General features: G+C 71.8%; 104 protein-coding genes and 1 tRNA gene (1 of these 105 only partly in view). 61 read left to right on the top strand and 44 right to left on the bottom strand.

The window, feature by feature from the left end:
* The 5 genes from ACBI99_RS38140 to ACBI99_RS38120 form a co-directional block, all read right to left on the bottom strand.
* Positions 1–786, bottom strand: the 5' portion of a protein-coding gene (locus ACBI99_RS38140) for a DUF1702 family protein (RefSeq protein WP_375074706.1). 204 nt of this gene lie to the left of the window's left edge; the window shows 786 of its 990 coding nt (coding positions 1–786); it begins with the start codon at positions 784–786; the stop codon falls past the left edge of the window.
* A 145-nt stretch (positions 787–931) separates the two neighbouring features.
* Positions 932–1,129, bottom strand: coding sequence for an acyl-CoA carboxylase epsilon subunit (locus ACBI99_RS38135; protein ID WP_219507978.1), 198 nt, complete (start codon positions 1,127–1,129; stop codon positions 932–934).
* Between the two features lie 53 nt (positions 1,130–1,182).
* Positions 1,183–3,957, bottom strand: coding sequence for an AAA family ATPase (locus tag ACBI99_RS38130; protein WP_375074705.1), 2,775 nt, complete (start codon positions 3,955–3,957; stop codon positions 1,183–1,185).
* A gap of 190 nt (positions 3,958–4,147) precedes the next feature.
* Entirely contained in the window at positions 4,148–5,893 is a 1,746-nt protein-coding gene (locus tag ACBI99_RS38125) for a 2-isopropylmalate synthase (RefSeq protein WP_219507981.1), read from the bottom strand.
* 12 nt (positions 5,894–5,905) lie between these two features.
* On the bottom strand, positions 5,906–6,244 hold the full coding sequence (locus tag ACBI99_RS38120) for a hydroxyisourate hydrolase (protein WP_219507983.1): 339 nt from the start codon (positions 6,242–6,244) through the stop codon (positions 5,906–5,908).
* 431 nt (positions 6,245–6,675) lie between these two features.
* On the opposite strand from ACBI99_RS38120, the gene ACBI99_RS38115 reads away from it, so the two are divergent.
* The 9 genes from ACBI99_RS38115 (at position 6,676) to ACBI99_RS38075 (ending at position 16,605) form a co-directional block, all read left to right on the top strand.
* Positions 6,676–6,861 (top strand): hypothetical protein, encoded by a 186-nt coding sequence (locus tag ACBI99_RS38115; protein WP_219507985.1) that lies wholly within the window; start codon positions 6,676–6,678, stop codon positions 6,859–6,861.
* Positions 6,862–7,161: 300 nt separating this feature from the next.
* Entirely contained in the window at positions 7,162–10,254 is a 3,093-nt protein-coding gene (locus ACBI99_RS38110; RefSeq protein ID WP_219507988.1) for a BTAD domain-containing putative transcriptional regulator, read from the top strand.
* 90 nt (positions 10,255–10,344) lie between these two features.
* Positions 10,345–10,863, top strand: coding sequence for a carboxymuconolactone decarboxylase family protein (locus ACBI99_RS38105; RefSeq protein WP_219507990.1), 519 nt, complete (start codon positions 10,345–10,347; stop codon positions 10,861–10,863).
* A gap of 48 nt (positions 10,864–10,911) precedes the next feature.
* Entirely contained in the window at positions 10,912–12,357 is a 1,446-nt protein-coding gene (gene argG / locus ACBI99_RS38100) for an argininosuccinate synthase (RefSeq protein ID WP_219507992.1), read from the top strand.
* Positions 12,358–12,523: 166 nt separating this feature from the next.
* Positions 12,524–13,984, top strand: a complete 1,461-nt coding sequence (locus tag ACBI99_RS38095) for a serine/threonine-protein kinase (protein ID WP_308125881.1) — start codon at positions 12,524–12,526, stop codon at positions 13,982–13,984.
* A 78-nt stretch (positions 13,985–14,062) separates the two neighbouring features.
* The gene (locus ACBI99_RS38090) at positions 14,063–14,203 is read left to right on the top strand and encodes a hypothetical protein (protein ID WP_375074704.1); all 141 of its coding nucleotides are present in this window, start codon (positions 14,063–14,065) and stop codon (positions 14,201–14,203) included.
* A gap of 66 nt (positions 14,204–14,269) precedes the next feature.
* Complete coding sequence (locus ACBI99_RS38085; protein WP_375074703.1) at positions 14,270–14,728, top strand: hypothetical protein; 459 nt, start codon at positions 14,270–14,272, stop codon at positions 14,726–14,728.
* A 9-nt stretch (positions 14,729–14,737) separates the two neighbouring features.
* The gene (locus tag ACBI99_RS38080; RefSeq protein WP_375074702.1) at positions 14,738–15,784 is read left to right on the top strand and encodes a hypothetical protein; all 1,047 of its coding nucleotides are present in this window, start codon (positions 14,738–14,740) and stop codon (positions 15,782–15,784) included.
* Positions 15,785–15,801: 17 nt separating this feature from the next.
* Positions 15,802–16,605 carry a pentapeptide repeat-containing protein gene (locus ACBI99_RS38075; protein WP_375074701.1) on the top strand — a complete coding sequence of 268 codons (804 nt, stop codon included), beginning with the start codon at positions 15,802–15,804 and terminating at the stop codon, positions 16,603–16,605.
* Positions 16,606–16,614: 9 nt separating this feature from the next.
* Here ACBI99_RS38075 and ACBI99_RS38070 read toward each other — a convergent pair whose 3' ends face one another.
* Complete coding sequence (locus tag ACBI99_RS38070; RefSeq protein WP_375074700.1) at positions 16,615–17,091, bottom strand: hypothetical protein; 477 nt, start codon at positions 17,089–17,091, stop codon at positions 16,615–16,617.
* Between the two features lie 216 nt (positions 17,092–17,307).
* Here ACBI99_RS38070 and ACBI99_RS38065 point away from each other — a divergent pair, with 216 nt between their 5' ends.
* Positions 17,308–18,210, top strand: coding sequence for an LLM class F420-dependent oxidoreductase (locus tag ACBI99_RS38065; protein ID WP_375074699.1), 903 nt, complete (start codon positions 17,308–17,310; stop codon positions 18,208–18,210).
* Here ACBI99_RS38065 and ACBI99_RS38060 read toward each other — a convergent pair.
* Positions 18,207–18,431, bottom strand: coding sequence for an antitoxin (locus ACBI99_RS38060; RefSeq protein WP_219507999.1), 225 nt, complete (start codon positions 18,429–18,431; stop codon positions 18,207–18,209). The genes ACBI99_RS38065 and ACBI99_RS38060 overlap by 4 nt on opposite strands.
* Before the next feature lie 196 nt (positions 18,432–18,627).
* On the opposite strand from ACBI99_RS38060, the gene ACBI99_RS38055 reads away from it, so the two are divergent.
* The 3 genes from ACBI99_RS38055 to ACBI99_RS38045 all read left to right on the top strand — a co-directional run bounded on the left by ACBI99_RS38055 (position 18,628) and on the right by ACBI99_RS38045 (position 21,958).
* Positions 18,628–19,524 (top strand): helix-turn-helix domain-containing protein, encoded by an 897-nt coding sequence (locus ACBI99_RS38055; RefSeq protein ID WP_375074698.1) that lies wholly within the window; start codon positions 18,628–18,630, stop codon positions 19,522–19,524.
* 597 nt (positions 19,525–20,121) lie between these two features.
* Positions 20,122–21,246, top strand: coding sequence for a cellulose binding domain-containing protein (locus ACBI99_RS38050; protein WP_375074697.1), 1,125 nt, complete (start codon positions 20,122–20,124; stop codon positions 21,244–21,246).
* Positions 21,247–21,454: 208 nt separating this feature from the next.
* Positions 21,455–21,958: a hypothetical protein gene (locus ACBI99_RS38045; protein ID WP_375074696.1), complete on the top strand. Its 504-nt coding sequence runs from the start codon at positions 21,455–21,457 to the stop codon at positions 21,956–21,958.
* Positions 21,959–22,019: 61 nt separating this feature from the next.
* Here ACBI99_RS38045 and ACBI99_RS38040 read toward each other — a convergent pair whose 3' ends face one another.
* Positions 22,020–23,489 (bottom strand): RICIN domain-containing protein, encoded by a 1,470-nt coding sequence (locus ACBI99_RS38040; protein WP_375074695.1) that lies wholly within the window; start codon positions 23,487–23,489, stop codon positions 22,020–22,022.
* 382 nt (positions 23,490–23,871) lie between these two features.
* On the opposite strand from ACBI99_RS38040, the gene ACBI99_RS38035 reads away from it, so the two are divergent.
* A complete protein-coding gene (locus ACBI99_RS38035; RefSeq protein WP_375074694.1) occupies positions 23,872–25,527 on the top strand; it encodes a hypothetical protein in 1,656 nt (551 codons plus the stop codon).
* 9 nt (positions 25,528–25,536) lie between these two features.
* Positions 25,537–25,869, top strand: coding sequence for a hypothetical protein (locus ACBI99_RS38030; RefSeq protein ID WP_219508007.1), 333 nt, complete (start codon positions 25,537–25,539; stop codon positions 25,867–25,869).
* A gap of 4 nt (positions 25,870–25,873) precedes the next feature.
* Here ACBI99_RS38030 and ACBI99_RS38025 read toward each other — a convergent pair whose 3' ends face one another.
* Genes ACBI99_RS38025 through ACBI99_RS38015 form a run of 3 tightly spaced genes read right to left on the bottom strand, consistent with a single transcriptional unit; the run spans position 25,874 to position 27,836 of the window.
* Positions 25,874–26,251 carry a YchJ family protein gene (locus tag ACBI99_RS38025; protein ID WP_219508009.1) on the bottom strand — a complete coding sequence of 126 codons (378 nt, stop codon included), beginning with the start codon at positions 26,249–26,251 and terminating at the stop codon, positions 25,874–25,876.
* Between the two features lie 4 nt (positions 26,252–26,255).
* Positions 26,256–27,086: an NAD-dependent protein deacetylase gene (locus ACBI99_RS38020; RefSeq protein ID WP_219508011.1), complete on the bottom strand. Its 831-nt coding sequence runs from the start codon at positions 27,084–27,086 to the stop codon at positions 26,256–26,258.
* 36 nt (positions 27,087–27,122) lie between these two features.
* Positions 27,123–27,836, bottom strand: a complete 714-nt coding sequence (locus ACBI99_RS38015; protein ID WP_357591983.1) for a polysaccharide deacetylase family protein — start codon at positions 27,834–27,836, stop codon at positions 27,123–27,125.
* A 124-nt stretch (positions 27,837–27,960) separates the two neighbouring features.
* Here ACBI99_RS38015 and ACBI99_RS38010 point away from each other — a divergent pair, with 124 nt between their 5' ends.
* The 5 genes from ACBI99_RS38010 (at position 27,961) to ACBI99_RS37990 (ending at position 34,539) form a co-directional block, all read left to right on the top strand.
* Complete coding sequence (locus tag ACBI99_RS38010) at positions 27,961–28,977, top strand: hydroxyacid dehydrogenase (RefSeq protein WP_375074693.1); 1,017 nt, start codon at positions 27,961–27,963, stop codon at positions 28,975–28,977.
* Between the two features lie 132 nt (positions 28,978–29,109).
* On the top strand, positions 29,110–30,249 hold the full coding sequence (locus ACBI99_RS38005) for a phosphatidylserine/phosphatidylglycerophosphate/cardiolipin synthase family protein (RefSeq protein WP_219508015.1): 1,140 nt from the start codon (positions 29,110–29,112) through the stop codon (positions 30,247–30,249).
* 88 nt (positions 30,250–30,337) lie between these two features.
* Positions 30,338–31,141, top strand: a complete 804-nt coding sequence (locus ACBI99_RS38000; RefSeq protein WP_375074692.1) for a glycerophosphodiester phosphodiesterase — start codon at positions 30,338–30,340, stop codon at positions 31,139–31,141.
* A gap of 17 nt (positions 31,142–31,158) precedes the next feature.
* Positions 31,159–31,587, top strand: a complete 429-nt coding sequence (locus ACBI99_RS37995) for a hypothetical protein (RefSeq protein ID WP_219508019.1) — start codon at positions 31,159–31,161, stop codon at positions 31,585–31,587.
* A 120-nt stretch (positions 31,588–31,707) separates the two neighbouring features.
* Positions 31,708–34,539, top strand: coding sequence for an AAA family ATPase (locus tag ACBI99_RS37990; protein ID WP_375074691.1), 2,832 nt, complete (start codon positions 31,708–31,710; stop codon positions 34,537–34,539).
* Between the two features lie 61 nt (positions 34,540–34,600).
* On the opposite strand, the gene ACBI99_RS37985 is transcribed toward ACBI99_RS37990, so the two are convergent.
* The 5 genes from ACBI99_RS37985 to ACBI99_RS37965 all read right to left on the bottom strand — a co-directional run bounded on the left by ACBI99_RS37985 (position 34,601) and on the right by ACBI99_RS37965 (position 41,601).
* Positions 34,601–38,002, bottom strand: coding sequence for a M28 family peptidase (locus tag ACBI99_RS37985; RefSeq protein ID WP_357591976.1), 3,402 nt, complete (start codon positions 38,000–38,002; stop codon positions 34,601–34,603).
* A gap of 187 nt (positions 38,003–38,189) precedes the next feature.
* Positions 38,190–39,158, bottom strand: coding sequence for a glycine betaine ABC transporter substrate-binding protein (locus tag ACBI99_RS37980; RefSeq protein WP_357591974.1), 969 nt, complete (start codon positions 39,156–39,158; stop codon positions 38,190–38,192).
* A gap of 47 nt (positions 39,159–39,205) precedes the next feature.
* Positions 39,206–39,973, bottom strand: a complete 768-nt coding sequence (locus ACBI99_RS37975; RefSeq protein ID WP_219508026.1) for an ABC transporter permease — start codon at positions 39,971–39,973, stop codon at positions 39,206–39,208.
* The gene (locus tag ACBI99_RS37970) at positions 39,963–40,961 is read right to left on the bottom strand and encodes an ATP-binding cassette domain-containing protein (protein WP_308125883.1); all 999 of its coding nucleotides are present in this window, start codon (positions 40,959–40,961) and stop codon (positions 39,963–39,965) included. The genes ACBI99_RS37975 and ACBI99_RS37970 overlap by 11 nt, the downstream gene beginning before the upstream one ends.
* The gene (locus ACBI99_RS37965; RefSeq protein WP_219508028.1) at positions 40,948–41,601 is read right to left on the bottom strand and encodes an ABC transporter permease; all 654 of its coding nucleotides are present in this window, start codon (positions 41,599–41,601) and stop codon (positions 40,948–40,950) included. Before ACBI99_RS37965 ends, ACBI99_RS37970 begins: the two co-directional genes overlap by 14 nt.
* A gap of 129 nt (positions 41,602–41,730) precedes the next feature.
* On the opposite strand from ACBI99_RS37965, the gene ACBI99_RS37960 reads away from it, so the two are divergent.
* Positions 41,731–42,492, top strand: a complete 762-nt coding sequence (locus tag ACBI99_RS37960) for an IclR family transcriptional regulator (protein ID WP_219508030.1) — start codon at positions 41,731–41,733, stop codon at positions 42,490–42,492.
* 92 nt (positions 42,493–42,584) lie between these two features.
* Here ACBI99_RS37960 and ACBI99_RS37955 read toward each other — a convergent pair whose 3' ends face one another.
* A complete protein-coding gene (locus ACBI99_RS37955; RefSeq protein WP_375074690.1) occupies positions 42,585–44,318 on the bottom strand; it encodes a potassium/proton antiporter in 1,734 nt (577 codons plus the stop codon).
* Positions 44,318–45,604 carry an SLC13 family permease gene (locus ACBI99_RS37950; RefSeq protein ID WP_219508034.1) on the bottom strand — a complete coding sequence of 429 codons (1,287 nt, stop codon included), beginning with the start codon at positions 45,602–45,604 and terminating at the stop codon, positions 44,318–44,320. Before ACBI99_RS37950 ends, ACBI99_RS37955 begins: the two co-directional genes overlap by 1 nt.
* Positions 45,605–45,842: 238 nt before the next feature.
* Between ACBI99_RS37950 and ACBI99_RS37945 the strand changes: the two genes are divergently transcribed.
* The 6 genes from ACBI99_RS37945 to ACBI99_RS37920 all read left to right on the top strand — a co-directional run bounded on the left by ACBI99_RS37945 (position 45,843) and on the right by ACBI99_RS37920 (position 52,212).
* On the top strand, positions 45,843–46,808 hold the full coding sequence (locus ACBI99_RS37945) for a histidine kinase (RefSeq protein ID WP_219508035.1): 966 nt from the start codon (positions 45,843–45,845) through the stop codon (positions 46,806–46,808).
* Positions 46,809–46,814: 6 nt separating this feature from the next.
* Positions 46,815–47,462: a response regulator gene (locus tag ACBI99_RS37940; RefSeq protein WP_372455378.1), complete on the top strand. Its 648-nt coding sequence runs from the start codon at positions 46,815–46,817 to the stop codon at positions 47,460–47,462.
* 88 nt (positions 47,463–47,550) lie between these two features.
* The gene (locus tag ACBI99_RS37935) at positions 47,551–48,585 is read left to right on the top strand and encodes a LacI family DNA-binding transcriptional regulator (RefSeq protein ID WP_375074689.1); all 1,035 of its coding nucleotides are present in this window, start codon (positions 47,551–47,553) and stop codon (positions 48,583–48,585) included.
* The gene (locus tag ACBI99_RS37930; RefSeq protein ID WP_375074688.1) at positions 48,582–50,564 is read left to right on the top strand and encodes a beta-galactosidase; all 1,983 of its coding nucleotides are present in this window, start codon (positions 48,582–48,584) and stop codon (positions 50,562–50,564) included. Before ACBI99_RS37935 ends, ACBI99_RS37930 begins: the two co-directional genes overlap by 4 nt.
* A 94-nt stretch (positions 50,565–50,658) precedes the next feature.
* Positions 50,659–50,820, top strand: coding sequence for a hypothetical protein (locus ACBI99_RS37925; RefSeq protein ID WP_375074687.1), 162 nt, complete (start codon positions 50,659–50,661; stop codon positions 50,818–50,820).
* A 6-nt stretch (positions 50,821–50,826) separates the two neighbouring features.
* Positions 50,827–52,212, top strand: a complete 1,386-nt coding sequence (locus tag ACBI99_RS37920) for a GH1 family beta-glucosidase (protein ID WP_375074686.1) — start codon at positions 50,827–50,829, stop codon at positions 52,210–52,212.
* 35 nt (positions 52,213–52,247) lie between these two features.
* Here ACBI99_RS37920 and ACBI99_RS37915 read toward each other — a convergent pair whose 3' ends face one another.
* The 4 genes from ACBI99_RS37915 to ACBI99_RS37900 are packed head-to-tail and all read right to left on the bottom strand — an operon-like array spanning position 52,248 to position 61,157.
* Positions 52,248–52,676: an SRPBCC domain-containing protein gene (locus tag ACBI99_RS37915; RefSeq protein WP_219508041.1), complete on the bottom strand. Its 429-nt coding sequence runs from the start codon at positions 52,674–52,676 to the stop codon at positions 52,248–52,250.
* Between the two features lie 40 nt (positions 52,677–52,716).
* A complete protein-coding gene (locus ACBI99_RS37910; protein ID WP_375074685.1) occupies positions 52,717–55,212 on the bottom strand; it encodes a PEP/pyruvate-binding domain-containing protein in 2,496 nt (831 codons plus the stop codon).
* A gap of 1 nt (position 55,213) precedes the next feature.
* On the bottom strand, positions 55,214–55,924 hold the full coding sequence (locus ACBI99_RS37905) for a TetR/AcrR family transcriptional regulator (RefSeq protein WP_219508043.1): 711 nt from the start codon (positions 55,922–55,924) through the stop codon (positions 55,214–55,216).
* Positions 55,925–55,970: 46 nt separating this feature from the next.
* Complete coding sequence (locus ACBI99_RS37900) at positions 55,971–61,157, bottom strand: tetratricopeptide repeat protein (RefSeq protein WP_375074684.1); 5,187 nt, start codon at positions 61,155–61,157, stop codon at positions 55,971–55,973.
* 99 nt (positions 61,158–61,256) lie between these two features.
* Between ACBI99_RS37900 and ACBI99_RS37895 the strand changes: the two genes are divergently transcribed.
* Entirely contained in the window at positions 61,257–61,802 is a 546-nt protein-coding gene (locus tag ACBI99_RS37895; RefSeq protein ID WP_246647159.1) for a hypothetical protein, read from the top strand.
* Here ACBI99_RS37895 and ACBI99_RS37890 read toward each other — a convergent pair.
* Positions 61,762–63,126, bottom strand: coding sequence for an MFS transporter (locus ACBI99_RS37890; RefSeq protein WP_375074683.1), 1,365 nt, complete (start codon positions 63,124–63,126; stop codon positions 61,762–61,764). The two genes, ACBI99_RS37895 and ACBI99_RS37890, sit on opposite strands and share 41 nt — an antisense overlap.
* Entirely contained in the window at positions 63,123–63,611 is a 489-nt protein-coding gene (locus ACBI99_RS37885) for a cupin domain-containing protein (protein WP_219518279.1), read from the bottom strand. Before ACBI99_RS37885 ends, ACBI99_RS37890 begins: the two co-directional genes overlap by 4 nt.
* Positions 63,612–63,720: 109 nt before the next feature.
* Here ACBI99_RS37885 and ACBI99_RS37880 point away from each other — a divergent pair, with 109 nt between their 5' ends.
* Positions 63,721–64,593 carry a LysR family transcriptional regulator gene (locus ACBI99_RS37880; protein ID WP_375074682.1) on the top strand — a complete coding sequence of 291 codons (873 nt, stop codon included), beginning with the start codon at positions 63,721–63,723 and terminating at the stop codon, positions 64,591–64,593.
* 10 nt (positions 64,594–64,603) lie between these two features.
* Here the strand turns inward: ACBI99_RS37880 and ACBI99_RS37875 are convergent, their stop codons facing one another.
* Complete coding sequence (locus ACBI99_RS37875; RefSeq protein WP_219518283.1) at positions 64,604–65,107, bottom strand: DinB family protein; 504 nt, start codon at positions 65,105–65,107, stop codon at positions 64,604–64,606.
* Positions 65,108–65,148: 41 nt separating this feature from the next.
* On the opposite strand from ACBI99_RS37875, the gene ACBI99_RS37870 reads away from it, so the two are divergent.
* Together ACBI99_RS37870 and ACBI99_RS37865 are read left to right on the top strand one after the other, a co-directional pair.
* The gene (locus tag ACBI99_RS37870) at positions 65,149–65,526 is read left to right on the top strand and encodes a hypothetical protein (protein WP_219518285.1); all 378 of its coding nucleotides are present in this window, start codon (positions 65,149–65,151) and stop codon (positions 65,524–65,526) included.
* Positions 65,527–65,605: 79 nt separating this feature from the next.
* Positions 65,606–66,277, top strand: coding sequence for a DUF6766 family protein (locus ACBI99_RS37865; protein WP_357591956.1), 672 nt, complete (start codon positions 65,606–65,608; stop codon positions 66,275–66,277).
* Here ACBI99_RS37865 and ACBI99_RS37860 read toward each other — a convergent pair.
* Complete coding sequence (locus ACBI99_RS37860) at positions 66,202–67,056, bottom strand: 1-aminocyclopropane-1-carboxylate deaminase/D-cysteine desulfhydrase (RefSeq protein WP_375074681.1); 855 nt, start codon at positions 67,054–67,056, stop codon at positions 66,202–66,204. The genes ACBI99_RS37865 and ACBI99_RS37860 overlap by 76 nt on opposite strands.
* Positions 67,057–67,126: 70 nt before the next feature.
* On the opposite strand from ACBI99_RS37860, the gene galK reads away from it, so the two are divergent.
* Positions 67,127–68,242 carry a galactokinase gene (galK, locus tag ACBI99_RS37855; RefSeq protein ID WP_219518291.1) on the top strand — a complete coding sequence of 372 codons (1,116 nt, stop codon included), beginning with the start codon at positions 67,127–67,129 and terminating at the stop codon, positions 68,240–68,242.
* A gap of 17 nt (positions 68,243–68,259) precedes the next feature.
* Here galK and ACBI99_RS37850 read toward each other — a convergent pair whose 3' ends face one another.
* Both ACBI99_RS37850 and ACBI99_RS37845 read right to left on the bottom strand, forming a co-directional pair.
* Positions 68,260–69,033 (bottom strand): enoyl-CoA hydratase-related protein, encoded by a 774-nt coding sequence (locus ACBI99_RS37850; protein WP_219518292.1) that lies wholly within the window; start codon positions 69,031–69,033, stop codon positions 68,260–68,262.
* 41 nt (positions 69,034–69,074) lie between these two features.
* Complete coding sequence (locus tag ACBI99_RS37845; protein ID WP_375074680.1) at positions 69,075–70,184, bottom strand: nitric oxide synthase oxygenase; 1,110 nt, start codon at positions 70,182–70,184, stop codon at positions 69,075–69,077.
* An 829-nt stretch (positions 70,185–71,013) separates the two neighbouring features.
* Here ACBI99_RS37845 and ACBI99_RS37840 point away from each other — a divergent pair.
* Genes ACBI99_RS37840 through ACBI99_RS37830 form a run of 3 tightly spaced genes read left to right on the top strand, consistent with a single transcriptional unit; the run spans position 71,014 to position 73,690 of the window.
* Complete coding sequence (locus tag ACBI99_RS37840) at positions 71,014–71,502, top strand: hypothetical protein (RefSeq protein ID WP_375074679.1); 489 nt, start codon at positions 71,014–71,016, stop codon at positions 71,500–71,502.
* A complete protein-coding gene (locus tag ACBI99_RS37835; protein ID WP_375074678.1) occupies positions 71,499–71,870 on the top strand; it encodes a GIY-YIG nuclease family protein in 372 nt (123 codons plus the stop codon). The genes ACBI99_RS37840 and ACBI99_RS37835 overlap by 4 nt, the downstream gene beginning before the upstream one ends.
* A gap of 53 nt (positions 71,871–71,923) precedes the next feature.
* Positions 71,924–73,690 carry an ATP-binding protein gene (locus tag ACBI99_RS37830; protein ID WP_375074677.1) on the top strand — a complete coding sequence of 589 codons (1,767 nt, stop codon included), beginning with the start codon at positions 71,924–71,926 and terminating at the stop codon, positions 73,688–73,690.
* Between the two features lie 858 nt (positions 73,691–74,548).
* Here ACBI99_RS37830 and ACBI99_RS37825 read toward each other — a convergent pair.
* Positions 74,549–74,845 (bottom strand): DNA sulfur modification protein DndB, encoded by a 297-nt coding sequence (locus ACBI99_RS37825; protein WP_375074709.1) that lies wholly within the window; start codon positions 74,843–74,845, stop codon positions 74,549–74,551.
* Between the two features lie 548 nt (positions 74,846–75,393).
* On the opposite strand from ACBI99_RS37825, the gene ACBI99_RS37820 reads away from it, so the two are divergent.
* Positions 75,394–76,362 (top strand): hypothetical protein, encoded by a 969-nt coding sequence (locus tag ACBI99_RS37820; RefSeq protein WP_375074676.1) that lies wholly within the window; start codon positions 75,394–75,396, stop codon positions 76,360–76,362.
* A gap of 535 nt (positions 76,363–76,897) precedes the next feature.
* Here the strand turns inward: ACBI99_RS37820 and ACBI99_RS37815 are convergent.
* Genes ACBI99_RS37815 through ACBI99_RS37805 form a run of 3 tightly spaced genes read right to left on the bottom strand, consistent with a single transcriptional unit; the run spans position 76,898 to position 79,504 of the window.
* Positions 76,898–77,317, bottom strand: coding sequence for a deaminase (locus tag ACBI99_RS37815; RefSeq protein ID WP_375074708.1), 420 nt, complete (start codon positions 77,315–77,317; stop codon positions 76,898–76,900).
* Between the two features lie 35 nt (positions 77,318–77,352).
* Positions 77,353–78,048, bottom strand: coding sequence for a RibD family protein (locus ACBI99_RS37810; RefSeq protein ID WP_375074675.1), 696 nt, complete (start codon positions 78,046–78,048; stop codon positions 77,353–77,355).
* Positions 78,049–78,082: 34 nt separating this feature from the next.
* Positions 78,083–79,504, bottom strand: a complete 1,422-nt coding sequence (locus ACBI99_RS37805) for a helix-turn-helix domain-containing protein (protein ID WP_375074674.1) — start codon at positions 79,502–79,504, stop codon at positions 78,083–78,085.
* 135 nt (positions 79,505–79,639) lie between these two features.
* On the opposite strand from ACBI99_RS37805, the gene ACBI99_RS37800 reads away from it, so the two are divergent.
* From ACBI99_RS37800 to ACBI99_RS37740, 13 genes are all read left to right on the top strand, one after another.
* Entirely contained in the window at positions 79,640–79,957 is a 318-nt protein-coding gene (locus ACBI99_RS37800) for a hypothetical protein (protein ID WP_375074673.1), read from the top strand.
* 200 nt (positions 79,958–80,157) lie between these two features.
* Complete coding sequence (locus ACBI99_RS37795) at positions 80,158–80,331, top strand: hypothetical protein (protein ID WP_375074672.1); 174 nt, start codon at positions 80,158–80,160, stop codon at positions 80,329–80,331.
* A gap of 111 nt (positions 80,332–80,442) precedes the next feature.
* Complete coding sequence (locus ACBI99_RS37790; RefSeq protein WP_375074671.1) at positions 80,443–81,387, top strand: hypothetical protein; 945 nt, start codon at positions 80,443–80,445, stop codon at positions 81,385–81,387.
* Between the two features lie 86 nt (positions 81,388–81,473).
* Positions 81,474–82,334, top strand: a complete 861-nt coding sequence (locus tag ACBI99_RS37785) for an FtsK/SpoIIIE domain-containing protein (RefSeq protein WP_375074670.1) — start codon at positions 81,474–81,476, stop codon at positions 82,332–82,334.
* A gap of 213 nt (positions 82,335–82,547) precedes the next feature.
* The gene (locus ACBI99_RS37780) at positions 82,548–82,754 is read left to right on the top strand and encodes a hypothetical protein (protein WP_375074669.1); all 207 of its coding nucleotides are present in this window, start codon (positions 82,548–82,550) and stop codon (positions 82,752–82,754) included.
* Positions 82,751–83,119, top strand: a complete 369-nt coding sequence (locus ACBI99_RS37775; protein ID WP_375074668.1) for a hypothetical protein — start codon at positions 82,751–82,753, stop codon at positions 83,117–83,119. Before ACBI99_RS37780 ends, ACBI99_RS37775 begins: the two co-directional genes overlap by 4 nt.
* 94 nt (positions 83,120–83,213) lie before the next feature.
* Positions 83,214–83,564: an RRQRL motif-containing zinc-binding protein gene (locus tag ACBI99_RS37770; protein ID WP_375074667.1), complete on the top strand. Its 351-nt coding sequence runs from the start codon at positions 83,214–83,216 to the stop codon at positions 83,562–83,564.
* Positions 83,561–83,818: a hypothetical protein gene (locus ACBI99_RS37765; RefSeq protein ID WP_375074666.1), complete on the top strand. Its 258-nt coding sequence runs from the start codon at positions 83,561–83,563 to the stop codon at positions 83,816–83,818. Before ACBI99_RS37770 ends, ACBI99_RS37765 begins: the two co-directional genes overlap by 4 nt.
* Positions 83,815–84,300, top strand: coding sequence for a hypothetical protein (locus ACBI99_RS37760; RefSeq protein WP_375074665.1), 486 nt, complete (start codon positions 83,815–83,817; stop codon positions 84,298–84,300). Before ACBI99_RS37765 ends, ACBI99_RS37760 begins: the two co-directional genes overlap by 4 nt.
* Positions 84,284–84,868: a hypothetical protein gene (locus tag ACBI99_RS37755; RefSeq protein ID WP_375074664.1), complete on the top strand. Its 585-nt coding sequence runs from the start codon at positions 84,284–84,286 to the stop codon at positions 84,866–84,868. The genes ACBI99_RS37760 and ACBI99_RS37755 overlap by 17 nt, the downstream gene beginning before the upstream one ends.
* A 3-nt stretch (positions 84,869–84,871) precedes the next feature.
* Entirely contained in the window at positions 84,872–86,485 is a 1,614-nt protein-coding gene (locus ACBI99_RS37750; protein ID WP_375074663.1) for a replication initiator, read from the top strand.
* A gap of 30 nt (positions 86,486–86,515) precedes the next feature.
* The gene (locus ACBI99_RS37745; protein WP_375074662.1) at positions 86,516–86,731 is read left to right on the top strand and encodes a helix-turn-helix domain-containing protein; all 216 of its coding nucleotides are present in this window, start codon (positions 86,516–86,518) and stop codon (positions 86,729–86,731) included.
* Positions 86,728–87,909 (top strand): tyrosine-type recombinase/integrase, encoded by a 1,182-nt coding sequence (locus ACBI99_RS37740; RefSeq protein ID WP_375074661.1) that lies wholly within the window; start codon positions 86,728–86,730, stop codon positions 87,907–87,909. Before ACBI99_RS37745 ends, ACBI99_RS37740 begins: the two co-directional genes overlap by 4 nt.
* Before the next feature lie 93 nt (positions 87,910–88,002).
* Here the strand turns inward: ACBI99_RS37740 and ACBI99_RS37735 are convergent.
* A tRNA-Asn gene (locus ACBI99_RS37735) sits at positions 88,003–88,074 on the bottom strand.
* Between the two features lie 124 nt (positions 88,075–88,198).
* Between ACBI99_RS37735 and ACBI99_RS37730 the strand changes: the two genes are divergently transcribed.
* Complete coding sequence (locus ACBI99_RS37730) at positions 88,199–88,513, top strand: YtxH domain-containing protein (protein ID WP_219518294.1); 315 nt, start codon at positions 88,199–88,201, stop codon at positions 88,511–88,513.
* 37 nt (positions 88,514–88,550) lie between these two features.
* On the opposite strand, the gene ACBI99_RS37725 is transcribed toward ACBI99_RS37730, so the two are convergent.
* The 3 genes from ACBI99_RS37725 to ACBI99_RS37715 are packed head-to-tail and all read right to left on the bottom strand — an operon-like array spanning position 88,551 to position 90,498.
* Positions 88,551–89,024: a hypothetical protein gene (locus ACBI99_RS37725; RefSeq protein ID WP_219518295.1), complete on the bottom strand. Its 474-nt coding sequence runs from the start codon at positions 89,022–89,024 to the stop codon at positions 88,551–88,553.
* On the bottom strand, positions 89,021–90,307 hold the full coding sequence (locus tag ACBI99_RS37720) for a hypothetical protein (RefSeq protein ID WP_364175004.1): 1,287 nt from the start codon (positions 90,305–90,307) through the stop codon (positions 89,021–89,023). Before ACBI99_RS37720 ends, ACBI99_RS37725 begins: the two co-directional genes overlap by 4 nt.
* A 32-nt stretch (positions 90,308–90,339) precedes the next feature.
* Positions 90,340–90,498 carry a hypothetical protein gene (locus ACBI99_RS37715; protein ID WP_219518299.1) on the bottom strand — a complete coding sequence of 53 codons (159 nt, stop codon included), beginning with the start codon at positions 90,496–90,498 and terminating at the stop codon, positions 90,340–90,342.
* A gap of 184 nt (positions 90,499–90,682) precedes the next feature.
* Here ACBI99_RS37715 and ACBI99_RS37710 point away from each other — a divergent pair, with 184 nt between their 5' ends.
* From ACBI99_RS37710 to ACBI99_RS37675, 8 genes are all read left to right on the top strand, one after another.
* Positions 90,683–91,852 (top strand): FUSC family protein, encoded by a 1,170-nt coding sequence (locus ACBI99_RS37710; protein ID WP_219518300.1) that lies wholly within the window; start codon positions 90,683–90,685, stop codon positions 91,850–91,852.
* The gene (locus tag ACBI99_RS37705; protein ID WP_219518301.1) at positions 91,849–94,059 is read left to right on the top strand and encodes a serine/threonine-protein kinase; all 2,211 of its coding nucleotides are present in this window, start codon (positions 91,849–91,851) and stop codon (positions 94,057–94,059) included. The genes ACBI99_RS37710 and ACBI99_RS37705 overlap by 4 nt, the downstream gene beginning before the upstream one ends.
* On the top strand, positions 94,056–94,943 hold the full coding sequence (locus tag ACBI99_RS37700) for a PP2C family serine/threonine-protein phosphatase (protein WP_375074660.1): 888 nt from the start codon (positions 94,056–94,058) through the stop codon (positions 94,941–94,943). The genes ACBI99_RS37705 and ACBI99_RS37700 overlap by 4 nt, the downstream gene beginning before the upstream one ends.
* Positions 94,936–96,225 carry a VWA domain-containing protein gene (locus ACBI99_RS37695; protein ID WP_219518303.1) on the top strand — a complete coding sequence of 430 codons (1,290 nt, stop codon included), beginning with the start codon at positions 94,936–94,938 and terminating at the stop codon, positions 96,223–96,225. Before ACBI99_RS37700 ends, ACBI99_RS37695 begins: the two co-directional genes overlap by 8 nt.
* On the top strand, positions 96,225–96,929 hold the full coding sequence (locus ACBI99_RS37690) for an FHA domain-containing protein (RefSeq protein WP_357591943.1): 705 nt from the start codon (positions 96,225–96,227) through the stop codon (positions 96,927–96,929). The genes ACBI99_RS37695 and ACBI99_RS37690 overlap by 1 nt, the downstream gene beginning before the upstream one ends.
* Positions 96,926–98,338, top strand: coding sequence for a hypothetical protein (locus tag ACBI99_RS37685; protein ID WP_375074659.1), 1,413 nt, complete (start codon positions 96,926–96,928; stop codon positions 98,336–98,338). Before ACBI99_RS37690 ends, ACBI99_RS37685 begins: the two co-directional genes overlap by 4 nt.
* Entirely contained in the window at positions 98,335–99,150 is an 816-nt protein-coding gene (locus ACBI99_RS37680; RefSeq protein ID WP_375074658.1) for a transporter substrate-binding domain-containing protein, read from the top strand. The genes ACBI99_RS37685 and ACBI99_RS37680 overlap by 4 nt, the downstream gene beginning before the upstream one ends.
* A 95-nt stretch (positions 99,151–99,245) precedes the next feature.
* Complete coding sequence (locus ACBI99_RS37675; protein WP_219509550.1) at positions 99,246–99,560, top strand: hypothetical protein; 315 nt, start codon at positions 99,246–99,248, stop codon at positions 99,558–99,560.
* Between the two features lie 51 nt (positions 99,561–99,611).
* Here ACBI99_RS37675 and rpoD read toward each other — a convergent pair whose 3' ends face one another.
* Positions 99,612–100,715 (bottom strand): RNA polymerase sigma factor RpoD, encoded by a 1,104-nt coding sequence (rpoD, locus tag ACBI99_RS37670; RefSeq protein ID WP_308125969.1) that lies wholly within the window; start codon positions 100,713–100,715, stop codon positions 99,612–99,614.
* A gap of 297 nt (positions 100,716–101,012) precedes the next feature.
* Entirely contained in the window at positions 101,013–102,854 is a 1,842-nt protein-coding gene (dnaG, locus tag ACBI99_RS37665; RefSeq protein ID WP_219509548.1) for a DNA primase, read from the bottom strand.
* Between the two features lie 217 nt (positions 102,855–103,071).
* On the opposite strand from dnaG, the gene ACBI99_RS37660 reads away from it, so the two are divergent.
* Entirely contained in the window at positions 103,072–103,950 is an 879-nt protein-coding gene (locus tag ACBI99_RS37660; RefSeq protein WP_357585066.1) for a peptidoglycan DD-metalloendopeptidase family protein, read from the top strand.
* A 6-nt stretch (positions 103,951–103,956) separates the two neighbouring features.
* On the opposite strand, the gene ACBI99_RS37655 is transcribed toward ACBI99_RS37660, so the two are convergent.
* Positions 103,957–105,177 carry a deoxyguanosinetriphosphate triphosphohydrolase gene (locus ACBI99_RS37655; protein ID WP_219509546.1) on the bottom strand — a complete coding sequence of 407 codons (1,221 nt, stop codon included), beginning with the start codon at positions 105,175–105,177 and terminating at the stop codon, positions 103,957–103,959.
* Between the two features lie 82 nt (positions 105,178–105,259).
* Between ACBI99_RS37655 and ACBI99_RS37650 the strand changes: the two genes are divergently transcribed.
* A complete protein-coding gene (locus tag ACBI99_RS37650) occupies positions 105,260–106,765 on the top strand; it encodes a M48 family metallopeptidase (protein ID WP_357585068.1) in 1,506 nt (501 codons plus the stop codon).
* A gap of 7 nt (positions 106,766–106,772) precedes the next feature.
* On the opposite strand, the gene ppdK is transcribed toward ACBI99_RS37650, so the two are convergent.
* A complete protein-coding gene (gene ppdK / locus ACBI99_RS37645; protein ID WP_375074657.1) occupies positions 106,773–109,421 on the bottom strand; it encodes a pyruvate, phosphate dikinase in 2,649 nt (882 codons plus the stop codon).
* Positions 109,422–109,732: 311 nt separating this feature from the next.
* Here ppdK and ACBI99_RS37640 point away from each other — a divergent pair, with 311 nt between their 5' ends.
* Positions 109,733–110,149 (top strand): hypothetical protein, encoded by a 417-nt coding sequence (locus ACBI99_RS37640; RefSeq protein ID WP_357585070.1) that lies wholly within the window; start codon positions 109,733–109,735, stop codon positions 110,147–110,149.
* On the opposite strand, the gene ACBI99_RS37635 is transcribed toward ACBI99_RS37640, so the two are convergent.
* From ACBI99_RS37635 to ACBI99_RS37620, 4 genes are all read right to left on the bottom strand, one after another.
* Positions 110,142–111,419: a cell wall metabolism sensor histidine kinase WalK gene (locus tag ACBI99_RS37635; RefSeq protein WP_219509542.1), complete on the bottom strand. Its 1,278-nt coding sequence runs from the start codon at positions 111,417–111,419 to the stop codon at positions 110,142–110,144. The two genes, ACBI99_RS37640 and ACBI99_RS37635, sit on opposite strands and share 8 nt — an antisense overlap.
* Positions 111,416–112,078, bottom strand: a complete 663-nt coding sequence (locus tag ACBI99_RS37630; protein WP_219509541.1) for a response regulator transcription factor — start codon at positions 112,076–112,078, stop codon at positions 111,416–111,418. The genes ACBI99_RS37635 and ACBI99_RS37630 overlap by 4 nt, the downstream gene beginning before the upstream one ends.
* A 9-nt stretch (positions 112,079–112,087) precedes the next feature.
* A complete protein-coding gene (locus ACBI99_RS37625; RefSeq protein WP_219509540.1) occupies positions 112,088–112,933 on the bottom strand; it encodes a S1C family serine protease in 846 nt (281 codons plus the stop codon).
* On the bottom strand, positions 112,930–113,928 hold a 999-nt coding region (locus ACBI99_RS37620; protein WP_375074656.1), incomplete at its 5' end, for a VWA domain-containing protein. The genes ACBI99_RS37620 and ACBI99_RS37625, both read right to left, overlap by 4 nt.

Here is a 113,928-nt window from a genome sequence, read left to right as displayed (position 1 = left end):
CGCGAACACCGAGCCCTGGGCGAGCTCGTCGCGGTGCTCGCCGGCCTCCTCGCGCAGCGCGGCCAGCGCGCCGCCCGCACTGCCGCCCGCGAACGTGGCGGCCAGGCCGACGCCGCTCCACAGGTCGGCCTGCCGGGCGGTGGCGAAGCGCCGCACGGCGGCGGCGACGTCGGGCGCCCGCCCGCCGTGGATGAACCACAGGGCGCGGCCCACGCCCTGGTCGACCGCCCGGGGGAAGTAGCCGGGCTCGCCGCGCCACGGGTACGGGGCGGGCACCCGCTGCTCGTCGACGTATCGCCGGGTGTGGAAGTAGGCCAGGTCGAAGCCGTAGCCGTCGACCGCGAGCCAGCTCATCACCGGGTGGTAGGGCGAGCCGGAAAGGTCGGGCAGCACCTTCTTCCACAGCGGCCTGGGCAGCCGGGCCATGGCGAAGCCGATGCCGATGTAGGCGAGGAAGATGTGCGGCTGCCCCGGGCCGAGCAGCAGGTCCCGGGTGCGCTGCCGCCGCCTGCCGCCCATGGCGTCGAGCACGGTGAAGGCCATGGTCGCGCCCTCGTAGGCGAAGCCGCGGTGGTCGGCGGCGACCAGGTCGAGCCTGCGCTGCACCTCCCACTGGTCACGCGCGTCGATGCCCCATTCGAAGCCGCAGACGACGGCCTGCGGGATCGCCTCCAGCCGCTCGGTGTCGGCGGTGGGCGGGCCGGGGAAGCCGCGTCCGGCGAACGTCACCTCGGCCAGGGACGGGGCGAGCACGAGCCTGCGGAGCGAACCGAAAAATGTCGACATCGTGGAACCTCTCCTCGCCTACCGACTCGACCGGCCGTAGGGCCGGGCACCTCAACAGGATGCGTTCGGCGGCGGGAGGGGGCTTTTCGCAGATTGCGGTGGTAGCCCAAATCGCCACGAATAGCACGAATGCGGATGGGAGAGGTCAGCCGGCCCAGCCGCTGAGCCGCCAGCTCCCCGCGACCGGCCGGCGCACCAGCGCGGCCGGGTCCGACCAGGCCCGCTCCTCCTCGGACCTGGCCCTGGCCCGCGCCACCAGCCGGGTGACGGCCAGGACGACGGCCTCCAGCTCCTCCGGGGTCGCGTTCCCCCGGACGGTGATCAGTTCGGCGATCGGCTCCATCACGCACCTCCGCCTCCGACCGTGTGGCCGGGCGGCGGGAGCGCGCAACTCCGTCAGTGCTCCACCTGGCTGTCGAACTCGACGACCAGCGGAAGGTCCACCCTCCTCCTGATGTTCAGCTTGCGGTAGGTGCGGGTGAGGTGCTGCTCGACCGTGCTGAGCGTGATGTAGAGGCGCGCCGCGATCTCCCGGTTGGCGTAGCCGGCCGCGGCCAGCGCGGCCACCCGCCGCTCGGCGTCGCTCAGCACGCCGATCAGCTCGCTCGGCAGCGGCGCCGGCACCACGCTCGGGTCGTCGGCGCGGCTCAGCGCGTCGATCATCGGCTCGGCCCGGCACTCGCGCGCCGCCGCCTGCGCCCGGCCCGCGATCGTCCGGGCGCGCCGGTACTCGCCCAGCGAGTCGTACGCCTCCACCAGGTCGAACAGCGCCCGGGTCAGCTCGTAGCGGTCGCCGGCCATCTGCAGGTACTCGGTCGCCTGCCGCAGCAGGGCCGGACGGCGGGCCGGCTCGGAGACGGCCGCCTGCAACCGCAGCGCGATCCCCCGGCCCCGGCGCAGCTCGGCGCCGCACATGCTCAGCTGGGTCTCGATGAGCTCCCTGGCCTCCTCGACGTGCCCCATCCGCAGGCACGCCTCCCCCGCGTCGGCACGCCACGGGATCAGGCCCGGCGTGTCCAGGTTCCAGGTGACCATGAGCTCGCCGCAGCGCTGGAAGTCGCGCAGCGCCAGCGCGAAGTACTCGTTGGCCAGGCTGTAGCGCCCGCGCGCGTACAGGTAGTGCAGGCCGTAGCGGGTCTGGAACATCGTCTCGGGCACCGGCCGGTCCAGGTACTCGCGGACCGCGTCGTACCTGCCCATCGCCGTCAGCGCGATGATCAGGCTGCTCAGCGGCCCGCCGATGGCGACGCCCCAGCTGCTCATCGGGATGGTGTCGAGCGCGATGCGGGCGTGGTGCGCGGCGGCGGGCATGTCGCCCTGCCGGATCGCGATCTCGGCGCGGATCGCTGCGAGCCTGGCCTGGCGGCTGGGCGCCTGCCTGGACATCGCCTCGGCGCTGAACCGCTCGCACCACGGCACCGCGCGGTCGCAGCGGCCCGCGTAGGTGAGGGCGAGCAGCGCGTTCTCCACGGTGTCCATCGACATCTCGTCGAGGTGGGAGTCCTCCAGGATGCGCTCCACCGCGTTCATGCTCTCCTCGCGCGGGCCCCGCGTGAGCACCTCGGCGAGCGCCAGCGTGGCCTCCACCCGCCGGTTGACGGCCACCGACACCAGGCCCGCCAGCGCGCGGCGGCCCGCCGGGCGCGGCAGGCCGGTCAGCAGCGGCGGGTGGGTGACGCGCAGCCAGAGCTGGGCGACGACCATCTCGGCCATCGTCTCGTGGTCGGCGGCGTCGCCCTCCTCGCCGAGCTGCTCCAGCACGTCGCGGGCGTCGTCGAAGCGGCCGTGCCACAGCAGCGCGCGGGCCAGCACGACCACGTCGCCGCCGCGCAGGCTGCCCCGGTTGACCGCCTCGGCCAGCTCGGCCAGGTGACCGGCGGGCGCGGCCGGGTTGATCCGCCACTCGGCCCGCACCAGCATCGTCATGATCTTCAACCGGCGCTGCTCGTCGTCGCACTCGCGCCAGGCCAGCCGCAGGTAGGCGACGGCCGACTCGACCTGGCCGGCGCGCAGCGCGTTCCTGGCGGCCTCCTCCAGCGTGGGCAGCACCCAGGGCGCCTCCACCCGGGCCGCCTGCAGCAGGTGGTCGGCGACCACGCAGGGCGTCATGCCCGCGTCGTGCGCCACCTCGGCGGCCCGGCGGTGCAGGTCCATGCGCTCCTGCTGGTCGATGCCCGCCAGGACGGCGCGGCAGACCGACTGGTGGCGAAAGTCGCGGCCGGAGACCAGCCCGGCCGCGCCGAGCGAGAGCAGCTCCCTGCTGATGTCGATCGGCGCGATGCCGAGCAGCCGGTCGAGCCCGTCGGTCTCGCCCAGCACGGCGAGCCCGCGCGCCACCCGCATCGTCTGCGGGTGCCCGCGCTGCAGGCACGACAGCACCGCCTGGCCGAACTGATCGCCCACGACCGGCTCCGGAGGCGGCTCGCCCACCGAGCGCAGGTACTCGCGGTAGTCCTCGGCCAGCGCGCCGGCCAGCAGCGGGTTGCCGCCGCTGAGCGTGTACCACTCCTTGGCGAAGCGCTCGGTCGCCTCCGTGCCGAGCTCGGCCGCCATCAGCTCCTCGACGCCATCGCGCGACAGCGGCGAGAGCTGGAGCCTGCGGCAGTGCGGCTGGCGCAGCAGGTCGGTCTCGAAGTACGCGTCGGCGCAGCGCATCCGGTCCGAGTGCGCGAACACGGCCACGATCCTGGCGCTCCTGGCCCGCCTGGCGAGGTAGGCCAGGCAGAGCAGCGAGGTGCGGTCGGCGTGGTGCACGTCGTCGACGGCGATCACCAGCGGGCACCGCTCGGACAGGTCCAGCAGGACCGTGCAGAGCGCGTGCACCACCTGGGCGTCGACGAGCTGGTCGGCCTCGGGCCCGGCCACGGTCGCGGCCCGGCTGCCCTCCTCGATGAGGGCCATCGCGCGGGCGTGGTCGGCCTCGGGGAGGGGCGCGTCCTGGATGAGCTGGCGCAGCACGCCGAGCGGCAGGTCGCGCTCCATGAGCGAGCCGGTCGCCGAGACGGCCAGCGCGCCGAGCTCGATGGCCTGCTCGGCCAGGGAGCGCAGCAGCGTGCTCTTGCCCGTCGCGACGGGGCCGCTGACCAGGGCGATCCGGCCCCGGCTCAGCACCGCGTTGGCGAGGAGCGACTCCAGAGCAGCCAGCTCCTCGTGTCGTTCGATCAGTCCCATGGCCGTCTCCCCTCGAATCGCCGCGGTCAGATCGGCAGGACCCGTCCTGACGGTGTCCGCAGGTCGAGCCAGTAGCGGTGGCCGTCGTCACGGGTGCGCGGCCTGCGCTTCCGCACCTGGGTGCGCCTCATGATCCTCACCTCGGATTCGCTGCCTGGTCCGAACGCTATGCCGGGGGCCCATCGCATCCTTATCGTCCGGCTATCAACCGCCGTGCCCGGGCCGGAACGGGCCGCTGACGTCGGCATTCGGGGTCCGCCGGGGGGCGCGGGGCGGGCGGCGCGGGCACGGCCGGCGCGGGCACGGCGGGCCAGGACCGCGCCACGGCCGACCCGACGGCGGCGAGCACGGCCGCCTCGACGTCGCCGCGGATGCCGGCGCCCCACACCGCCCGGTCGCCGTCGCCGAACCGCGCGTAGACGGCCACCTCCTCGCGCTCGCCCGCCGGGCCGCCCATGTGGTGGACGGCGCGCACGTCGAAGCCCTTGTCGGCCAGGGCCGCGCGCAGCGTGCGGAGCGTCCCGGCCCAGGCCGCCCCGCCGTACGCGGGGCCGTCGAGGTAGAGCTCGACCGTGGCGCCCTCCACCGCCGGAGGCGCCTGCGCGACCGCGTACGTGGCCTCGAAGACCTCCCGGACGCGCTCGGGCGGGATCTCCCCGCCCTCGGCCTCCGCCAGCGCCTGCACGACCTGCGCGAAGTCGATCTGCAGCGGCCTGGGCAGCGTGAGCCCGTGCCTGGCGCTCATCACGTAGGCCAGCCCGCCCTTGCCCGACTGGCTGTTGATGCGCACGACGGCCTCGTACGTCCGGCCCACGTCCCTGGGGTCGACCGGCAGGTACGGCATGCTCCACGGCAGCTCCGACGGCGCGAGCCCGGTCCGCGCCGACTCCCGTTCCAGCGCGTCGAACCCCTTCTTGATCGCGTCCTGGTGGGCGCCGGAGAACGCCGTGTAGACCAGGTCACCGCCGTACGGGTGCCGCGCGGGCACCGGGATGCCGGTGCAGCTCTCCACGACCCGGCGGACCCGGTCCAGGTCGGAGAAGTCGATGCCGGGGTCGATGCCCTGGGTGTAGAGGTTCATGCCGAGCGTCACCAGGCACACGTTGCCGGCCCGCTCGCCGTTGCCGAACAGGCAGCCCTCGATCCGCTCGGCCCCCGCCATCAGGGCCAGCTCGGCCGCCGCCACGCCGGTGCCGCGGTCGTTGTGGGTGTGCACCGACAGGCAGATGTGCTCGCGCCTGGACAGGTTGCGGTGCATCCACTCGATCTGGTCGGCGAAGACGTTCGGGGTCGAGCGCTCGACGGTCGTGGGGAAGTTGAGGATGATCGGCCGGTCCGGGCCGGGCTCCCACACGTCCATGACCGCCTCGCAGACCTCCAGGGAGAAGTCCGGCTCGGTGTCGTTGAAGTGCTCGGGCGAGTACTGGAAGGCCAGGTCGCAGCCGGGGATGAGCTTGTCGGCGTAGGCCATGACCAGGCGGGTGCCGTGCACGGCCAGCTCGCGGCACTGCTCGCGGTCCATGCCGAACACCAGGTTCCGGATGGCCGGCGAGGTGGCGTTGTAGAGGTGCAGGGTCGCCCTGGCGGCCCCGCGCAGGCTCTCCACGGTCCGCTCCACCAGGTCCTCGCGGGCGGGCACGAACGCGGTGATGCGCACGTCGTCGGGGATGCGGTCCTCCTCGACGAGGAGGCGGACGAAGTCGTGGTCGTCCTGGCTTGCCGACGGGAAGCCGACCTCGATCTCCCGGTAGCCCATGCTCACCAGGAGCTCGAACATGGCCAGCTTGCGCTCGGGGCCCATCGGCCTGGCGAGCGCCTGGTTGCCGTCGCGCAGGTCTGTCGACAGCCAGCGCGGCGCGGCGGTGATCGCGGCCGTGGGCCACGTCCGGTCGTGGAGCGGGATCAGCGGAAATGCGTCATACCGATTGGTGTTCATCGCGCGCCCTACTCAGTTGAACGAGCCGAAATAGGCGGAATAAGAGTGCGGCGAGAGCAGAACGTTAATTTGATAGGTGCACGCCTCGTCCGTCATGCGGAACACGACGACGATCTCCGGATAAGCGGCGGTGAGCCCGAGGCTCACGAAGTAGCGATCACTTCCGAAGACGATTCTGTACAGGCCGCGGTCGAGCCGGTGCTCCCGCCACTCCTTGACGCGCCCTTCGTGATCGGTCACCGACTGGGCGTCGATCACCCAGTGACCGTTGTCGGCACGGTCCAGACGCACGTCCACGCTGGCGGCCGGCCGCCCGTAGACGCTGTCCAGCGCCTGCACGTCAATCCCCATCAAACGCCACCTGTTCAGGAGTTCCGTCTGCCGCGGTTCGTCCGCGCCCAGGTGGTCGCCCCCCGGGCCTGTTGGCCACCCGAGTGACCCGCCGCGTGCTCGCGCCACCCGGGCTCGCGACAAGGGTTGCGGCGGCCGCTATCGCCGCGCCTTCGTCGCGCTATCGCCGGATCCCCGCCGCGCTATCGGGCACTTATCGGGGCCCGCGGCGGGCCGGCGAACGCCTTATCGCCGATTGCGGGGTTTTCCGCGGAAGCGCTCCGGGGAATGGCCGTCGACCTGCTCGAATGGCGCGCCGGAAGCGCGCCGATATGGGGTCGATGGTCGCCGGTGCGAGCGTTTGGGCCGAGCGGCGGGGAGAGCGCCGCGACATCCAGACGGAGGTACGCACCATGGGCCGGACCATCGCCACAAGCGCCGCCAGGATCCGCATGTCGATCATCGTTCTCGCGGCGGCCGCAGCCGCTTTCCTGGCCCTGGGTTCGACCGTGCCGGCATACGCGGCGGCCGCGTCCGCCACCGAGCAGGGCCCCGGCGACCCGTGGGGCATCGTGTCCAACGGTCCCGGCGACCCCTGGGGCATCGCGGCCGACGGCCCCGGCGACCCCTGGGGCTGAGCATCCCGGAGCGAGCGGCCGACGACCTCAGGGTCTCGGCCGTTTCGCGGTTTAATGGGGATTACCCTGTGGCCACAAGTGGCCCAGCACTGTAGTGTAACGCACAAATCGGCCGAACTTCACAGACGCGACCATCGCGATAAATGCCTGCCGATCTTGTAATATAGCCAGCACCCCACCAGGCAACCTTGGGGCCATAATCTCAAATATGGTGTCAGCCAAATTCCGCCCTGCACCTTGTCCGGCCGGGGGGCCTGGACGGTTGCCGAAGAGGGCGGCGGCTTCATCAAGGAGATGTGCGTGGAGTTTCGACTACTGGGGGCACTCGAAGCCACCGCCGACGGGAGAAATCTCGAACTGGGCGGCACGCGCCAGCAAATCATCCTGGCCGCGCTGCTTCTGAACGCAGATCGGCCCGTCGCCATGACCCGGCTGATGGAAGCCATCTACGACGACGAGCCGCCCGCGACCTCCCGCGCCCAGGTGCAGATCTGCATCTCGGCCCTGCGCCGCGTGTTCGCCGCGCACGGCCGGCCCGACATGATCGTGACCAAGCCGCAGGGATACGCGCTCCTGGCCGAGCCCGGCGAGATCGACGCCCGCGTCTTCGAGACCCTGGTGGCCAGGGCGCGCAAGCTCCGCGACGATCGCAACCCCGAAGAGGCCATCCGCCACTACCGCGAGGCGCTCGGGCTGTGGCGCGGCCCCGCGCTCGACGGCATCGAGAGCCGGCTGCTGCAGGCCATCGCCGGTCAGCTCACCGAGCAGCGCATCACCGCCAACGAGGACTGCATCCAGCTGGAGCTGGAGCTCGGCCGCCACCACGAGCTGGTCGGCGAGCTCACCGGCCTGGTCAGCGTCCACCCGTTGCGCGAGCGCTTCATCGCCCAGCTCATGACCGCCCTCTATCGGTCGGGACGGCAGGCCGAGTCGCTCCAGGTCTACCGCGACGCCCGCCGCATGATGATCGAGGAGCTGGGGATCGAGCCCAACGAGCGATTACAACAGCTCGAATCGGCCATCCTCACAGCCGACGAGAGCCTCGAAGCGCCCGCGCCGCCCACGCTCGTCACCGTCGAGCCGCGTCCCGGCCCCTCCTCCGTGCCGGGCATGCTGCCCGCCGGCATCGCGGACTTCATCGGGCGCCAGAGCCAGCTCGACGAGATCAAGAAGAGGCTGACGGAGCCGCCCGACGGCGCGGCCCGCTTCGCCGTGCCCATCGTCGCCATCGCCGGCCGGGCCGGGATCGGCAAGACCACGGTCGCCGTGCACACCGCGCACAGCGTGGCCGAGCACTTCCCCGACGGCCAGCTCTACGCCGACCTGCACGGCGGCGTCTCCCGCCCGGCCAGCCCCATGCAGGTGCTCGAACGCTTCCTGCGCGCGCTCGGCGTGTCGGGCACCGCGCTGCCGGAGACGCTGGAGGAGCGGGCCGAGATGTACCGCATGCTCCTGGCCGACCGGCGCATGCTCATCGTGCTCGACGACGCCGCCTCCGAGAGCCAGGTGCTGCCGCTGCTGCCGGGCAACCCCGCCTCGGCCGTCATCGTCACCAGCCGCAGCCGGCTCGGCGCGCTGGCCGGGGCGACCCAGGTGGACGTCAGCCTGTTCGACGCCGCCCAGTCGGTCGACATGCTGTCCAGGATCGCCGGGGCCGACCGGGTGTGGGCCGAGCCCGAGGCCGCCGCCGCGCTGGCCGAGCTGTGCGGCTACCTGCCGCTCGCGCTGCGCATCGCCGGCGCCCGCATGGCCGCGCGCCCGTACTGGGGTGTCGAGCAGCTGGTGGAACGGCTGCGGGACGAGGCCCGCAGGCTGGACGAGCTCATGCACGGCGACATGGGCATCCGGGCCAGCCTGTCGCTGACCTACGAGGGCATCAGCGAGCAGGCGCGCCGCCTGTTCCGGCGGCTGGCGATCCTCGACGCGCACGTCTTCTCCGCCTGGACCGGGGCCGCGCTGCTCGACCAGCCGCTCGCCGACGTGCAGGACCTGCTCGACGACCTGGCCGACGCCCAGCTCGTCGAGGTGCTGGGCACCGGGCGGCACGTCGGCGTGCAGTACCGCTTCCACGACCTCATCCGCGTCTACGCGCGCGAGCGGCTGGCCGCCGAGGAGACGCCGGACATGCGCTCGGAGGCGCTGGCCCGGGTGCTCAGCGCGCTGCTCCACCTGACGCAGGCGGCCCGCCGCCGCGAGTACGGCCCCTCGCCCGGCCCGCACCCGGCGCACGAGATCCCCTCGCCGCTGCCGGAGGAGCTGATCGAACGGCTGGTCGCCAAGCCGATCGCCTGGTTCGAGCGCGAACGTCACGTGCTGCTCGCCGGCATCAGGCAGGCGGCCCAGGCCGGGCTGGTGGAGCTGTGCTGGCGGCTGGCGATGAACGCCGAGACCTTCTTCGAGCTGCGCGTCTACCTGGACGACTGGCGCGAGACGCACGAGATCGCCCTGGAGGCGGCCCGTGCGGGAGGCGACCGGCGCGGCCAGGCCGAGATGCTGTACGCCAGGGGCTCGCTGTCGCTGACCGAGCAGCGCTTCGACGACGCCGCGCGCGACTTCGAGGCGGCGCTGACGCTGTTCGAGGAGGTCGGGGCGGAGCTGCAGATCGCCAAGACGACCCGCAACATCGCCGTGCTGGAGCGGATGAACGGCCGCATGGAGGCGGCGATGGGCCACCTCCAGCACGCCCTGCGGATGTTCTCGGCCATCGGCGACCAGATCGGCGCCGCGCACACGCTGCACAACCTGGCGCAGATCAAGGCCGACTGCGACGACATCGACGGGGCCAAGATGCTGCTGGCCGAGGCCCTGGTGCGCAGCAAGGGCGGCGGCAACCGCCGGGTGACCGCCCAGGTGCTGCACCGGATGGGCCACGTGCACCTGCGGGCGCGCGAGGTGGCCATCGCGGCGGGGGCGTTCGAGGAGTCGCTGGCGGTCGTGCAGGAGATCGGCGACACCATCGGGGAGGCGTTCGCCCTGCACGGGCTGGGCGTGGCCCGGCTGCGGCAGGGCAAGCTGCAAGAGGCCGAGCCGCTGCTGCGCAAGGCGCTCACGGTGGCCAGCAGTTCCCGCCACCGCCTCGCGGAGGCGCACGCGCTGGGCGGCCTCGGCGAGCTGGCGCTGGCGGCGGGCGACCAGGCCGACGCGGCCGGCTGCCTGCAACGGGCGGCGGCACTGTTCCGCCAGATGCGCACGCCGCTGCTGGAGGCGCGCACGCTGCTCATGCTGAGCAAGGTCGTCGACGCGGATGCGGCGGCGACCGCGCAGGCGCGGGTGCGCGAGCTGATGGATCAGGTCGGCGACCGGGCGGGCGAGTCGCTGCGCGACCCGCTGGCGTCGGCGGCCTTCGAACCCCGCTCGCCCTACACCGACCCGATGAGCGAGCCGCTGCCCTGACCGGCCCATTCCCGCCGGGCCTGTCCGGCGGGAATTTTCCGACCCGTCATATACCTTAGGGGGGTACGGTATCGAGATCGAGGAGGACGCATGCGACGCCTGACCCCCCTGGAGCCCGCCGAGGCCCCCGGCAAGTCCCGGGAACTGCTCGAGGACATCGTCAGCAGGAGAGGCGGCGTGGGCGACATGGTCGCCACCATGGCCCACTCCCCCGCCGCGCTCCAGGGCTACCTGGACTTCTCGCGGGCCATGAAGCGCGTGAAGCTGCCCCGCGCGCTCAGCGAGAAGGTCTCACTGGCCGTCCAGGAGTGGATCGGCTGCGCGTACTGCCTCCAGGCGCACGCGGAGGCGGCGCGGGCGGCCGGACTGAGCGAGAGCGACATCGCGCTGGCCCGTCAGGGCGCCTCCACCGACGCCCGCGAGACGGCGCTGATCGAGCTCGCGGTCCGCCTGCTGGCCGAGCCCTCGTCGATCACCGACGCCGACGTGGCCGGGCTGCGGGCGCACGGCTGGAGCGACCGGATCATCGCCGAGCTGCCGGCCCTGGTCGCACTCAACCAGCTCACGGGCACGTTCAACCTGCTCACGGGGCTGGAGCCGGCCACATAGGGGAGGCGCATTGCATGGTCATGCAGAAGTATGTATATACTTCACCTCGTGTCCAAGGTACTCACCTCCCTGCCTGTCGGTGAACGTGTCGGGATCGCCTTCTCCGGCGGCCTCGACACGTCCGTAGCGGTCGCGTGGATGCGCGAGAAGGGCGCCGTCCCCTGCACGTACACCGCCGACATCGGCCAGTACGACGAGCCCGACATCGCCTCGGTGCCCGGCCGCGCGACGGCCTACGGCGCGGAGGTCACCCGGCTCGTCGACGGCCGCGCCGCCCTCGTGGAAGAGGGGCTCGCCGCGCTGACCTGCGGCGCGTTCCACATCCGCTCCGGCGGGCGCGCCTACTTCAACACCACCCCGCTCGGGCGGGCCGTCACCGGCACCCTGCTGGTGCGCGCCATGCTGGAGGACGGCGTGCAGATCTGGGGAGACGGCTCCACCTTCAAGGGCAACGACATCGAGCGGTTCTACCGCTACGGCCTGCTCGCCAACCCGGCCCTGCGCATCTACAAGCCGTGGCTCGACGCCGACTTCGTCAGCGAGCTCGGCGGCCGCAAGGAGATGTCGGAGTGGCTGCTCGCGCACGGCCTGCCCTACCGTGACAGCTCCGAGAAGGCCTACTCCACCGACGCCAACATCTGGGGCGCCACCCACGAGGCCAAGGCGCTGGAGCACCTCGACGCCGGCATCGAGCTGGTCGACCCGATCATGGGCGTGCGCTTCTGGGACCCGGACGTCGAGATCGCCACCGAGGACGTCACGATCGGCTTCGACCGCGGCCGCCCGGTGACGATCAACGGCAAGGAGTTCCCCACCGCCGTCGACCTGGTGCTGGAGGCCAACGCCATCGGCGGCCGCCACGGCATCGGCATGTCCGACCAGATCGAGAACCGGATCATCGAGGCCAAGAGCCGCGGCGTCTACGAGGCGCCGGGCATGGCGCTGCTGCACATCTGCTACGAGCGCCTGGTCAACGCCATCCACAACGAGGACACCCTCGCCAGCTACCACAACGAGGGCCGCCGCCTGGGCAGGCTCCTGTACGAGGGCCGCTGGCTCGACCCGCAGGCGCTGATGCTGCGCGAGTCGCTGCAGCGGTGGGTCGGCACGGCCGTCACCGGCGAGGTGACGCTGCGGCTGCGGCGCGGCGAGGACTACTCGATCCTCGACACGTCCGGCCCGGCGTTCAGCTACCATCCCGACAAGCTGTCGATGGAGCGCACCGAGGACTCCGCGTTCGGCCCGTCCGACCGCATCGGCCAGCTCACCATGCGCAACCTCGACATCGCCGACTCCCGCGCCAAGCTGGAGCAGTACGCCGGGCTCGGCATGGTCGGCAGCCCGCAGCAGGCGCTGATCGGCGCCGCGCAGCCGGCCCCGACCGAGCTGATCGGCGAGATGCCCGAGGGCGGCGCCGAAGTGATCGCCTCCCGGGGCGAGGTGCCCGACGACGAGCTGCTCGACAACGCCGCGATGGAGTTCGGCACCGACTGACAACCCCGTCTGACCGGGTGTCGGGTCCGATTGATCGAAAGCCCGCGCATCTGTCCCGCTCGCCCCTAATATCGTGCCTGTCTGCAGGAGCCAGAGATCGGCTGGAGGCACGGATGGCAGGGGCGAGCGCGAGCGCAGGAGTCCGGGGCCGGCCGCGTCGGCCGTGGTGACGCCGCTCGCCGGCCGCTATCGGCTGCTTGCCCCGATCGGGCAGGGCGGCATGGGCACCGTCTGGCGAGCCGAGGACGAGCTCCTCCAGCAGGAGGTCGCCGTCAAGGAGATCCGGCTGCCGCCTGGCCTCGGCGAGGGCGAGCGGGCCGAGCTGACCGAGCGCACGCTGCGCGAGGCGCGGGCCGCCGCCCGGCTGCGCTCCCACCCGTCGATCGTCACCGTCCACGACGTCGTCCTCGACGGCGGGCTGCCGTGGATCGTCATGGAGTTCGTCCGGGGACGCTCCCTGGAACAGGTGGTCCGCGAGCGCGGGCCGCTGCCGCCCGGCCGCGTCGCCGCGATCGGCCTGCGGATGCTCGACGCGCTCGGCGCCGCGCACGCCTCGGGCGTGCTGCACCGCGACGTCAAGCCCGCCAACGTGCTGCTCACCGACGACGGCCGGGTGCTGCTGACCGACTTCGGCATCGCCACCGTCGCCGGGAACGAGGCGATCACCCAGGGCGGCATGCTGTCCGGCTCGCCCGGCTACATCGCGCCCGAGCGGCTGCGCGGCGAGCCCGACGGCCCGCACTCCGACCTGTGGTCGCTGGGCGCGACGCTGTTCACCGCCGTGGAGGGCGTCGCCCCGTTCGCCCGCGCCAGCCCGGCGGCCGCGATCGCGGCGGCGCTGACGCAGGAGCCCGCCCCGGTCCGGCGGGCCGGCCCGATGGCGCCCGTGCTCGCCGCCCTCCTGGACAAGGACCCGGCCCGCCGCTGCTCCCCCGCCCAGGCGGCGGCCGCGATGGAAGGGGTCGCCCGCGAGGCCGGCGTCCTGGACGACGACCGCACCGCGCCCGGCCGGCTGCGCCGCCGCCGCGCGCCGATCGTGCTGGGCGCGCTGCTGGCCGTCGGGCTGACGGCCGCGGCGGTGGCCGTCGTGCTGCCGAAGGTGTTCCCGTACACCGCTCCCGTGATCCGGCCGTTCTCGCCCGTGACGGCGCTGCCGTCCGCCTCCGGCACGGCGAAGCTGTTCACGAACGCCTTCGAGGCGTGCGACCTGCTGACCGCCGCCCAGGCACGCAAGGTGTTCGGCGGACCGGCCAAGGAGCAGTTCTTCAGCGAGTATCACTGCCGCTGGACCGGCCCGGACAACGCCACCATGGTCGTGATGGCGTACCTGACGCCGAGCGTCTGGGGCGCGGAGAACTTCCACGACCTGCAGGTCAAGAACATGAAGCAGGAGCCGAGGCGCACCCCCGGCACCAAGGTCCGCGCCGGCCCGGACATCGGCGACGAGGCGTTCAGCTTCACCCAGCGCAGCCCGTTCTCCTTCATGCGCAAGCAGTACACCTCGGAGGTCTCCTTCCGCATGACGAACGTCGCCGTCGGCATCAAGCTCACCGGCGCCCGCCCCGGGTTCGCCGACCTCGACCGGGCCGCCGCCTACGTCGTGGCGGCCGTCGAGAAGCGGCGCTGACCCGCCGCCGACGTCCTGCCGCACGTCGAGCCGCGCCACGCCGACCGGCTGGCGGACCGGGTCAGCCGCATCCTGCCGGTGCTGGAGAACCACCTCACGCTCCCCCGCCACCTCGAACGGGCCGCGGCCACGCTCTCGGCCGCCCTGCGCGCCACGGGCCGGCCCCGCCCGGCCGCCGGCCTCGACGCCGCGGTCCGGACCAGGAGCCCGGCCCGCTGACAGGACGGCCGGGAAGATCCGGGCGCCGGTCTTGGCGGGAGCCGGTCCATCCCTCATCATCGGCCTATGCGGCTGCCGGTACGCCTGTGGGTGATGCTGTCGCTGACCCAATCGCATCCGCCCATCACGCCCCCGGGCCAGGGCGGATCGGCCGGCGGCGGCGTGCGCTGCCCGCACCGGCGCTGCGGCGCGCCGCAGCAGGCCCGGCCGCCGAGGCACACCTGCGTCTCGTGCGGCAGGCGCTTCCTGGTGGCGCGCTGCCGGCTCAGCTCCCGCAACACCCACTACATGGTCAACGGCGGGCGCGACGGCTGGCGCTGCGACGTGGACGGCCGGATCCTGGGGCACGCGTGCCCGCTCTGCTCCGGTGGCAGCAGGCTGGGGGACGACGGGCTGTGCCACTGCCCGAACCGGCACGACTTCCCCCTGCTAAGGTGCCCCTGGCCGGGATGCGGCTTGCTCAACGTGCCCACCGGCGATGTCATGACATGTGTGTACTGCGACCGGAATTTCAGAACCTCCTGAGGGTCGGTGATGGCGAACCTGATCACGGGCGCGTCCGGTGGCATCACGCGGATCGGCCGCTACTTCACGGTGGTCAGCGTGATCCCGTCCGCGCTGTTCGCCACCTACCTCTACCTGCTGATGCGAAGCGGCGCCTGGGACGGCCGCCTCGACTGGTCGAAGGTGTTCGACGGCCTCAAGCTGACGGACGCCGTCCTGCTGACGATCTTCACGGTGGCGGGCGCGCTGGCGGCCAACCCGCTGCAGTTCATGCTCGTCCAGTTCATGGAGGGCTACTGGAACGGCCCGCTCCTGCGACCGCTGGCCCTGTCCCGCACCCTGCACCATCGCCGCCGCTGCCTGACGATCCAGGACCGGATGGGCGCCAGCGCCTGGTACCTGGCCCGGCTGGACGACGAGCTCAAGCCGTCCGCGCCTGACACGACCGTCGAGGCCCTGCGCGCCGACGCGCTCAACGCGGAGATGCGCCGCCTGAGAGCCGGCTACCCGGACCGGCCGGAGGAGATCCTGCCGACCCGGCTCGGCAACATGCTGCGCCGCCACGAACGGCGGGCGGGCTCGATGTACGGCATCGACCCGCTGGTGGCCCTTCCCCGCATGGCCATGACCGCGCAGCCCGAGGAGCTCACCTACCTCAACAACCAGCGGACCCAGATGGAGCTGGCCGTGCGGACGGCCGTCCTCGGGCTGCTCGCCGCCGTCGTCACGGTCCCGTTCATGTGGCGGGAGGGCGCCTGGCTCCTGCTGGCGCTGGTCCCGTACGGCATCGCGTACGCGTCCTATCGTGGCGCGGTGGCGCTGGCCGCCGAGTACGGCACGGCCATCGCCACGCTCATCGACATGAACCGGTTCGCCTTCTACGACCGGCTGCGCCTGGCCCACCCCGAGGACATCGCGCAGGAGAGCGCCCGCAACGAGATCCTCATGCAGGTGCTCCAGGCGGCCCCGCCCGCCGACGGGCGGCCGCCGTTCCTGGCGTACGTGCCGCCCGCGCAGCAGCCGCAGGAGCAGCTCCCGCCACAGGAGGCGGCGCCCTCCCCCGCGGACGAAGAGTGAACGACCAAGGTGCCCCGATGAGCGACCCGACGACGCCCCATCCGCCCCAGGCGCCCGGCGACGGCCAGCTTCCCGTGGCCGCGCCGGTGACCGTCGCCGACTACGCGGCGCCGGCGGGCCCCATGCCGGTCGCCCCCGTGCCGGCCGGGCGGGAGTTACGCGCGCGCGACCGGTGGCTGTGGGTGTGGCCGCTCGTCACGCTGGTGATCATGGTCGCCGTCGGGATGCTGTGGGGGTCCCTCGGGACCTTCCTCAGCGGGGTGGTGGTCGTGGCGGTCCTCGTGCTGTACGTGGGCGACGAGGTGCTGCAACCCGGCCATCGCCTGGCGGTGACCGGGCTGGCGGTGGTCCTCATCGCGCTCGCCTGGCTCGGCTACCAGCGCGGCGTCCCGTTCTTCTCGCCTGTCTCGACGGGGCCCGGCGTGACCGCCGACTCCACGGCCGGGTCGTCCCCACCGGACCTGCGGGGCCGCACGCTGACCGCGGGCGATCTCGAAGGCGTCAACCTGCGCGGCGCCCAGCTCGCCGGCGCCGTCCTGGACGGCCTGGACCTGCACGGCGTGGACCTCAGCGGAGCGCGCGCCCCGGGGGCGTCCTTCCGTGGGGCGAACCTCGACCGGGCGCGCCTGAACGACGCCGACCTGCGTGGCGCCGACCTGCGCGAGGCCTGCCTGTACGGCGCCGAACTGCGCCGGGTGGACCTGCGCGGCGCGGACGCCACGAACGCGGACGTCACGGACGTCGTCGCCGACGAGTCCCAGCTGAAACGGGCCGCCTCCTGGCCCCGGGAGGGCACCGGGAGGCGGTGCGGCGCGGGCTAGCGGGATCCGCTACTGAGGAGTGAACTCGGCCTGCCACACGCCCTCGGCGTCGACGTCCAGGTAGTACTCCCCGGCGAAGCCGTAGATGTTCGTGTCGATCCGGCCCTTGCTCTTGATGACGTTGGCGATCGAGCCGTCCACCGGCTGCGCGCCGCCGACGGCCTCGACGGACATGATGAAGTTCGTCGGGCCGTACTGCGAGGAGTTGCCGGAGTAGGTGACCTTGACCTCGTAGTCGCCGTACAGCTCGAACTTCTTGGTGTTCTTGTTGCCCTTGCCCTTCACCGTGACGGGGCTGCCGACGCGGGCCGGGGTCGCCGTGGCGATGGGCTCCTCGTCGGGCATCTCGTCGATCACGACCGGCGTGGCGCTGACCGCGGGGGGAGTGTTCACGGGCGCGGCGGCCGGAGCCGGCCCGGCGGCGCCGCAGGCGCCGGCCCCGGAGATCAGCACGAGGCTGACCAGGGCAGGGACGATCTTGTGCAAGGCGTTCCTCAAGTGATGGGACGACCGCTATGCGGCATATGTCCATTGGTGCGACACATTGAACCATGTGCGATGTGTATCCCGCGACCGTGGATTCGGGCTCCGGCCAGGTGCGACGCGGGGCGTGAGAGAATAGGAGGACGACGCCCTCTCGGCCTCGGGTCCAGGACCCAGGTGGGAGGGTTTTTTCATGCCCGGAATCGGAGGAACCCCGCGATGAGACTCGGTCTGACCTGCCCTCGTTTCACCTGGCCCGGCGGTGACGCCGCGATCGCCGGCCGGTTCGCCGACGTGGCGCGCGGCGCGGACGAGGCGGGGCTGCACAGCCTGTGGGTGATGGACCATCTGTTCCAGATCCCCAACTTCGGCGGCGTCGGCGAGCCGATGCTGGAGGCGTACGGCGCGCTCTCCTACGCCGCCGCGCTGACCCGCCGCGTCACGCTGGGCGCGCTCGTCACCGGGGCGCCGTACCGGGCGCCGGGATTCCTGGTGAAGCAGGTCAGCACGCTGGACGCGCTGTCCGGCGGTCGGGCGGTGCTGGGCATCGGCGCGGGCTGGTTCGAGGAGGAGGCGCGCGGGCTCGGGCTGCCGTTCCCGCCGGTGGCCGAGCGGTTCGAGCGGCTGGAGGAGACGCTGCGGATCGCGCGCCGGATGTTCGCCGGTGACCAGGAGCCGTTCGAGGGACGCCACTACCGGCTGGAGCGGCCGGTCAACGCACCGGCGGCTCGGCCGCGCATCCTCATCGGGGGCAGCGGCGAGCGCAAGACGCTGCGGCTCGTCGCCGAGTACGCCGACGCCTGCAACTTCCTGTACGGCGCGGACGTGCCGCACAAGCTGGCCGTGCTACGCGCCCACTGCGAACGCGCGGGCAGGCCGTACGAGGAGATCGAGAAGACCCTCCACCTGCGCGTCTCCGGCGACGCGAGCGTGGACGAGACCGTGCAGCGGTGCGGCGAGCTGGCCGAGCAGGGCATCGAGCACGTCATAGCCGCCCTGCCGGACGCCGCCGACGAGGCCGGGCTGGCACTGCTGGGCGAGGTGGCGCGGCAGGTCGCCGGCATCGGGCCGGCGACCGTCACCACGCCGGGCCGCCCCGCGAACGCCCCCGGGCAGGTCTAGGGCCGGTCCTCCGGCCTGGCCGGCCGCTGCGGCTCGGCCGTCCCGCCCCCGCCGTAGCGGCGCTGGACCTCGTCCACGCCCCTGCCGATCTGCTCGTCGTACTTGTGCCCGGTGCGCTTCTTGGCCATCTCCTCGGCCTTGTCGACCGCCTTGTCGACGTGCTTGGAGTGCTTCCTGGCCAGGTTCTCGGCCTTCCTGACCCAGTCTCCGATGCCGCTCATGAAAGCCTCCCCCTTCGTCTCGCCCGCTCCCCTACCCGGCGTGGGCGGCGGCGAACGCGACCCCGCTCCCCTACCCGAGGGGCGGCGGCGACCGCGACCCCGCCCCTCCTACCCGGGGGACGGCAGCGAACGCGACGTCAAGATCGATTGGCTACCGTACGGAGTACAGCGGCAGGCGACCTGATCGGGGGGCGACGTGCTCGACGGAATGCTGACCAGGAGGCCCGACGGCGACCCCGGCTTCGAGGCCGTGGGCAGCGAGGTCGAGCTGGGCGCGCTGCGGGTGGAGAAGAAGGCGTTCACGCCCCTGCGGCTGACGCGGGTCGCCGACTCCTCCGCCCACGGCGCCTACCAGCTCCTGCTCCCGTTACGCGGCACGATGCACGCCGCCTGGGACGACCGGCGGCTCACCACCGGCGCCGGCGACCTGCTCGTGCACGACGTCACCCGCATCACCACGGCCCGCTTCGAGGCCGCTCCCGGGACCGGCACCTTCCAGACCGCCGCCGTCACCATCCCCAAAGCGCTCATCCCGCTGCCGGACGAGCACGTCGACCGCGTGCTCGGCCGCCGCATCCCCGCCCGCGACGGGCTCGGCGCCCTCCTGGCCGGCTTCGTCACGGACGTCGCCGACACCGCCGCCTCCTGCACGCCCGCCGACCGGCCGCGCATCGGGATGGCGCTGCTCGACCTCGTGTCGGCGCTGCTCGCCTCCACGCTCGAAGGCGACGGCGGGCCCGCCCCGCACGCACACCGCCAGGCGCTCACCCTGCGCATCCAGGCGTCCGTCCTGCGGCGCCTCGGCGAGCCCGACCTCTCCCCCGGCGCCCTGGCCGCCGCCCACCACATCTCCGTCAGCTACCTGCACCGCCTCTTCCAGGAGCAGGGCACCACGGTCGTCGCCTGGATCAGGTCCCAGCGCCTCGAACGCGCCCGCCGCGACCTGGCCGACCCGGCGCTGCGCCACGTCCCCATCCACGGCATCGCCGCCCGGTGGGGGTTCTCGCACGCCGCCGACTTCAGCCGCGCCTTCCGGCGCGCGTACGGCGCCTCCCCCCGCGACTTCCGCCACGGGGCGCCGCTCACGACCTGAGCCTCCACCCCGTCCTCGTACGGCTTCCGGTCCCGGCGAGGCGTTCAACACCCCCACCACCTGGCGGCACTGACCCCTCCAGAGGAACCCGCCACCCCGACAGGCCCGCCCCTCAACGGCCCGCCGCTCTCAGGGGGCTGATGCCTTCAGGGGCTGGCCCCTTCAGCGGCCGCCAACGACCTCCCACCACGGGACCACCCGCAACGGGAGGCCCCTCCCTGCGGCTGGCCCCAGGCGGGGCTGTCCCATTGGGGGCTGTCCCATTGGGGGGCTGACCCCGCAGGGCTGCCCCTCCGGAGGGAGCTGCCCCACCCGAGACGCCAGGGCCCCCTTCCGGAGGGGTCACCGACTTCCCCGGCGGACGGTCCCTCGCCCAGGGTGGCCCCTCCCGGAGCGGGCGGGCTTCGGGGGCGGGCTTCGGCGGGCTGGCTTCGCTTCGGGGGGCTGGCTTCGGCGGGCTGGCTTCGGCGGGCTGGTGAAAGTTACAGGGTGTTCGGGGGCGGCGGTGCAGGTCGGGGGTGGGACCGGGGTGGGGTGGGTTCCGGACGGACGGGGGGTTTCTTACGATCTGCGCAGGCGACGGACGGGAGCGGTCGGATGGCGGGGACCCGGGCTTGGCTGGCGAGCATGGCGGCGATGCTGGTGCTGACCGCGGGGGCGGTGTTCGCGATGGCCACGCCGGCGAGCGCGGCGCCCGTGCGGGTCATGCCGCTGGGCGACTCGATCACGGGGTCGCCGGGCTGCTGGCGGGCGCTGCTGTGGAACAGGTTGCAGGAGGCCGGGCACACGAACGTGGACTTCGTCGGCACGCTGCCCGCCCAGGGGTGCGGGGTCCCGTACGACGGTGACAACGAGGGGCACGGCGGCGCGCTGGTGACCACGGTGGCGAACCAGAACCAACTCGTGGGCTGGCTGGCCGCGAGCTCCCCGGACGTGGTGCTCATGCACTTCGGCACCAACGACGTGTGGAGCAACGTGCCCACGGCGACGATCCTGGCCGCCTACACCAAGCTGGTGGGGCAGATGCGGGCGAGCAATCCGGCCATGCGGATCCTCGTCGCGCAGATCATCCCGATGGCGCCGGCGACCTGCGCGGAGTGCGGCGCGCGGGCGGTGGCGCTCAACGACGCGATCCCGGCGTGGGCGGCGGCGACCAGTACGGCGCAGTCGCCGGTGGTGGTCGTGGACCAGTGGACGGGCTTCGGCACCGGCGGTGACACCTACGACGGGGTGCACCCGAACGCGGCGGGCGACCGGAAGATCTCCGACCGGTGGTATCCGGCGCTGGTGGAGGCGCTGTCGGGCACGCCGACAGCGAGCCCCACCGTGAGCCCGACCGCGACCCCCACCGTGAGCCCGACCGCGACCCCCACCGTGAGCCCGACCGCAACCCCGACGGTGACGTCCACGTTCCCGCCCGCGGGCTGCTCGGCCGTGTTCCGGAACGCGGGCCAGTGGCAGGGCGGCTTCCAGGGCGAGGTGACCGTCTCGAACACGGGCGTCACGGCGCTGAACGGGTGGACAGTGCGCTGGACGTTCGCCGACGGGCAGCGCATCAGCCAGCTCTGGAACGGCGAGCTGAGCGCCGACGGCGCGGCCGTGATGGTGCGGAACGCGTCCTGGAACGGCGCGATCCCGCGCGGCGGGTTGGCGACGTTCGGTTTCGTCGCCTCGTGGACGGGCGCGAACACGCCGCCGTCCGTGACGTGCGCGACCGGTTGACGCGGACGGCGAATTTCTGCCGCCAATAAATAACGAAATAGCGGAAATACCGGTCGTTCAATTTTCAACGTTGCCCAATCGTGACTAGACGGCCTCGGCGGACTCCGGCACACGTTCGTCAGAACGGAGAACAACGAGCTCTGACGAGCGGCCCGACCAAGAGAAGCCGAGGCACCGTCCCATGCCGGACAACGGGAGAAGCACCCGCGTGAGGAAGATCGTCACCACGCTCCTGGCCGCCGGCGCGCTCGTCTACCTGACCGCCACGATCACCCTGCGCGGCCTGGCCGCCGCCGCCGAGGCGGCCGGGATCATCGGCGGGTTCTCGCTCGTCCTCACCACGCTCGGCGTGCTGCGGCAGCGCGCCGAGCCGCCGGCGCCCCGGCCGTGCCCGGGTGACGCGGCGGGGCTCGGCTACTTCCCCGGCCTGGGCGGCCACACCCTGGAGGCCGCCCAGGGCGCGTCCTGCGCCGGGGCCAGGCCCGCGTGGCCTGTCCTCCCGCTGGGCTGGCTCGTCCTCGACGCCGACGGCGGCCGTCCGATGCTGGGCGGGGCGATTCGCGAGCTCCGGGAGCTGTGTGACGGGCTCGGCGAGCGGCTGCCGGAGGGGATGGTGCTCGTGCTGTTCGCGCTTCCCGGCGGGCACGCGCCGCCCGGCCGGCTCGTGCTGACGTTCGGCATCGGGCTGGCGCCCGTGGCGGGCGGCCCGTGAACAGCCGCAGCGCGGCGCCCGTGGCGGGCGCCGCGCTACGTGTCCGGTGCGGAAGATCCGGTCAGACGGAGATCCTGCCCGCCCCGGCGCCCGCGCTCACGATCGACTTGACGCTGGAGGCCGGGTCGAGCGTGTACGCGTACGGAATGGAACGGACGCTGCCGCCGGTCTGGCCCGTGCCGGAGTTGACGAAGTGGTTGTTCCTGGCGACGAGGCTGCCCGGGTCGGAGCTGCCCTCACCGAGGTGGAACGGGTCCTCGGTGTTCTCGAAGTAGTTGCCCTCGACCAGCACTCCGGCGCCCTCGGTTGAGGCCACGCCGTAGCCGCCGACGTTCGAGTACAGGTTGTTGTAGACGTGCACCGGGTTGCCGGAGCGCACGCGCGGGTGCCGCTGGTTGCTGCCGTCGAACCAGTTGTGGTGGTACGTCACCCGCAGGCGCCCGCTGTCCTCGGAGCCGTTGCCGTCGCTGTGGCCGAGCAGCATCGACTTGTCGTGGTCGAAGACGCGGTTCCAGGAGATCGTGACGTAGTCGCTGGCCCGTTTGACGTCCACGGCACCGTCGTAGCCGTCGCTGAAGGAGTTGTGGTCGATCCACACCCGGGTCGAGTACTGGACGTTGATCGCGTCGTCGCCCCAGCCTCGGAAGTTCAGGTTGCGGATGACGACGTTGGACGCCTCGGAGACGTTGAGGCCGCAGCCGCTGATCGTCGCGCCGGAGTTGCCCAGCAGCGACTTGTTGGAGCCGACGCGGATCATGCCGGAGCAGGAGATGGTGCCGGACACCCGGACCACCGCCGCGTTCGTCCCCGAGAGGGCACTGGCCAGCGCGGAGGCGCTGGAGACGGTGACGGGCGAGGCGCCGCCGCCGCCCGTGGTGCCGCCGCCCTGGGTGGCCCAGCCGACCAGCCCGTCCGCGTTGCCCGGCGGATCGGTGGGCGGGTCTGTGGGCGGGTCCGTCGGCGGGTCGGTGGGCGGGTCCGTCGGGGTGGAGCCTGCGGGGACGAGCCGCCATTGCTTGGTCGCCACCGAGTCGCACGAGTTGGTCTGCACGAGCGCGCCGGAGGCGGTCGAGTTGTCCCTGATGTTGAGGCACTTGCCGCCGTTGGCGTTGACGATCCGGTAGGCGGCGCCGGCCTCGGTGACGTTCCACCGCTGGGAGGCCGCGCCCGTGCAGCTCTCCTGCTGGACGGCCTTGCCCGCGGAGGTACTGGCGTCCTCGACGCCGGCGCACCTGCCGCTGTGGGCGGATTTGAGCTGGAAGCCGCCGCCGTCGGCGACGAGGTTCCAGGTCTGCGCCGCGCCGCCGCAGCCGGTCTGCGTGAGCTGGACGCCGTCGGACGAGCTGCCGCCCGGCACGGTCAGGCACAGGCCGCTGCCGTTGTTGACGACGGTGTACGCGCCGGGCGCGGGCGCCGCTGCCGCCGCCGAGGTGGCGGCGATGGCCACCACCGCCGTCCCGGCCACCGCCAGCGCCGCCGCCAGTGCCGCCGCCGTGGCGGCGCTCGTCCTGCCGTTGCTGATCTGTCGCATGCTGAGCTCCTTGCCGGCCTCGGGCGGGCCAGGTCCGGCCCGCCCTCCTGTCCCCCAGCGAGTACTCGTTCACATGTCTGAATGGCATACGTATGCGCGACAGCCTTAATGTAGGTAAGCGCTTTCCTAGCGTCAACCGGCCGTGAAAGTTTCACCCTGGAATAAGCGTGTGACGCAACTTAACCCCTTAAGGAGGATTTATCGCCATAAAGTGGGATTCGGGGTTTCGGTGCGCGGCTATTCGATAACAACCCATCCGGGAAAGGGCTGTCCGCCTATATGGTCCTCGCGCTCGTACATTCACAGGGAGAGCCCCGTGGACCTGAGCCACGCCCCGGCGGAACCCCAGCTCACACCCCCCACGGGGATGAGCGCCCCCCGGATGAGCAACACCACCCGCTACCTGTGCGGCGGCGCGTACCTGGACAGCGATTTCCGGGACAAAGTGCTGAACGAATTGCTTGACGACCCGTTCAGGGCGGTTCCGCCGTCCTATGGGGGATGCGATCTGCTGCCGATCATCCATCACGCGCGCCGCTCCCGCTCCCTGCTCGTCGTCCGCGACGGGCTGATCACCGCCATCCTGCTCCTCGGGCTCGCGCTGACGCCGATGAGCGTCATCAGCTGGCTGTCGTTCCTGTTGCCGCTCGTGCTGCTCACGCTGGAACGGGTGCGGCGCGGGCCGATGCTGGTGCGCGGGCTGCTGTGGTTCTGGGCCTTCGGCGGCTACGTGATCCTGTTCGTCGTCTACGCGCTGCTGCTGGCCGCCACGGGCTTCGGCTCCTTCGTGACGGCGGGCGCGGTGCTCGTGTACGCGTTCCTCCAGAACGCCGGCCTGCTCCTGGTGCCGCTGGCCACGCTCGGCGTCGCGATCCTCTACCGGATCATCGTCTACACGACGCTCGCCGGCACGCTCAAGCCCGGCGCTCCCCCGCCCGAGCCCGGCCCCGACCAGCCCGGGACCGCCGACCGCCTCGCCTACGTCGCCCGCGCCCAGACGGGCAACGTCACCATGTACGCCAACGAGGACGCGTTCATGGGCGCCGGCGGCATCGAACGGAGCTGGTCCATCGCCGTCGAGCTGGACCGGGCGCGCACCGTCACCGAGACCGGCCGGGGCACCGAGCGCCGCGAGCGGCCCGTCGACATCGACCCGGCCGAGCTGCACGCCTTCGTCCGCACCCGGCTCACCGAGATGCGCGACCAGGTGCTGCGCCCCAACGAGGGCATCCGGCGGCTCGACATCGGCGACCACGTGGTGGCCCGCGGCATCTACAGGGTCACCGACTGGCCGGGCGCCCACCCGCTGATCGGCCAGGACGGGCGGCCCCGCCACCACGCCACGCCCGAGGAGATCGCCGCCATCAGCCGCCACCCGCAGGGCGGCGTCCGCTACTACCAGCGCGTCACGATCGCGCACGAGGGCCAGGAGATTCGCGACACGGCGGGCCGCCTGGTCGCCCCGGCGGAGGACCAGGAGGCCGTCACCTCGGCGTTCATCTACCTGGCGGTTGAGGGGCGCATGCTCTACACCCAGTTCGTGGTGACCGCGCTGCCGCCGGCCAAGGAGGCGTACCACGTGGTCGACCGGCTGCCGGACATGCCGGGCTGGCGGATCGCGTGGGAGTCGGTGCGGGCGCTGAAGCTGCTCCTGCTGCGCGACGTCCTGGCCGCGCCCGTGCGGCTGACGCGCACCGCCGTACGGGCCGTCCGCCAGCAGTTCGTCACGCTCGATCCGTCCCGCCACGTCGTCTACCCGTACGGGGCCCGGCTCAGCGTGCGCGAGCTCGGCGCGAGCCACGGGATGCAGACCTACCTCCAGCTGCTCGACACCGCCAAGTACGTCAAGCTGATCGAGCACCGGCTGACCGAGGCCGTGCTCGACTACCTGGAGGACAAGGAGATCGAGACCGGCACGTACCGGATGCAGGCGGCCAACGTCATGATGAACATGTCGGTGCGCGACAGCGTCGTCAACGGCCCCATCGCGATGGGCATGCAGGCGTCGGCGTCGTCCCACCACCACACCCGGGGCTGAGAGGCGGTCATGGCAGACCAATACGGCATCCGCATCGACGGCGGCACGGTCAACGGCCCGATCGCGATGGGCCCGAACGCCCGCGCCACCGTCAACCACGGCGGCTCGGGCGAGGCGAGCCTGCTGCTGGACCGGCTCGACCGGCTGCTGGCCGAGCACGAGGCGGAGCTGGCCGAGCCCGCCAGGGCCCGCCGCGACGCCGCCGACGTCCGGCAGGAGCTGGCGGAGGCCGAGCCGGACCGGGGCCGCGTCCTCGACGCGCTGCGGCGGCTCTCGGTGCGGGCCGCCGAGGTGACGGCCATCGTCGAGGTCGTGGCGCAGATCCAGGCGCTGTTCGCCTGATCGGTCACCGGCTGTCGAGCGCGCCCTCGTACACCCACCGGCCGTCCACCCGGACGAACCTGCTGTGCTCCTCCATCGTGCCCGCCCGGCCCCGCTCCCGGTAGTGGGCCCGGAACCGCACGGTGCCCTCGGTGTGCACGACGCTCCCGCCGGTGGTCTCCAGGATCTCCAGCCCGGTCCACCGCACCCGCCGGTCGAGCCCCACGCCGGCCGGCCGGGTCGCCGGATGCCAGGTGCGCAGCAGGTAGCCCTCGTCGCCCACGGCGAACGCGCTGAACCGCGACCGCATCAGCGACTCCGCGGTGGGCGCCGCGCCCTCCCCCCGGTGGAGGCGTCCGCAGCAGTCGCGGTAGGGGGCGGCCAGCCCGCAGTGACATCCCATCCCCCTATTGTGCCGGGACGAGCCTGCCGGTCAGGTCGGTGAGCGTGGGGCCGAGCGGGGCGTCGAGGGTGAGCAGGGCGTCGGCGTCGCCGCCGGTCGGGCCCTGGTTGACGATGGCGATGGGGATGCCGAGCTCCGCGGCCTTGGTGACGAAGCGCAGGCCCGAGCGCACCTTCAGGGACGAGCCGAGCACGAGCAGGGCGCGGGCGGCGGCCACGAGGGCCGAGCACTCGTCCACGCGGACCCGGGGCACGTTCTCGCCGAAGAAGATCACGTCGGGCTTGAGGACGCCGCCGCAGGCCAGGCAGGGCACCAGGCGGAAGCTCTGCTCCTGCTCGGCGGTCAGCTCGGCGTCGCCGTCGGGGTTGATGCGGCCCTCGGCGTCCCAGCCGGGGTTGGCGGCGCGCAGGCGGGCGTCGAGGTCGAGGCGCGGGGTGCGTTCGCGGCACGAGAGGCAGACCACCCGGTCCAGGCCGCCGTGCAGCTCGATCACCCGGCGGGCGCCGGCGGCCTGGTGCAGGCCGTCGACGTTCTGGGTGACGACGCCCGCGACCAGGCCGCGCCGTTCGAGCTCGGCGACCGCCCGGTGGCCGTCGTTGGGGCGGGCGCCCTCGATCTGCCGCCAGCCGACGTGGCTGCGCGCCCAGTAGCGGCGGCGGGCCGCCTCGCTGCCGACGAACTGCTGGTAGGTCATCGGGTCGGCCTTGCGGGCGCGGCCCGTCGGGCCCCGGTAGTCGGGGATGCCGGACTCGGTGGACAGGCCCGCCCCGCTGAGCACCACCACCCCGCCGCCGCCGACCAGCTCCGCCAGCGACCTTCTCGCGCTCTCGCTCACCCTTCCATGGTGCCCGAAAGCGTCAAACCGGCCGCGTCACCGGGGATCGGCGAGCAGTTCGGCGACCGTGACGAACCGGTAGCCGTCGGCGCGCAGCCCTCTCACCACGCCGGCGATGGCCGCGCGGGTCTCGCGCCCGCTCCCGTACCAGGGGTGGAGCAGGATGATCGAGCCCGGCCTGACCTGCTCGCGGACCAGGGTGACGATCTCGGCGGCGGCAGGGGTGGCGCCGGAGTCGGGCTCCACGTCCCACATGACGGTGACGCGGTCGTGCCCGGCCAGGTAGAGCGGCAGCGTGAGCAGCTTCTTGCCGGTCGGCGGCCGGAACGGGATGTCGCCCCGCTCCCCCGCCTGCCGGATGAGCGCGTCGGTCGGCTCGATCTCCGCCTCGACCGTCGAGGGCGGCACGAACACCATCCGCCGGTGCGTGAACGTGTGGTTGCCGAGCTGGTGCCCGGCCGCGACGAGCGCCTTCCCGTGCTGCGGCCACGCGCGCAGCTGCGACCCGACGACGAAGAAGGTGGCGCGCGCCTTCTCGGCGGCGAGCACGTCGATGATCTCCTGGGTGTGCTCGTCGGGCCCGTCGTCGAACGTCAGCGCCACGACCTTCTCGCCCGTCTCGACCCGGTCCACGAGGCGTCCGGCCAGCTGGAACGTCCGCGCGTTCATGACCAGGTAGCCGCTCACGGCGACGAGCACCAGCAGCGCGACGGCGACCGCAAGCGCCCTGCGGGTCCGGGATGCGTTCATGAGTGCAGCAGTGTAATCAGGGGCTGACCGCTTTGATCGGTTATGTGGAAGAGTGGGCTTCCCGATGGACATGATCGGACACCACCCCGGTAAGCGCTTGCCCACGGACGCCGAAGGGACTCGAGTGACAGAAGGACGACGGCCACGGGCCCTGCTGGTCATGGACCCCGCGCACTTCCGCGTGCAGTTCCAGGAGCCGCAGCTACGCCGGTTGCGCGCCCTCGCCGAGGTCGCCGAGCCGCTCCCGGTCACCGGTTTCGGCGACGAGCGGGTGCGCGGCCTGCTGCGCCGGACCGAGGTGCTGATCACTTCGTGGGGCTGCCCGCCGCTGACCGCCGAGGTGCTGGCCGACGCCCCCGAGCTGCGCGCGGTCTTCCACTGCGCGGGCACGGTGCGCCCGTTCGTCACCGACGAGGTGTGGCGGCGCGGCATCCTCGTCACCAACGCCGCCGACGTGAACGCGATCGCGGTCGCCGAGTTCACGCTCGCGGCGGTCATCTTCGCGGGCAAGAAGGCCCCGTTCCTCGCCCAGGACGCGCGCAGGCACCGCGACGACTGGTCCTACCTGGAGCGGCGCGGCGAGCTGTCCAACCGCGAGCGCACGGTCGGCATCGTCGGCTTCTCGCGCACCGGCCGCCGGGTCGCCGAGCGGCTGCGCGGCCTGGAGGTCGACGTGCTGGTGGCCGACCCGTACGCGGACGCCGGCGAGGTGGCGGCCGCGGGCGGCCGGCTGGTCCCGCTGCCCGAGCTGCTGCGCGCCGGCGACGTGCTCACCCTGCACGTCCCCGCGCTGCCGGCCACCCGCCACCTGATCGGCGCGGCGGAGCTGGCTCTGCTCCGGGACGGCGCGACGGTCATCAACACCGCACGCGGCTCCGTCCTCGACACCGCCGCCCTGGAGCGCGAGTGCGGCTCCGGGCGGCTCCACGCGATCCTCGACGTCACGGAGCCGGAGCCGCTGCCGGCCGATTCGCCGCTGTACGACCTGCCCAACGTCATGATCACCCCGCACGTCGCCGGGTCCCTCGGGTCCGAGACCCGGCGGATGAGCGAGAGCGCGCTCGACGAGCTCGAACGCTACCTGTCCGGGCGGCCGCCGCGCGCGGCCGTCACCGCCGACGACATCGCGGTGAGCGCCTGACCCCCGGGACCGGCTCGCGCGGCGCCGTCGCCCCCTTGACGTTCGCCGGGCGTTGACCTCGCCTTCAGGCTGCCGTCGCCGCGACCGGCCAGGATCGCCGCGCAGCAGTTCGTCGAAGGAAGTAGTGGCACCATGCGTAGCGCGATCCTGTCCACCCTGGCGATCGGGGCCCTGCTGGGCTCCGGGGCCGTCGCCGCCCCCGCCGCAGCCGGCACGTCGTCGTCGTGCGCCGGCGCGCCGCGCACGCCGGTGACCTCCGGGGCGGTGTTCAGCGAGCCGGTGGGCGGCGACCCGGTCGCCATCGTGAGCAGGCTCTGCGACCTGGTCCGCCAGACCCCCGCCGGGGCCGGCATCAGGATCGCGCACTTCGTCATGTCGGGCACGGCCGGCAGCGAGTTCGCCGCCGAGCTGCTCAAGGCGCACGAGCGGGGCGTGCGGGTGCAGGTGGTGCTGGACGGCGACGCGCGCGGCAAGGCGGTGGCCGAGCGGCTCGCCGCCGTCCTGGGCACGGACACCTCGGCCGCCTCGTTCGCGCACGTGTGCTCCGGGCCGATGTCGGGCGGCACCGCCGCCTGCGTCGGGGACAAGGGGCAGCACAACAAGTTCTACCTGTTCTCCCGTACGGGAGGCGCGTCCGACGTGGTCGTGCAGTCGTCGGCCAACCTGACGAACCTGAACTCGACCACGTACTGGAACAACGCCGTCGTGCTGGCGGGCAACCGGCGGCTGCACGAGGCGTACGCCTCCTACTTCGCCGACCTGGCCGCCGAGCGGAAGAGCCTCGACTACGACCGGGTCGTGCGGACGGGGGCGGCGGGCGGCTCGGTGCGGGCGCACTTCTTCCCCAGCGCCGAGGGCGACCCGATCGTGGAGGCGCTGGACGGGGTCTCCTGCCGCGACGGCGCCCCGATCCGCGTCGGCATGTCGGAGTGGGACGGCTACCGGGTCGCGATCGCCGAACGGCTGGCCGAGCTGGCCCGCGAGGGGTGCACGGTGCAGGTCGTCGCGGGCGTGCTGGACGCGGAGGTGGAGGCGGCGCTGCGCGCCGAGCCGAGGATCGAGCTGCGCACGCTGAGCTCCGGCAGCGCGCTGCCCGGCCGCATCCACTCCAAGTACCTGCTGGTCGACGGCTGGGTCTATACGGGCAGCCACAACTACAACCAGACGTCGCTGCGCCGCAACGACGACACCCTGTTGCGGCTCAACAACAAGGCGATTCACGCCCAGTTCGTGGCGAACTTCGACAGGATGCGCGCCGCCGCCGCGTCCTAGCCACCTGGGAGTCACGTGGCTCTCAACAGTTGGTCATGACGGTCAGTCAGATTCGGCTCATCGGCCGCTCCCGAGTACGAGGAGATCCATGTTCCGACTCGCCGGCTTGATCGTCATGACCGTACTGGCCCTGTTCCTCACCCCCGCGACGGCGGCCTCGGCGGCCCCGGTGGCCAACGTCGCCCATCGCGGCGCGTCCGCCTACGCGCCGGAGAACACGCTGGCGGCCTTCCGGCTGGCCGCCGAGCTGGGCGCCGACGCGTTCGAGCTGGACGTGCGGCTGACCCGCGACGGCCAGCCCGTCCTCATGCACGACGCCACGCTGGCCCGCACCACCGACGCCGAGCGGGTCTTCCCCGGCCGGGCGCCGTGGCGGGTGGGCGACTTCACCCTGGACGAGATCCGCGAGCTGGACGCCGGGTCGTGGTCCGGGCGCCGCTTCGCCGGGGAGCCGGTGCCCACGCTGCGGGAGGCGCTGCGCGAGATGAGCGGCAGCGGGCTCGGCGTGCTGGTGGAGGTCAAGGAGCCCCGCCTGTACCGGGGGATCGAGGCGCGGGTGGCCGGGGAGCTGCGCCGCTCGTGGCGGGGCCCGCTGGTGGTGCAGTCGTTCGACCACGGCTCGATGCGCCGCTTCCACGACGTCATGCCGGAGGCCGCGATCGGGCTGCTCGGCACCCCGCCTGCCGCCGAGCTGGACGGGCTGTCGGAGTTCGCCGACCAGGTCAACCCGCCGTACGGCGGCCTGACCCGCGACTACGTGCGGCTCGTGCAGCGGCACGGGATGCGGGTGTTCGCCTGGACGGTGGACGACGCGGCCGCCATGCGCCGGCTGGTCGGCTACGGCGTGGACGGCATCATCACCAACCGGCCCGACGTTCTCGACGCCCTTTGACGGGTAGCCGGGACGGCATGGCGACAGAGCAGGATCCCGATCACCTCCGCCCGGAGGGCATGTCGGACGAGACGGTCGAGGCACTGGGCGCGCTGAGCGAGGCGCTGGAGACGACGCACCGGGCGCGGGGCCACCTGTACGCGTGGCACCAGCTCACCGGCAGCGCCGACGCCCGCCTCGACCGGGCCGTCGAGCTGCTACGCCGGACCGGGCACCAGGAGCTGGCCGACCGCGTCGAGCGGGAGCTCATCGGGCTGAACGTGATCGACGGCCGGTGGACGTTCCAGGTGGTCGAGGAGTACGACGCGCTGTACTACGCGGCCTTCCAGGAGATGGAGGCGCACGTGCGCGATCGGCTGGCCGGGGGCCGCCGCCACGTCCACGAGGCGGAGATGAAGCAGCGCAGGCGCACGCCGGGTCTGCCGGGTCACGAGGCGGCACCGTAAAGGCTTCCCGCAGGTAACCGATAACCCCCGAAACCCAACCAAGTGTTGACCACTCGGTAACAAGTGGTGGATAACAGGTGTCGGCAGAGGCAGTAAAACCGCACTGGCTCGGAGACGCCGATGACGAGCGAGGCATCTCCCGCGCTGGTGGGCCGCGACGCGCACCTGCGAGCGCTCATCGGCGCGATCACCCGTCCGCCCGCCGTGGCCCTCGTCCAGGGCGAGGCGGGCATCGGGAAGACCCGGCTGGTCCGGACGGCCGTCGACCGGCTGGATCCGGACCGCCACACCGTGCTGCTCGGGCACTGTCACCAGATCCGCGAGCCGTTCCCGTACGGGCCGGTCTTCGACGCGCTGCGGCAGATCGGCGGCGCGCTGCCTGGCCGGGACCGGCTCAACCCCGTGACGGGGGCCGTGGGCGGCTACCTTCCCGAGCTGGCCGGGCACCTGCCGCCGGCTCCGACGCCGCCGCCGCTGGACGACCCGCGCGCCGAGCGGCACCGGCTGTTCCGCGGGGTGCACGCGCTGCTGGCCGTGGCCGCGCCCGTGGTGCTGGTCGTGGAGGACCTGCACTGGGCCGACGACGGCACCCGTGACCTGCTGCGCTTTCTCATCGGCCGGCCGCCCGAGGGGCTGGCGCTGGTGGTGACGTTCCGGCGGGAGGATCTGCCGGTGCCGGGGCTGCCGTTCGGGCACGCCTACCGGCACCCGCCCGACGTGACGAGCGAGGTGATCTCGCTGACGTCGCTCGACGTGGCGGGCGTACGGGCGCTCGCCGGCGAGCTGCTGGGCGGCGCCCCCGTGACGGCCGGGTTCGCGGCGCGGCTGCACGAGCGGACGGCCGGGGTGCCGTTTGTGATCGAAGAGGTCGTGCGGTCGCTCCAGGAGCCCGGCGACGAGGAGGCGCTGGACCGGATCGCGGTGCCGGTGCTGCTGCGGGAGGCGATGGCCGAGCGGCTGGCCGGCCTGTCCCCCGCCGCCCTGCACGCGGTGCAGGCCGCCGCCGTGCTGCGGCTGCCCGCCGACGAGTCGCTGATCGCCGCCGTGTCGGGCTCCGGCGCCGCCGCCCACGGGCTGCGCGAGGCGCTGCGGGCCGGGGTGCTGCTGGAGCGGCCCGACGCGCTGTACGGGTTCCGCCACGCGCTGGCCCAGCAGGCGGTCTACGACGCGATCCCGGGCCCGGACCGGCGGCTGATCCACGGCCGGGCGATGGCCGAGCTGGCCGGGCTGGACCCGCCGCCGCTGGTGCAGCTCGCCTACCACGCGCGGCGGGCGGGCGAGCTGGCGGCCTGGCGGCGGCACGGCGGGGCCGCCTCGGAGCACGCGGCGGCGGTCGGCGACGTGCCGCTGGCCATCGAGGTGCTGGAGGGCATGCTGGCCGACCCGGCGCTGCCGCCCGACGCCCGGGGCCCGCTGGCGTTGCAGCTCAGCCGCGTGGCCGCGATCGGCCTGTCGTACCGCAGGTCGGTGCGGCTGCTGCGGCACCTGCTGTCGGACGACTTCCTGCCCCGGCACGTACGCGGCGAGGCCAGGCTGAACCTGGGCGTGCTGCTGTCGAACCAGGCGGGCGCGGTGGCGGAGGGCCGCAGGGAGGTGCTGGCGGCGCTCGCCGACCTGGAGGACCGGCCGGGCGTGGCGGCGCGCGGGCTGGCGCTGCTGGCGATGCCGTCGTGGGGCGGTGAGCCGCTGGCCTGCCACGAGAAGTGGATGGCGCAGGCCGAGAGCCTGCTGTGCTCGGCCGACGACCCGGAGCTGCGCACGGCGGTGCACGCCAACAAGGTGTCGATGGCGATGCTGGTCGGCGCGCCGGACGCGTTCGAGCTGGCGGAGACGCTGCCGGAGGGCGCCCGGTCGGCGGCGGCGCGGCGGCAGGTGGCGCGCGGCTACGCGAACCTGTGCGACGCCGCGGTGGCGCTCGGCCACTACGGCGAGGCGGCCAGGTTCGCCCGCGAGAGCAGGCGGGTCGCCGAGGAGAGCGGCGCCCTCTACCCGGTGTGGCTGGTGGACGTGTCGTCGATCCGGCTCGACTGGCTGACCGGCCGCTGGGAGGGGCTGCGCGAGCGGGCAGCGGCCGTGGTGGAGATGACGTCGGAGGTGCCGATGCTGGCGGCCGACGCCCGGCTGGCCCTCGGCATGCTGGCGATGGCGACCGGCGAGTGGGAGGAGGCCGCCTGCCACCTGGGCGCGGCCGGGCTGCAGGACGTGGACTCGGCGTTCCTGCCGGTGGCGGCGGCGGCCTCGGGCGGGCTGGTGGAGCTGCACCTGGCCCGTGACGCGCTGGAGGGGGCGGTGCGCGAGGCGGACCGGGCGGTGGCCCGGCTGCGCCGCAAGGGGGTGTGGGTGTGGGGCGACCAGCTCGTCCCGGCGGCGGTGGCCGCGCTGCTCAGGTCGGGCCGCCGGGCGGACGCCGAGGCGCTGGTGGCCGAGTTCGCCGACGGGGTGGCGGGCCGCGACGCGCCGTCGGCGCAGGCGGCGCTCGGCTCGGCGCGGGCCCGGCTGGCCGGTGAGCGCGGCCTGTTCGAGGAGGCGGCCAGGCTGCACGCCGGGGCGCGGGCCGCGTACGAGACGATGCCGCGCCCGTACGCGGCGGCGCGGGCGGCGGAGGCCGAGGCGGAGGCGCGGCTGGCGCTGGGGGCGCGGGAGGCGGCGGCGCAGATCATCGCCGACGCGGCCGAGCGCTACGCGGTGCTCGGCGCCTCCCACGACGCGGCGCGCTGCCGGCACGCGCTGCGGGAGATCGGCGCGAGCGCGCCGCGCCGGGGCCGCAGGGGGCGCGGCGGCGTGCTGTCGCCCCGGGAGGCGGAGGTGGCCAGGCTGGTCGCGTCGGGCCGCACCAACCGGGAGATCGCCGAAGTGCTGTTCCTGTCGCGCCGGACCGTCGACACGCACGTGGCCAGCGTGCTGCACAAACTCGGCGTGCGCACCCGCAACGAGGTGGACCCGCCCCCGTGAGGGCACAGGGGAAGGCCCCGGCCGGGGAGGGGGTGCCGGCCGGGGCCCGAAGGCGGAACCGCTAGACGGTGATGCTCCAGGAGTCGAGGAAGCCGGTGTCACCGGCGTAGACGTCCTCGACCCAGAGCACCCAGGTGCCCGCGGCCTGCTGACTCACCGGGACGGAGAACGTCCGGGTGCCGTACGGCGTGCAGGAGGTGCCGCCGTACCTGTCGACCGCGTACCAGGTGCCGTTGGGCCCGCGCAGGTAGATGTCCAGGTCCTCGGCACACGTGTGGTCGATCGTGATGGAGAGCCTGACCGGCGAGGCGGCGGTGCCGCTCGCCGTGGACGAGACGGGACTCTGCACGTAGCTGTAGTCGTAGATGCGGTAGTCGGTGCCGTTGGTGAAGGTCCGGCCGCCCGAGCCGCCCTCGACGGTCAGCGCGTAGCGGACCGTCCGGGTGGCCGTCTCGCCGGTGCCGGTGACGGTGATGCTGTAGTCGCCGGCCGGCGTGGTGGCCGAGGTGGTGATCGTCAGGGTGGAGGAGCCGCCGGAGGTCACCGAGGCCGGGTTGAAGCCGGCCGTGGCGCCCTGCGGCAGGCCGGAGGCGGACAGGTTCACGGTCTGCGGGGTGCCGGCCGTGGTCGTCGTGCCGATGGTGGTGGTGGCCGCCGAGCCCGCCTGGACGGTGCCGGAGGCGGGGCTGGCCGAGACCGAGAAGTCCCGGTCAGGGGTCTCGCCGCCGACCGCCTGCTTCCAGACGGCGTACATGGCGGCGTCGGAGGCCCGGTCGAGGATCGTGTCGTTGATGTTGGCGCTGGTGTCGCAGGCGGCGTGGTAGCAGGAGTCGTACGCGCGTCCCGACTGGCCGCCCCACTTCGAGGCCTGCGTCGCCGTCTTGGTGGCGCTGGCGCCCGCCGCGACCCCGGAGCTGGCGATGCCGGCGTTGCGGAAGGAGGCGTCGTCGGAGCGGTTGGCGCCCTCGACGTTCTCCTCCGGCCGCAGGTTCAGGCCGTCGTAGAACTCCTTGAGCGGCGCCGCGCCGGCGGTGGTGATGTTGTTGATGAAGTAGCCGCCGTTGGGCGAGCCGACCATGTCGTAGTTGTAGTAGACCTGGATCTTGGCCCGGTCGGCCGCGCTGAGCCGCGAGACGTAGAACTCCGAGCCGTTCAGGCCCTGCTCCTCGTCGGTCCACCAGCCGAACCTGACGTGCTTGGCCAGCTGCGGGTTCTCCCTGGCCAGCGTCAGCGCGACCTCCAGCAGGGCGCTGGAGCCCGAGGCGTTGTCGTTGATGCCGGGTCCCGCGCTCACGCCGTCGAGGTGCGCGCCGGACATGATGACCTGGTTGTCGTCACCGCCCGGCCAGTCGGCGATCAGGTTGGGGCCGGAGCCGCTGGTGCAGCCGGAGGTGCACGCCTGCCGGACCACGGTGTAGCCGGCCTCGCGCAGCTTGCCCTCGACGTAGGACACCGACGCCGTGTAGCCGGGCCCGGTCGACCTGCGGTTCCCGCCGTTGGAGGTCGCGATCGACTGGAACTGCGTGATGTGCGCCTTGACGTTGGCCAGGCTCACGTCCGGCACCTCGACGGGCCCGCCCGGGCCGACCGTCAGCGTGAACGTCGCCGTGTGCGTCGCCGACCCGCTCCCGGTCACGGTGATCGGGTACGTGCCCTCCGCCGTCGAGGAGCCGACCGACAGGGTCAGGGTGGAGGAGTTGCCCGAGGTCACCGACGCCGGGTTGAAGCTGGCCGTGGTGCCGCTGGGCAGGCCGGTGGCCGACAGGTTGACCGTCTGGGAGCTGCCCGAGGTGGTCTGCGTGCTGACCACGGTCGTGGCCTGCTGACCGGGCTCGGCGCTGCCACTGGCGGGGTTGAGCGCGATCGAGAAGTCGTTGCCCGGGGTGCCGCAGGCGGGCTCGCCGGACTGCGCCGGCACGCTCACCGCGTTCCACGCCGCCTTGGTGGTGTTGCAGGCGGCGCTGTTGGCGCCGAACAGCTCGACGGCCGCCGCGACCGACGCCGAGCGGACGTTCACGTACCGCCAGGAGGAGGTCTTGCGGCCCAGCGCGCTCATGAAGATCTTGCCGGCGTCCTGGATGCCGATGCCGGTCACCGACGAGGGGCCGCCGGAGCAGATCGGGCTGGACGGCTTGCCGCCGCCCGGGTTGCTGCCCTCGGCCAGCAGGTAGAACCAGTGGTTCAGCGGGCCGGCCGCCGCGTGCACCTCGGTGTTCGGGATCTGGTTGCTGTAGCAGTTCGGGTCGTTGAGCAGGCCCGGGTTGTACATGTTGCGGATCGGGCCCTGGCCGACCAGGTCGACCTCCTCGCCGACCAGGTAGTCCGGCGGGTCGTTCGGGTTGTTGGCGTAGTGCTCGGTGAGCGCGCCGAAGATGTCGCCCGTCGCCTCGTTCAGGCCGCCGTTCTCGTTGCCGGACCCGGCGCCGCCGGGCGTGGTCTGGAAGATGGCGTGGCCGAACTCGTGCGCCACCACGTCGATCGGCGTGGCCTGCCGGGTGTTGGCCTGGTTGTGGCCGAAGTTGGTGTAGCTGCCGTTCCAGTAGGCGTTGACGTCGTTGAGCCCGACGCGGGCGGGGAAGCCGCCGCCGTTGCCGTTGATCCCGTTGCGGCCGAGCCAGTCGCGCAGCATGTCCCACTGGCGCTGCACCCCGTACAGGGCGTCGACGCAGGCGGTCTCCAGGTTGGTGCCGGAGCCGTTGCCCCAGCTGTCGTCGGTGCCGGTGTAGGCGGAGCCGTTCTGGCCGCCGCACCGGATGCCGGGCCTGCTCGTGTCGGTCATCGAGTACGAGCTGCCGGAGCCGCTGGTGGCGATCGTGACCTGGCCGTAGTAGTAGCCGTTGCCCGTGCCGGCGCGGACCACGTCGTAGGAGTCGGCGACCTCGCCGGTGACGGCGTCGACGAACACGTGCTGGATGCTCGGCTTGCCGCCGGCGATGCCGGAGACGACGGCTTCCCAGGTCAGCCTGGGCTTGTCGCCCCAGGCGAGGACGACCAGGCGCGGGGCCCGGGTGTCGTCGACGCGGGAGAGCTTGGTCCTGGCGGTCTTGAGCGCCTCGGCCGCGCTGACGGTCGCCTTGGTCGGCACGTCGGCGCCGGTGGGACCGGACGCCGCGACCGTGTCGCGGACGCGGCCCGCCCCGTCGGTGACGACGACGGCGTCGCCGCCGACCATCGGCAGGCCCTTGTACGTGCGCTCGTAGGCGACGTAGAACATCTCGTTGGCGCCGGCGGTGACGCCCACCCGGCGGTAGGCCTCGTCGGGGCCCTTGACCAGGTTGTCCAGCCCGCTCTGCACGGCCTGGTCCGCGACGGCCGCGGCCCGGGACTCGGGGTCGGCCACGGCCGCCGCCGCCAGGCCCTTCTGGGCGCCGGGCGGCTTGGCCTCGGCCGGCAATGCCGACAAAGTCAGCGAGGCGGCCGTGGTGATGCCCACGGCCGCCGCCACTAAAGCTTTGCGTCTCACGATGGGAGGCTCCTTTCGGATTCTTCCCATGGCAGAGCCGCGCCTTGTGGGCACATGCGGTCGCCCTGCCGGGAAGTGGGGGGTGAAAGCGAGCGTGTCGCCTTGTCGTGTGACGCTAGGCGTTACCCGGAGGCGGGGAAATACGTATGTGCCTCCGTACGTATACCGATGTTTCGATCAGCGCTGGTCAGGAGGCCGCGCCGAGGAAGCCGTTCTGCTCCAGCCAGTCGGCCGAGACCTTCTTCGGCTGCTCGCCGTCGACGTCCACGCGGGCGTTGAGCTTCTGCATCGTGGCGTCGTCCAGCTTGGCGATCACCGGCTGCAGCACCTTCTCCAGCGCCGGGTGCTTCTTGTAGAGGTCGTCCTTGATCGTGACGGCGGCGTTGTAGACGGGGAAGAACTTCTTGTCGTCCTCCAGCACCGTCAGGCCGAGCGCGGCGATGCGCCCGTCGGTGGTGAAGACCTCGCCGAAGTTGCAGGTCTCGCCCTTGTCCGTCTCGGTGTAGACGACGCCGGTGTCGAGCAGCGCGATCCGGTCCTTGGGGATCTTCATGTCGTACGCCTTGGACAGGCCGGGCAGGCCGTCGTCGCGGGTGGAGAACTCGGTCTCGATGCAGATCGTGACCTCCTCCGGCTTGGTCCTGGCCAGCTCGGCCACGTCCGAGACGGTCTTGACGCCGAGCTCCTGGGCCTTCTCGGTGCGGATGGCCAGGGCGTAGGTGTTGTTCAGCGGGGTGGGGCCGATCCAGCGGACGCCGTTCTTCTCCAGGTCGGCGCCGGCGGTGGCCTTGAACTGCTCGGCCGGGTCCTGGATCGGGGTGGTGTTCTTCAGGTGCTCGATCCAGCCGGTGCCGGAGTACTCCCAGTACAGGTCGATCTCGCCGGCCATGAGGGCCTTGCGGTTGGTGACGGTGCCGCCCAGGTTGACCTTGTCGACGACCTCGGCGCCGTGCGCCTTCAGCAGTTGCACGGCGATGTTGCCGAGCATGATGTTCTCGGTGAAGTCCTTTGACCCGACGACGAACGTCGCGCCCTCCAGTTCGTCGCCCGCGCTGGACGCCTCGACGGCGTCAGTGGAGCCGCAGCCCGCGGCGGTCACGGTCAGGGCTGCGGCGGCGAGCAGGGCGAACGTCTGGCGAAGGGGACGGGAAAGCATGCAAAGACACCTCTTGCTTGGTGAATCAGGCGAAATCGGCGGACAGGTCAGATGCCGCGTGGCTTGAGCAGGTTCTCGGCGAGCCCGCCGAGCCAGTCGATGAAGAACGCGATGCACGCGGTGAGCACGGCGCCGACGATGGTCACGGGCATGCGGTTCAGCTTGAGCCCGTTGATGATCAGTTCGCCCAGGCCGCCGGCGGCCACGAACGCGCCCAGCGTGGCGACGCCGACGGTGAGCACCAGGGCGGTGCGCAGCCCGGCGAGGATGGCGGGGACGGCCAGCTTGAGCTCGACCCGGCGCAGGATCTGCCCCTTGGTCATGCCCATGCCGCGGGCCGCCTCGATGAGGGCCGGGTCGATCTGCTGCACCCCGACCATGGTGTTGCGCAGCACCGGCAGCACCGCGTAGACGACGAGCCCGACCAGCGCGGTCTGGAAGCCGACGCCCAGCACGAACGTGGCCAGCACCAGCAGCCCGATGCACGGCACCGCCTGGCCGAGGTTGCCCGCGGTGAGGATGAGCGGAGTGACGAACCGGTTCCTGGAGCGCGAGGCGACGATGCCGAGCGGGATCGCGATCACCACGACCAGGGCGGTGGCGGCGACCGTCATCTGCAGGTGCTCGACGGTCTTGTCGACGAGCACCGCCTGGTTGAGGCTGCGCCGCTCGATCGAGTCCAGCTCCAGTGTGCTCACCCACGCGTACAGGGTGACCAGGGCCGCCGCGATGGCGGCGGGCGCGATCAGGTGGCGCAGGCCGGAGGGGCGGGCGGGGGTGCGGGCCGTGCCGACGGCGAGGGTCTCAGCGGTCACCGGCGGTCACTTCCTCCGGGGCTTGTTCATGGGCCGTGCCCACCGCGCCGCACAGCGCGGCGTACGTGATCACGCCGGACGGCGTGGAGCACCGGTCCGCCGCGTGCGCGACCATCGTGTCCAGCGCCTCGCGCAGCGTCGCGCCGGCCGCCACCGCGGGCAGCGCCGGGTCCGGCAGCGGGCTCTCGTACGGCACGTCCTCGACCCTGAGCAGCGCCAGGCGCTTGAGCGTGGCGTCCTGGCCGATGAACCCCGCCACGTAGTCGTCGGCCGGGGCGGCCAGGATGTTGGCCGGCGTGTCGTACTGGGCGATGTGCGAGCGCTCGCGCAGCACCGCGATGCGGTCGCCCAGCCGGATCGCCTCCTCGAAGTCGTGCGTGACGAAGATGATCGTCTTGCGGAGCTGCTTCTGGAGCTTGGCGAACTCGTTCTGCAGGTGCTCGCGGGTGATCGGGTCGGTCGCGCCGAACGGCTCGTCCATGAGCATGACCGGCGGGTCCGCGGCCAGCGCGCGGGCGACGCCGACACGCTGCTGCTGGCCGCCGGAGAGCTGGCGCGGGTAGCGGTCGCGGAACGTGCCGGGGTCCAGGCTCACCAGCTCCAGCAGCTCCTCCACGCGGGCGGCCACCTTGGCGGCCGGCCAGCCGAGCAGCTTGGGCACCATCGCCACGTTCTGCCCGACGGTCAGGTGCGGGAACAGGCCGACCTGCTGGATCGCGTAGCCGATGTGCCGGCGCAGCTCGTCGGGGTGCAGGCCGAGGACGTCCTGGCCGCCGATGCGGATCTGGCCGGACGTGGGCTCGACCAGCCGGTTGATCATCTTCATGGTGGTGGTCTTGCCGCAGCCCGACGGGCCGACGAAGACGACGAGCTCGCCCGCCGGGATGTCGAGGCTGACGTTGTCGACCGCTGGGGCGGGCTGCCCCGGGTAGTGCTTGGTCAGCTCCCGCAGCTCGATGCGGACGCCTGCGGGATCACGGTCGAACACGAAGCCCCCTCGGGGTGGTCAGAAGGCGGACGGCGGAGAAGCCGGCGTCGAACAGCACCGCGATCACCACGATGCCGAGCGTGCCCGCGAGCGTCGCGTTGAGCGAGTTGACCGATCCCAGCCGCGCCAGCCCTTCGAAGATCTGGTTGCCCAGTCCGGGGCCGTCGACGTAGGCCGCGATGGCGGCGATGCCGATGAGCATCTGCGTGGAGATGCGCACCCCCGCCAGGATCAGCGGCCAGGCGAGCGGCAGCCGCACCCGCAGCAGCACGCGCGCGCTGCTCAGGCCCATCCCCCGCCCGGCCTCGACGGTGGCGGCGTCCACGCCGCGCAGGCCGGTCACGGTGTTCCTGATGATCGGCAGGAACGCGTACCCGGTCAGCGCGATCAGCGTGGAGCCCCAGCCGAGGCCGGTGAACGGGATGAGCAGGGTCAGCAGGGCCAGGGAGGGAATGGTCAGAATGCCGGCGGACAGCGCCAGGGAGGCGCCACGCGCTTTCGGGGTCTCGTACGTCAGGAGCCCGATGCCGACGCCCACGGCCGTGGCGATGCCGATCGCGACGGCCACGACCAGGGCGTGTTCGGCGGCAGCCAGCGAGAGGGTGTCCCATCGGGAGACCACGTACTCGCTGAAAGTCATGAAGTAACCGCCTTCGCTTACAGTTGCATGGGAATGTAAACGTATGGCTAGTTGCGCTCATCGCAAAATCTGTTGCGATGAGCGCAACCCAGTTGTTATGAACGGATGGGCATGAGCGAGAAGCTCCCCGTGTCTTCCGCAGGCCTTCGCCGAGACCTCGAAATCCTCGACGTTCTCGCAGGTCACGGTGATGAGCGCGACACCGACGGGTTCGGCGTGAGCTGGATCGCGCAGCGGCTCGGCCGCGAGAAGAGCCAGGTGTCACGGGCGCTGCGGGCGCTGGAGGGCGAGGGCATGGTCGAGCGCGACCCGGTGACCCGCCGCTACCGGCTCGGCTGGCGGCTGTTCGCGCTGGCGGCGCGCAGCCAGCAGGCGCGGCTCGTCCAGGTTTCGGCGCCGTTCCTGCGCCGGCTGGCCACCGCGTTCGACGAGGACGCCCACCTGTGCGTGCTGCGCGGCGACCAGGTGCTCACGCTGGTGTCCATGCCGTCCTCGCGCGCCTACCACCGCATCTGGGAGGGCGTGTCGGTGCCCGTGATCATGGCCGCGGCGGGCCGCTCGCTGCTGGCCGACTGGGAGCCCGAGCGGGTGCGCGAGCTGCTGCGCGCCAAGCTGCCCGCCGGGCTCGACTCGGCGGTCAGCGGCGAGGAGCAGTGGATGGCCGACCTCGACCACGCCCGCACGTTCGGCTACGTGGCCAGCGACGTCGAGCTCGACGACAGCGCCGCCGCGGTCTCCGCCCCGGTGCGCGACCACCGCGGCCTCATCGCCGCCGCGATCAGCGTCTCCCTCGCCCGGGTGCCGGCCGCGCCCCGGCTGGAGGAGATCGGCCGGGCGATCGCCGACTCCGCCCGCGACCTGTCCACCGCGCTCGGACACTCGTCCCACTGACCTGTCCGCCCTGCTCCCGGCCAGCTGCCCCGCTGACCGGCGGCCTGTCCGTCCCGCGTCCGGCCATCCGTCCCGCTGACGGGCCGCCCTCCTCACCCGGACGGGTCCCGTACGGGTGAGCGGCCCGTACGGGTGAGCGCCCCGGGAGCGCTCCGGCGCGGCCCGGGAGCCCGGTCACCGGCGCACGCCCGATCCCCCGCGCCGGATCCGTCACGCAGCCGGTCACCGGCGCACGCCCGATCCCCAGCACGCGGCCGGTCCCGCGGCCGCTCCCCGGCGCGAGGGTGGCCGGGCGGGTGGCCGGGGGGCGGGGCTAAGGCTTCGGCCGGGTCGGCGGGGTCGCCGTGTTCGCCGTGCCAGCGGGCCAGCCGGCCGCGGCGGCCGACGGCGCGCAGGCGGCGTTCGGCGGCCTCACGGCAGGCGGCGGTGGTGACGATGAGCAGCTCGTCACCCTCCCTCAGCCGCGTCTCCGGCGCGGGCACGAACGTGGCCCGGTCGCGGATGACGAGGCTGATGGCCGCGGGCGCGGGCAGCCGCAACTCGCCCACCTCCACCCCGTGCAGCCGCGACCCGGCGGGCACGGTCAGCGTGAGCAGCTCGGCGTCGAGCACGTCGAGCGGCGCGGACTCGATGTCCACCTCCCTGGCCTGGCCCGGCTGGGTCACGCCGAGCAGCCTGGCGAGCGCGGGCAGCGCGGGCCCCTGGATCAGGGTGAAGACGACGACCAGCACGAACACGATGTTGAGCAGGTGCCCGCTGCCGGGCACCCCGGCGACGATCGGGAACGTGGCCAGCACGATCGGCACCGCCCCGCGCAGCCCCGCCCACGAGATGAACACCTGGTGCCGCCACGGCACCCGGAAGGGCAGCAGCCCGGCGAGCACCGAGACGGGCCGGGCGAGCAGCAGGAGCACCAGCCCGACGACGAGGGCGGGCAGCAGCGCGGCGGGCAGCTCGCTCGGGTCGACGAGCAGTCCGAGCATGACGAACAGCCCGATCTGCGCCAGCCAGCCGGCGCCTTCGGCGAAGGAGCGGGTGGCGGCCCGGTGCGGCAGCACGGCGTTGCCGAGCACGATCCCGGACAGGTAGGCGGCCATGAACCCGGAGGCGTTCAGCGCGCCCGCGGCGGCGAAGGCGATGACGCCCAGCCCGAGCGTGGCCAGCGGGTACAGCCCGGTGGCGGGCAGTGCGACGTAGCGCAGCGCGGCGACGCCGCCCCAGCCGGCGAGCAGCCCGACGGCGGCCCCGGCGGCGATCTGGTAGACGACCTGCCCGCCTATCACGGCGAAGTCGGGCACCCCGGCGGCGCTGCTGAAGACCAGCACCAGGATGACGGTCGGCGCGTCGTTGAACCCGGACTCGGCCTCGACCATCCCGGCCAGCCGCCGGGGCAGCGGCAGCGTCCGCAGCACGGCGAACACGGCGGCGGCGTCGGTGGAGGAGACGATGGCGCCGAGCAGCAGCGCGAGCTGCCAGTCGAGGCCGAGCAGCAGGTGGGCGCCGGTGGCGGTGACCAGCACGCTGACGGCGACGCCGAGGGTGGCCAGCATCGCCGACGGGGCCAGCAGCGTGCGCAGGTCCGTCCAGCGGGTGCTGAGCCCGCCCTCGACGAGGATGAGCGCCAGCGCGCAGGTGCCGAGCGTCTGGGCGAGCTGGGCGTCGTCGAACCGGACGCCGAGCACGTCCTCGCCGATGACCATGCCCAGCCCGAGGAACAGCAGCAGGCTGGGCAGGCCGAGCCGGCTGGCGGTGCGTACCGCCGCGATGCCGGCCAAAAGCACGAGCCCGCCGGCGAGCAGCACGACGTAGAGCTCCGGCAGCGTCATCAGAGGAAGTACCGCAGCCAGACGTAGACCCATGCCAGCACCGAGGTGATCGCGGTGACGAGCAGCCCGTACCGGGTGAACTCCCAGAAGGAGATCCGGTGCCCGGAGCGCGCGGCGATGCCGAGCGCGACGACGTTGGCGCTGGCGGCGACCGCGGTGCCGTTGCCGCCGAAGTCGGCGCCGAGCGCGAACGCCCACCAGATCGCCTGCCCGGTGGCCGGGTCGGGCGCCTGGGCGACGAGCCCTTCGACGATCGGCGCGACGGTGGCGACGTACGGGATGTTGTCGAAGAACGCGCCGAGCACGGCCGAGCCGAACAGCAGCGACGTGGCCGCGCCGAAGTAGTTGTCGCCGACGGCGCTGATCACCCACTCGCCCGCGGTGGCGATGACGCCGGTGTTGACGAGCCCGGCGACCATGACGAACAGGCCCATGAAGAACACCAGCGTGGGCCATTCGACCTCGCGCAGCGTCTCGCCGGTGTCGGCGCGGGCGACGAGCATCATCACGCCGGCGCCGACGAGCGCCACGATGGACGGCTCGACGTGCACGACGGCGTGCAGCCCGAACCCGACGACGACGAGCCCGAGCACGACCAGGCAGCGGACGAGCAGGCGCGGGTCGGTGATCGCGCGCCGCTCCTGCAGCGCCATGACCTCGGCCACGCGGTCGGGGTTGTAGACGAACGACTTGCGGAACAGCACCCGCGTGAGCAGCAGGAACACCAGGAAGACGATGACCACGACCGGGGCCATGTGCGCGAGGAAGTCGTTGAACGTCAGGCCGGCCCGGCTGCCGATGATGATGTTGGGCGGGTCCCCGATGAGCGTGGCGGCTCCGCCGATGTTGGAGGCGAGGACCTCGGCGATGAGGTACGGCTGGGCCGGGATGTGCAGGCGGTCGCACACCATGACGGTGACGGGCGCGACCAGCATGATCGTGGTGACGTTGTCCAGGAACGGCGAGGCGATCGCGGTGATGGCCATCAGCATGACCATGAGCCGGTACGGCCTGCCTTGCGACTTCTTCGCGGCCCAGATGGCCAGGAAGTCGAAGACGCCCGTCTGCTTGATGATCCCGACGATGATCATCATGCCGAAGAGCAGGAAGATGACGTTCCAGTCGATCCCCTCGTGCTCGGAGAAGAACACCTGAGCTCCGGGGATCAGCCCGAGTACCGCCATGAGGCCGGCGGCGACGAGCACCACCTTGACCTTGTTCACCTTCTCGGTGGCGATGAAGAAGAACGCCACCACGAAGACGGTCAGGGCGAGTGCACCGGTCATCGCACACGCCCCGGCGGGCCGGTACGCTCCCGGGACGTGCGGGGTGATGATGGTGACAGGCGAGACATGACGGTCCTCCAGATCAAGGCGGGAACATCAAGTCTCGACAATGAGGGACGATCCGGACATCGGGTCTGACACCCATCTCTGCCGGTGGGCATCATGTAGGCGCGCGCGGGCAAGGATGAGTGCTGGACCGGATGGACGGCCGGGCCGTCCGACGGTGAGGCTGGGGGGCATGAGCGACCAACGGCGGAGCCCCGTGCAGGCGCTGTTCCGGCGGGTGATCGCGATCAACGGGCTGGTGTTCACCGCCGGGACGCTGGTGCTGGCCCTCTCCCCCGCCACCGTGTCCCCGCTGGTGCGGGTGACCGAGATCCCGGTGCTGATCGTCGGCCTGGCACTGATCATGGCGGCCAACGCGCTGCTGCTGCGCCGCAGCCTGGCGCCGCTCGGCGCGCTCACCGCGCTGATGCGCCGGGTCGACCTGCTGCGACCCACCGACCGGATGCCCGACGGGGGCAACGGCGACCTCACCGACGTGGTGCGCACGTTCAACGCGATGCTCGACCGGCTGGAGGCCGAGCGGACGGCGGCCAGCGCGCACGCCCTGGCCGCGCAGGAGGGCGAGCGGCAGCGCATCGCCCGCGAGCTGCACGACGAGATCGGCCAGAGCCTGACCGTGGTGCTCCTCGCGCTCAAGCGGACCGCCGACCGGGCGCCCGACGACCTGCGCGAGGAGCTGCGCACGATCCAGGAGACGGTACGCTCCAGCCTGGACGAGGTGCGGCAGGTGGCCAGGCGGCTGCGGCCCGGCGTGCTGGAGGACCTGGGCCTGATCAGCGCGCTCAACGCGCTGGCCGCCGACTTCCCCGGCGTGCCCGTGACCCGCCGCCTCGACGCGCGGCTGCCGCCGCTGGGCGGCGAGGCCGAGCTGGTCGTCTACCGCATCGCGCAGGAGGGGCTGACCAACGTCGCCCGCCACGCCGGCGCGTCGCGGGTGGAGCTGTCGCTGGTCAGGCGGCCCGGCGGGGTGCTGCTGTCGATCGTGGACGACGGGCGCGGCGGCCCGATCCACGAGGGCGCGGGCATCATCGGCATGCGCGAACGCGCGCTGCTGATCGGCGCCCGGCTGTCCATCGAGCATCCGCCCGAGGGCGGCACCGCCGTACGCCTGGCCGTACCGGTCGAGGAAGGGGACTGACCGATCGTGGCACCCACCCGCATCCTGCTCGCCGACGACCACGCCCTGGTGCGCCAGGGCCTGCGGCTCATCCTGGACGCCGAGCCCGACCTGACGGTGGTGGCCGAGGCGGGCAACGGCGCCGAGGCGGTCGAGCTGGCCACCGAGGGCGTCGACCTGGCGATCCTGGACATCGCGATGCCGCGCATGACCGGCATCCAGGCGGCCAGGGAGATCTCCCGGCGGGCGCCGGAGGTCCGGCTGCTCATGCTGTCGATGTACGACAACGAGCAGTACCTGTTCGAGTCGCTCCGGGCCGGGGCCAGCGGTTACGTGCTCAAGTCGGTGGCCGACCGCGACCTGCTGGAGGCGTGCCGGGCGGCGATGCGCGGCGAGCCGTTCCTCTACCCGGGCGCGGTCACCGCGCTGATCCGCGACTACCTGCGCCGTGACGACCAGCGCGAGAGCCTGCCCGCCAGCATCCTGACGCCGCGCGAGGAGGAGATCGTCAAGCTCATCGCCGAAGGGCACTCCTCCAAAGAGATCGCGGACCTGCTGGTGATCAGCGTCAAGACCGTCGACCGGCACCGCGCGAACGTGCTCGGCAAGCTCGGCATGCGCGACCGGCTGGAGCTCACCCGTTACGCGATCCGCGCGGGGCTCATCGAACCCTGAGCCTCTTCACCCGGCCGTTGACATCACCACAAACCGGCCAATACGTTCATGCGAAACGTTTCGACACGCTGATCCGGGCCGGGGTGTGATGAGTTCGCTACGTGAGGTGGCCGAGCGGGCGCGGGTGGCGGTCAGCACGGCCTCGGCCGCGCTGAACGGCACCCGCCCGGTGGCGGCGGAGACCAGGAGGCGGATCGAGCAGGCGGCGGCCGACCTCGGCTACCGGCCGAACGCGCTGGCCCGGGGCCTGGTGAGCAAGCGCACGCGCATCCTGGCGCTGCTGTTCCCGGCCCCGCACCACGGCTTCGGCCTGACCGAGATGCAGTTCGCCACCGCGGCGGCCGAGGCGGCCAAGGAGCGCGGCTACCACCTGCTGCTCTCCCCCGAGCGCGACGACCCGGTCGAGGAGCTGCGCCACCTGACCGGGCTCGGCCTGGTCGACGGCGTGCTCGTGATGGAGGTCAGGCTCGACGACGAGCGGGTGGAGTGGCTGGCCGGGGCCGGGGTGCCGGTCGCCATGATCGGCCGCACCCGCGAGCCGGACGGCGTCGACCACGCCGACATCGACTTCGCCCGGACGGCCGCCGACGCCGTCGCCCACGTGGCCGGGCTCGGGCACCGCTCGCTGGCGTTCTTCGGCCACGCCCCCGGCGCCTACGCGGAGCAGTACGGCCCGGCGATCCGCGCCGCCGGGGAGTTCGCCGCCGCCGCGGCGCAGGCGGGGCTCGGCTACGTGGGCGACCTGCGGGCCTCCACCGCCGACGAGGGCCGCGAGGCGTACGGGCGGCTCGTGGCCGCCCACCCGGAGGTGACCGCGCTGGCCGTGATGAGCGACCAGGCCGCCGTCGGGGTGATCTCCGCCGTGGCCGCGCGGGGCGGGCGCGTCCCCCACGACCTGACGCTGATGCTGGTGCTGTCGTCGTCGCGGGTGGCCGAGATGTTCCACCCCCGGCTGACCACGCTGGAGCCGCCGAGCGCCGAGCTGGGCCGGCTCGGCGCCGGCATGCTCATCGACCGGCTGGAGGACGGCGACCGGGAGCCCCGGCAGCGGCTGGTGCCCTGCCGGCTGGTCGTCGGCGACAGCTCTGCGGCGCCCGCCGCCCGCGGATCGGCCGCCCGGTGACCCGCCCCGGCCTGCACTCCCTGACGGACGGGCGCGGCCTGCTCTTCGGCGGCGACTACAACCCCGAGCAGTGGCCGGAGGAGGTCTGGCGGGAGGACGCCGAGCTGATGCGGGCGGCCGGGGTCAACCTGGTCACCGTCGGCGTGTTCAGCTGGGCGCGGATCGAGCCGGAGCCGGACGCGCGTGACTTCGGCTGGCTGGACCGGGTGCTCGACCTGCTGGCCGGGGCCGGGATCGCGGTGGACCTGGCCACGCCGACCGCCTCGCCGCCGCCGTGGATGGGGCGCCGGTGGCCGGAGACCCTGCCGGTGGACGAGTCGGGGCACCGGCTCTGGTGGGGGGCGCGCAACCAGTTCTGCGTGTCGTCGCCGGTCTACCGGGAGCGGGCGCTGGCCCTGGTGAGCGACCTGGCCGACCGCTACGCCGGGCATCCGGCGCTGGCGATGTGGCACGTGGGCAACGAGTACGGGCAGTTCTGCCACTGCGACGACGCGGCGGCCGCCTTCCGCGCCTGGCTGCGCGAGCGCTACGGCGACCTGGACGCGCTCAACGAGGCGTGGGGCACCGCGTTCTGGAGCCAGCGCTACAGCGACTGGGACGAGATCCTCACCCCGCGCCGCACGCCGTACCTGGTCAACCCGTCGCAGCGGCTCGACCACCGGCGGTTCGGCTCCGACGCGCTGCTCACGCACTTCCGGGCCGAGCGCGACGTGCTGCGCGCCCGCACCCCGCACATCCCCGTCACCACGAACTTCATGGGCTTCTTCAAGCCCGTCGACTACTGGACCTGGGCGCCCGAGGAGGACGTGGTCTCCGACGACCACTACCCCGACCCGGCCGACCCGCTGGCCGCCGTGCGCGCGGCGCTGACCCACGACCTGATGCGCGGCCTGGCGGGCGGGCGGCCGTGGATGCTGATGGAGCAGGCCACCTCGGCGGTCAACTGGCGCCCGCACAACCTCCCCAAACCGCCCGGCCGGCTGCGGCTGGAGTCGCTGCAGGCGGTGGCGCGCGGCGCCGACGGCTCGTGCTACTTCCAGTGGCGGGCCTCGCGGTCCGGCGCGGAGCGCTTCCACGCCGCGATGGTGCCGCACGCCGGGCCGGACACGCGGCTGCACGCCGAGGTCCGCGCGCACGGCGCCGAACTGCGCCGGCTGGCCGGCGTGGCGGGCGCCCGGGTGGAGTCGCGGGTGGCGCTCGTGCACGACTGGCCGAGCTGGTGGGCGCTGGAGGAGGGCGACCTGCCCAGCGACCGGCTCGACCCGGTCGAGCGGCTGCTGGCGCACTACCGGCCGCTGTGGGAGCGCGGGGTGAGCGCCGACGTGGTCCCGCCGTCCGCCGACCTGTCCCGATACGCGCTGGTCCTGGTGCCGAACCTCTTCCTGATCAGCGACCGCGACGCCGCCTCGCTCACCGCGTACGCGCGCGGCGGCGGCGTGCTCCTGGTCGGGCCGTTCTCCGGGATCGTCGATCCACGGGCGCACGTCCGCACCGGCCGCTTCCCGGCGCCGCTGCGCGAGGTGCTGGGCGCGTCCGGCGAGGAGTGGCGGCCCGTCGACGGGCCGGTCGGCTGCCGCTGGAGCGACGGCGGCGCGTTCACCGCGCACACCTGGACGGAGCTCGTGCGCGCGGAGGGCGCCGAGACGGTCGCGGCCTTCGACGACGGCGGCCCGGCCGTGCTGCGGCACGCGACCGGCGACGGCGCCGCCTGGTACCTGGCGACGCTGCCCGATCAGGACGCGCTGGGCGAGCTGACCGGCCGGCTGCTCGCCGACGCGGGCGTCACCGGCGTGCTGCCCGGCCTGCCGCCCGGCGTCGAGGCGGTACGGCGCGGTCCCGTGCTGTTCCTGCTCAACCACGGCGGCGGCGCCGTGCGCGTGCCCGTTCCCGAGCCGTCGGAGGACCTGCTGACCGGGTCCGCCGTGGCCGGCCACGTCACGCTCGCCCCGCAGGACGTCGTGGCGCTGCGGCCCTGCTGATCCCTCTCGGAGACGGACGACATGAAGTTCGAGGACGGCTACTGGCGCATGCGCCCCGGGGACGCGGGGCGCGTACGCCCACGCGGCCCACGACGTGACCGCCGACGGCGGGACGCTCCGGGTGCGCGCCCGCCGCACCGAGGGCGCGCCCGTCCGCTGGAACCTGGCCATCGCCGGCGTCACGCACCCGGGTGTGCGCGTCACCGCCGGCGGCGACACTGATCAGATCGAGATCGTCCTGACCACCGAGGAGTGACCCCCCATGCCCACCTTCCCCGACGACTTCCTGTGGGGCACGGCCACGGCCGCCTACCAGGTCGAGGGCGCCTGGAACGAGGACGGCCGCGGCCCCTCGATCTGGGACACCTTCTCCCACACGCCCGGCCTGGTGACCGGCGGCGACACCGGCGACCTCGCCTGCGACCACTACCACCGCCTCGACGAGGACCTCGACATCCTGGCCGGGCTCGGCGTGGGCGCCTACCGGTTCTCCATCTCCTGGCCGCGCGTGCTGCCCGGCGGCGGCGACCGGCTCAACCAGGCCGGGCTCGGCTTCTACTCCCGCCTGGTCGACGGCCTGCGCGAGCGCGGCATCGCCCCCGTGGCCACGCTCTACCACTGGGACCTGCCCCAGGAGCTGGAGGACGCCGGCGGCTGGCCGGCCCGCGACACCGCGCTCCGGTTCGGCGAGTACGCGCGCCGCATGGGCGAGACCCTGGGCGACCGGGTGCACACCTGGATCACGCTGAACGAGCCGTGGTGCTCGGCCTACCTCGGCTACGCCTCCGGCGTGCACGCCCCCGGCCGCACCGACCCGGCCGCCGCCCTGGCCGCGCTGCACCACCTCAACCTCGGCCACGGCCTGGCCGCCCGCGCGCTGCGCGAGGTGATCCCGGCCACGGCGCAGGTGTCGGTGACGCTCAACCTGCACCACACGCGCGGCGTGTCCGAGCGTGACGCCGACGCCGTCCGCCGCGTCGACGCGGTGGCCAACCGGGCCTTCCTCGGGCCGATGCTCGACGGCGCCTACCCGCGCGACCTCATCGACGACACCGCCTCGGTGACCGACTGGTCGTTCGTGCGCGACGGCGACGAGGCCACCGCCGCCGCGCCGCTCGACGTGCTGGGGATCAACTACTACAACCCGATCCTGGTACGCCAGTGGGACCGGGGCGGCGCGCGCGACACGGCCGACGGGCACGCGGACGGCACGGCGTCACCGTGGATCGGCTGCGAGGACGTCGAGTTCGTCCGCCAGCCCGGCCCGTACACCGAGATGGGGTGGAACATCGACGAGACCGGCCTGACGGAGCTGCTGCTGCGGCTGCGCCGCGACTACCCGGCGCTGCCCGTCATGATCACCGAGAACGGCGCCGCGTTCCCCGACCCGGTCGGCGCCGACGGCCGGGTGCACGACGCCGACCGCGTCGACTACCTGCGGCGGCACCTGACGGCCGTGCTGGAGGCGATCAAGGGCGGGGCCGACGTGCGCGGCTACTTCCTGTGGTCGCTGATGGACAACTTCGAGTGGGCGCACGGCTACGCCAAGCGGTTCGGCGTCGTCCGCGTCGACCGCGACACGATGGAGCGCACCTGGAAGGACAGCGCCCACTGGTATCGGGACGTGGTCGCGGCCAACGGCCTGTGACCCGCCGGGCCCCCGGACGCCGGGGGCCCGGCCCGTCAGGTCTCCTCGGCCCGCCGGCGCAGGGCCTCGTTCAGCCGGGCGAAGTCGCCCTCCGCCCGCGCGACGACCTTGCCGAAGAGGGGCACGAGGAGGCCGCTGAACCGCTCGCTCTGCACCATCCGCGTGCCGTCACCGGTCGCGCTCAGCTCGAAGGCGTGCTCGCCGTCGAACAGGCCGGGCACGATGAGGTTGCCCAGCCAGCGCAGCTCCCGCCCCGGCTCGGCGCGCAGGACCTTGGGGCGGAAGCTCATCGGCCTGCCTCCTTCGGGGAACATCCGCAGCGCGAGCGTGGTGCCCTCCCGGGCCTCGCCGGCCGCCTCCCGGATGAACGGGTTCCACTCCCGGTAGGCGGCGAAGTCGGCGATGACCTCCCACACCCGCTCGGGGGACGCCTTGATGTCGACAGGAACGCTGATGGTCCGCATGGCGCAGTTATACACGTATGCGGGCTTTCAGCCACTCCTGTCAGCCCCCCAACAGGTCCACCGTGCCCCGCTCGCCGTCCACCCGGATCCGGTCGCCGTCGCGCAGCCGCATGGTGGCGTTGCCGGTGCCGACCACGGCCGGGATGCCGAGCTCGCGGGCCACGATCGAGGCGTGCGACAGAGGCGCGCCCATGTCGGTCACCACGGCGGCGGCGCGCGGGAACATGGGCGTCCAGCCGACGTTCGTCAGCGTGGTCACCAGGATCTCACCCGGCTTCAGCCGGTCGCCGTCCTCCGGCCCCGACAGCACCCGGGCCACGCCCTCGACGACGCCGGGAGCCCCGGGGAAGCCGGTCACCGTGTCGCTGACCGGCGTGCCGCCGCCGCGCGCGTCGTACAGGTCGGCGCGCCGGTCCGGGTCGGCCGCCCAGCGCACCGGGTCGAACCGGCCGACGATCAGCGCCGGGTACGGCGGCAGCGCCGCGTAACGCTCGTAGGTGGCACGCCGTACGGGGACGTTCGCCAGGGCGGCGGCGTCACCGCCGAGCACGTCGAGGATCTCCTCCACCGCCAGGAAGAACAGCGCGTCGCCGTGCCCGGTCAGCTCACCGGCACGCACCACGAAGGCGCGCAGCACCCAGAACGCCCGGATGACCTCCGACCGCGTGGCCTCCCGGTCGCGCACCACCGCGTTCCACCGGCGCACCCTGGCCCGCATCCCGGCGAGCCTGCGCGGATGGCGCTCGGCGAAGCGCGCCCAGGCGGCCTCGCGGGCCTTCTCCTGGCGGGCGAGCAGCGCCCGGGTGTCCTCACGCAGGTCGCGCAGCCCGGCGAGCTGGGCGTCGATCCAGCCGGGGTCCTCGCCGGGGCGCGGCATCGACACCTCGAACTCGTGCGGCCCGCGGTGCCCGTAGGCGCGGGCGAACTCGTCCCTGGTGATCTCGCCCCTGGCCAGCCGGCCGAGCCCGGTGAGCAGGCCGAGGCTGGCCAGCTCGCCGTCGCTGTTGACGCCGGTCAGCATGGCCTCGGCGTCGGCCTCGCCCACCAGCCTGCGCAGGTTGTCGCGCGTGTAGACGAGCGTCGAGCCGCCCTGCCGCCCGGCGGCCTCCAGCATGCGGCAGGCGGTGACGAAGTACGGCTCGATCTCGCGTGACCAGAGCGCGTCCAGCTCGGCGGGCGTGGCGGTGGCGGCGACCCGTGCGCGCAGCTCCTCGCCGCGCCGGGCGGCCCCGGCCAGGAAGGCGGGCATGGCCCGCAGGTGCTCGCGCACCCGTTTGCGGATGGCCAGCGCCATCGGCACGACCGCCTTGACGATCCGCCACCGGGAGACGTCGAGCATGGGCGGCTCCAGCCCGGCCGGCAGCCTGCCGAACACCTGCTCCACGGCGCTCAGCCGGCCCGACATGCCGAGCGCGCGGGCGACGGAGAACGTCACGCTGAGGTTCATGTAGAAGCGTCCGCCGATGTTGCCGACCAGGTCGAAGCCGGGCAGCGTGGAGGCCGACATCGCCTCGTGGATGAACATCCGCACGAACGACCAGGTCGCGGGCGTCATCACGTCGGGGATGGCCTCGCCGAGGTTGCCGCCGGTCCACAGGTAGTCGCCCCTGAGGCTGTCGTTCCACTCCTCCGTGCGCGGCTTGACGCCGGTGACCGGGCGGGCCTGGACGATCGCGAACGCGCCGCCGCGCCGGACCCACTCCACGTCCATGGGCGTGCCGTACAGCTCCTGCACCCGCGCGCCGAGCGCGGCCAGCTCGACGGCCTGCGCCTCGTCGAGCACCGCCGCCCGCCGCAGCTCCTCGGGGACCGGCCGCTCCTCGGTGCCGCCCTCGGTCCGCACGGTCATCACGGCCTTGTCCCCGGTACGGGCCTCCGTCACGGCGCCCGAGGTCACCACGACCGTGTCGGGGGTCACCTGGCCGCCCACGACCGCCTCGCCGAGCCCCCAGGACGCGTTGATCACGGTCTCGCCGAGCGCCCCGGTGACGGGGTTGGCGGTGAACATGACGCCCGCGGCGTCGGCGTCCACCAGCTCCTGGACGACGACGGCCAGCGCCACGTCGTCGTGGGGGACGCCGTTCCGCTCGCGGTAGGCGATCGCGCGGGCGTTCCACAGCGAGGCCCAGCACCGCCTGACGGCGTCGAGCAGGCCGTCGCCCCGGATGTTGAGGTAGGTGTCCTGCTGGCCGGCGAACGACATGCCCGGCAGGTCCTCGGCCGTCGCCGACGACCGCACCGCCACCGGCACGCCGTCGCCCAGCCCGTCGCCCAGCGCCTCGTAGGCGGCCCGGATGCTCGCGGCCAGGTCGCCGGGGATCTCGTGCCGGGCGAACAGCTCCGCGACGGCGGCGGGGTCGCCCGGGTCGATCTCGTCGCGGAAGGCCGACACGAACGCGCGGTAGGCGCCGGTGGTGATGTGGAAGCCGCCCGGGACGGGCAGCCCGGCCCTGGTCAGCTTCGCCAGCGACGCGCCCTTGCCGCCCGCCGTGGCGAGGTCGGCGGCTTCGTCGCCGAGGGGGAGCACGGTCCGCACGTCACACCTCCTCAAGGCCGAGGGAGCCGGCCAGCTTGCCGCGGGCGATCGCCTCGACGGAGTCGAGGTAGTCCAGGGTGGCGCGGGCGATCTCGGCGGCGTCGCCGGGCGGCCCGTCGGTGCACAGCGCCCGGTCGGCGGTGTCGGCGATCAGCTCCGCGAGCCGGTCGGCGGCCGGCGGCTCGGGCATCATCGGCTGCGAGATCACGAACCCGTAGAGCACCGACCCGAGGACCGTGAGCCGTTCCTGGCCGGTCAGGCCGGGACGGAGGGCGCCCTGCCGGTCGAGCCTGCCGAGATAGTCCTCGAAGGCGTCGCTGAGCAGCGGGGTCGCCGGGCTGTCCTGTTTCAGCGCGCGGAGCTTGCCCAGCACCTCGCGGTCGCCGACGAGCAGCGCCCTCATCAGCGGGCGCCGCAGCAGCGCGGCGGCGAGCGCGCCGACCAGCTCCCGGAGCGTGGCCGGGGCCGCCTCGCGCACCTCTTGGACCATCAGCACCCGCTCGCGGCGCAGCAGCGCGGAGAAGAGCGCGTCGCGCGTGCGCCAGTGCAGGTAGATGGTGCCCTTGGCGACCCCGGCCTGCCCGGCCACGTCGTCGATCGTGGTCTTGTCGTAGCCCCAGCGCAGGATCAGCTCGGCTGCCGCGTCGAGGATCCGGTGCGCCCGTTCGAGCTGGCGCGCCGGGTCCAGGGGCGGTCGTCCTGCCTTGCCCATCAGCCTCACCCCATAAATGTTTGACTGGATGAGACTATGACGTCATTTAATTAACCGCAAGTTTACCGAGCAGCGCCTCCGCCTCCCCGGCGAACGTCTCGTCCCCCGTCTCCACCGCCCGGGCCAGCAGCACCCCCGCGGCGGCCAGGTCACCGTGCCGGTAGCGGATCTCGCCCGCCCGGCAGGCCGCCTCCGCGACCAGCTCCGGCCGGTCCGTCAGGCCCAGTGTTAGCTCGTAGTAGCGCAGCGCGCCGTCGAGATCACCCAGCCAGTAACACAGCTCGCCCAGGTGCGCCGCGGCCATGCCCGACTCCGGGTCGCCCGCGTCGATCACCCGCTGGTACCAGCCGAGCGCCTCGGGGAAGTCGCGCTCCCGCTTGGCCAGCGCGCCCAGGTACATCGCGCCCAGCGCGCTCGCGTGCCCAGCCCCCGACTCGACCGCCCGGACGTACCACTCCCTGGCCAGGCCCGGGTCGTCGTCGTGATAGGTGTGCCCGATCGCCACCATCGCCCGCACGGCCAGCTCCGCGTCCTCGCCGGCGACGACGCGCTCGTACACCCGCCTGGCCTCGGCCACCTGACCGTCGCCGGCCAGCGCCTGCGCGAGCGCCGTCAGCGCGGGCGGCGCGCCTGACTCCGCCGCCGCCCGCAACGTCCGCAGCGACGCCTCCGTGTCACCCTGGCGCTCCTGCAGCATGCCGAGCAGGCTGCCGAACATCGCCCGCGCCGGGCTCTCGGCGTCACCCGCCTGCCGCTCGGCCAGGCTGTAGAAGGCGTCCTCGTCGCCCTGCTCCTCCAGCAGCTCCAGCAGCCTGCCGCCCGCCACGAACCGCACGTCCGGGTCCTCGTCACCGCCCAGCCGCTCGTACACCGCCCGAGCCTCCGCCGTCCGCCCCAGCTCCGCCAGCCGCCCGGCGATCTCCAGCTCCGTCACCGGGCCGTGCCCGGCCAGCTCGAAGTAGCCCCGCACGGCCGCCGGATCGTCGCACGCCGCCCCGAGCTCGCGCGCCGTCTCGCCCGCGTGCCGTCCCATCCGCGACAGCACCTGCGCGGCGAGCTGGTGCTCGCCACGCCCGGCGGCCTGTCGCGCGAGCACGGCGAGGTTCCCGAGCGCGGTCCCCGCCGCCCCCTGCGGCTCGCCCGGCTGCTCACTCGCCTGGAGCGCGGCGGCGAAGGCGTCGGCCGCGCCCAGCGGGTCGCCGTCCTCGTGCAGCCAGCAGCCCAGGTTGACGCCCGCCCGCGCCGCGGTCTCCGGGTCGCCGGTCTCGATGGCCAGCCACGCCTGCTCGGCCGCCGCGCCGCCGTCACCCCGTGCCCGCAGCGCCTGCGCCAGGTCGCCGCGCACGCCCGGCACCACGTCCGGGTCCCCCGCCTCCATCGCCAGCCGGTACAGCTTCACCGCGCCCGCCAGGTCACCCGTGGACCGGCAGGCGTCACCCCACACCCAGTGGCCCATCGCCACGGTCTGCGGATCACCCGTCGCCACGGCCCGCTCCGCCTGCGCCGGGATCGCGTCGTACTCGCCCCGCTCCAGCAGGTGCACCAGCAGGTGACGCAGGCTCTCCAGGTCACCCGCCGCGGCGCCCTCGCCCAGCGCCGCCCGCGCGCCGTCCGCGTCCCCGAGCTCCTCCAGCAGCTCCGCGAGCTGTACGGCCGCGTCCGGCATCGCCTCACGCACGGCCTCCACCGCGCCCGTCAGATCCCCGCGCCGCCGCCGGGCGATCCCGACCGCGCGCCACGCCGCCCCCGCCGTGGCCGCCTCCCGCGTCGCGGGCAGCAGGCACAGCTCGGCCCGGCAGTGCCGGCCGTCGTCCGACAGCAGCCGGCCCAGCCCCACCCTGGCCTCCGCCGCCACGGCCGGCTCCGCCAGCTCGACGACCAGCCGGTACAGCTCCTCGGCCGCCTCCCCCCTCTCGGCCGCCGCCCGCAGCGTCCCGGCGAACGCCTCCTGCGACGGGCGCGCGGTCAGCAGCCGCCGCACGGTGGCGACGTCCTCGCGGTGCAGCGCCAGCGTCAGCTCCGCCGCCTCCCGGCTGCCGGCCGTCCCGGCCAGGGCGGCCAGCGCGCCCTCCTCGTCCCCCAGCGCCAGCAGCCCCCACGGCAGCTCCTCCGCGCTCGCCGTGCCCAGCCGGGCCCGCCCCGCGCGCGCCGCCCACGGGTCGGCGTCCCGCGCCGCCCCCTCGAACGCCATCCGCGCCCCCTCGGCATCGCCCGCCCGCTCCAGGCTGACCCCGGCGCACACCAGCGTCGCCCCCGCCCCCTCCGGGTCCGCCGCGACCGCCCGCTCGAACGCCTCCCGCGCCCCCGCCGTCTCCCCCGCCTCGGCCAGCATCTCCCCCAGCAGCCTCGCCCCCTCGGCCACCGGCGCCTCCCCCGGCTCCCGGACCGCCAGCTCGCCGGCTACGGCGACCGCCTCGTCCCGGTGCCCGTACGCCCGCAGGAAGGCGGCCAGATGCAGCGGCGCCCCGCTCCCGAACGCCTCCGCCAGCACCTCCCCGGCCCGCTCCGTCCGCCCCGCCGCCACCAGCGCCTCCCCCAGCCCCAGCACGGCCCGCTGATCCCCCGGCTCCACCTCCAACGCCCTCTCAAACGCCCCGACCGCCTCCTCCCACCCCTGTCTTTCACCGAAGGGACCCGCCTCTCTGGAGGGGACGGCCGCCTCCTCCGCGGGCGTCCCCACGGCGGGAAGACCGGAGACCAGCGGCCCTTGGGCCGTCCCCCCGGTGGCCACCGGCCCGCCGAGGGGGGCCGCCTCCCCGGAGGGGGTGGCCGCCTCCTCCTCGGGTGTCCCCCCAGTGGGGGTGGGGGTGGTGGGGGTGGGGTGGGTCAGCAGGGCGTGGCCGGCGGCGCGGAGGGCCGTGGCGGCGAGGGCGGGGTCGTCGCCGGTGGCGGCGAGCTCCCAGGCGGCGATCGCGCCGCGGGTGTCACCGGCGTCGTCGCGCAGGGCGGCGAGGTACAGGGCGGCCTCCTGGCGGCTCTCCTCCTGCCCGGCCGTCAGCACCAGAGAGAGGGCGGCCCCGGCAGCGGCGGGGTCGCCGGTCCGCTGCCAGGCGTGGGCGGCCTGCATGGCCAGCAGGGTGGCCATCCAGAGGCCGCCCTCGGAGGGCAGCGCGGTCATCGCGCGTTCGGCGGCGGCGAAGTCCCGCTCCAGCAGGTTCCTGCCGAACCGCCCCAGCTCGCCGGCGTCGGCGTCGGCAGAGGGGGCCGGGAGCTGGGCGAAGGCGGCGCGGGCGCCGTCGAGGTCGTCGAGACGGAGCCGGGTGAGCCCGAGGAGGGCGGCGTTGCGGGCGCCGGGGACGCGCTCGTAGAGGCGGCAGGCGGCCAGGAGGTCGCCCTGGCGTTCGAGCACCTGGGCCAGCCGGGTGGCGGCTTCGCGGCGCAGCCCGGCGTGGCGGGTCTCCAGGGCCTCGGTGAACGCGGCCCGCGCCTCGGCCAGGTCGTCCCCGGCGAGCCCGCCGAGCGCGTACGCGACCCAGGGGGCGAGCGCGGGGTGGCCGTCGGCGCGGGCGCGGCGCAGCAGGTCGGCGGCCTCGTCGTGCCGGTCGTGGGCGAGGAGGATCTCCTTGAAGACGGCCGCCGTGTAGGAGAGCGCGAACGGGTCGCCGCCGCCCGCGGCCTCGCGGAAGAGCCCGGCCGCTTCCGACAGGTCGTACCCGATGGAGGCGAGCACCTGGGCGAGGACGGCGGTGCCGATGGCGGCGACGGCGGGGTCGGGGTGGCGGGCGGCGGCGCGGTAGCGGAGCAGGCCCTCCTCGCGGCCGAGCCGCTGGTGGTCGACGATCGCCTCCAGGACGGGGTGCAGGCGGTCGCCGGAGGCGCGCAGCAGGTGCAGCAGGAAGGTGGCGCTGAAGCCCTGCATGACGTGTTCGCCTTCGGCCACGTACGACAGCAGTTCGTCGGCCTGCTCGCGGTCGCCTTCGCCGAGTTCCAGCTCGGCGAGCATGACCATGGCGCGTACCGGCTGTTCTGGCCCGCCGGCGTCGGCGGCGCGGCGGAGGAGCCGCCGGGCTTCGGGCAGGTCGCCGGCCTGCAGCCGGGCGAGGCCGGCGTCGGCGTCCTGGAGGGCCTGTTCCTCGGCGGGGTCGGGGAGGGGCTGACGGCGGGCGTCGAGGTCGAGCAGCAGCCCGGCCTTGTACGCGGTGTCGGGGTCGGGGTGCCCGGCGGCGGCGCGTACCAGCTCCATGAGGTCCTCGTACGCGCCGGGGTGGGCGTCCAGCAGCATCGACAGGAGGGTGACGCCGACGGACGACCAGCGGGACTCGCCGGCGTCGAGCACGGGGCGCAGGTGGGTCAGCGCCTCGGTGACCTCGCCGGCCTCGGTGTGCATCTGGGCCAGGCAGGCGTGGGCCTCGACGGCGTACTCGCGCTGGCCGCTGGCGATCACCCGGTGGAAGATCGCCTTGGTGGCGTCCTCGTCGCCGAGCTGGGCGATGACCTTGGCCTGTTCGAGGAGGGCGGGCAGGCGGATGCCGGGCCGGGGGTCCTCGGCGGCCCTGGCGTAGGCGGCGACGGACTCGGCGTACTCGCCGAGGTCCACGAGCACGGCGCCGAGCAGCTTGTACGCGGTGGCGAGGTGGGCGGCGGACCCGGCGGCGATGGCGTGCTCGCACACTTCGCGGGCGGCCTCGAAGTCCTCTTCGTCGGCGTAGTGCTGGTAGAGGCGGAACGCGGTCCGCGACACGGTCTCGGGGTCGCCGCAGGTGAGGAGGCGCCGGTAGTCGTCCTCGTCCTCGGCGGCCTCGTACAGTTCGGCGGGGGTGGCGGTGCCGGCCGGGGTGAAGTCGGGCAGTTCGAGGCGGCCGGCGAGTTCGACGACGGCGGGGCTGTCGCAGCGGCGGGCCCGTTCCAGGGCGGCTTCGGCGCCGGCGAGGTCGCCCAGTTCGGTGCAGACCAGGACGAGCGCCGTCTCGGCGAGCGCGGCGACCTCGAAGTCGGCGCCGTCGGCGGCGATGCCCAGCACCCGGTGCGCGGCCGGCCATTCGCGGGCGGCGACCAGCATGAGGCCCATGGCCATGGCCGAGCGCTGGCCGAACACCGGGTCGCCCGACTGGATCACCGACCGGTGCGCGGCTTCGGCGCCGTCGAGGTCACCGGCCTCCTCCAGCAGGGAGGCCAGCAGGTGTGACGCCTCGGGGTCGCCGGTCGCGGCGATCTCCCGGAACAGCACGGCCGCCTGGTCGAGGTCCCCCGCTTCCCAGCTCCTCATGGCGGGCACGAGCCGTTCTGACGTCATGTAGTCACTCCTTAGTCACCTATAAAGTGAAAAAACTACACACGTGTCACTCGCGTCACAGGGCATTCGGCACACTGAGCGGGTCGTACGGTGGAGGACATGGCCAAGGCGTTCTGGATCGACCAGGAGTTCGACAGGGAGCGCGACGGGCGCTACGCGGCGCACGTGCGCAAGAGCCTGGAGGCGTTCGACTGGGGCGACATCGCGCCGGTGCGGTTCGCATGCGCGGCCTGGCGGCTGGCCACTCCGCCGTCGCTGTCCCCGGGCTACGTGCGCTGGGACCGCCGCGTGCTCGACGCGACCTGTGTGCGCAACACCTGGGACGGCACGCTGAACGCGCGGATCAGGGTCGTGTCGCCGCTGCCGGCCGAGCTGACGCGGACGCGGGCGTGGTGGCGCGACCGGGGCTGGCTGGGCTGGCAGGAGACGTTCGGCCAGTACGTCGAGCCGACCCAGCGCGACCTGGCCCGGCACCCGTTCCTGCGGGCGAGCCTGCTGATCGAGGTGCCGGTGCCGCTCGACGGGCTGCCGCCCGAGCCGGAGGGCCCGCACGACAGGGTCGAGGAGAGCGCCGTGCGGGCCGTGTCGGTGCTGGCCCGCACGCTCAACGACGTGGTGGGGCCGGTGCTGGACCAGCTCGGTTAGGCGCGCGGGTCACGGCGACCACGGCGGCGGCGAGCGGGAAGAGGGCGACGACCATCAGCGTGCGGTGCAGCGGCATCGCGTCCGACAGCGCCCCGGCGACGGCGGAGCCCACGCCGCCGCCGACGAAGAATGTCAGGTTGAGCAGCCCCATCCCGGCCCCGCGCAGCGGGAGCGGCAGCCGCGCCGACATCTCGCCGGTGATCACGACCTGGGTGACAGCGAACGCGGCGAGGCTCATCGAGGCCGCCGCCACGGCGGGCCACGGTCCTCCCCAGCCCGTCGCGGTGACGGCCAGGGCGACCGCCGCCGCCAGCGCGGTGCCGCCCAGCAGCAGGCGGGCCCCGCGCGCCCCGAGGCGTCCGGCGCGGCGTGACAGCACCGCGCCGACCACGGCGCCGGGCAGCAGCGCCAGGCCGACCATGAGGACGCTCCACCCGTACGTGGCGGCCAGGAACTGCGGGATCACGTACATGGCGGCGAACAGGGCGCCGAAGACGCCCGCGCCGATCGCGGCGGCGATCCGGCAGGCCCCGTCGCCGATCACCTGGCGCGGCACGAAGCCGTCCGGCCGCCGGGCGGTCCACCAGGCCAGCGCGGCGGCGGCGAGCACGAGCACCATGGCGAGCGCCAGGATCACGGGGAGGCCGAGCTTGAGCGTCCTGGCCTGGATGAGCACGATCAGCGTGCTCACGGTCACGGTCAGCGCGGCGGCCCCGGTGACGTCGAGCGGGCGGCGCGAGCCGGGGCGCACGGCCAGGCGCAGGCAGAACGGCACGGCCAGGACCGACAGCACCGGCAGCACGAGGGTGGCGCGCCAGCTCAGCCCGGTCGTCACCAGCCCGCCGAGCAGCGTCGCGCCGGAGGCGAAGAGCGCCAGGACGACGCCGTACCCGGCGAGCACGCGCGGGCGCTCACCGGGGGCCACGCCCGCGAGCAGCGCGACGGCGACCGCCGACGCGCCGCCGGACCCGGCGGCCAGCAGCAGCCGGCCGGTGACCAGGACGCCGAGGGACGGCGCCAGGACGCACACGAGCGCGCCGGCGGCGAGCGTCAGCGAGGCGATCAGCAGCGTGAGGCGCGCTCCCCGGGAGTCGGCCAGCCGCCCGGACACGGCGGTGCCGACGCCGAGCGCGAGCGCGTGCGCGGTCAGCACCCAGGCGACCTGGGCGGGCCCGGCGCGCAGTTCGGCGGCGACCTCGGGCAGGGCCACGGCGGCGGCCGTGACGCCGAAGATCGCCGGGCCGAACAGGCCGCCGAGCCGCACGGCCGTCGAGACCGGCCCGATGGCCGCCGCCCCGGTCGCGGCGACGGGCGCGGCGGTCATCGGGAGCTCCGCGGCGACGTCCAGGCGGCGGCGTCCGCGAAGTGCACGTCGTAGCGCTCCTGCTCCGGCAGCAGAGTGTCGAAGGACGCCGAGCCGTGCTGGATCCTGGCGAGCTGACGGAAGTACCCGAACCGCTCGACGCCCGGCGTCAGGACGGACAGCAGCTCGGCGCCCGTCCCCGGGGCCGCGCCGAACGCGTGGACCAGCCCCGGCGGCACGACGACCAGCCCGCCTGCCGCGACGGTCACCGCCTCCTCGCCGAGCAGGAACTCCAGCGCCCCGTCCAGGACGTAGAACAACTCGGTGGAGAGCGCGTGGTGATGCGGCCTGGCGCCGTCGCGGCCCGGCCCCAGCGTGAGCCGGTTGGCGCCGAGCGCGCCCCCGGTGGCGCTCGCGTCGGTGAGCAACGTGAACGCCCCGCCCCCGGGGAGGCCGACGACCTCCGCCGCCCCGGCGTGCACGACATGAGCCTGCGATGTGGTCATATCCGTTTCCCTTCAGGTTCGGGGTTCATTCGATCCCGGGAACAAGCCGTGAACCAGAAGCGGTTATGACCTGCAGTCATCACCGATCGAGATGAATCGAGGGGCGCCGGTGGAGCTGCGGCAGCTCGCGTACTTCGCAGCGGTCGCCGAGGAGGGCGGGTTCGGCCGCGCGGCCGAGCGGCTGAGCATCGTGCAGTCGGCGGTGAGCCAGCAGATCCGCCGCCTCGAACGCGAGCTGGGCGTGCCGCTGTTCGACCGGTCGACCCGGCACGTGCGGCTGACCGGCGCGGGCGAGCGGCTGCTGCCCGAGGCGCGGGCCGTGCTGGCCGCCGCGGACCGCACCCGGCAGGTGGCCGCCGACATCCGCGCGGGCGCCGACGGCGTCCTGCGCCTGGGGATCGTGCAGGGGCCCGGCGACCGGATCTTCCGGACGCTGAACGAGCTGGCCGCCCGCGCCCCGCGTCTCCAGGTCCGCCCGCGCCGCCTGCCGCTGCCCGCCCGGCTGGCGGCCGTGCGGTCGGGCGAGCTCGACGCGGCCCTGGTCCGCGCGCTCGGCGACGCGCCGGGCTTGGAGCTGCTCCCGATCTGGACGGACCCGCTCTACGTGGCGCTGCCCGCCGGGCACCGGATGGCGGGCGCGGCGGAGCTCCGGCTGGAGGACCTCGCGGACCTCCCGCTCCGGCTCGCCCCCCGCGAGGACAACCCGCCCTTCCACGACCTGGTCACCGACGCCTGCCGGGAGGCGGGGGTCGCGCCGCCTCCCGGGCCGCCGTTCACGACGTTCCAGGAGACGCTCGCCGGCATCGGCGCGGGCGCCCCGTCGTGGACGGTCTTCTACGAGGTCACCACCCTGCCGGAGATCCCCCGGGTGGTCATCCGCCCGCTCGCCGGGCTCACGCTGACCACCTCGCTGGCCGTCGCCCCCGGCCCGCCGGCCCCCGCCGTCCGCCACCTGCTGGACGCGCTGGCCGCCGTCACCTGACGGCCCCGGGTCAGGCGCCCTTGGCGCCGTCGATCAGCTCGCGCAGGATGTCCAGGTGGCCGTTGTGGCGGGCGGTCTCCTCCGTCATGTGGCCGATGATCCAGCGCAGCGTGAGGTGGTCGCCCCGGCTGTCGGTACGCGCCGACGTGGCGTCCAGGCCGACGTCCGCGACGAGCTCGTCGACGAGCGCGCACTGCGCCTCGTACTCGGCCAGCACCCGCTCCAGCGGCAGCTCCAGCGCGGCGGTGAACTCGGCGTCGGGGTCCGCCTCGGTCCACGGGCCCCGGTCCTCGCGGCCCAGGAACATCACCTCGAACCACCAGTGCTCGTTCCAGCGCAGGTGGTTGACCACGCCGGCGACGGTCATGAGAGGCGAGGCCGGCAGGGGCGCCTTCCTGGCGTCGGCGTCGGAGAGCCCTTCGCACTTGTGGCGGGCGGTGTCGCGCGCGTAGCGGTGAAACGCGGTCAGCGTGGCTCGCTCGTCCCACGTCGCGGGAGTGTCGGTCCTCTGCATCGCCCAAGCATGCCCGATCATCGCCGGGGTAGCAGTGGCTCATGAGAATCGTTCCCGGGGTGCTGGCGCTGGCGCTGGTCACCGGCTGCGCCATCGACACCGCCGGGCCGGCCCGCGCGGCCGAGCGGTTCCGCGCCGCGCTCGCCGCCCAGCAGGCGGAGGCGGCCTGCGCGATGCTGGCCAGGAAGACGGCCGAGAACCTGCCCGATCGCGGCCAGAGCTGCCCGGAGGCGCTGCGCGAGCTGAACCTGGGCGATCCCGGCGGGGTGACCGAGGTGACCGTCTGGGGTGACACCGCGCTGGTCAGGCTCGCGGGCGACACGCTCTTCCTCCAGCGCTACACCGACGGGTGGCGGGTCAAGGCGGCCGGCTGCGAGCCGGTGCCCGATCTCCCCTACGACTGCGAGGTGGAGAACTGATGCGGGTGATGTTCACGCTGACCCTGATCATCATCGTGTCGGGGCTGATCTTCTTCTTCGGGATGGGGCTTTCGCACCTATGAGACGCATCAGGGACAACGCACTGTCGATCGCGTTCATGACGCTGTTCCTGCTGTGCCTGGCCGGGCAGGGGCTCGCGGGCATGCTCGGCCACAATGAGCAGCAGCTCGTCGAGGGCGGCCAGCCGGTGGGCTACCTGGACTACGTCACGTCCTCGGCCTTCGCGGTCAACGTGGCGGAGAACTGGCAGTCGGAGTATCTGCAGTTCCTGCTGTTCATCCTGTTCACCATCTGGATGGTGCAGCGCGGGTCGCCCGAGTCGAAGGAGCCCGGCAAGGAGGGCGCCGAGTCGGACGAGGAGCAGCAGATCGGCCCCTACGCGGACGCCGACTCGCCGGCCTGGGCGCGGGCCAGGGGGTTGCGGCTGTGGCTGTTCAGCAACTCGCTGGGGCTCACGATGGGGACGATCTTCGTGCTGTCGTGGCTGGCCCAGTCGGTGGCGGGGCTGGCCTCGTACAACGCCGAACGGCTCAGCGCCCTGCGCGATCCCGTCACCTGGGGCGGCTACGTGACCTCGCCCGACTTCTGGGACCGCAGCCTGCAGAACTGGCAGTCGGAGCTGCTGGCCGTGCTGTCGATGGTGGTGCTCTCCATCTACCTGCGCCAGCGCGGCTCGCCCGAGTCCAAGCCGGTCGGCGCGGCGCACACGGCGACAGGCGTGGAGGGCTGAGGCGGCCAAGGCTCGCCGGTGATGACGGCGACGATCCGGGTGCCCGCCGCGAAGTGGCCACGCCGTACGAGGTCGAGCACGCCGTAGAGCATCTTGGCGACGTACACCCTCTCGACCCGGTGCTCGGCGGCGAACCGGTCGAGCTCGGGGGTGGTGCGGGCGTAGCCGCCGAAGTGGTAGTCGAGGTTGACCGCCCAGTTGGGCCGGACGCGCCCGTACGCCTCGCGTTGCAGCCTGGCCACCTCGCCCGCCAGGAACCCGGCCCCCTTGAGCACCGCGAACCCGAGCGCCCGGCGGCCCTCCGGCAGCCCGGCCGCGATGCCCGCCAGCGTGCCGCCGGTGCCCACCGGGCAGCAGATCACGTCGTACGGGCCGGTGATCTCCGCGGGGAGCTCGGCGCAGCCGCGGACGGCGGCGGCGTTGCTGCCTCCCTCGGGCAGGATCGTCACCTCGCCCCACCGCTCCCGCAGCATCGCCTCGATCTCGGGCGTGTGCTTGCGCCGGTAGGCGGCGCGGTCGAGGTAGTCGAGCCGCATCCCGCAGGAGACGGCGTAGGCGAGCGACGGGTTGAGCGGCAGGTGCTCCTCGCCGCGGATCACGCCGATCGTCTCGAACCCGTGGCGCCGCCCGGCCGCCGCGACCGCCCGGATGTGGCCGGAGTAGGCGCCGCCGAAGGTGAGCACGCGGGCGTGGCCGAGGTTGTGGCGGAGCTTGCGCGCCTTGTTGTCGTCGCGCTTGAGGAAGACGCGCACGGGACCGGGTGCCGGAAGCTCCTGCATGCCTCTCCTTCGCCCCGTGGTGCCCGTGGCGCTAGTCTACGGTCGGGCCAATGTTGAGGAGTGTTGGATTATGCGGGTTGTTGAAGCTTTCCGTGCCGCGTACGGCTCGGACCCCGAGACGGTCTGGCACGCGCCCGGCCGCGTCAACCTGATCGGCGAGCACACCGACTACAACGACGGCTTCGTGCTGCCGTTCGCGGTGCCGTGGGGCGTCACCGCCGCCGTCACGCCGCGCGCGGACCGCACGATCCGCCTGCTCTCGCTGCAGTCCGGCTCCCCCGAGCCCGTCACGATCGCCGCCCATGAGGAGTCGCGCGGCTGGACCCGCTACGTCGTCGGCGTCCTGGCCATGCTGGGCGACCGGGTGCCCGGCGCCGACATCGCGGTCGACGGCGACGTGCCGCAGGGCGCCGGGCTGAGCTCCAGCGCCGCCCTGGAGGTGTCGGTCGCCTCCGCGCTCGACGACCTGCACGGCCTCGGCCTGACTCCCATGGAGATCGCGCTGCTCTCCCAGCGCGCCGAGAACGACTTCGTCGGCATGCCCTGCGGCATCATGGACCAGGCCGCCTCCGCGCTGTGCAAGGAGGGCCAGGCGCTGTTCCTCGACTGCCGCTCGCTCGGCTCCCGGGGCATCCCGCTCGACCTGGCGGCCGAGGGGCTGAGCACGCTGATCATCGACACCGGCGTGCACCACGAGCACGCGGGCGGCGAGTACGCCAAGCGGCGCGCCGAGTGCGAGTCGGCGGCCCGCAAGCTGGGCGTCGAGGCGCTGCGCGACGTGGACGACCTGGCCGGGGCGCTGGAGCTGCTGCAGGGCGACGAGCGCAAGCGCGTCATGCACGTGGTGACCGAGAACCACCGGGTGGAGGCGCTGGTCGGGATGCTGCGCGCGGGCAAGCCCGCCGAGATCGGCGCGCTGCTCAACGCCTCACACCTGTCGCTGCGCGACCAGTACGAGGTGTCCTCGCCGGAGCTGGACGTGGCCGTGGAGGCCGCGATCCGGGGCGGCGCCCGGGGCGCCCGCATGACCGGCGGCGGCTTCGGCGGCTCGGCGATCGCGCTGGTCGCCGAGGACCGCCTCGACAGCGTCAAGGCGTCGGTCTCGGCCGCCTACGCCGAGCGCTCCTGGGCCGCGCCCCGCTTCCTGCCGGCCACCCCGGCCCGGGGCGCCCACCGCGTCTCCTGACCGAGCGGCCCCCTGGCTCACAGCGGGGGGAAGTTCGGCGGGCGGCGCTCCAGGAAGCTCGCCACGCCCTCGGCGAAGTCGGGCCGCCCGAACGAGGCGGCCATCTCCCGGGCGGCCGCTCGCGCCGCCTCCTCCAGCGACGCCGTCCAGTCGCCCCACACCTGCCGCTTGATCACCGCCATCGAGGCGGGCGACACGTTCGCGGCCAGGTCGGCCGCGTACCGCTGGGCGTGCTCCAGCAGCTCGCCGCCCGGCAGCGCGCGGTTGGCCAGGCCCAGCTCGTACGCCTCCCGCCCGGTGAAGGTGCGGCCGGACAGGAGCACGTCCATCGCCCGCTGCTGGCCCATGACGCGGGGCAGCACCCACGACAGCCCGTACTCGGCGATGAGGCCGCGCCGCGAGAAGGCGGTGGTCCACTTGGCGTCCTCGGCGGTGAAGACCAGGTCGCAGACCAGGGCGTGGACCATGCCGAGCCCGGCGCAGGCGCCGTTGACGGCCGCGACGACCGGCTTGGCGACGGTCGTGGGGAAGGTGACGGGCCGGGGGTCGGGCTCCTCGTCGTAGCTGCCGGTCTGGATGGACGCCAGCGTCTGGAAGTCGGCGCCCGAGCAGAACCCCCGGCCCGCCCCGGTCACCACGATCGCCCGCACGTCCGGGTCCTTCTCCGCCTGCTCCAGCAGGTCGAAGTAGCGGCGGCCCAGGTCGCCGGTCCAGGCGTTGAGCCGGTCGGGACGGTTGAAGGTGAGGGTGAGCACGCCCCGGTCGAGGGCGGAGAGCACGAGTTCGGCCATGCTTAACAGAAGCATGTTCTAGGCCGGGGGTGCAAGGCGGCTCAGTGCCGGGGCACGAAGTTCGGCGTGAGCGTCGGGTTGTCGTAGTAGCGGTGGAAGACCGGGGTGACGCCGCCGGAGATGGGCGGCACGATCCACGACCAGTCGGCGGGGCAGGTGCGCCCGGCCTTCTCCTCGCGCGCCAGGTGAGTCAGGAAGCGGCTCGACTCCGTGTGGTGGTCGGTCATCGTCACCCCCGCCGCCGCGAACGAGTGCAGCACCGCCACGTTCAGCTCCACCAGCGCGTGGTCGCGCCAGAGCGAGCGCTCGGTGGAGGTGTCCAGGCCGAGCCGGGCGGCGACCGCCGGGAGCTGGTCGTAGCGGTCGGCGTCGGCCAGGTTGCGCGCCCCGATCTCCGCGCCCATGTACCAGCCGTTGAACGGCGCGCACGGGTAGCCGACGCCGCCGATCTCCAGGCACAGATTGGAGATCGCCGGGACCGCGTGCCAGCGCAGCCCCAGCTCGACGAACCAGGCGAACTCCGGATGCGTGATCGGCACCTCCAGCACCGCGTCCCCCGGCAGGTTCGCCAGCAGCGGCCTGCCGCCCGTGCCGGGGTCGACGACCAGCGGCAGCACGTCGAACCTGCCTCCGCCGCCGCCCCGCCACCCCAGCTCGCGGGCCAGCGCCGTGAACGCCACATAGCGCGGGTCCCCGGCGACCGAGCCGTCCGGCCGCCGGTATCCCGCGTAGCGGACAAGCTGCTCGTTCAGCACCCTCGGCGCGGGGCGGCCGGGCGCGTCGGGCGGGAACACCGTGATCGTCGGCCGGATCCGGCCGTCGCCGGTGGCCTCGCGCAGGTGCGCCACGCACTCCACGGCCACCCCCTCGGCCCCGGTGACGTGCCGCCGGTCACGCACCCTCAGCGACTTCCAGTAGAGGCGGCCGATGCAACGATTGCTGTTGCGCCAGGCCACCCGGGCGCCGAACCGCAGCTCCTCACCGGTGTGGGTGTAGGTGCCCCGGCGGGCGATCTCCCGGGCGACGTCACGTAACCGGGCGTTCAGGCCGCCGCCCGGGTTCTCGGCATGGAAGAGCCTGATGAACCGCTCGGCTTCCCGGGCGTCGGTACGGGGCTCGGTGGGGCGCAGGGACTTGATCCAGGTACGCACGCAGTAACCAGCACATTTCCGTTCACGGAGCGCCCCGCCGATTCCGGGTCGGCGGCGTCTCCTGCTGGCGGCGTCCTCTCCACGCCACCGTCCCGGGCTTGTCCGCGGCAGCCGCCCCGAGACGGACCCCGGCGCGACGGTCCCATCCTTACCCGCCGATCCCTCCCGTGTCCGGCAAAACACGAAACCGCGTAACCTGCCGACTACACCGGGCTACCTGCGCCTCAACGTCCGGAAACGACTCAGGCCCCCTTCCGGTGTCGGAAGGGGGCCTGAGGTGGGCAAGCTCCCGCGATAGGACTCGAACCAGGCTCTTGCCGTGCTTATCAGTTCGAAGGGATTCACAGGTGCTGTTGGTCGGTCAACCGGGTCCGATCCGGTCAAGATTCGTTCACGTGGCGTGGCTCCCGACTTGGCTCCCCTTCGGCCCGTCAGCCAATCACGCTTCGGCTGCTGTGCGCTGTTGGGGCTGTCCGTAGCCCTCCCCTTTCAGTTAACTGAAGGAGCGGGATTCTCACGGGCACCTACTCTGACCTGCACGTACAGTCCACGGGCGTTTAATGACCATTCGGAACTCATCCGATCGCAGCATACGGGCGCGCAATCCATGCCCGTCTGGTGCGCCACTACTGATGTACGGCTCTGGTTGCTGACGATCCCCATCAGATGTCGGTCACCAGCGGTACGATGTGGTCCACAACTCAATACGCATTTCTCGCCACTCACGACTGCGACCGACCACCTGGCGCTCGCAGTCAGCCACCCGAGAAACCCCCGACCGGATGCGACCGACCGTCTCGGCGCTCGCACCCAGAAGCCGGAGAAGCGAATGATCTCCCAGGAGACCCAGGACGCCGTGTGCCACGTGCAGCGGCAGGTCCTCAGCAGCGTCGACTTCGCGACGCAGGAGCGCGGCGAGCGCGCCCTTGACGAACTGCTTCGTCACCCCGAGAACACCCTCCCGGAGCACTACCAGCGCCGCAACGCGATCCGGCACGCGCGCTGGGGCATGATGCGACAGGGCAAGAAGAGTGCCTTCACTTCGCTCGACGACTCGGGGCAGTTCGAGTCGACCATCGAGGACATCATCGCCGTCGACGAGACCGGCTTTGGGGTCGTCGACGTTTTGCACTGGCTCGACACCTCGACCGCGCTGCGCCCCGCCGACCGTGCACTCCTCGGCTCCCTGGCCAGCGGCCACGACGCCGACACCTTGGCGGTGCTGCACGGAATCCCGGTGAGGCGCATGCGCGAGCGCATCTCTCGTGCCCGTAGCCGCGCCTGGGCCATCTACCAGGCGGAGGTGCTGGCCGCGTGAGCACCCGCCGCTACCGCCTCAAGCCCTGGCTGATCCGCGCCCTCATCCCGGAGGGTGTGATGGGCTCCTATGTCCTCTGGGGCCCCGCCGCGCCCGTGTACGTCGGCCGGAGCGAAACCAGTCTGCGGCGTCGCCTGATCGAGCACTCGCAGAACTGGCCCAACTCCTTTTTCACCTACGACGTGGCGTTCACAGCACAGAACGCCTACACCATGGAGTGCAGTCTGTTCCATGCGCTCGGCGACCGTACGACTAACGTCGATCACCCGCAGCGCAGTGCGGCAAGCGACCCGGGCTGTCCCTTCTGTTTGGACACCCTGAAGGAAATCCGCTCCAACCGCCTGCGGCTCAAGACCGTTTCCACCTAACCAACCCATCGCCCGAGACGCAGATTGCACCTCAGGCAGACGAAAGGAATCTCATGACCGCCCACCCGACATTCCAGACGCCTTCGCTTGCGTCACCGCACACCTCCCACATCATCGAGGTGGACAAGGCGCTGGAGAGCATGCGCGACGCCGGCTTCGACCTGCTGGCCGCCGCTGGCGAGCCGATCGACAATTCGATCGAAGCTAACGCCACGATCATCCGGATCGAACCGACCCACTCCAAGGACAAGAAGCACATCACCGAGCTGGCCTTCGCCGACAACGGTCGCGGCATCGATCTTGCGATGCTCCCGCAGGTGCTCAAGATGGGCTACTCCAGCCGCTACGGCCAGCGCTCGGGGCTGGGCCGCTTCGGCGTCGGGCTCAAGCTCGCCGCCTTGAGTGTCGGCACCCGGATCGAGGTGGTCACTCGTCCGGCGGGGAGTGACAAGTACTACCGCGCCTTCCTCGACCTCAAGCTCATCAAAAACCGCGAGCAGGAGTTCATCGAAGCCGTCAAGGTGGAGGGCTGGCCGGCTGAGCACGCCCACCTCATGGTGGACGAGAAGGGCAAGCCGTTCGAGAGCGGCACGCTAGTCCTCTGGCAGGACATCGACCGCCTGTCGAGCGGCGGCACGTACGGTACGTCCCTCGAAAGCAAGATCCAGGACCTCCGTAAGTCGATCGCGCGAGTGTATCGCGAGTTCATCGACAACGGTCTGGTGATCACGCTGGAAGGCAAGCAGACCACCTTGCACGACCCGCTGTTTCTGCTCGACAACCCGCGCATCGAGGCCCGCTACCGTGGGCGCAAGGACATCACGCCTGACCAGCTCAGGGGAAGAATCTTCGATGAGACCATCCTGACGATCGACGGGCACGACGTCCGCGTGACCGTCTCGATCGCTCCGGAAGTCTTCCGCCACCGTATGGGTGATGGTGGTGAGAAGGATATCGATGGCAGGGACATCCGCGAGTTTCAGATCAACCAGGAGAACGAGGGGCGCATCAGCATGATGCGCAACGGCCGGGAGATCTACTACGACATCGTGCCCCGCATGCTGCCGTCCGGCGTCAAGGTCGGCGACCGCTACATCGGCATCGAGGTCTCCTTCCCGGCCGACCTGGACGAGTACTTCCAGGTTCGTCACGTCAAGCGGGGGGCCGAGCCCGTGAGCAAGCTACGTGAGGCCCTGCGCGACTGGCTCAAGCGGACCGTGATCCAGGCACGCAAGGAAATCCGTCGCCACTGGACTGATGTCGCGGTGGCCGCCCAGGCCGCGAGCGGCGACGGGCGGAGCTCGGTGATTCAGGAGGTGGTCGACCGCTCGGAGCAGACCGCTCCACGTGGTCAGGCGGGACTGGATCTAACGCCCGAGGAGGAGAACGCGAAGGTCGACGAAATCCTCGCGGACCTTGACATCGACCCAGAGACTGACGCGGCAACGGCGGACAAGATCCGTGCGCAGATCCTGGAACACCCGTTGACCATCCTTGACGGCAACTGGCCGGGCAAGGAGCTCATGGCCATCGATCACCTGAACGGTAAGGCGACTCTTAGGCTGAACCACCGCCACCCATTCATCCGCAACATCTACGACGCCCTGAAGGACTCAGCGAACCGCCAGTTCGACGAGCAGGAGCCGGCGGACATGCACGACCTGATCCGTCGGACGTGGATGAGCCTCGACATGCTCTTCCTGGCCTACGCGAAGGCGGAGAACCTGCACCGCGACCCGGACATCTTCGACAACCTCCGAAGCTACTGGGGCCAGCACACTCAGGCCTACATGAAGGAACTCGCCAAGGAAGAGGGCTAACCGCCCCCTTACGGCTTAACCATGAACACCCCGCCCAGGCAATCTTGAGCGGGGTGTTCCCATTGCGGCGCGGCTCACTGAAGTCGGCACTCAAGCTGTGGATCGGGTGGCGGCGTTGTCTACCGGAGCCGCTCGTGACCCTTCGCTTGTAAGCACAGATAATGAGCATCTGAGCTGGTATTTGCCCTGATAGACAAGGGGTTTCGAGTGCTGGATTGTGCACTGGCGAGCGGGACAGGCGCTCCAGATGTCACTCAGTTTGCCGCGACGACGTCGGCGGCAACCGTGAGCTTGCGAGCCGGGACAGCACGCCTTGTAGTCCCGGGTTGTTGCTCATCCGTGTTCGGCCGTGGCCACTCGCTTGACCTCGGGACTCGTGGTGTCGTGCACCTCCACCACACCGTTCTCACCGCGCAGTGTCGTCGGATCCGGTGATCAACTGTCTGCGCCCAGCACATCGCGGGGCCAGCACCTTCCCCGCTTCAATGCTCTCTAAGGTTGAGATCGCGCCAAGAAGTTCGCGATGGCCAGCCCAAGTGTCATGAAGCCAGCGAAGCTCCCTGCGCCTACGAGTATCGCGAGGGCAGTAGGAGTACCCCCGACCCAGGCTAGGCCGCCCCCGACAACAGATGCGACGAGACTTGCGGTGGCGATGATAGCCACCCAGATGCCCTGCTTACTCTCCATTTGTGATCTCCTGTCGTGGCAGATGGTGCTCTGACCCTGGCGAACGGCACCAGGAGGCCGGTCTCTTGGGGCGCAAGCGCTTTGCGCACGTGTAGGCCCCAAGTAGTTAAGCGCCTGAAACTTCGGTGTTGTTTGCCTCGGAGAAACTGCTGGTGCCAGCTCAAGACCGACCTAATGGCGTAGATAATTCACTGTGAGTACGACATTTTGGTGATTCTTGGAGACGTGGCCGCCGATGATTGCGCTTCCCTCCCAGTCAGGATTGGTTCGTGACCAGTCGACGTTGTGCAGCGGCGCGAGCCGGGGCTTCCAGTCTTCTTGATCAAGGGATCTACGAAGCAGGGTGCTCTCGGGATAGCCCTGGCGCATCGAGTGCGACTCCCTGCGCATGTAGGCGCTGCTTGCTTCTCTCGAGGCGGACAGAGATCGTCTCCGCGCCTCTTCCCAGGCCCGGATAAGATCATTTATGCCATCCCAGCAGCCCCGCGACAGAAGTCCGCTGGTCCTAGCCGCTGCCCAGTTTCAGCCCTTGAAGGAGGGCACTCATCGCCGAGTACAGACCCGCTGAGCGTGAAGAGCTTGCGTCAATCGAACTGAAAGGTTGCTGCTCTCCATCTCAACGAAGTTGTGGAACACCGAGCACCTCAGCGTAGAAGTGCGAGGCCATGGAACCAACGGACCGGCCCGCACCTCCTGGCGCTTGGTCTGCCACCCTCACGAACCGTAGGCGGTTAGCACAGAAAAGACGTAATCATCAGGGTCAAGAACACGCCACTCGGAGCGCGCGTAGGAGCCATATCGATCACTCACCGTAAAGCTACCTGCAGGCGGGGGTTGCAGGCCGGTCCCAGTACCGGGTCCCACGGGCGCTCGCATGGATGGTTGTTGTGGTTCAACTGGCGTCTACCCTGGCTGCCGTGCGGGCAGTACGGCTCGATCCGTGTGGCGAAAGGACCGCTTCGGGATATCCTGTTGAGACCAGGCGTGTTGCACCGGCATAGCGAGGGAGAAGTCCAATGGACATATCGTCCCTAATGACGGCGGGCTACAGTGTTTATAAACCACCTCCTCTCGACAATATTGACTGTCCAGATCTACGGAGTATTGACGATCACGCGAGACATCTGAAACGCGTATTTAACGCCATCGCACCAACGCCTGATCTTCTCGAAGAGAACATTTCGATGCAGGCATTTACTAATGAATGGATGCGAATTCAGCAATGGCTTGAGATGGCCGCTGGACTTCGATTCGTTGATATTGAACGCTTCGAGGACGACGGCTCAACATGGCTTTGTGGCAGCGCAGTACGCTACAACGACGCTCACAACAACATCGCCAGCGACTGGGCGACGGAACAAATTAGATTGCATTATGTGTGGAGTGCGATTGAGCGCCTGTTGAAGGTAATACGCCTTCCATCGATCCCGAGGGAAACCGCATACGACCGCCGATATATTCGTGCAGCCAAATACTTAACTCAGAGAGTTCCTACCACGCAACTTCCTGTGCACTATAACTGCACCTTGCGCCATCTTCGTAAACACGTTATGCAGGACTCCGACCTAACATCGGTGCGCCGCATGTTCGAAGCAACCCCCATACGGTCTGAGGCAGCAATGCTGCTTGCGGCCGGAAACGCTATGCGAAATATCCCTGCCCATGGCGATGGAACGGTACCCGAGCCAGAGGACTGGAGCGAGGAACCAATCGAAGGGCAAGACCGTCTCGCTCTCCCATACGTTCTTCACGCACCTAGGGTGGCTACCCGTGGTCTTCTATTGAGTCTCCAAATGCTAGTAACTCAAATCGCCACCGAAAATAGCACGGAGAACTGGAGCATGCCAGAGCCAGGCTGGTGGATACAAAGCGATGGCGTATGGAGGCGCGATATATCGCCCAGCTCGAAACAACTGCTTGCCACTGCGCATCTAAAGCCGCCGGCCTCTGACGACGAATGGGATGAAGAGTCGGACTACGACTAAACATTCATTGCTGATCGCCTTCGGCGCGTTCCCCCACCGCCATCCCGTTTGCCGTCGACCCACCGCGGAGCGGCAGCGGGCCGGCGGCGGAGACGCAAGCCCGGCCTGGCGTGTCCCTTCGCCTGGGCTGCTTCCACGGTCATGAGGCGCCAACGGTCACAGCCGGGCTTGCGGCGGAGGAGTCGGGCTGCTGGGCTTGCCTGGGTCGATGGCAGACGGGATGGGCTTCCACGTCAGCCACTCCGTCACCGGCACACGCGTGCGACGCCATCCCGGAGCCGGAGCGCCCCCGCCGGAGGCACGCAGTAAGGCTAGCCCGGTGACTGCTCCAGCGTGCGCTGACCAGCTCGGCCCCGTGAGCAGAACCGTGCGCCTCCTCAAAGCGGCCCTGTCCTCGTCCGCGCCAGCCGACCGGCGTTCTGCGGGTCGGGCATGGAGCCCGAGTGGAGTGCCCGGCCTGCGCCGAGTCGGCGGCGCGTGCGGCCCGGTCAGGGCCGCTTTAAGTATGTAGAGAAAGTTCTCACAGGCCGCATAGTTACCGCCCTTTAGGCATGCCTACTTGGCTGGCCAGAGCGGCAAGGTCAGGTAGCTCTATTACTTCGACTCCGTGTTGCTGGAGCAGTTCGACTCCTTGGCAATCTGCCACGAATAGGCTGGGCTCTCTCCACGCGATCACCACGCGGTGGATGCCGGCAGCCAGGATGAGTTCCGAGCATGTTGTTGGACGCGACTTCCGCATTGAGCAAGGCTCAAGGCTGCTGTATAGCGTTGCACCGTCCAAGGACGTTTCGCCAACTTTGGAGAGCGCTGATTCTTCGGCGTGCACGTGGAGGTCAGTGTCTCGCGAGTATCCACTTGCAACTTCCCGCCCATCCTTGTCAACGATGATCGCACCGACGGAGAAAGCCGTGGAGGATGGCGGACAATTCTTAGCGAGATCGATTGCTCGCACCATCCACTGGCGATCAGAGTCCGTGGCCTGACTAGGATTCATGAGGTGAAGTCTCCAGAGGAGTGCTTCGGCAAGTAGCGGATCAAGACGACATCATCAACGGATTTGACTTCCGCGACCTTCATCCTGTGGGCGGTTCCGCCAGGAAAGACGCCATCGTTGACGAAGCGGGGAGCCTTCGAGTCCCCGACGAAGATTGGTGCAATCGCAAGGTGTATCTCGTCGGCGAGGCCCTGAGTGAGGAACTGCGTATGGACGGTGCTTCCACCCTCGACCATGAGGTGGCGCACTCCACGTGACCCTAGGTCGTCAAGCATGGCTGGCAGGCTAAGAGTAGGTCCAGCGCCAACGACACTGGCGAGGTCGCCCAAGTTCGCCTGGAGCTTCGGCACCGTCGAGTCCGGACAGTAGATCGCTTTTTCGCCACCGTGGTGCCAAAATTTCAGATTGCGATCCAGGTCGCCAGTGGTAGTGATGGTCACTTTGAGCGGATACGGCGGTAGTCCCTGCTCAACACGTCGAGCGCGTCGCGCCTCGGAGTTGACGAGTAAACGCGGATTGTCCTTGCGCATAGTGGTGGCACCGATAAGGATGGCGTCGCTCTGGGCGCGCACCTCGTCCACTCGGTCGAAGTCGGCAGTGTTGGAAAGCAGCAACCGGTCAGGGCTGGTGTCATCGATGTAACCGTCTACGGAGACAGCGCAGCTCAGCAGTACATACGGGCGCGGAGACAAGAGTGATCGTCCTTCGTGTGTGGGTGCGGTGGGCTTATGCCTGGTGGGCTACAAGCTCATCGAACGTATTACGGAACTCGGAGACGGCGGGAACGCTTCCCCAGCGCTCCAACTGGCCGTCCAACCTGGTGAGTTCGGTAATGATGCGAGCGGAGCCTGTGGCCTGCGCGATGCCAAGGGCCTGGAGGCCGACAGCGGCGGCCTGCTCGGCCTCCTTCGCTCCCGCGTGGGCGAGCGACTCTCTGGCGAGATAGACACCTCGGTCACGGTGGTAGCCGGAGGGCAACTGCCTGATCGCCTTCTGGAAGCCTTCGGCTGCACGCTTGTGGTCGCCGAGGACGTAGCAACTCCGCGCTCGGTGGATGTCTACATAGGACGAATCCATCCAAGTGCCCCAGACTCCTGGGAATGCGGGATCGAGGCCGGACAGCAGTGCTTGGGCATCGTCAAGGGCGCGAGCTGCTGCTGTGGGGTCCTTCTGCAACGCGTGGCCGTACGCGACGTACGTGGCGGCGATCGCTCCAAGCTTGGTGTCCGGGCGGGCCTGGGCCCTCGCCGCCGTCGAGACTCCGACTGCGGTCATGGCGTCGCCCATGTCGCCTGCGAGCTGTCCCTTACGCGCAAGAATGTACGTGGTGATGTCGGCATCGCCGGTCGCGTACGACCACTCAAGGGCCCTGTCGAGCCAGTATCTCGAAGCCTGGAAGTTGCCTGCGTCGTGGTGCAGCCATCCGCAGAACTCGGCGTACTGCGTCTGGATGTAAAGCAGATCGCGTCCGTCGGTGCCGCCGTGGACTTGGCGGAGCTGCTGGATGGCGCCGATCTGGGCTTCCACGGTTGGAATCGTGCGCAGTGGTCCCAACAGGTTGTCGTTGTCGATGAGGACCTGGCGCAGTTGGCGGAAGTGTTCCGCGGGATTGAGGTCTGGAGCTACGCCTACCAGAGGTACTGATCCGGCTTGCGCGACAGCCGGCGGTCCGGCGATGGACGCCGTAACAGCGCTAAGACCCAGGCCGCTGAAGAACGTACGGCGGGGCAGAGTCACGAAGATGATCCCTCCGTCTGAAGTGCGGCAGGGGACAGTGACCCCTGTCTCCTCCGACTCTGCTTGCGGATGAGCCGTTGTGGCCAGCACCTGACTTGTGTTGGCCACATGGTCAGGCAGATTGGCCACATGACCGGGGTGACGAACGTCATTCGGGTCGGGGTCGACAAGATTCCAGAGTCGAAGAAGCGCCCCGCTTGCGTTGAGTTCGCGATCTACGGTTTCAGCTAGTTCGCGTGGAGGCTTCCGTTCGCCTCGTTCGATGCGAGCCAAGTAGCTGGGGTTATAACGAATAAGTTCACCCATTTTGGCCAGTGAGAGACCCCGGCGATCACGCCACGCCCGTAGCTCGGAACCCCAGAGGTGCAAGGGAGAGCGGTCGGGCGTCAGCTCTTTCCTGGGCTGCCCCATGTTGCCTCCGTGAGGTCAATGTGGTCATCCTCCTTGGCCACTTCGAAAGTATCCCTGAATTCGAGAAGAAGCGCCAACCTCGAAACATGGGAATTCGCGCCACAAGGGCGCGGCCCTCGATTCGGAGGTGAGCTCGTGAAGCTCCTCATCGACGTCACCGGCAAGTCGTTCATGGTGACGAAGGAGGCGGTCGAGAAGGCCGACCAGAACGGGCGTCAGAAGTCCGAGCGGGAGACCGGCCGACCGATGTGGGTCACGCAGGTCATGGCGCTGGACGAGACGGGCGGCGAGATGATCAACGTCACCACGGCCGGAGAAAGGCCCACGGTGAGCGTTGGTTCCCAGGTCGCCCTGTTCAAGCTGGAGGCTCTGCCTTGGGCGACCAACGGTCGCAACGGCGTGGCCTACCGCGCGGCTGACATCAAGCCCGCTGGTGCTCCGGCCAGCAAGTAGACCGCAGTCCTTACCTCAGTACGCGTTGCCCAGCGGCAACTCGATGCAAGGGGAGATTCGCTCCTACATCGCCCCTGCAATGTCGGGCGCTGATCGGCTCAATTCGTTGAGCCGATCTCGCTCCTCTTCCCACTGCATTGGGACGGAGATCAATCGTCATGAACACAAGCCCGAACACCGCAACTCGGTACATGTATCTCATGACCGTACTCATCGGCAGCACGCAAGCCACTGCCTCCGGCACCATCGACGTCCAGCCCGGGACGAGCCGGCTGAGTGTCTTCACGCACATCATCGAAAACTGCGTTAAGCGCGAGCTCGGCGTAGATGAGCTGAGCATTCTGTACTTCAGCCTCGAACTCGACACCCTTTAGAGGTCGCACCTTTTCAGGTGTGCAGACGAAAAAGAATAAGCGGGACCGTTTCAGCTCCTACACGTCACGGTCCCGCTCTCAACCCCGCCCCTCGCCAGGAGGAGGAGAGTCATGTCAAAGCGTACCCTCGGGACGCATCGAACCAACAGAGGTGGCTACGGTCGTCGCGGCAACTCCGTCACCGTTATTCAGACCAACGTTCAGCACAGCTACCTTCGCACCGCGAAGATCACCTTCGGCGTGGTCTTGGCGGTCGTCGGCATTTTCGCCGCCATCATCTCCACCTACTACCTGCCCCCACTCGCCGCTGTTCCGATCGGCTTCGCGGCCGGCACCATCATCGGCGGGCTCATCGCTTCCATCATCGCCATCTGGCCCGTTCTTCGGGCTATCTGGTGGTGGCTGCCGGAAATCACCCTCGTCCTGCTGGTGGTCGGCGGCTGGGTGTACCTCCAAGAGCAGACGAACGCTCTCATCACCGGCGCCGCTTACGCCAGCGTGATCGCTGGTTGCAGCCTCGTACCCCCTTCTCGTCGGTACACGATCTCACTGCTGTGGTGCATGATCGTCCGGCATCGCCTGCGTACGTGCTTCGCTTCCTTCCTCCCCACCGACCGGCACGGCCGCCTGCCGTTCATCGGTCTGGCCAAGCCCATCCCGGTGGGTGAGCGCGTCTGGGTCTGGCTGCGTCCGGGCCTGTCGCCTGATCAGATCGAATCCCAGCTCGGCAGAATCGCTGTCGCCTGCTGGGCCGCCTCGGTCACCGTGACCAAGGCCCGACCTTCCAACTCCGCCGTCATCTACCTGGACATCAAACGTCGCGATGTCCTCGGCGGCCTGGTCGGCTCCCCTCTCACGGAGGACCTGCCGACTGACGTTCCGGCCGTTACCCGGCCGATCGCCCCCGTTCCGGCTCAGCTCGACCTGGCTGACGTGCCGGACATCGACGACACCGACCCTGCCGAGCGTCCAGCCCGGAAGAACGGCCGGCCCCCGGCCGTCACTGGCGGCTCTACCAAGGCCGTCACGGACAACCCTGACCTCGACTGGATCTGACGCGTCGTCCGCTACCGGGAGACCTTCGCACTGCCCTCCCGGTAGCACCTCTCACCTTCGCCTGAACCGTAAGAGGTGACGCTGCCATGCACGCGGCTCTTTCCGAACTCCAGGCCACGATCCCGGTAGCGCCGTCAATGTCCATGTTCGACCCGGTGTTCATCGGGATCAACGAATTCGGCAACCCGGTCTACCTCGACCTGGTCTATCACAACCTGCTGGACGCTGGAGAACCCGGCGGCGGCAAGTCCGTACTGATCCAAAACCTCGTCGGGCACGCCTTCCTGTGCCACGACTTCACCCCGGTCCTGCTCGACCCCAAATGGGTCGAACTCGGGATGTGGATGGAAGCCGCCGAAGCAACCGGCGGCGTCTTCGTCGGCCCCGACATCGACAAGGGTCTTCGTGTCCTGCGGCGTCTGCAAAAGGTCATGGACCGCCGCTACGCCTGGCTGGTCGCCCACGGCCGACGCAAGTTCCAGTCCAGCGATGCCATCAAGGTCATCGGCGTCTTCATCGATGAACTCGCCTACTACACCGCCACCATCGGCACCCCCGAGCAGCAGAAAGAGTTCATCGCGCTCGTACGTGACCTGGTCGCACGGGGCCGTGCCTGCGCCATGCCAGTGATCGCAGCCACCCAACGCCCGAGTGTGGACATCATCCCCACCTCGCTGCGCGACCTGTTCGGCTACCGGGCAGCCTTCCGCTGCACCACCCCCAACAGCTCCGACATCATCCTCGGCCACGGCTGGGCCTCGGCTGGCTTCAACGCCCAAGCCATCAGCCCGGAAACCCCCGGCGTCTTCTACCTCATCGCCGAAGGCGGCATCCCTCATCTGGTCAAAGCCGCCTACCTCACTGACGGGCAAATCCACCAGCTCGTCGACTACGTCACCTGGGTCCGCCGGCATGGCGACCAGGCCCCCGTACCTCTCGCTGCCTGAACGGAGAACTGACCATGTCCAACGACCGTGACGCGGTCCCGGCCCCGAACGAGGTGCCCTGGCCCGACGCACCTCCCGCTGAGCACAACGTGGAAAGGCTGCCTCTGTGCTGCATCGAGTGCAGCAACAGCAGTTTCGCTCAGATCACCATCACTACCGGCCGGGGCCGTGAGGGCGCCCTGGAATGCACCTGGTGCGGGGAGGTGTACCTCGGTGTCCGATGAGGCGAACAACCGCATCGCCTGGCTGGAAAGCCCGTCCACCGTCCAGCACACGCGCTGGTACGACCAGCTCAGCCGCCCGGCCACATGGTGCCTGCCCATGTTCTGGCTCAAGAACGACATCGACAACGGCGAGGAACTGACCGCGATGACGGTTCCGGTCTCCGCCTACGACGACCCTCAGTGGAGGTCGCTGTGATCCACAAGGCTTATCGCTCCAACGGCACTCCTGACTTCCGCAACTGGACTGCCCAGTGCGACAACCAGTGTCCGAACACCGTCGCCCTGATCGAGGCGACCCAGGCCGGCTGGTTTGTCGGCCACCGCGAGAACGGGCGTGTCTACTGCCCGGCTTGCATCGAGGTCCTTGCCATGGGCCTTGTCTCCTGGGTTCTGGCCTGCCCCATCTGCCAGTCCTCGCGTCTCATCATCGGCACCGACAGCCGTGGCGTCCCCGAGTACGTCCTGTGCAACGGAGAGTGTCGCTCCGCTTACTTGACCGCTCACGGCTGGCACTGCGCCTGCTGCGGTGACCCCATCGGTCTGCCTGACGGCACCGACTGATCACACGCGCGAGGGCCGGACCTCTCGCCAAAGACTTCCGGCCCTCGCCTCTCAGATCCCACTCCGCGCGACCAAGCAAAGGAGCAGAACCGTCATGCACTCTATCCCCGCCTCGGGTGCCCGGATACCGCAGCTCGAACGGCTCAATGCCACCCCCGGAACCCGTGTCGTCTTCTACGACCCCACCGGCAGCCAGTACGGGCTGCCCACCTACCCATGGAAGTGGGCCCCTAAGAACCTGAAGACTCGGCGTCAACTCGCCGCCCTCGGCCTGCGCCCCGGCGGACAAGCCCCCGTCGCCCAGATCCTGTGGCGCAAAGGTGGCCGCTTCGCCTACCTCTACGACATCGCCCACGCACTGCCCAAGCGCAAGCCTTCTCGCAAGCAACTGGACACGCTCGACAAAGCCCAGCGCGTACGTCGTATGAAGCGGAGCGCCTCATGAGCCGCTCCGTTGAGACCCCCGACTACGCCGCGTTCCTCAAGAGGATCATCCGCGCCTATAGCAAGCGCATCGCCGAAGGCGACATCGAAGCCCTCGCTGACCTCGCCGGCGTCGTCGCCGAACTCGACCACGCCATCGCCCAGGCCGTCACGCAGTTCCGTGCCCAACACGGCTACTCCTGGGCAGACATCGCCCGCCCTCTCGGCATTACCCGCCAAGCCGCTCAACAGCGCTGGGGCGGTGAACGTCCATGAACATCGGGACCGTCTACCTGCTGCACTTCGAACGGCCCTACAAACACGCCCGCCACTACATCGGCTGGACCCCCGGCGACTTGAACCGCCGTTTGCGCCAGCACCGCAACGGCACTGGTGCCCGCCTCATGGCCGTCGTCACCGCTGAAGGCATCGACTTCGTCGTCGCCCGCGTCTGGACCGGTGGTCGCAACCTCGAACGTTCTCTGAAACGGCGTGGCGGAGCCTCACGCTGCTGCCCCTTATGCGGGGTCACCCCGCGTGTCACCGGCTGGGACGTGCCCAGCTCCGAGCGTGTTCTCACCACCGACACCGTCATTCCGTACGGCATCAACGTCGTGCCTGCCATCTGCGCGTGCAACCGCGTGACTCACCACGCGGCCTCACTCCTGGCAACGGCCTCCATCACCTGCCTCGACTGCCACCAACCCGTCGTCCCCCAACACGACGTCTCGGAGGAACGCCATGTCCTCACCCACTAACCGGGCCGAACGTGTCGAATCTGGCGTCCAGCTCGTCATCCTGCTCCTGGTCGGTCTCATGGCCGGAGCCGCCTCCTTCACTCATGTCCACGACTGGACCATGGCCAACAGTCCCGAAGGAACCGGCGAATGGTTCGGCTGGGCTAACGCCGTCATCTCCGAACTAACCCCCACCGCCTCCGGCCTGGAGGTCCGGCGACGTAAGCGCAACGGTCAGCCCATCGTCTACCCGATGATCGTCCTCATCGCCTCCGCCGGCCTGTCCATCGCGGCCCAGATCGCCGTCGCCGAGCCCCACCCGGTTGGTTGGCTGATCGCCGCCATTCCCGCTCTGGCCTTCCTCGCTCTCACCAAACTCGTGCTCTCACGCACCCCCACCGCAACCTCATCGACGACCATCACGGTTCCCGTGCCGAGTCCTGAGCCGGAAGCCACGGCTGAACCTGCGGAAACGCCCCTCGCTCCTGAGCACCAGGACGCCACGCATACCGACCGCACCTTCCAGGAGCAGGCTCCGGCCTTGCCGGTCCTACAGCTGTCCACCCCCGTCCTGGAAGGACGGCACTGACGTATGCCTCTCCAGCTCGACATCGCTTCGGCGCTGGCTCTCACCTCCGGGACCACTTCTCCGGTCTCGGGGGTGGGGGCGAACACCGAAGCTTCCTTCACGCACGAACTGCGCCAGCATGTTCGCACCGCACTGGAACGCGCTGCACGCTCCGATTACCCGGCCTGGCTCGGCCACGTCGAGTCAGCCGCGGCTTGCACCCGTCCCATACTGCTGCGCGGCAACTTGGCCACCGTCGACACGCGCACCGGCGAAATCCTCAGCGTCCGGCACACCTCCACCCTGCCGGACGGGGTCATTTACAAAGCGTGCGGCAACCGCCGTCACACCGTCTGCCCTGCCTGCGCCACCACCTACCAGCACGACGCCTATCACCTCGTGCGCGCCGGACTCGTAGGCGGCAAGACTGTCCCTGACACCGTTCGCACCCATCCGGCCGTGTTCGCCACCCTCACCGCCCCCTCGTTCGGGCTCGTCCACACTCGCAACGTGCGTCACTGCTCCTGCCGTAACAAGACGCGCTGTACTTGTCGCCCTTCTCCTTGCCACGCCCGCCGCGACAGCCCCGTCTGCCCGCACGGGAGACCACTGGCTTGCTGGCAGCGCCACTCCCCCGGTGACGAGCAACTTGGCCGGCCTTTGTGCTCCGACTGCTACGACTACGCCCACCATGTCGTGTGGAACCACTGCGCGGGAGAACTCTGGCGCCGCACCAAGCAACATGCCGAGCGACACCTCAACCAGCTTGCTCGGCGACTCGGCCTGTCCAGAGTCCGGCTCTCACACGGCAAAGCAGCCGAATACCAGGCCCGTGGTGCCGTCCACTTTCACATCCTGCTTCGCCTGGATGGCGTTGACCCTGACCTGCCCGACGCCATCGTTCCGCCCCCGCCCGGCATCACCACCGACGACATCACCGCTGCCGTCACCCAAGCCGCCACCGTTATCACCTACGCCACCTCCGCTCACCCCGACCAGCCCGAAGGCTGGCACATCGCGTGGGGGCACCAACACGAGGTCCGGCCCATCACCCTGTCGGCCTCCGGCGACGCCCTCGACGACCAAGCCGTAGCCGCTTATCTGGCCAAGTACTCCACCAAGGGCACCGAAGCCACCGGCCACGCCTCCCGGCGGTTGACCACCGACACCATCGGCCTGTACGCCAACCCGGAAGGCAGTCACCCCGAACGGCTGATCGCCGCCGCCTGGAGCCTCGGTCACCCTCCAGAATGGAGAGGACTGCGCAGGTGGGCGCACATGCTCGGCTTCGGCGGACACTTCCTCACCAAAGCCCGCCGCTACTCGATCACCTTCGGCTCCATCCGCGAACAACGAGCCGCCTACAGACGCGCACACGCCCTCAACAGAAGCCACCCAGGGTCAGAGGGACACCCGGAAACAGCGCCATTTCAGCGTCAAGCCATCCTTGACAGCAAAACCGAGGAAACGACCCTGGTCATCGGATTCCTCACCTATGCAGGCACCGGCTGGCACACGACCGGTGACCAACTCCTCGCCAACACGGCAGCGGCCCAAGCCCGCGAACGCACCCGAGCAGGACGCGAAGAACTCGCCCACCAACAGGCATGTAGTTCGTCCGCATCGCTCGCCGCCTGACCAACCTCAGAACGCGAACGGAGCACCAACATGTCCACCTCGGTTCCATCTCCCAGCGGGGCAACGACCGTGCCGTTGCTCTATAAGCCTGAGGAGGTCGCAGTCCAGCTCCGGATCAGCCGGACCAAGGTCTACGCGCTGCTTCGGAGTGGAGCCATCCGCTCGATCAAAATCGACGGCTGCCGTCGCATCTCGGCCACCGCGCTCGTGGAGTACGTCGCGCAGCTCGAAGGACGGGCGGCATGAGCAAGGAAGACCTCGACTATTCGCTCTACTTCGACGCCAGCAAGAACGCCTGGGTCGCCGCCGTGTCCCTCGGCTTCGACGGAGCCGGCCGTCGTGTCCGCCGTAAGGTGTCCGCAGTTCTCCCCCGCAGGTGGCAGGACGTTCCTGTCGATGAGCAGCGAGCCCAAGCCGTCAAGCTCCTGAACCCCAAGGTCAAGAAGCTCCGCGACGAGGCCGACAAGGGCATCAAGACCAGGGCCAACTACCGGGTCAGCGACGCCGTGGACGACTTCCTTGTTCACGGGCTCAAAGGCCGCAGTCCCGGCACGATCACTCACGCCCGCTCCATGGCTGAGAACCAGATCAAGCCGAAGATCGGCAACTACCGGCTCAAGGACCTTCGGGCTGAACACGTTGATCTCTGGCTCGATGAACTCGCCAGTACCTTAGCCACCAAGACGATCGTCCAAGTGCACAACCTGCTGACGCGTGTGATCCGTATGGCCGAGAAACGGGAACTCGTCGGCCGCAACGTCTCGGCCCTGTGTGAGACACCGCGCGGGCAGGAAGGACGGCCGAGCACGTCCCTCACGCTGGACCAGGCCGTCGCGCTCCTCAAGGCATGTGAGGGCGAGACGTTCGGCGCGTACGTCATCACCTCACTCCTCACCGGCATCCGGCCCGAGGAGGCGCGCAAGCTCCTCTGGGATGCCGTGGACCTGGACGGCAAACCGCCGGCCATCTCGGTCCTGCGCGCCGACCGGGTCGGCGGAGACACTAAGACCAAGAAGTCACGTCGGGCGCTCGCCCTGCCGGCCCTCGTGGTCGAGGAACTGAAGCGGCATCGCGTCCGTCAGGCCACGCAACGGCACGCGGCCGGTGAGGCGTGGCAGGAACATGGCCTGGTCTTCACCCGCGACGACGGGACCTTGCTCGACCCCATGCGCGTGCTGCGTGGCCTACGCGTGATCACCAGGAAGGCCGGCATCGGTGGCCGCTGGAAGGTTCGGGAGCTCCGGCACTCGTTCGTCTCGATCCTGAGCGACGGGAACGTGTCGGTTGAGCGCATCGCCGATCTCGTCGGGCACTCGACGCCCAGCACGACGCAGACCGTCTACCGGCACCAGATCAGGCCGGTCATCGTCCATGGTGCCGAAGCCATGGACGCGGTCTTCGGGAGCGGTGACCAGGCTGGGTAGTGGCTCCCCTGTTGGCTCCCGGAACGACTCAGGCCCCCGGTCCTCGATCTACGAGAGGGGGCCTGACCTGTGAGACTGAAGCCTCAGAAGAAGCTCCCGCGATAGGACTCGAACCTATAACCTGCCGGTTAACAGCCGGCTGCTCTGCCGTTGAGCTACGCGGGATCGCGCTTGTGCGCCTGCCGGTGGGGCTTGGCCCCTCCGTCGTGCGCAGGAATAGATTAGCGCACTCCGGGAGTGCGTGTCGCATCGTCATCGGGGTAGGGCGGTGGGAGCGGAGGTGCGAAACATGCGATATCGAATGTCATTCGTCGCCGGTCTGGCGCTGGGCTACGTGCTGGGCAGCCGGGCGGGGCGCGAGCGTTACGAGCAGATCAAGCGCACGGCCCAGCGTGTGGCCGACAGCCCCCGGGTGCAGGAGGCCGCGGGGGTGTTCAACGCGCAGATGTCGAAGGTCGGCGGGATGGCCAAGGAGAAGATCAGCAACCGCCAGATGCCGTTCATGCACAAGCATGACCATGACGGCGATCGGGGCACCGGCTGGCCGGACGAGACGGTCGACCAGACGAAGACCGGAGCCGGACAGACCGGCATGCCCTACTAGCCGCCGCGTGGGCGTGTGGCGGCCGGATCGTCCGGGGTCACACGCCCATGCTGCGCCGCAGTCCTTCGAGGGCCTGCTCCGCCTGGGCGCGCAGCCCGGGGTCGTCGGGGTCCAGGCCGTCGTCGAACACGAGCGTCCAGCCCGTCACCTCCCCGCCCGGCCTGCGTCTGGCCACGAGCCGGACGCCGCCGCGGCCGGGCAGGTCGACGTGTTTGTTGACCACGATGGTGGCGTTGACGCGCTCGCGCACGGTCTCGGGCAGCAGCCCGGGCTCGGTGGTGCTCACCCGGTGGCGCTCGCCGCCGGTGGTGATCAGGTTGAGGCCGTTCTCGTCCCATGAGGCCCGGTCGACGTCCTCGTACGGGATCCGTCCCCCGCCGGGCAGGTGGAGCGCCAGCGTGGTGGCCACCAGGTAGCCGTCGCCGGACGGCGCGAACGTGAGCACCCGCTCCCCCGGCTCGGTCTCCAGGGACCGGCGGGCGTCGGCGGGCAGGCGGCGGAAGACTTTCATCCTTCCAAGGTATCGGCCAGGGCGTCGGCCAGCAGGTCGAGGGTGAGCGCCGCGCTCCAGGAGAAGTCGCGGCAGCCGCGCCCGCTGCCGTCGAACGGGTCGAAGCACTCGCGGAAGCCCGCCTGGCGGACCAGGCGCAGGGTGCCGTTGGTGAGCTGGCGGCCGAGCGCGTCGAGCGCGTGCACGCCGGCGGCGTGGCGCAGCAGCCAGTTGGTGTTCACCCAGGACGGCCCCCGCCAGTAGCGGGTGCGGTCGAACTGGGCGGCGCGGATCTCGCAGCTCGGCACCGGGTAGCCGGTGGCGCCCATGAAGCGGGCCGATTCGAGGATCTCGACGCAGGCGCGGAGCTGTTCGCCGGGCAGGCCGGGGTCGAGCAGCGGCCCGAACGCGCCGACGGTGCAGACCCGGATCAGCCTGTCGGCCCGCAGGTCGCGGGCGTAGAAGCAGCCGTCCCACAGGCGGTCGAGGAGCGCGTGCCTGATGCGGTCGGCGCGTTCGGCGTGCGGGGCGGGATCGGCGCCGGCCACCCGCGCGAGCTCGGTCATGGCGTGGCAGGAGGCGAGCCAGATCCCGTTGAACATCGGGTCCTCGATGGCGAACGGGTGCTCGTCGCGCAGGTATTCGGGCCGGTAGCCGCTGTCGCGGTAGCGCAGCGCCAGCCACACGTAGCGGTCGTGGTCGCTGTCGGGGTGCCGCTCGTCCAGGTCGAGGTTGCGGTAGCCGTAGCGGATCTCGGGGAGCGCGGCCAGCGGCTCGTCCCAGGCCGGGCTGTCGTCCATGCCCGACTCCCACGGGTGGACGATCGCGGCCAGGCCGGCGCCGCCCAGGTCGCGCGCCTCGGCGAGGTAGGCGTGCTGGGCGGCGAGCGCCGGGAAGGCCAGCCGGACGAGCGCGGCGTCGCCGGTGTGCCGGTAGAGCCACTGCAGGGCGAGCCCGTGCAGCGGCGGCGCGGTGAGCCCGGAGGTGAGCACGCGGGGCGCGGCCTCGTGGTCGTGGGAGCGCCACACCGCCGGGCCGGGGAAGTACGCCTCGGGCGTGTGGAAGACGATGTGCGGCAGCATGCCCGTCGACCACTGGCCCTGTAACAGGCTGAGGAGCTCGGCGCGGGCCCGTTCGGGGTGGTGGCGGGCCAGGCCGATCACCACGAACGCGGAGTCCCAGCTCCATTGGTGCGGGTAGAGGCCGGGCGCGGGCACGGTGGCGCTGCCCGTCCAGTTCGCCTCGAGCACGGACAGTGCCTCGCGCCCGAGGGCGGCGTCGTCGACCGCCGGCCGCGCCTCCATCAACCCACTATGCGCCGGAAGGCCCGCCGAAGCTACGCCCGGCTGAACCACTTCGAGGCGAGCATCACGGCGACGGCCACACCGCCGATGATGAGAACCCACTTGAGCACCCCGAACGCGAAGCCGAGCAGGGGGCCGACGAGGAAGAGTGCGGCGATGACCGCCAGAATGACCAGAAGAATTCGTCCCATGTCCATGACGGTACGAGATCATTTAAGCGAATTGCAGGCGTCAGGGGGTTCAATCAGGGACAAGTCAGGGACCACCCTTACTTCTGGAACCAATACTTCTGGAACCAACCGGTCAGACCCCCCGTTGTGCCGGTAGACGGCGGGGACCTGCTGCCACGGGAGCGTGATGAGCCTGGGACCACCGATGAGCAGGGAAGGCGCCGAGCACGCGCTGCGAACCCGGGCCGCCGAACGCGACCGCATCTCGGGTGACCTGCTCGACCTGGAGTCGCACACCACCTACCAGCTCCTCAAGGGAGCCTCCTTACGCGGCGCCACGCAGGCGCGCTGGTCGGCGGCGCTGGACGCGCTGGGCACGCTGTGGTCGCTGAACGACGCCTACCGGGCCGTGCTGCGGACCGCCGAGCAGGTCCGGGGCGAGCGCTCCCGGCTGGGCGGCGACCAGCTCGAACGGCTGACGGAGCTGCTGTCGGGGCCGTCGGTGGTGCTGAAGGCTCCGGCCAGGCCCGTCGAGCAGCGCTCGCTGTTACCCCAGGCGGACGAGCGGCTGACGCTGGACGAGACCGTGCTGCGGATGGACGCCGCCTTCCGGACCGCCACGGACGCGCTGACCGAGATCGACGCGGCGTGGACCGCGCTGCTGCCCCGCCTGGACGAGGCCGACCGCACGCTGCGCGACGTGCGCGAGCTGCACGGCCGCCTGGGCGAACCCGCCGACCTGACCTCCGCCGAGTCCGGCCTGGCCCGGCTGCGCGCCGCCGTGCTGGCGGACCCGCTGGACGCCGGGCCGGTCAAGCGGGAGCTGGACCCCCTCCTCCGCCGCCTGGCCGAGACCCGCGCCGGCCTGGAGCGGGCGGTGGCCGTCAAGGACGAGTACGCGACGCGCCGGGAGAACCTCGTGGCCGCCCTGGACGACGTACGCGCCGCCGAGAGCGAGGCCCGGCTGGCGCACGGCCGGGTCGTGGTGAAGATCGCGCTGCCCCCGCAGGCGCAGCCGCGCACCCGGGTGCCGGAGCTGGTGGCCGAGCTGGACGCGCTGGACGTGGCGGCGGGCGCCTGGGTGGAGCGGGCCGAGCGGCTGACCGGGCTGGAGGAGCGCGTCCGGCAGGCCGCCGCGCAGGCCAGGGCCACGGCGGCGGCGCTGGCCGGGCTGATCGGCCGGCGGGACGAGCTGCGCGGGCTGCTCGGCGCCAGCCAGGCGAAGGCGGCGCGCCAGGGCACGGTGGAGGACCCCGAGGCCCTGCGGCTGTACGAACGGGCGCGGCTGCTGCTGTGGACGGCGCCCTGTGACCTGACCGAGGCGGCCCAGGCCGTCGAGCTGTACAAGCGTGCGATCCACGGAGGTGGCCGATGACGTCCTGCGCTCAGCCCGGGTGCACGGGCACGATCGACGACGGGTACTGCGACCTGTGCGGTCACCCGGCGGCGGTCGCCACGGCGGCGGGGCCTGTCGTGTTCCCGGCGTCGCCCGCCACGGGCTCCGCCGCGCCGGCCGCCCTGTCCCAGCCCCTGACCGGCCCGCCGGGAGCCGTCAGCAGCCCCATGAGCGGGCCGGTGAGCGGCCCGATGAGCGGCGCCGTGACCTCTCCGGCGAGCAGCGGAAGGTCGCGGGCGGGCGTGGTGGCCGGGATCGCCGACCTGCCCTCGGCGCCCTACCGTGACCCGGCCAGCGCCGTCATGGCCGACCCGATGGTGCCCGAGAAGAACCGCTTCTGCGCCAACCCCGACTGCGGCCAGCCCGTCGGCCGCTCGCGCGACGGCAGGCCGGGCGTGGCCGACGGCTTCTGCCCCAACTGCGGCACCCGGTTCTCCTTCACCCCCAAGCTGGCCAAGGGCGACCTGGTGGCGGGGCAGTACCGGGTGCTGGGCTGCCTGGCGCACGGCGGGCTCGGCTGGATCTACCTGGCCGCCGACGAGAACCTGGACGGCCTGTGGGTGGTGCTCAAGGGCCTGCTCAACACCGCCGACGCCGAGGCGCTGGAGTCGGCCGAGGCCGAGAAGAAGTTCCTCACGATGGTCGACCACCCGAACATCGTCAACGTCTTCAACTTCCAGCGCTCCGGCGGCCTCGGCTACATCATCATGGAGTACGTCGGCGGCCAGTCCCTGCTGGACCTGCGCCGACAGGGGCCGCTGCCGCTGCGCGAGACGCTGATCTACGGCCGGGAGATCCTGCGCGCGTTCGCCTACCTGCACGAGCAGGGCCTGGTCTACTGCGACCTCAAGCCGGCCAACGTGATCCGGGTCGGCAAGCGGCTCAAGCTCATCGACCTCGGCGCCGTACAGCGGCTGGGGTCGCCGGCGGGCACCTCGTGGGTGACGGTCGGCTACCACGCGCCCGAGCTGGGGACGCAGCCGTCGTCGGTCTCCTCCGACCTCTACACGGTGGCCCGGACGCTGGCGGTGCTGGCCGTGCCCGGGTTCAGCCCGGCCAAGAACGGCGTGGCGATGCCGCTGCCCGACGACTGCGGGCACGAGTCGTTCACCAGGCTGCTGCGCCGGGCCACGGCGCCGGACCCGGCGGACCGGTTCCAGAGCGCCGAGGAGATGGAGGAGCAGCTCGTCGGCGTGCTGCGGGAGATCAGCGCCGCCGAGGAGGGCGTGCCGTACCCGGCTTCGTCCACGCTGTTCGGGCCGGAACGGCAGGCGGTGGGGGCGGGCCCGGCGGAGTCCGGCCGGCAGGTGTTCGACCCGCTGGACCCGGAGGAGGTCGCGGCGGCGCTGCCGGTGCCGCTGCTGGACCCGGCCGACCCGGCGGCGGGCGCGCTCGCGGGCCTGGCCGGGCGGCTGCCGGACGAGCTGCTGGCCCAGGTGTCGGCGATGGCGCCGACGCCCGAGACGCGGCTCACGCTGGCCAGGCTGCACGCCGAGAGCGGCTCGCCGCAGGCGTTCGCCGTGCTGGACGAGCTGGCCGGCGACCTGCCCGGCGACTGGCGCGTCACCTGGTACCGGGCGGTGGCGGGGCTCAGCACCGGCGACCTGCCGAGGGCGGTGGCGATGTTCGACGCGTGCGTGTCGCTGATGCCCGGCGAGATCGCGCCCCGGCTGGGGCTGGCCTACGCGCTGGAGCTGTCCGGCCGCCCGGAGGCGACCCGCTGGTACGAGAGCGTGTGGCGGACCGACCACTCCTATGTCGGTGCCGCGTTCGGGCTGGCCAGGACGGCGCGGGTGGACGTGCTCGACGAGGTGCCCGCCACTTCCAGCCACCACGTGCCGGCCCAGCTCGCGCTGGTCGCCGCCGCCGCCAGGACCGCCTCGTCCGGCCCGGACGAGGCGCGTGCCCTGGCCGGCGCCGCCGCCCGCCTGGACCGGCTGCCCGGCCTGGATCCACGCCGCCGCGACCTCCTGGCGGCCGAGGTCCTGCGCGCCGCCCTGACATGGCTCGGGACCGGCACGCCCGACCCCGCCCTGCGGCTGGCGGGCGCGCCCCTCACCGAACGGGACGTCCGGCGGCGGCTGGAGGCGATCTACCGCGGCCTGGCCGGCGGGGCCGCCTCCCGCCAGGAGCGGCACGCCCTCGTGGACCTGGCCAACGCCGTGCGCCCCCGGACGTGGGTATGAGCTGCCCGCTCTGCGAGGCGCCCGTGGTCGCCGGCGACGCGTTCTGCGAAACCTGCGGCCACCCGCTGACCTCCCCCGCCTGTACGTCCTGCGGCGCGGCGGCCGTGGACGCCGAGGGCTACTGCGAGCGCTGCGGCCTGCGCCAGCCCAGCGGGCGCGACCACGCCGAGCTCGAACTGCCCGGCGGCGCCGCCGGGATCACCGACCGCGGCCTGCGCCGCTCCCGCAACGAGGACGCCTTCGCCCTGGCCGTCATGGGCGGGCCGGTCCCCGTACCGGACTCGGCGCGGACCGTCCCGGTGCCGGCGGAGCCGCACGACGGCGGCCCTCCCGCGGTGGTCGCGGTCGTCTGCGACGGCGTCGGCAGCTCGCCGCGGGCCGACGAGGCGTCGGCCGCCGCCTGCGAGGCCGCCGCCGACGCCCTGACCAGGGGGCTGACCCACGAGGAGGCGTTCGCGCTGGCCGGCCGGGCGGTCGGCAAGCTCGCCACCTCCCCCGACGACGCCCCCGCCTGCACGTACGTGGCGGCGGTCGCCAGGCCCGACCGGGTGAGCATCTGCTGGGCGGGCGACTCGCGCGCCTACTGGCTGCCCGACGGCGTCATGCTGACCGAGGACGACGTCGCCCGCGGCGGCGAGATCACCGCCTGGCTCGGCGCCGACTACCCCGACGTGACGCCCAGGACCCGCGTCTTCACCCCGCCCGGCCCCGGCCTGCTGCTCGTGTGCAGCGACGGCCTGTGGCGCTACCTGAACGGCTACGACTTCCCCGCCGCCGGGACCCCGCTGGCCAGGGCCCGCCGGATGCTGCGCCACGCGCTCGACTCCGGCGGCCAGGACAACGTGACCATCTGCCTGATCCCTCTAGGAGGCACGCATGGGTGACCAGCCCACCTTCACGCTCCATGTCGACCAGAACAAGTACCTGCCGACCGACGGCCGCGAGGTGCACGCGGTGCTCACCGTGACGTCGTCGGGCGGCGCCCCGGCGGACGTGTCGGCCACCGAGGCCGCCGAAGTGATCATCGTGGACACGTCGGGCTCGATGAGCGGCAGCAAGATCCGTGACGCCAGGCAGGCCGCCGCCACCGCCGTGGAGACGTTGCGCGAGGGCGCGTACTTCGCGGTGATCTCGGGCACCGGCACCGCCAAGGTCGTGTACCCGGGCGGCGGCCGGCTCGTCCAGGCCAATCAGGCCACCCGGGCGGAGGCGATCCGGGCGATCGGCAAGCTGAGCGCCAGCGGCGGCACCGCGATCGGCGAATGGCTCAAGCTGGCCGGGAACCTGCTGTCGGCCCACCCGAACGCGGTGCGGCACGCCATCCTGATGACCGACGGCCAGAACAACGAGCGCGACTCGGTGTTCGAGTCGGTGCTGCAGGCGTGGAGCGGCAGGTTCACCTGCGACTGCCTGGGCATCGGCACCGACTGGAAGACCGGCGAGCTGCGCAAGGTCGCCGAGGCGCTGCTCGGCACCGTGGAGTTCGTCAGGAACCAGCACGAGCTGGAGGACTTCTTCCGCCGCATCATCCAGACCTCGATGAGCAAGACGGTGCCCGACCTGGCGTTGCGCCTGTGGGCGCCGCAGGGGGCGCGGCTCGTCTTCGTCAAGCAGGTCGTCCCCGAGCTGTTCGACCTGACGGCCAAGCGGGTCGAGGTCAACCCGCTGACCGGCGACTACCCGATCGGGGCGTGGGGCGCCGAGGAGCGCGAGTACCACGTCTGCATCGAGGTGCCGCCGGGACAGCCGGGCCAGGAGATCCGGGCCGGTTGGGTGAAGCTGGTGCGCCCCGACACCCAGGAGGAGTACGCCCGGGGCAACGTGCTCGCCCAGTGGACCGACGACTTGGCGCTGTCGACGCGGATCAACAACCGGGTCGCCCACTACACCGGCCAGGCGGAGCTCAACGACCTCATCCAGGACGGGCTCAGCGCCCGCGCCGCGGGCGACGTCGACGGGGCCACGGCCCGGCTGGGCCGGGCGATGAAGCTCGCCACCGAGTCCGGCCGCGAGGACACCGCCCGCCTGCTCAACAGGCTGGTCGAGGTCGACCCCGGCAGCGGTACGGCCAGGCTGCGCCGGAACGTGGACAAGGCGGACGAGATCGAGCTCGACACCGTGTCGGTCCGCACCAGCAGGCTGCGCAAGAGCGAGGAGGGCAGCTGATGGTGACCTGCCCGCAGGGCCACCAGTCGGACAGCGACGACTACTGCGACACCTGCGGCCTGCAGATCCAGGCCGCGGGCACCACCCCCGCCGCCGGCCGGCGCCCGTCCGAGCCTGCCTCCCCGTCCGCTCCCCCGTCCGCTTCTCCGGCCGCTTCTTCCGGTGGCGCCGGCGGGGCCGTGCCCGCCGAGCCCTGCCCGGTCTGCCAGACGCCGCGCGCCGGGCAGTTCTGCGAGCTGTGCGGCCACTCCTTCGCCGGCGGCGCCGCGCCCGCGCGCGGGCCGGTGACCGGCGGCGGGACCCGCTGGGAGGCCGTCACGGCGGCCGACCGGGCCTACTACGAGCAGGTGATCGCCCAGGGCGGCCCGGACGCCGGCTCCATCGCGTTCCCGCCGTACTGCCCGGAACGGTCCTTCCGGATGGCCGGCGAGCAGGTGCGCATCGGCCGCGAGAGCAAGGCCCGCGGCATCCGGCCGGAGATCGACCTGACCGGCCCGCCGTCCGACCCGGGCGTGTCGCACCTGCACGCGGTGCTGCTCGCCCAGCCGGACGGCTCCTGGACGCTCGTCGATCCCGGCTCCGCCAACGGCACCTACGTCAACGGCAAGCCCGTCACCGTGAACGTGCCCGTACCCGTGGGCCTGGGCGACCGCATCCACCTCGGCGCGTGGACGGTCATCACGATCAGGGAGGGCACGCCTTGACGATGACGCCCACCGCGCCCCCCGCCCCGCCCGCGCCGCCGCCGGTCGCGCCCGCCGCGCCCGCCCGGCAGGCCGCGCCCGCGCCCGCGCGGCGCGGCGTGCCCGGCCGGATCCGGCTCCTGACCGGCGTCGCGGCCGCGGCGCTGGCGCTGCTGTTCGGCGCGATCGCGGCGGGCGGCGCGACCGCCGGCGAGGGCCTGCGGGTGATCGGCCGCGACGCCGGTCCCCAGGTCGTCACCACCGCCGGGCTCTACTTCGGGCTGAGCGACATGGACGCGCAGATCGCCGACGTGCTCGTGATGGGCAGCGGCGACGACGCCCGCCGCCAGGCCGCCATCAAGCGGTACGAGCAGCAGCGCACGATGGCGAACCAGGCGCTGCTGAAGGCGTTCGAGCTGGCCGGGGACGACCCGGCCGAACGGCGCACGATCGAGTCGGTGCTCGACGGGCTGGCCCGCTACGAGCGGCTGGCCGCGCGGGCGCTGCTGCTCGACGAGCAGTCCGGGCACGCCGCCGGCCCGCCGCCGTCCGGGGTGGTGGCCGTCTACCGGGAGGCCACGGACCTGATGCGCCAGGTGCTGCTCCCGCAGGCGTACAACCTGACGCTGGAGAGCGGCACGATCGTGCGGCGCACCTACGACGAGACGGCGGTGACGCTGCCGCTCCTGCGGGTGGCGGTGGTGGCGGCCGGGCTGCTGGCCATCGGCTGCCTGGCGTGGCTGCAGGTCTTCCTGGCGCGGCGGTTCCGCCGGATCCTCGGCCCGGCGCTGCTGGCCGCCACCGTGGTGACGCTGGCGGCGACGGTGGCCGGGGCGTCGGCGCTCCAGCAGGACGCCGACCACCTGCGCACGGCCAAGGAGGAGGGCTTCGACTCGATCGTCACGCTCGCCAAGGCCCGCGCGATCGGCAACAGCATGCAGGGCGACCAGAGCCGGTTCCTGCTCGACGAGGAGCGGGCCGACACCTACGAGCACACCTACCTGGACAAGGCGCAGCGGCTGCTCTATCTCGAAGCGGGCAACCTGGGCGGCTACCACGCGGCCGTCGCCGGGCGCGACGAGGACTACCGGGGCATGCTGGGCCGCCAGCTCGGCGGCGACCGGGGCCGGGCCGCGCTCGACGCCTGGGCCAGGTTCCAGCGGACGGACGCGACCCTGCGCGCGATGGCGAGCGGGGACCGGCCCGGCGCGGCCGTCGCCTCCCGCCTCGGCTCGGTGCGCGACGCGTTCGACGCCTACGACAAGGAGCTGGTGACGCTCGCGGCCCGGCACCAGGCGGTCTTTGAGCGGGCGGTCGGCGCGGGCCAGTCCGCGCTGGACAACCTGTGGCGGCTGCTCCCGTTCGCGATCGGCGGCATCGGCGTGCTGCTCGTCGCCGGGGTGTGGCCACGTCTGAAGGAGTACCGATGAAGCGGCTGCTGCCCGCGGTCCTGGCCGTGATCGCGATGCTCGCCGCCTCGTGCGGCCTGGCCGGTGACGGCGCGGAGAGCGTCCTGGACAAGGACCGGCTGGTCATCGGCGTGCGCCCCGACCTGCCGCTGGTGGGCTTCCGCAAGGCCGACGGCTCGTTCGAGGGGTTCGACGTCGAGGTGGCCCGCTACATCGCCGGGAAGCTCGGCAAGGAGGCCGAGCTCATCGGCGTGCTGGCCGACGACCGGGACGACGTGCTGGTCGACGGCAAGGCCGACCTGGTCGTGGCCACGTTCACGATCAGCCAGGACCGCAAGGACACCGTGCTGTTCGCGGGCCCGTACCACATCTCCTACCAGGACATCCTGGTGCGGCCGGACGAGAACGGCATCCGCAACGTGCGCGACCTCCGGGGCCGGCGCATCTGCGAGGTGACGGGCTCCAACGCGGCGCGGCGCGTGGTGGAGGAGCGCAAGGTGGCGGCGCGGGTGCTGCCGTTCAAGGACTACGCGGCCTGCATGACGGCGCTGAAGGGCCGCCAGGTCGACGCCATCACCACCAACGACGTCATCCTCGCGGGCCTGGCCAAGCAGAGCGGCGGCGGGCTGCGCCTGGTCGGCACCCAGTTCAACGAGCAGCGCACCGGGGTCGGGCTGCGCAAGGGCGACGTGGCCGGCTGTGAGGAGGTCAACCGGGCGATCATCGACATGTACCAGGACGGGACCGCCGCGCGGCTGCTGGAGAAGTGGTTCGGGGGCACCGGGCTGGTCGTCGACCGGGTCGCCGTGCCGCAGTTCGAGGGATGCTCGTAGAACGTTGGTGCTCCAGCCGGGCGTCTCCGCGAGATCGGTCACCATGAGTGGGCAATCTGTAGCGGAGAGTCGTCCCCGGAAAGGAACACCGCTTCATGCACCTGTTCACCCGAACCTCCCTCACCGCCGCCGCGCTCGTCTGCGGCTCCCTGGCCCCGGCCGTCCTCGCGGCCGCGCCGGCCCTGGCCGCGCCCGCGGGCAACGCGCCCGAGTGCGTGGCCGTCTGGGAGACCACCGGCCGCGTCACCAAGACCGGCTACGCGCGCAACGACTGCGACAGGCGGCTGCGCCTGAAGATCGTCTGGGCGCGTGGCACCGACGGCTCCTGCTACACCGTCGACCCCGGTCAGACGATCTCGTCCCAGGTGCCGCGCGGCATCCGGACCTTCGACGGCGCCAACAGCTGCTGACATGCCTCGGGCCGGCGCCCCGCGGGACGCCGGCCCGAGCGGCCTCACCTGTCAGTCGAGGTAGTCGCGCAGCATCTGCGCCCTGGTCGGGTGGCGGAGCTTGGCGAGGGTCTTCGACTCGATCTGCCGGATGCGCTCCCGCGTGACGCCGAACTCCCTGCCCACCTCCTCCAGCGTGCGGGGATGCCCGTCGGCCAGGCCGAAGCGGAGCTGGATGATGCGCTGCTCGCGGTCGGACAGCGTCGCCAGGATGTCGTCGAGCTGGTCCTGCAGCATGATGAAGGCCGCGGCCTCCATCGGCACCACCGCGTCGGAGTCCTCGATGAAGTCGCCGAGGTCGGAGTCCTCCTCACCGATGGGAGACTGCAGCGACACCGGCTCCTGGGCGATCCGCTGGATCTCCACGACCCGGTCGACCGGCAGGTCCATCTCCGCGGCGATCTCCTCGGGCGCCGGCTCGCGGCCGAGGTCCTGATGGAGCTGGCGCTGCACCCTGACGAGCTTGTTGATGGTCTCCACCATGTGCACGGGAATGCGGATGGTCCGCGCCTGGTCGGCGATCGCCCGGGTGATCGCCTGGCGAATCCACCAGGTGGCGTAGGTGGAGAACTTGTAGCCCTTGGTGTAGTCGAACTTCTCCACGGCGCGGATCAGGCCGAGATTGCCCTCCTGGATGAGGTCCAGGAAGAGCATGCCGCGCCCGACATACCTTTTCGCTATCGACACCACGAGCCGCAGGTTCGCCTCGATGAGGCGCTGCTTGGCCCGGGTGCCCTGCCAGACGAGCTCCCTGAATTCCGGGAAGGCCAGACGCGAGACCCCGTTGCCGAGCTTGTCCTCGGCGAACAGGCCGGCTTCGATCGACTTGGCGAGCTCCACCTCCTCTTCGGCCGTCAGCAGGGGCACGCGGCCGATCTCCCGCAGGTAGATGCGGACCAGATCGCTGGTCGGCGCGCGCTTGCCTACGTCTTCCTCATCGGCGCGGGGGGTCTCCTCGTCGCCCTGGGGCTCGAGGACCTCCACACCGTTCTCGGCGAGCATCCGCACGACGCGTTCCAGCGCGTCGGACGGGAGCTCGGATCGGTCGAGCGCGGCTGCGACGTCATCGACGGTTACGCTTCCGCGCTCCCTTCCCTTCGCGACGAGGTCCGCCACCTGGTCTACGGATGGCGGTCCACTTGACAGCACCGATGCACCCACGGGAGACAGTCTGCAGTATTGGTTCCATAAAATGGCAGACCCATTTTTGGCACTGAAGGTAAGGCCGTCACCCTTACGGAATTGAGATCCCTTCAATGTTTAGCCGGAGTTTGATCAGGAAAGTAAAGTCAATTACGCGTTACGGATTGCGTGCCCGGTGTCCCCCCAGGCCGGGCACCGTGGTCTGCCTGCCCGGACACCTCCGGGCGATTCCCACTCAACCACCCGGATTTACCGTGGTAAAAGGATCTTTCAACTTCCGGCGGCGCGATCACGCAGGACGCGGCGCTGCTGCTCCAAGGCGACCAGCTCGCCGAACAGCCGGTTGTACTCCTGCTGCTCGTCGACCGGATTGAGCCGCTGGATGCGCGACTTCACCTGGGCGATGGCGCGGTCTACCGCGGTGGCCTCGATGGCGGCCAGCATGGCGGCGGCGTAGCGCTCCTCGGCGTGGGAGTCGGCCTGGATCGCCTCCACCGCGAACCGGGTGACCAGCGCGCGGGCGCCCTCGGCGTGGGCGTGCTCCACCAGCCGGTCGACCCACGCGCGCCCGCCGGGCCCGGCCGCGGCCAGCCCGCCCGCCGCCACGATGACCTGGTGCAGCGCCAGGTGGTCGGGAGCGGTGAACGCCTGCTGGTCGAGCGCGTCGAAACGCGGCCCCAGCAGCGCGGGCCGCTGCACCGCCAGCTTGAGCAGCTCGGCCTCCACCCGCACGTGCGGGTCGACGGGCGCGGGCCTGGGGGCGCGCTGGGGGCGGCCCTGCTGCGTCTGGGCGGCGTCGGCGATGCGCTGGATGACGAACCGCTCGTCCATGAAGCCCAGCCACCGGTCGAGGTCGATCGCGTAGCGCTTGCGCAGCCCGGCGTCCTTGATCCCGGCCACGATGGGCGCCGCCGCGTCGAGCGCCGCGATCTTGCCCTCGTTGCTGCGCAGGTCGTAGCGGGAGATCGTGCTGCGGATGGCGAACTGGAACAGCGGCTCGCGCCCGGCGATCAGGTCGCGCACCGCCGCGTCGCCCTGCTTGATCCGCAGGTCGCACGGGTCGAGCCCGTCAGCCTGGACCGCCACGTACGTCTGGGTGACGAACTTCTGGTCGTCGGCGAACGCGCGCAGCGCCGCCTTCTGGCCCGCCGCGTCGCCGTCGAAGGTGAACACCACCTCGCCGCGGAACTCGGCCTGGTCGAGCAGGAACCGGCGCAGGATCTTGATGTGCTCCTCGCCGAACGAGGTGCCGCAGGTCGCCACCGCCGTCGGCACCCCGGCCAGATGGCAGGCCATCACGTCGGTGTAGCCCTCGACGATGACCGCCTGGGCGCGCTTGGAGATCTCGCGCTTGGCCAGGTCGAGGCCGTAGAGCACCTGGCTCTTCTTGTAGAGCGGCGAATCGGGGGTGTTGAGGTATTTGGGGCCGTCGTCGGCGTCGATCAGCTTGCGCGCGCCGAACCCGATCACGTCGCCGGTGGCGTCGCGGATCGGCCAGATCAGCCGCCCCCGGAACCGGTCGATCGGGCCGCGCCTGCCCTGCTTGGCCAGGCCGCCCTTGACGATCTCGTCGGCGCTGAAGCCGCGCGCCATCAGGTGGCGGGCCAGCGCCTCCCACTCGTTGGGCGCGTAGCCCACGCCGAACAGCTCGGCGTCGGCCCGCTCGAAGCCCCGCTCGGACAGGAACCGCCGCCCGGCGGCCGCGTCGGGGCCGAACAGTTTGTCGGCGTAGAACTCGGCGGCGACCTTGTGCGCCTCGATCAGCCGCGCCCGCTCCCCGTGGTCGCGGCGCGGCACGTAGCCGCCCTGCTCGTACTGCAGCTGGATGCCGGCGCGCTGCGCCAGCCGCTCGACGGCCTCGCCGAACGACAGGTGCTCGATCTTCTCGACGAACGTGATCACGTCGCCGCCCTCGGAGCAGCCGAAGCAGAAGAACATCCCGCGCTCGGGGGTGACGTTGAACGACGGGCTCTTCTCGTCGTGGAAGGGGCACAGGCCCTTGAGATTGCCCCCGCCGGCGTTGCGCAACTGGATGTGCTCGCCGATCACGTCGGCGATGGGGGAACGCTCGCGTACGAGCGCGATGTCGACATCACGGATCCGGCCAGCCACGCGGTGAGTCTATTCGGCTCCCCCGACAGACTCTCACCGACGGGCGACCCCACAGCGGGCACCTCCGGATGAACCTCCGGATGAGGGGACGGCATCCGTCACACTCTTCCCTCCGAGGGCAGACAGCATCCGATAGCGGAAAAGCTGTTATGGGAACGCCCCCCGTCGGCTACAAAGGTAAAGGCTGGGGTCGGATACGGTGACGCGGGTGGAGATCATGCGGAGCACACGGTGGGTGGCGGCGACGGCTGCCCTGCTCGCGGTCGCCGCGTGCAGCCCGGCGACCGGCGTCGCCGGGGTCAGCGCGCGGACGCCGGCCTCGCCCGGCACGTCCGGCGCGCCGAGCTCGCCGGGCACGGGCGGCTCGGCGGCCGTGACCGCGACGATCCCGCCGCCGACGCCCGAGCGGCAGGCGTCGGTGCGCGCCCCCGAGGGCGACGACCCGGTACGGGTGCCGCCGCCCAAGCTGTCGAAGTACACCTACACGTTCCCGGTCAGGGGCTGCCGGGTGAGCTACCAGCGCAGGCTCCTGGTGCTGCCCAAGACGACGATCTGGGCGGCCGAGGGGTGCGCGTTCGTGGCGCCGGTCGGCGGCGTCGTGGACGAGGTCAACACGCGCAACCGCTGGCTGCCGTCCACCGACGCGGGCGCGCACCGGGAGGGCCGCTTCGTCACGATCATCGGCGACGACGGCGTCCGCTACCTGGGCGGCCATCTCGACAGCGTCGCCGACGGGATCAGGCCGGGCGTCCGCGTCTCCGGCGGCCAGGTGCTGGGCACGGTGGGCAACTCGGGCAACGCCCGCACCACCGGGCCGAACCTCTACTTCGCGATCTCCTGGAAGACCGGGCCGTCGCTGTGGTGGGTGCGCCGGGGCATGGTCGAGCCGTGGGACTACCTGGACGCCTGGCTGTCGGGCAACCGCACGCTGTCGCCCCGGCAGGAGACGCTGGCGATGCGCGCCAGGCTGGGCGAGTCGCCGCGCTGCACGGTCCTGTGTACGTCGAAGAAGGCGCCGAAGACCACGAAGTCGCCCAAGCCGGACGACGACCCGTTCACGCTCAACCCGACGGGCAACCCGGCCACCATGCAGTGACGCGGGTCAGCGGCTGAGCCGCCGGTGCCAGCCGACGGCGGAGGTGTCGGTGAGCGAGGCGATCTGGTCGATGACGACCCTGACGCGGGCCTTGTCGTCGGGCGCCGCCAGGAAGGCGGGCCGGAAGGCGGGCTCCAGCGTGCCGGGGGCGCCGAGCGTGATCAGCGAGGCCAGCTCGGTGATCAGGTCGCGCTGCCTGGCCTGGGTGGCGTGGTGGTCGTCGGTGGTCATCACGTAGTGGGCGGTGATGCCCTTGAGCAGGGCGCACTCCAGCCGGGTGGTCTCCGGGACGAGCAGGTCGGCCCGGTGGCGGGGCCCGTACGCGCCGATGGTGGCGCTCTGCGCGGCGCGGCAGAAGCGGCCGATGAGGCCGCTGGTGAGGGCCTTGAGCCCGGCCAGGTCGGCGAACGTGGCCGCGAACCGGCGCGGCCACAGCGGCTCGGCCACCAGGGCGGCGAAGACCTCCTCCAGCTCGCCGAGGTCGGCGCCGGGCGCGTACCAGGTGCGGGTGATCTCGCACACCTGCCTGCGCTCGGCGGGCGAGCGGAGCGCCTCGGGGGTGACGTGGCCGGAGTGCAGCGCGTCCTCCAGGTCGTGCACCGAGTAGGCGACGTCGTCGGCCCAGTCCATGATCTGGGCCTCGAAGCTGACGCGGCCCTCGGGGGCGCCTTCCCTGATCCAGCGGAAGACGGGCAGGTCGTCGTCGTAGACGCCGAACTTGGCCGACCGGTCGCGGGTCCAGGGGTATTTGACGGAGGCGTCGAGGGCGGCCCTGGTCAGGTTGAGCCCGGCGCTGGTGCCGTCGGCGGCGATCACCTTGGGCTCCAGGCGGGTGAGCAGGCGCAGGCTCTGCGCGTTGCCCTCGAACCCGCCGCAGCCCTCGGCCAGGGCGTTGAGCGCGACCTCGCCGTTGTGGCCGAACGGCGGGTGGCCCAGGTCGTGCGCGAGGCAGGCGGTCTCGACCAGGTCGGGGTCGACGCCGAGGGTGGCGCCCATCTCCCTGCCGACCTGGCCGCACTCCAGCGAGTGGGTCAGCCGGGTGCGCGGGACGTGCTGGCCGACGCCGAGCGTCTCGCCCGGCCCGACGACCTGGGTCTTGGCGGCCAGCCTGCGGAGCGCGGAGCTGTGCAGGATGCGGGCGCGGTCGCGCTCGAACGGGCTGCGCTCGGGGTTGCCGGGCGGCTCCGGGACCCATCGGGCCTGATCGTGCGTGTCGTAGGCGGCCATAAGTGCAGTGATTTTATCCAGATTCCGGACTCCGCTAGTGTCAAGCCTCGCGAGAACCCCCTTCCCCGGGAGCCCTCCCCTCATGACGACTGCGTTCCGGGCCGTGCTGGCCTTCACCCTGCTCGCCGGCTTCTACGTGCTGGTGGGCTCGGTCGTGACGGCGGCGCTGGTGTTCGACGTGCTGCTCGTCGTCGACTTCCACGCCAACGGGCTGCGCGCGGCGATCGTGCTGACGCTCGCCGCCGCCGCGCTCGTGCAGGCGCTGGTCATGGTGAGCCGGCGGCCGGGCGGTGAGGAGCCGGGCGTGGCGGTGTCGCGCGAGCACGAGCCGGTGCTGTGGCAGACGGTCGAGGACCTGGCGCGGCGGGTGCGCACCGCGCCGCCCGACGAGATCCGCCTGGTGCCGGAGGTGAACGCGGCCGTGGCGGAGGACACCCGCTTCCTCGGCCTGGTGGCGACGCGGCGGCGCATGTACGTCGGGCTGCCGCTGCTGCAGACGCTGACGGTCGACGAGATGCGCGCGGTGCTCGGGCACGAGCTGGGCCACTACAGCGGCTCCCACACCCGGCTGGGCGCGCCGGTCTACCGGGGGCGCGTCTCGCTCATCGCGACCGTGGGGCACCTGGGCCGCCATCCGATCATCCAGAAGGTGTTCGCCGCCTACGCCAAGCTCTACCTGCGCATCTCCCAGGCGGTCTCGCGCCGGCAGGAGCTGGAGGCCGACCAGCACGCGGTCGCGATCGGCGGCCGGCAGGCGATGGCGCAGGCGCTGCGCAAGATCCACCACACGGCGATCGCGTGGGACCTCTACACCGAGGGCTACCTGGCGCTGACGGGGGCGGGCGGGTGCCGGCCCGCGGCGGTGTTCGGCGGCTTCTACTCGCTGCTGAACGATCCGGCCAGGCAGGCCGAGCTGACGCGGCTGGGCGAGCGGCCTCAGGAGACGTCCCCGTACGACTCCCATCCGAGCCTGGCCGAGCGGCTGGCGGCGATCGAGCTGCTGCCGGAGCCCGAGCACGTGCCGGACCCGCGTTCGGCGCTGACGCTGCTGCGCGACGCCAACGTGGCCGCGCACGCCGTCGAGGAGTCGATGTGGACGCCGAAGGCGCTGGCGGAGCTGCGGCCGGCGTCGTGGGACGAGCTCGTCGCCGAGGGCATGTACGCGGTCCGCAACGCGGGCGCGCTGCACGACCTGGCGACGGCCGGCGGGCAGGTCATGGGGGCGAACCGGCCCTACCTGGACGCGGCGTTCGAGGCGATCGCGCGGGGCCGCCAGGCCGAGCTGGAGGAGCGGCTGCGCGCCTCCGGCTGGGAGTCCGAGGGGCCGGTGCTGGCCACCGTGCTGCGGCTGGCCCTGGAGGCGGTGCTCATCCAGCACGGCCAGGCCCGCTGGTCGCTGTCGTGGGCGGGCCCCGCCCGGCTCCTCTACGACGACGGCGAGGAGGCGGCGCTGGCCGAGTACGCGGCCCAGGTCGCCGCCAGCCCGGCCGCCGTCGCCGGGCTGCGCGCCTGGCTGGGCGACCAGGGCGTGCCCCACGACTACGTGCCGCCGGGCGCCGAGCAGCCGGCGCCCGTGGCGGCGGTATGAGGGCCCGCTAGCGCGAGTCGGAGTCGCTGCCTCTCAGCGCCGCGCGGCCCGCCTCCAGGCGGGCCACCGGGATGCGGAACGGCGAGCAGGAGACGTAGTCGAGCCCGGTGTCGTGGCAGAAGTGCACCGAGTCCGGGTCTCCCCCGTGCTCGCCGCAGATGCCGACCTTGAGCCCGGGCCGGGCCGCCCGCCCCTCCTGCACCGCCAGCGCCACCAGCCTGCCGACGCCGTCGCGGTCGAGCGTCTCGAACGGCGACACGCCGAAGATGCCCAGCTCCAGGTAGCGGGAGAAGAACGCGGCCTCCACGTCGTCGCGGGAGAACCCCCAGGTCATCTGGGTGAGGTCGTTGGTGCCGAAGGAGAAGAACTCGGCGGCCTCGGCCACCTGCCCGGCGGTGAGCGCGGCCCTCGGGGTCTCGACCATGGTGCCGATCAGGGCCTCCACGCCCGCCTCCGCGAGGATCGCGGCGGCCTCCTCACGGACGGCCTCCAGCTCCTGTACGGCGGCGACCAGCGGGATCATGATCTCCGGCCTGGCCCCCGGCACCTCGCGGGCCGCCTGGGCGATCGCCCGGACCTGCATGGCGAACAGCCCGGGGATGACCAGGCCGAGCCGTACGCCGCGCAGCCCGAGCATCGGGTTCTGCTCGTGCAGCCTCTTGACGGCGGCCAGCAGGGCGCGGTCCTTGTCCGTGGCCTGGCCCGTGGCGTCCTTGACCGACAGCGCCACCATGTCGGGCAGGAACTCGTGCAGCGGCGGGTCGATGAGCCGGATCGTCACCGGCAGGCCGTCCATCGCCCGGAAGATCTCCGCGAAGTCGGCCTTCTGGAGCGGCTCCAGCGCGTCGAGCGCGGCCTTGCGCTCCTCGTCGCCGGAGGCGAGCACCAGGTCCTCCACGAGCTGCCTGCGCTCGCCCAGGAACATGTGCTCGGTGCGGCACAGCCCGACGCCCTCGGCGCCGAAGCGGCGGGCGCGGGCCGAGTCGTCCGGGGTGTCGGCGTTGGCCCGCACGCCGAGGCGGCGCACGGAGTCGGCGTGCCGCATGATCCGGTCGACGGCGCGGACGAGGTCGTCGTCGGACTGGTCCCCGCTGCCCGCCGAGCCCTCGAAGTACTCCACCACGGCCGAGTCGACGACGGGCACCTCGCCCAGGTAGACCTCGCCGCTGGTGCCGTCGATGGAGATCACGTCGCCCTCGGACACCACGACGCCGCCGGGGGCGGTGAAGCGGCGCTCGTCCACGGACACCTCCAGCTCCTCCGCGCCGCACACGCAGGTCTTGCCCATGCCGCGGGCCACCACGGCGGCGTGGGAGGTCTTGCCGCCGCGGCTGGTCAGGACGCCGCGGGCGGCGATCATGCCGGACAGGTCGTCGGGGTTGGTCTCGCGGCGGACCAGGATGACGTCCTCGCCCCGGGCGGCCAGCTCGACGGCGCGTTCGGAGGAGAAGACGGCCTGGCCGACGGCCGCGCCCGGCGAGGCGTTCATGCCTTTGGCGATCTTCTTCTTCTCGGCGCCGCCGTCGAAGCGCGGGAACATGAGCTGGGCGAGCTGGTCGCCGGTGACGCGGGTGACGGCCTCGTCCATCGTGATGAGGCCCTGGTCGACGAGCTGGGTGGCGATGCAGAACGCGGCGGCGGCGGTGCGCTTGCCGACCCGCGTCTGCAGCATCCACAGCTTGCCGCGCTCGATCGTGAACTCGATGTCGCACAGGTCCCGGTAGTGGTTCTCCAGCTTCTCCATGATCGCCAGCAGCTCGTCGTACGAGCGCTTGTCGAGGCGTTCGAGGTCCTGGAGCGGGATCGTGTTGCGGATGCCGGCGACCACGTCCTCGCCCTGGGCGTTCTGCAGGTAGTCGCCGTAGATGCCCTGTCTGCCGGTGCCCGGGTCGCGGGTGAACGCGACGCCCGTGCCGGAGTCGTCGCCGCAGTTGCCGAACACCATCGCCACGATGTTGACGGCGGTGCCGAGGTCGGCCGGGATGCGCTCCTGGCGGCGGTAGAGGATGGCGCGCGGCGCGTTCCAGGAGTCGAAGACGGCCATGACGGCCAGCCGCATCTGCTCGCGCGGGTCGGCCGGGAAGTCGCGGCCGGTCCGCTCGCGCACGATGCCCTTGTACGTCTCCACCAGGCCCTGGAGCTCGCCCGCGTTCAGGTCGGTGTCCTGGCGGTCGCCCTTGAGCGCGTCGAGCGCGTCCTCGAACAGCTCGCCGTCGATGCCGAGCACGGTCTTGCCGAACATCTGGATGAGCCGCCGGTAGGAGTCCCAGGCGAAGCGCTCGTTGCCGCCCGACTGCTTGGCCAGGCCGTGCACGGACTCGTCGTTGAGCCCGATGTTGAGCACCGTCTCCATCATGCCGGGCATCGAGAACTTGGCCCCGGAGCGGACGCTCACCAGCAGCGGGTCGTCGGCCTGGCCGAGCTTGCGGCCCATGCCGGCCTCCAGCGCGCTCAGGTGCGCGGCGACCTCGTCCTCCAGGCCGTCGGGCAGGGCGCCCTCGGCGAGGTAGTGGCGGCACGCCTCCGAGGTGATCGTGAACCCCGGAGGGACGGGCAGCCCCAGGTTGGTCATCTCGGCGAGGTTGGCTCCCTTGCCGCCGAGGAGATCTTTGAGATTCCTGTTGCCCTCGGTGAAGTCGTAAACGTACTTGGCCACCACAGCTCCAATCAACGCTTCTGTCCGGGACTCTACCGGCGAAATAGATGATGAAACTGCACCCTTAGGATAAACCACTGTTTTGCCTGGTCAACACCGAAACAGAGGTCTAATCCACTCAATATTCAGCAAGCTTCGACAATTGGTTTATACCAATGGTTCAAACCAATTCCGAAGAGGTTTCCGCGTACCCGAGCGGATTGGGGGGCGCGGAACCACGCCCTTTACAACCCGGCCTGACTGGAGCAGCGTGACTGTTCAGCCCCGTCCCCGCGATCCCACGGTGACCGGCGGCTGGGATCCTCGGCCCCGTGCTTTCCACGACACGCCGACTGACGGCCGCCGTCTGCCTGGCGGGAGCGGTCGCCTGCGCAGCCACGACCCCCCAGTCCGGGGAGCTCTTCCACATGACCGTGCTGCGTCCCGGCGACTGCATCGCCGAGATCTACGGCGACCTGACGGCGACGCTCGTGCCGTGCGGGCTGCCGCACGCCGCCGAGTTCTCCTCCATGTACGTGCTCCCCGAAGGCCCGTGGCCCGGCGAGACCGAGGCGATGCGCAAGTCCAGGGCCTGGTGCGCCGACAAGATGCGGGTCCTCCCGGACAAGCGGCACCTCGTGGAGGCCACCGCCGTACTCCCGCTGGAGCACGAGTGGCCGCGCCACCGCACCGCCTACTGCATCGCCGTGCCGCGCAAGGGCGAGCTGGTCGGGCGGGTGCTCAAATGAGCGGGTCCGCCTCCGGCGCCGGGCCCGGCGCGCCGTCCCGCGCCGGCAGCCACAGGACGAACGTCGACCCCCGGCCCACCTGCGAGAACACCGCCACCCTGCCGCCGTGCGACTCCACGATCTGCCGGACGATCGCCAGGCCCAGGCCGGTGTGGCGGTCCCTGCGGCTCGCCTCGCCGCGCCAGAACCGGTCGAACACCCGGGCCTGGTCGGCCGCCTCCAGCCCGGGCCCGTCGTCGCGCACCGCCACCCACAGCCACCCGCCGTCCGCCCCGGAGCCCCGCCGCTCCCTCCCGTGGCCGGCCTCCCGCCCCCGTGCCGACGGGGGCCCGGCGGAGGTGGAAAGGGTTTCGGCGGCCGTCCACGGGGCGCCCCAGCGGCCGGCGGCGACGCGGACCCGGCCGCCCGGCGGGGAGAGCCGCACCGCGTTGGACAGCAGGTTGGCCACCGCGCGCCGCAGCGCGTCCTGGTCGCCGGTCATCTCCAGCCCCGGCGTCAGCTCGCGGGTGATGGTGAGCGAGCGGGCCGAGGCCAGCGCCGCGTACTCCTCGCACGCCTCCCCCGCCACCCGCGCCAGGTCCAGGTCCGTGTCGGCGAAGGCGGTGCCCTGCCGCCTGGCGCTGGCCAGCAGGTCCTCCACCAGCCGCGTCATCCGGGTCGTCGCCCGGTCCACGACGGCGACCGCGCGGGCCCGCTCCTCGTCGCTGGCCTCCGGCGACAGCAGGACGGCGTCCACGTTCGCCCGGATGATCGTCAACGGGCTGCGCAGCTCGTGGGAGGCGTCGTCGATGAGCTGCCGCTGCGCCCGGAACGCCTCCTCCAGCCGGTCGAGCATGGTGTCGATGGTGTCGGCGAGGTCCTTCAGCTCGTCGTTCGGGCCGCCGAGCGTGATCCGCCGGGTCAGGTCGGTCGCCTGGATCTCCTCGGTCGTCCGGGTGATGGACCGGACCGGCCGCAGCACCCGCCCCGACAGCATCCAGCCGATGCCGAGACTGGCCAGGAACAGCGCGCCGAGCGTGTAGAGGGAGTAGTCGCGCAGCGTGTCCATCGTCCGCACGTTGATCGCGTTCTCCACCTCCTCCATGAGGACCACTTCCCGCTTGCCGATGTACTCGCCGTTGCGGAACGCCTTGGCGACCTCGGTCGCGTACCCCCGCTGCTCGGTCGTGCGCGAGACGGCGAGGTAGATGCCGCCGAGCACCAGCGCCGCCAGCAGGAACAGCAGCCCGGAGTAGAGCACGGTGAGCCGGAACCGGATGGTGTGGATCATGTGGGCTCCTTGAGCCGGTATCCCCGGCTGATCACCGTCTCGATGAGCCCGTCCGCCTGGAGCTTGCGGCGCAGGTTGCCGACGGTCACCCGCACGGTGTTGGTGAACGGGTCGGCGTGCTCGTCCCAGACGTGTTCGAGCAGTTCCTCGCTGGAGACGACGTGGCCGGGCCGCGTCATCAGGTAGTGCAGCACCCCGTACTCCTTGGGGGTGAGCGCCAGCGCCCGGCCGCCCAGCGACACCTCCATCCTCGCCGTGTCGATCCGCAGCAGCCCGACTTCGAGGACGGAGGTGCCGCCGGTGTCCCTGCGGAGCAGCGCCCGGACCCTGGCCAGCAGTTCGGGGAAGGCGAACGGCTTGACCAGGTAGTCGTCGGCGCCCTCGTCGAGCCCGCGCACGCGGTCGTCCAGCCGGTCGCGGGCGGTGACCATGATGATGCGCACGTCGTTGCCCGCCGCCCGCGCCGCCCGGCACAGCTGGAAGCCGTCGCCGCCGGGCAGGTTGAGGTCGAGCAGCACCAGGTCGTAGCCGTTCACCTGGAGCTTCTCCTGCGCCGCCGGGGCGTCGAAGGCGACGTCCACGGCGTATCCGGCCCGGACCAGGCCCACGCGCAGCGCGTCGACCAGGTCCTCCTCGTCCTCGACCACCAGCAATCGCATGCCTGGACCCTAATTTCGGATGATGCGTTCCGCGATGGGCGCGGCGCGGTCGATCGGGATGGCGAAGCCGATGCCGATGTTGCCGCCGCCCCGGTCCGCCGCGATGGCCGTGTTCACGCCGACGACCTCGCCCCGGGCGTTGACGAGCGGGCCGCCGGAGTTGCCGGGGTTGATGGAGGCGTCCGTCTGCACGGCGGTGCGGGCCGAGCCGCCCAGCCTGACCTCGCGGTCCAGGGCGCTGACGATGCCGGCGGTGACGGTGCCGGACAGGCCGAGCGGCGAGCCGATGGCGAGCACCTGCTCGCCGACGGCCAGGGCGGCGGAGCGGCCGAGCGTCGCGGGCGGCAGCCCGGCGGCGCCGTCGACGCGCAGCACGGCCAGGTCCTCGTCGTCGTCGGCGCCGAGCACCCGGGCCGCCAGCCTGCGGCCGTCGCCGAGCACCACGGTCACCTCGCTCTCACCGCGTACGACGTGCGCGTTGGTGAGGACGTGGCCCCGGCCGTCCACCACGAACCCGGAGCCGCCGCCGCGCCGCAGCTCGATCGAGACGACGCTGGGGAGCACGCGGGCGGCGGTGGCGCTCATCCCGGCCAGGCTGCCCGCCGGGGCCGGGGCGGCCCTGGGCAGCGCGGCCGCGGCGGGCGGCTCGCTCCCGGCGAACACCGCCGCGCCGGCCAGACCGGCCGCGCCGCCGGTGACCGCCGCGACGAGCACGGCGGCGAGCAGCAGACGACCGCCCCGAGGCGGCGCGGCCGGCCCGGCCATCGCCCGCACGCCCGGCGTGACCGCCGGGGCCGGGCGGGTCAGGGGCGGGGTGACGAACTCCGGCCCGCTGGGCCGGCCGAGCCCGATCACGGCAGCCTCGCGAACCAGAGCATCGAGGCCCCGGCGGCCAGCAGCCCCAGGACCAGGGCCGCCGCCACGAACCACTGCCAGATCTCCTGCCGTTCGGTCCGGTAGCCGACCGACGTGCCGATGTCCTCGTAGACCGCCTGGAGCTCGTCGCCGCTGGCCGCCTCGTAGAAGCCGCCCCCGGCGGTCTCGGCCAGCTCCCGCAGGGCGGGGCCGTCCACCGGGACCGGCACCTGGCGGCCCTGCAGCTCGATGACGCCGCCCTGGGTGCCGTAGGCGATGGTGGTGACGGGCACGCCGCGCGCGGCCGCCTCCCGCGCGGCCTCGGCGACCGTCCTGCCGGTGGTGCTGGAGCCGTCCGACAGCAGCACGATGTGCGCGGGCGGCGCCTCCTCCTGGCTGTCGAGGGCGGCGATCGCCTCCAGCGACGACAGGACGGCCTCGCCGATGGCGGTGCCGGCGGACGTGGACAGCCGGTCGAGCGCGGTCAGCACCGCCTGCCTGTCGGTGGTGGGCGGGACCGCCACGGACGCGTCCGACGAGAACGCGACCAGGCCCAGGTTGAACCGCTCCGGCAGCCCGTCCACGAACTGCCGGGCCGCCTGCCGGGCGGCGGTGAACCGGTCCGGCGACACGTCGGTGGCCTCCATGGACGCGGACACGTCGAACGCCACCATGATCGTCGCGCGTTCCCTGGGCACCCGGACCTCGGCCGTCGGCCTGGCGAACCCGACGACCAGCAGCGCGAACACGCCGAGCAGCAGCGCGGCCGGCACGTGCCGCCGCCATCCGGGCCCGCGCGGGGCCACCTTGTCGAGCAGGTCCAGGTTGGTGAACCGGACGGCGTACGCGCTGCGCCTCGCCTGCGTCACCAGGTACGCGACCGCGAGCAGGGCGACGGGCGCCAGGAGCAGCAGCCACATCGGCGAGAGCAGCGTCACCGGCCCCCACCCCCCGGTGACAGCGCTCCGGCGACACCGGGCGCGGCGGGCGCGGCG

This window comes from Nonomuraea sp. ATR24, from assembly GCF_041950485.1.
In the GTDB taxonomy this organism is placed as follows: Bacteria; Actinomycetota; Actinomycetes; order Streptosporangiales; family Streptosporangiaceae; genus Nonomuraea; species Nonomuraea ceibae.
The sequence above is the reverse complement of the archived record's forward strand: the minus strand, read 5'-3'. Positions and strand labels throughout refer to the sequence as shown.

Bases quoted from the DNA above. Each gene is read 5' to 3' on its own strand.
- ACBI99_RS37745 (WP_375074662.1), top strand. From the start codon at position 86,516: ATGTCCACCTCGGTTCCATCTCCCAGCGGGGCAACGACCGTGCCGTTG.
- ACBI99_RS37990 (WP_375074691.1), top strand. From the start codon at position 31,708: ATGACGAGCGAGGCATCTCCCGCGCTGGTGGGCCGCGACGCGCACCTG.
- ACBI99_RS37680 (WP_375074658.1), top strand. From the start codon at position 98,335: ATGAAGCGGCTGCTGCCCGCGGTCCTGGCCGTGATCGCGATGCTCGCC.
- ACBI99_RS37650 (WP_357585068.1), top strand. From the start codon at position 105,260: ATGACGACTGCGTTCCGGGCCGTGCTGGCCTTCACCCTGCTCGCCGGC.
- ACBI99_RS38080 (WP_375074702.1), top strand. From the start codon at position 14,738: ATGGCGAACCTGATCACGGGCGCGTCCGGTGGCATCACGCGGATCGGC.
- ACBI99_RS37900 (WP_375074684.1), bottom strand. From the start codon at position 61,157: ATGACGTCAGAACGGCTCGTGCCCGCCATGAGGAGCTGGGAAGCGGGG.
- ACBI99_RS37820 (WP_375074676.1), top strand. From the start codon at position 75,394: ATGGACATATCGTCCCTAATGACGGCGGGCTACAGTGTTTATAAACCA.
- ACBI99_RS38135 (WP_219507978.1), bottom strand. From the start codon at position 1,129: ATGGAGCCGATCGCCGAACTGATCACCGTCCGGGGGAACGCGACCCCG.
- ACBI99_RS37770 (WP_375074667.1), top strand. From the start codon at position 83,214: ATGCACTCTATCCCCGCCTCGGGTGCCCGGATACCGCAGCTCGAACGG.
- galK (WP_219518291.1), top strand. From the start codon at position 67,127: ATGCGGGTTGTTGAAGCTTTCCGTGCCGCGTACGGCTCGGACCCCGAG.
- ACBI99_RS37815 (WP_375074708.1), bottom strand. From the start codon at position 77,317: ATGGTGCGAGCAATCGATCTCGCTAAGAATTGTCCGCCATCCTCCACG.
- ACBI99_RS38125 (WP_219507981.1), bottom strand. From the start codon at position 5,893: ATGAACACCAATCGGTATGACGCATTTCCGCTGATCCCGCTCCACGAC.
- ACBI99_RS37860 (WP_375074681.1), bottom strand. From the start codon at position 67,056: ATGCAGGAGCTTCCGGCACCCGGTCCCGTGCGCGTCTTCCTCAAGCGC.
- ACBI99_RS37675 (WP_219509550.1), top strand. From the start codon at position 99,246: ATGCACCTGTTCACCCGAACCTCCCTCACCGCCGCCGCGCTCGTCTGC.
- ACBI99_RS37755 (WP_375074664.1), top strand. From the start codon at position 84,284: ATGTCCTCACCCACTAACCGGGCCGAACGTGTCGAATCTGGCGTCCAG.
- ACBI99_RS37965 (WP_219508028.1), bottom strand. From the start codon at position 41,601: ATGACTTTCAGCGAGTACGTGGTCTCCCGATGGGACACCCTCTCGCTG.
- ACBI99_RS37870 (WP_219518285.1), top strand. From the start codon at position 65,149: ATGAGAATCGTTCCCGGGGTGCTGGCGCTGGCGCTGGTCACCGGCTGC.
- ACBI99_RS37760 (WP_375074665.1), top strand. From the start codon at position 83,815: ATGAACATCGGGACCGTCTACCTGCTGCACTTCGAACGGCCCTACAAA.
- ACBI99_RS37950 (WP_219508034.1), bottom strand. From the start codon at position 45,604: ATGACCGGTGCACTCGCCCTGACCGTCTTCGTGGTGGCGTTCTTCTTC.
- ACBI99_RS37630 (WP_219509541.1), bottom strand. From the start codon at position 112,078: ATGCGATTGCTGGTGGTCGAGGACGAGGAGGACCTGGTCGACGCGCTG.
- ACBI99_RS38030 (WP_219508007.1), top strand. From the start codon at position 25,537: ATGGCAGACCAATACGGCATCCGCATCGACGGCGGCACGGTCAACGGC.
- ACBI99_RS37710 (WP_219518300.1), top strand. From the start codon at position 90,683: ATGAGCAGGGAAGGCGCCGAGCACGCGCTGCGAACCCGGGCCGCCGAA.
- ACBI99_RS38050 (WP_375074697.1), top strand. From the start codon at position 20,122: ATGGCGGGGACCCGGGCTTGGCTGGCGAGCATGGCGGCGATGCTGGTG.
- ACBI99_RS37715 (WP_219518299.1), bottom strand. From the start codon at position 90,498: ATGGGACGAATTCTTCTGGTCATTCTGGCGGTCATCGCCGCACTCTTC.
- ACBI99_RS37660 (WP_357585066.1), top strand. From the start codon at position 103,072: ATGCGGAGCACACGGTGGGTGGCGGCGACGGCTGCCCTGCTCGCGGTC.
- ACBI99_RS37740 (WP_375074661.1), top strand. From the start codon at position 86,728: ATGAGCAAGGAAGACCTCGACTATTCGCTCTACTTCGACGCCAGCAAG.
- ACBI99_RS37995 (WP_219508019.1), top strand. From the start codon at position 31,159: ATGGCGACAGAGCAGGATCCCGATCACCTCCGCCCGGAGGGCATGTCG.
- ACBI99_RS37690 (WP_357591943.1), top strand. From the start codon at position 96,225: ATGGTGACCTGCCCGCAGGGCCACCAGTCGGACAGCGACGACTACTGC.
- ACBI99_RS38130 (WP_375074705.1), bottom strand. From the start codon at position 3,957: ATGGGACTGATCGAACGACACGAGGAGCTGGCTGCTCTGGAGTCGCTC.
- ACBI99_RS37955 (WP_375074690.1), bottom strand. From the start codon at position 44,318: ATGACGCTGCCGGAGCTCTACGTCGTGCTGCTCGCCGGCGGGCTCGTG.
- ACBI99_RS37790 (WP_375074671.1), top strand. From the start codon at position 80,443: ATGTCAAAGCGTACCCTCGGGACGCATCGAACCAACAGAGGTGGCTAC.
- ACBI99_RS37980 (WP_357591974.1), bottom strand. From the start codon at position 39,158: ATGCTTTCCCGTCCCCTTCGCCAGACGTTCGCCCTGCTCGCCGCCGCA.
- ACBI99_RS37635 (WP_219509542.1), bottom strand. From the start codon at position 111,419: ATGATCCACACCATCCGGTTCCGGCTCACCGTGCTCTACTCCGGGCTG.
- ACBI99_RS38075 (WP_375074701.1), top strand. From the start codon at position 15,802: ATGAGCGACCCGACGACGCCCCATCCGCCCCAGGCGCCCGGCGACGGC.
- ACBI99_RS37750 (WP_375074663.1), top strand. From the start codon at position 84,872: ATGCCTCTCCAGCTCGACATCGCTTCGGCGCTGGCTCTCACCTCCGGG.
- ACBI99_RS37700 (WP_375074660.1), top strand. From the start codon at position 94,056: ATGAGCTGCCCGCTCTGCGAGGCGCCCGTGGTCGCCGGCGACGCGTTC.
- ACBI99_RS37840 (WP_375074679.1), top strand. From the start codon at position 71,014: ATGATCTCCCAGGAGACCCAGGACGCCGTGTGCCACGTGCAGCGGCAG.
- ACBI99_RS37885 (WP_219518279.1), bottom strand. From the start codon at position 63,611: ATGACCACATCGCAGGCTCATGTCGTGCACGCCGGGGCGGCGGAGGTC.
- ACBI99_RS37785 (WP_375074670.1), top strand. From the start codon at position 81,474: ATGCACGCGGCTCTTTCCGAACTCCAGGCCACGATCCCGGTAGCGCCG.
- ACBI99_RS38035 (WP_375074694.1), top strand. From the start codon at position 23,872: ATGAGCAACACCACCCGCTACCTGTGCGGCGGCGCGTACCTGGACAGC.
- ACBI99_RS37920 (WP_375074686.1), top strand. From the start codon at position 50,827: ATGCCCACCTTCCCCGACGACTTCCTGTGGGGCACGGCCACGGCCGCC.
- ACBI99_RS38015 (WP_357591983.1), bottom strand. From the start codon at position 27,836: ATGAACGCATCCCGGACCCGCAGGGCGCTTGCGGTCGCCGTCGCGCTG.
- ACBI99_RS38060 (WP_219507999.1), bottom strand. From the start codon at position 18,431: ATGAGCGGCATCGGAGACTGGGTCAGGAAGGCCGAGAACCTGGCCAGG.
- ACBI99_RS37795 (WP_375074672.1), top strand. From the start codon at position 80,158: ATGACCGTACTCATCGGCAGCACGCAAGCCACTGCCTCCGGCACCATC.
- ACBI99_RS37935 (WP_375074689.1), top strand. From the start codon at position 47,551: ATGAGTTCGCTACGTGAGGTGGCCGAGCGGGCGCGGGTGGCGGTCAGC.
- ACBI99_RS38120 (WP_219507983.1), bottom strand. From the start codon at position 6,244: ATGGGGATTGACGTGCAGGCGCTGGACAGCGTCTACGGGCGGCCGGCC.
- ACBI99_RS37725 (WP_219518295.1), bottom strand. From the start codon at position 89,024: ATGAAAGTCTTCCGCCGCCTGCCCGCCGACGCCCGCCGGTCCCTGGAG.
- ACBI99_RS38115 (WP_219507985.1), top strand. From the start codon at position 6,676: ATGTCGATCATCGTTCTCGCGGCGGCCGCAGCCGCTTTCCTGGCCCTG.
- ACBI99_RS37730 (WP_219518294.1), top strand. From the start codon at position 88,199: ATGCGATATCGAATGTCATTCGTCGCCGGTCTGGCGCTGGGCTACGTG.
- ACBI99_RS38105 (WP_219507990.1), top strand. From the start codon at position 10,345: ATGCGACGCCTGACCCCCCTGGAGCCCGCCGAGGCCCCCGGCAAGTCC.
- ACBI99_RS38065 (WP_375074699.1), top strand. From the start codon at position 17,308: ATGAGACTCGGTCTGACCTGCCCTCGTTTCACCTGGCCCGGCGGTGAC.
- ACBI99_RS38025 (WP_219508009.1), bottom strand. From the start codon at position 26,251: ATGGGATGTCACTGCGGGCTGGCCGCCCCCTACCGCGACTGCTGCGGA.
- ACBI99_RS37890 (WP_375074683.1), bottom strand. From the start codon at position 63,126: ATGACCGCCGCGCCCGTCGCCGCGACCGGGGCGGCGGCCATCGGGCCG.
- ACBI99_RS37850 (WP_219518292.1), bottom strand. From the start codon at position 69,033: ATGGCCGAACTCGTGCTCTCCGCCCTCGACCGGGGCGTGCTCACCCTC.
- ACBI99_RS37905 (WP_219508043.1), bottom strand. From the start codon at position 55,924: ATGGGCAAGGCAGGACGACCGCCCCTGGACCCGGCGCGCCAGCTCGAA.
- ACBI99_RS38000 (WP_375074692.1), top strand. From the start codon at position 30,338: ATGTTCCGACTCGCCGGCTTGATCGTCATGACCGTACTGGCCCTGTTC.
- ACBI99_RS37805 (WP_375074674.1), bottom strand. From the start codon at position 79,504: ATGGGGCAGCCCAGGAAAGAGCTGACGCCCGACCGCTCTCCCTTGCAC.
- ACBI99_RS37655 (WP_219509546.1), bottom strand. From the start codon at position 105,177: ATGGCCGCCTACGACACGCACGATCAGGCCCGATGGGTCCCGGAGCCG.
- ACBI99_RS37915 (WP_219508041.1), bottom strand. From the start codon at position 52,676: ATGCGGACCATCAGCGTTCCTGTCGACATCAAGGCGTCCCCCGAGCGG.
- ACBI99_RS38085 (WP_375074703.1), top strand. From the start codon at position 14,270: ATGCGGCTGCCGGTACGCCTGTGGGTGATGCTGTCGCTGACCCAATCG.
- ACBI99_RS38005 (WP_219508015.1), top strand. From the start codon at position 29,110: ATGCGTAGCGCGATCCTGTCCACCCTGGCGATCGGGGCCCTGCTGGGC.
- ACBI99_RS37720 (WP_364175004.1), bottom strand. From the start codon at position 90,307: ATGGAGGCGCGGCCGGCGGTCGACGACGCCGCCCTCGGGCGCGAGGCA.
- ACBI99_RS37705 (WP_219518301.1), top strand. From the start codon at position 91,849: ATGACGTCCTGCGCTCAGCCCGGGTGCACGGGCACGATCGACGACGGG.
- ACBI99_RS37895 (WP_246647159.1), top strand. From the start codon at position 61,257: ATGGCCAAGGCGTTCTGGATCGACCAGGAGTTCGACAGGGAGCGCGAC.
- ACBI99_RS37945 (WP_219508035.1), top strand. From the start codon at position 45,843: ATGAGCGACCAACGGCGGAGCCCCGTGCAGGCGCTGTTCCGGCGGGTG.
- ACBI99_RS37865 (WP_357591956.1), top strand. From the start codon at position 65,606: ATGAGACGCATCAGGGACAACGCACTGTCGATCGCGTTCATGACGCTG.
- ACBI99_RS37765 (WP_375074666.1), top strand. From the start codon at position 83,561: ATGAGCCGCTCCGTTGAGACCCCCGACTACGCCGCGTTCCTCAAGAGG.
- ACBI99_RS37875 (WP_219518283.1), bottom strand. From the start codon at position 65,107: ATGCAGAGGACCGACACTCCCGCGACGTGGGACGAGCGAGCCACGCTG.
- ACBI99_RS37830 (WP_375074677.1), top strand. From the start codon at position 71,924: ATGACCGCCCACCCGACATTCCAGACGCCTTCGCTTGCGTCACCGCAC.
- ACBI99_RS38040 (WP_375074695.1), bottom strand. From the start codon at position 23,489: ATGCGACAGATCAGCAACGGCAGGACGAGCGCCGCCACGGCGGCGGCA.
- ACBI99_RS37695 (WP_219518303.1), top strand. From the start codon at position 94,936: ATGGGTGACCAGCCCACCTTCACGCTCCATGTCGACCAGAACAAGTAC.